Below are 115343 nucleotides of genomic sequence, written 5' to 3'. Positions count from 1 at the left end.
ACGTGGCCGCCGCCGCCCGTGAGAACGGCGTCAACCTGCGCCTCGTCGACGCCGACACCCTCTCGCTCGCCTGCGACGAGACCACCGGCCGCGCCCAGCTGGCCGCCGTGTGGGCGGCCTTCGGCGTCGACGCGGACACCGAGCGGATCGAGGACCTGGACGCGGCGGCCGCCGACGCGCTCCCCGCGGGCCTGCTCCGCACGGACGAGTACCTTGCCCACCCGGTCTTCCACCGGTACCGCTCCGAGACCGCGATGCTGCGCTACCTGCGCAAGCTCGCCGACCGGGACTACGCCCTGGACCGCGGCATGATCCCGCTCGGCTCCTGCACCATGAAGCTCAACGCCACCACCGAGATGGAGGCGGTGACCTGGCCCGAGTTCGCGGGGCTGCACCCCTTCGCCCCGGTCGACCAGGCCCAGGGCTACACCACGCTCATCACCGAGCTGGAGGAGCGCCTCGCCGAGGTGACCGGCTACGACAAGGTCTCGCTCCAGCCGAACGCCGGCTCGCAGGGCGAGCTGGCCGGGCTCCTGGCCGTACGGGCGTACCACCGGGCCAACGGGGACACGCAGCGCACCGTCTGCCTCATCCCGTCCTCCGCGCACGGCACCAACGCCGCCAGCGCGGTCATGGCCGGCATGAAGGTCGTCGTCGTCAAGACCGGCGACGACGGCGAGGTGGACACCGACGACCTGCGCGCCAAGATCGAGCAGTACGGCGACGAGCTGGCCGTGCTGATGGTCACCTACCCCTCCACGCACGGCGTCTTCGAGGAGCACATCAGCGAGATCTGCGCGGCCGTGCACGACGCGGGCGGCCAGGTCTACGTGGACGGCGCCAACCTCAACGCCCTCGTCGGGGTGGCCCAGCCGGGCCGGTTCGGCGGCGACGTCTCGCACCTGAACCTGCACAAGACGTTCTGCATCCCGCACGGCGGCGGCGGCCCCGGCGTCGGCCCGGTCGGCGTGCGCGCGCACCTCGCCCCGTACCTGCCCAACCACCCGCTCCAGCCGACCGCGGGCCCCGAGACCGGCGTCGGCCCCGTCTCCGCCGCTCCGTGGGGCTCCGCGGGCATCCTGCCCATCTCCTGGGCGTACGTCCGGCTGATGGGCGGCGAGGGGCTCAAGCGCGCCACCCAGGTCGCCGTGCTCGGCGCCAACTACATCGCCAAGCGCCTGGAGCCGCACTACCCGGTGCTCTACACCGGTCCCAACGGGCTCGTCGCGCACGAGTGCATCGTGGACCTGCGGCCGCTGACCAAGGCGACCGGCGTCAGCGTCGACGACGTCGCCAAGCGCCTCATCGACTACGGCTTCCACGCGCCGACGATGTCGTTCCCGGTGGCCGGGACGCTGATGATCGAGCCGACGGAGAGCGAGGACCTCGCCGAGCTGGACCGGTTCTGCGAGACGATGATCGCGATCCGCGCCGAGATCGAGCGGGTCGGCTCGGGGGAGTGGAGCAAGGACGACAACCCGCTGCGCAACGCCCCGCACACCGCGGCGGCGCTGGCCGGCGACTGGGAGCGCCCGTACAGCCGCGAGGAGGCCGTGTTCCCGGCCGGGGTGTCGCCCGCGGACAAGTACTGGCCGCCGGTCCGCCGCATCGACGGCGCGTTCGGCGACCGCAACCTGGTCTGCTCCTGCCCGCCGCTGGAGGACTACGACAGCTGACGGGGGACGCTCCCCCATAGATCGGGGCCGGTTCGGCGGGTTCGCCGGGCCGGCCCCTTCGGTGCTCGGTGTGCGCCGCGTCAGGCGGCGGTCATCACGTGCTCGGTGCCGAGTGGCCGGTGCGGGGCGATGATCTGCCCGTCCGGCAGCAGCTCACCGGTGTCCTCGAAGAGCAGGACGCCGTTGCACAGCAGGCTCCAGCCCTGTTCCGGGTGGTGCGCCACGAGATGGGCGGCCTCACGGTCGGCGGAGTGGGCTGTCGGGCATGGTGGCTGGTGCTGGCACATGGATGGGTTCTTTCGCTGCGGTGAGTTGAGTTCTGAGACGAGTCCGTCGCGGTTGCTCGGTGCGGTCTTCAAGGCCGCCCCCCGTTCCCCCGTTGTCAATTCGGTCGGTCAGTCCCAGTGTTGCCCTACGAGCGTGATTTCGCAGGGATTTCACGGGAGCTCTCCTCTGCTAGGGGAAGACGCGTCACCCATGAGGACGGTTGCCGCCAACACCGCGGTCTCTTCGGGTGGTTCAAGATGGTCATAGTGGGCTAGGCCCTGTCGTCAAAATCCCGCCTGCTCCGCGACGCCTGGCACGCACTCTCGCCGCGTTGTCGGGTTCATCCCGGTACGCCCAGTACAGGGATGACCCTCCGCCTTGCGAGAGCACGCACCAGACGCCGCGGAGCCCGCCCTTCGGGCGAACGACGGGATTTTGACGACAGGGCCTAGTCCGCTTGATGAACGCCCGCGGCGGCCGGGGCAGCACCGCGCCCCACGGCCGGGAGGCCGTGGGGCGCGGTCGTACGGGCCGGGCCGTGCGTACGTCAGGCGGGGGACCCGAGCAGCGGCGTCGGGGTGAGCCGGTGGGTGAGCACCGGCAGCAGATCGGTGACGCGGTGCGGACGGTGGGCGGCGATGCCGGGCGGCGCGGGGGCGAGCGGCACCAGCAGATCGCCGGGGGCGGACCGGCAGCTCGACGTATCGGCGACGGGGTCGGCGTGCAGCCAGAGCGTCAGCATGTAGAGCTCCGGTACGGACAGCAGCCGCGGCTGGTAGGCGGTCGACAGCGACTCGGCCTGGCGCAGGGCCCGTTCGGTCGAGGCGACGTAGGGGCCCTCGAAGAAGTGCGAGAACGTCCAGCCGTCGGGGGTGAGCATCGTCTCCGCCGCTGCCGCCGCCGAGGCGCCCGGTTCGGCGCCCCGGATCAGGAACCGCCAGCCCGTGAGCCGCGTGCGGGGACGGCCGCCGATCGCGGTGATCTGGTCCAGCACGTACACCGGAAGCGGGGACTCCGGAGTCGGCTGGCCCTGAAGGGTCTTGAGCGACGGGGTGCGGGCCGCGCGGACGGCGGTGGGGGAACCGAGGGCCGCGAGGACGCTGCGCAGGGCGGGGGCTGGGGCTGGGGGGACATGCAGCGGCATGGTGAATCGCCTCTCACTCAGGAGACACGGTGGTGCTGGGCAGGTGCGGACGGCGCTGTCAGCGTGCGGGGTCAGAGGAGGGGGGCCGGAACCGACTGCCGGGGCGCCAACTCTCTGCCTCGTTCGCGAAGTTTATACGACAGATGTTCATATGGTGTTTCGTCTAGCGGTCTCGGGCATTGCTGACAAGGCGTAATCAGGACTGGCCTTCCTGGCGATTTCGGATATTCTGCGACCGGTCCGCTCCCGTCACCTCATGTTATTGATCCGGCACGGTAGGCCGGATAGCGCCGGTGCTTATCGCCGAGAATGTGCGATGTCCTGGGACACGTCGCTATGCCGACTGAATGTGCCGGAACAGGATTCGCTGAGATCGTATCGGGTAACCCGTTTCGGCAGGGCGTTATCGATCACATTCCTGGGCATCATCAAACGTGACAACCAGCGGCTGACGTCGTGGTCGACCCAGTCGAGGAAGGACGCTTCGATGGGGGAGAAGGTCGTGGCCGCCGGGTTCGACCTGTCCGACCGGCAGCGCCACCGCGGGAAACTCCGGCAGTGCCTGGAGGGGTTGTCGAGACTACTGGAAGACAGGTGCTTCGACCGCCCGAAGAACCTCATGGGGCTGGAGATCGAGCTGAATCTCGCGGGCGCCGATGGAGCCCCGCGAATGATGAATGCCGAGGTGCTGGAGCGCATTGCGAGCCGGGATTTCCAGACCGAGCTCGGTCAGTTCAACCTTGAAGTGAACATCGTGCCGCACCGGCTGCGCGGCAGAGTTCTCGACCGCCTCGCGGAAGAGCTGGGGACGGGCCTCGCCTACGCCGACCGAAGAGCCCAGGAAATAGGCGCCGGCATCGTGATGATCGGCATCCTGCCCACCCTCGCCGCCCAGGATCTGGTGCCCGGGAACCTCTCCGACGTCGACCGCTACATGCGGCTCAACGACGAGATGGTCGCCGCCCGCGGCGAGAACTTCACCATCGACATCGACGGCGTCGAACGGCTCACCTGCACCTCCCGGTCCATCGCCCCCGAATCGGCCTGTACGTCCGTACAGCTGCACCTCCAGGTGACCCCCGGCCGGTTCGCCGCCGTCTGGAACGCCGCGCAGGCGATCGCCGCGGCCCAGATCGTCGTGGGCGCCAACTCGCCCTTTCTCTTCGGGCGCGAGCTGTGGCGCGAGTCGCGCCCGCCCCTGTTCGTACAGTCCACGGACACCCGCCCGCCGGAGCTGAAGGCCCAGGGCGTACGCCCGCGCACCTGGTTCGGGGAGCGCTGGATCACCGACGCGTTCGACCTCTTCGAGGAGAACGTGCGCTACTTCCCGCCCCTGCTGCCGATCTGCGGCGACCAGGACCCGATGCGGGTGCTCGACGCCGGCGGCGTCCCCTCCCTCCAGGAACTCGTGCTGCACAACGGCACCGTCTACCGCTGGAACCGGCCCGTCTACGACGTCGCCGACGGCGTCCCCCACCTGCGCGTCGAGAACCGCGTCCTGCCCGCCGGGCCCACGGTCATCGACGTCATCGCCAACACCGCCTTCTACTACGGGCTGGTCAGGGCACTCGCCGAGGAGACGCGCCCGGTGTGGACGCGGCTGCCGTTCGCCGTGGCGGCGGACAACTTCGAGGCGGCCTGCCGGCACGGCATCGACGCCACGCTGCGCTGGCCGCGCCGGGGGCGGGGCGCCGGCGGCACGGGGCTCGTACAGGTCCCGGCGGTCCAACTGGTCCGCGAGGAACTGCTGCCGCTGGCCGCGGCCGGCCTCGACGCGTGGGGCGTCGAACCGGCCGACCGCGACCGCTACCTGGGGATCGTCGAGGAGCGCTGCCGACGCCGGATCAACGGCGCGTCCTGGCAGGCCGCCACCTACCACGAGGCGCTGACGGCGGGGCTCGAACGGGACGCGGCTCTCGCGGCCACCACACGCCGGTACTGCGAGCTGGCGCGGACGGGGGAGCCGGTGCATACGTGGCCGGTGGGGACCGGGTGCTGAGGGGGGTAGGGGTGCTGAGGGGTGTAGGTGTAGTGAGTCGTGCGCGTTGAGCCGCAGGCACTGAGCCGCTGGCGTTGATCCGTAGGTACTGATCCGTAGGTGCTGATGCGCAGGCGTTGATCCGTGGTGCTGATGCGCGGGCGGGGCTGTTGGTTGGGGGCGGTGCGGGTGCGGCGCGCCCCCGTGTCGCCTGGTGCCCTGCCGTCGGGCAAGCTATGACGTCCCAGTGGCCAGGATTTCGCGGCCGGGATTCCGAGGCCGAGCCTCGGCGAGGCTGGGGTGCCGGAGGCCGGGGAATGGCGTGGTGCCGCCTTGGCTGGGTCCGTGGCTCCTCGTGCGTAGTCCGCGCGCCCGCGTCCGAGGCACTGGTGAGATGGTGCGCGAGTGAATCGGTATGGCGGAAGTGGAGCATGGTGTGCAGCAGGAGGCGCGTGACGTGGAGATCTCCCAGCCCGAACAGGGGCTGTCGCGGCGGGTCCTGCGCAACGAGACGCTACTGGTGCTGGCTCTGTCCCTCGGCGCCAGCGGGGTATCGGCGCTGATCAGCTTTGTCGGCTCGGTCACCCGGCCCGGCGAGCTGAAGAACCAGGCGGCCACGCTCGTCGGCTCGCACGCGCCGGGCCGCCCCTGGCTGGACCTCGCGTGGCAGCTCTTCGGCATCGCCACCGCGTTGGTGCCCGTATTCCTCGTGGCGCATCTGCTGCTGCGCGAGGGCGTGGGACTGCGGGCGATCGGATTCGACCGCAAGCGGCCCGGTTTCGACCTGCGGTGGGGCGTCGCGGTCGCCGCCGCCATCGGCGGGACCGGACTGCTCTTCTACCTCGGCGTGCGGGCCGCCGGGTTCAACCTGACGGTCGTACCGGAGTCGCTGCCGGAAGTGTGGTGGAAGATCCCGGTGCTGATCGCCTCCGCCGTGCAGAACGCCGTCCTGGAAGAGGTCATCGTCGTCGGCTATCTGCTGCGCCGACTGGGGCAGACGGGGTGGACGCCGATGGCCGCGCTCGCGGCGAGCGCGGTGCTGCGCGGCTCGTACCACCTGTACCAGGGTGTCGGCGGGCTGCTCGGCAATATGGCGATGGGCGTCGTCTTCGTGCTGCTCTACCGGCGCTGGGGGCGGGTCGGACCGCTGGTCGCCGCCCACTCGCTGATCGACATCGTGGCCTTCGTCGGATACGCGCTGCTGGCGGGGAAGGTGGGGTGGCTGCCGACGGCTTGAGCGGGGGCCCGGCGGCGGGTCGCCTGGGCCGTACGGAACGCCGCCGGTCCCATGGAGAGCTGTTCCAACGGAAAGCCGTTCCCGCCGCGCGGACGGTATACGGGCCGGTGCTCTGCGCGTGGTTCGGGCGCCCCGCTGTCGTACGGCCGTCCCGACGCCTCGCATGCCGTCAGGGCCGGGCCAGCAGCTCGCCGTCAATGACGGTCACGGCGGTGCCGGTCAGGAGGGTGCGGTCGCCGCGCAGCGCAGTCCGTACAAGGCCGGTGCGGGCGGAGCCCTGAAAGCCTGTCAGCTCGGGGCGGCCGAGGCGGGCGGACCAGAAGGGGGCGAGCACGGTGTGCGCGCTGCCGGTCACCGGATCCTCGTCGACGCCCACGTTCGGGAAGAAGCAGCGCGAGACGAAGTCGTAGCCTCGGGCGGGGTCCTCGGCGGCGGCTGTGGCGATGACGCCGCGCCGGGAGCAGCGGGCGAGCGCCGCCAGGTCCGGAGCCAGGGCTCGTACCGTCTTCTCGTCGGCCAGTTCCACCAGCAGGTCGCCGACGTCGGGCCCCGAGTCGTGGACCGAGACCGGTTCGGCGCCGAGCGCCCGGGACAGCCCGTCGGGCGCCTCGGCCGGGGTCACGGGAGAGGTCGGAAAGTCCAGGGTGATGGCGCCGTCGTCCCGCGCGGTCGCGGTGAGGATGCCGCACCGGGCCGCGAAGCTCACGGCGCCGGTGGCGGCGCCCGTGGTGTGCAGGACGTGCGCCGTGGCGAGCGTGGCGTGGCCGCACATATCGACCTCGGTGGCCGGGGTGAACCAGCGCAGCGCCCAGTCGGCTTCGGACCCCGCGGGCAGCGGGTGGGCGAAGGCCGTCTCGGAGAGGTTGACCTCGGCGGCGACCCGCTGGAGCCAGTCGTCGCCGGGGAAAGCGTCGGGCAGGAGCAGGACCCCGGCCGGGTTGCCGCCGAAGGCGCGGTCGGTGAAGGCGTCGACGATTCGAATCCGCATGGCAGGGACCGTAGCCGCGCGGCATGCGCGCGGGCCACGGCCAATCGCGGGAATGTGGCCCGTTCCGTGAGCGGAGGGGGTGGGGGAGGGGCCGCCCGGCGCGTCGGGCGCGGCTCCGCGGCCCGTCCCCACGGGCCGCGGAGCCGGCCGCGGGACCTCAGTCGACGCAGAACTCGTTGCCCTCGATGTCCTGCATCGAGATGCAGGATTCGTTGATGCCGTCGGCCTCCAGCACCTGCACGCATACCGCGCTGAGCGCGACCAGCCGTTCGCACTCGGCCTTGAGCGTGGCGAGGCGCTCCTCGCCCACGAGCCCCGTGCCCACCCGCACGTCGAGGTGCACCCGGTTCTTGGCGACCTTGCCCTCGGGGACGCGCTGGAAGTACAGCCGCGGGCCGTCCCCCGAGGGGTCGACGCAGGCGAACGCCGAATCCTGCTGCTCGGGCGGCAGCGAGTGGTTGAAGTCGTCCCAGGTGGCGAACCCCTCCGGGGGCGGCGGTACGACGTACCCCAGCACCTCGCACCAGAAGCGGGCGACGCGCTCGGGTTCCGCGCAGTCGAAGGTGACCTGGAACTTCTTGACCGATGCCATCGGGTCACCCTAACGGCGCGTGTCCGGTGCCGCCCCTGGTTATCGGCCGGGTGAGCGGCCCCCGGCCGGCAGGGGCGGCAGGCGTGTGGGGCATGGCCGTCGCTGGGACGAGGCGCAGGTGAGCGCCACGAAAAACAGGGGGGCTTGCCATGCGACAGGTCCCGATATATCGTTGACGCATCGCGACCGATCAACGATAGGAGAAACGCCATGAGGCGTCATCACGGACATGACCATGGACACGAGCACTACGGACCCGGCCAGGAGGGCCGGCGTGGACGGGGAGAGTGGGGGGAGCGCGGGGACTTCGAAGGGCGCCGCGCGGCCTTCGGGCCGTTCGGGCCGCCCTTCGGGGGGCCTGGATTCGGCGGCCGAGGGCGCGGGGGATCGCGCGGAAGGGCGCGGCGGGGCGACGTACGGGCCTCGATCCTGGCCCTGCTCAAGGACCGCCCGATGCACGGTTACGAGATGATCCAGGAGATCGCCGAACGCAGCGGCGGCGCCTGGAAGCCGAGCCCCGGCTCGGTCTACCCCACGCTCCAGCTCCTTGAGGACGAGGGGCTGATCACCAGCGAGAGCGAGGGCGGCAAGAAGCTGTTCACGCTCACCGACGAAGGGCGCGTCGAGGCCGACGCGGGGCCGCAGGCCCCGTGGGAAGAGGCCGGGCGCGGCGTCGACTGGGAAGGCATGCAGGAGATCCGGCAGGCCGGCTTCGGGCTGATGGAAGCCTTCGGGCAGGTCTGGAAGACCGGCAGCCCCGAGCAGCGCCAGAAGGCGCTCGCGGTCATCAACGAATCGCGCAAGAAGCTGTACCTCATCCTCGCCGACGAGAGCTGAGGCGTCCGGCAGCAGGAGTGACGGGGCCCCGCGGACTTCCGCGGGGCCCCGTCGCGCAGTGGCCCCGGGGGGTCAGGCCACCAGTCCGTCGAGCTTGCGCAGCGACTCCTGGAGCGCCACGGTCGCCGAATCCTTGAGCTTGCCGGCCATGAGCGAGACCGCCGCGCCCGTGAACTCCCCGTCGATCCGGACGGTCGTCGCGTCGCCGTCGGGGGTCAGCGTGTAGCTCATGGCCAGGTTGACGCCCATCGGGCCCTTGCCCTTGGTGACGAGCAGCCGCGCGGGGTCGCAGGCCGCGACCGTCCAGTTCACCTCGGCCGGGAAGCCCATGAGCCGCATGTTCTCCTGGTACGTCGCCGCGACCGCGAGCGTCTCGGGGCCGCCGTGGGGGAAGCTGGTGTGGGTGGCGTTCCACTGCCCGTACGAGGAGAAGTCGGTGAGCCGGTCCCAGACCTTCTCGGCGGGCGCCTCGATACGTGCCTCTGCGCTGACCTCGGCCATGCGACCACCCCTTAGGCGTCCGTGTTCTGTTCGTCCGTGACTGGTGCGGCTGTGCGGCTGTTTTTCGGCTGTATGGCTGTGTGTACGCCGGTCCGGCCGGGGCGCCATCGTGCTCCATCGCGTCTACGGCTGCCGGCTCCGGCGTCGTGGCGGCGACGCCCCCACGGTGTCGCGGAACGTAGCCCCCGGGCGTGGAACATTCAATACTGATGACCCGTCAGGTTTTCTGCGCCGCCGTGTCCGGGGGTGGAGGAGAGGGGCCGGCGGGCGCGCCAGCAGGTGGTCCACATGGCCCCTGGTGAGCCCGTGACCAGGGTCGATTGGCAGCAGCAGCCGGTCGCGCCGCAGCCTGGCGCGGCGGACCAGGCGGGGCGGTATGACGTCGTCGATCCAGGCGAAGGGGCGGCCCGCCGCGAAGCGGAGCAGGGGCGCCCACTTGCGGCCCTCGAAGAGTTCCCGTGCGGGCAGTCGCGGGTCGCCGGGCTGGGGGCGGTAGCCGGTGAACTCCACGACCGGCAGCGACGGCAGCTCCAGCAGCGGCGCGATATGGCGGTTGGCCTCGTGCTCCCAGGTGGTGGCCCACACCAGGTCGTACGTGCCGGAGAGCTCGCGGAGCCAGTCGGCGTGGTCGACGGTCAGCAGCACTGTGAAGCCGAGCAGATCGTGGGCGCTGAAGCCCGGGGTCGGTAAGACGGGGTTGAGGACTCCGTCGATGTCCAGGAAGAGCAGTGGTCTGGTGGCCATCGGTCTCCTTCCGGTCTCCTTCTCCGCGTGGTGCGGATGGCGGTTGCCGTCGCCGGTGAGGGACGTGTGACACGCGGGCCTCGGTTGCCTCGGGGCGCGCGGTGGAAGAAAACGCGCCCCTTGAGCCCATCGTGCTTCTTGTGTGTCGCGTGAGCCGCCGCGTGAGCGGGTCGTGCGAACAACTGCGCGAACAGTTGCACGAGCAGGCGTACGAGCCGTCGTACGCGCCCCCGCGCCGGCCCCCGAAGCGGGGCCCTGGGCGGTCCCTGAAACCTACGCCTCCTTCTCCTCCCCAAGGATGAGATCCCGGACATCTGTCCCCAACCATGGTGGGATGCGCAAATGCTCCCCGCCGGGGATGTTCCGACCGCCGGAGGCTGATGTGGTGGGAGGGTGCAAAGTCGTATCCCCTCCACCGATCCCACCGGCGACGGGCACGGGGGCCAACTCAGCGTGGAGATGGCGTCGGTCGTCGCGTCCGCGCGCCGGCGTGCGACGCGCGACGGCGACGCGCAGATCGACACCGCGCATCTCCTGCACGCCCTCCTCGAATCCGCGCCCGGCGCGCGCGACGCGTTCGACGGCGGGCCGCCCCAGATAGCGCGGCTGCTCGGCTACCTCGTCCAGCGCACCATCGGATACGGACTGCGGTGGTACGGCTCCGTCGAGGACTCCGGGGCCCTCCCCGTCCTGGACGGCGGGGCCGCGCCCGGCTGGTCGCCATCCGCCGCGGCGGCCATGGACACCGCGGCCGGCCGCGCCCACGCGCGCGGCGCGGACCTCGCCACCGGCGTCGACCTGCTCGCCGCCCTCGCCCACGACCGCGAATGCCGCGCCGTGGAAGTGCTGCACCGAGCGGGCGTGGACCTAGACGCACTGACCAAGCGGCTGCTCGACGACGCGGCCTGCCAGGAGCCGACCTGACGGTCGCGTGTGCGGGGAGCCGGCCTGACGGTCGCGTCTGCCGGAAGCCGAGTCAGCGGCTGCGACTGCCTGGAGCCGATCTGGCGGTTGCGTCTGCCGGTATGCGACCTGACGGTCGCACCTGCCAGGAGTCAACTCGCCGATGTGCCTGGACTGGCCCGGCGTGAGCCGTCACCCTGTGCCGATGCGTGCCGATGCGTGCCGATGCGTGCCGATGCGTGCTGCGGGGAGCCGGAACGCCGGCCTGGACCGGGCGGTTCGGGAGTCAGCGACGCGCGCCTGGGCGACGGCGGCGTACCGGCGTGCACGGTCCGGGCCGGAGCGGCAGCGCTGAAGGCGTGCGAGCTGAAAGGGGCTTGTCCGTTCGACCAGGCCGCTCGTAAGGTGCCGATCATGCATCTCACCGTTCTGCCGCCTCCCGCCGTCTAGCGCGGGCGGCCGCTCCGGAGGACCGGGCTCGGGTCGGGAGTGATCTCCCGACCCGAGTTGATCGTCGCTGCCCGCATACGGGACCACGTGATCACCTCATGTCCTCAGCGGGAGAACACTCGTGCATTCCTCGCCTTACCCCGCCCTGCCCGTGGGCCGGGGCCTTCTCTACGTCACCGTGGCCGCCGCCTCCTGGGGCACCGCCGGAGCGGCCGCCGCGTTCCTCTACGACAGCAGCGGGCTCGGCCCTCTCGCGCTCACCTTTTGGCGCACCCTGGGCGGGCTCGTACTCCTGCTGGCCGTCCGCGCTCTGCGGCCGCGCCGGTCGGGGCCCGCCACACCCCGCCCGTACGAGCCGGTGCGCTCGCGCGTCACCCGCGTCCTTGTCACCGGCGTCGGCTTCACCGTCTTCCAGGCCGGGTACTTCGGGGCGGTGGCCGGGACCGGGCTGGCCGTCGGGACCGTCCTGACGATGGGCACGGCGCCGGTGCTGGTGGCGTTCGGCGGCCGGGCGCTGCTCGGCGAGCGCATCGGCGCGGGCGGCGCGGTGGCCGTGACCGGCGCGCTCGCCGGGCTCGCCGTCCTGATGCTGGGCGGCGGCGGAACGGGCACGGTCCGCCCGGGGGGCGTCGCCTTCGCCCTGCTGTCCGCCGCCGCGTACGCGACCATCACGCTCTACACCCGGCACCTGGGCCGCCAGGGCCGCGCGGCCGACCCCCGCGCGGCCACGATGACGTCCTTCGCCGTCGGCTCGGTCTGCCTGCTGCCGCTCGCCGCCGTCGAGGGGCTGTGGCCGCACGCGCACCACCTCGGCCGCTCGCTGGGCATGATGGCCTATCTGGTCGCCGTGCCGAGCGTCCTCGCCTACGGGCTGTTCTTCGCCGGGCTCGCGGCCGTACGCTCCACGACCGTCACGGTGATCACTCTCATCGAGCCGGTCACGGCCGCGGTGCTCGCTGTCGCGCTGCTGGGCGAGCGGCTGACCGCCGCCACCGCCCTGGGCACGGCCGTCCTGCTGGGGGCGGTGGGCGCGCTGGCCGTGGCGGAGGCGCGGAGCTCAGCGGTCCGCGCCCGCGCCGGTGGCGCCGCGGCGCAGCTGGTGGGCCCGCGCCGCTGAGTCGCGCGGTGCGGCGCGCGTGGCGAGAGCCGCCGCCATGCGCTGCCGCACCGCCTCGGGCTTGTGGCCCGCGTACTTGAACTTGGCTCGTACCTCGGTCACTTCGAGCCGCAGGCCGCGGATGCCGGAGAGCATCCGGCCGTACGGCTCCTCGCCGGCCGCCACGGGCGCGGAGCCGCCCTCGGGCTGGAAGTGGCCGACCTGGGCCGCCAGCAGCTCGGCCTTCTCGTGCGGATCGTCCACGAGGTGGGCGGTGCAGCGCAGTTGCACCGCCGCGTAGAAGCTGGTGGGGACGCCGTGCTCGGGCGGCGCGCCCTCGGGGGCCTGCCAGGGGCCGGGGACGAAGACGTAGTCGTCGACGACGCTCAGCAGCACCTGCGGATCTGCCTGGAGCGCGGGCCAGATGGGGTTGGGGCGGGCGAGGTGGGCCAGCGCCTCGCCGTGTTCGCCGGGGGCCGGGTCGTAGGCGAAGTGCATCGGCTGTACGTGCGGGGGTTCGCCGGGGAGCCCGTTGACCGCGAGCTGGCCGAAGTCGTGCGCGGCCAGCCAGCCTTGCCATTCGGAGTCGTCCAGCGGGGCGTCCCAGGGACGGATGAGCATGTGCGTGCCTCCTGTGCGCGGAGCGTGGGAGCTGTGGGGCCGTCAGAAATCGGCGAGGTAGCCGGGGACGGGGATGCCGGGCCGCAGGTCCTCGGACGGCAGGGGCGCTCCGTAGACGGGGGCGACGGGCACGACGCCGCTCCAGTACGGCAGGTCGAGGTCCTCGGGATCGTCGTTGGGCCCGCCGGTGCGGACCTTCGCCGACACCTCGGCGAGGTCGAGGCTCAGCACGGCGGTGGCCGCCAGCTCCTTGGCGTCGGCAGGCCGGCAGTCGGCGGCCCGGCCCGGCACCACCTGCTCGACGATCGCGTCGAGGGCCGTGCGGCGCTCCTTCTCGTCCGCCACGGGCCGCGCGACGCCGTGCACCACCACGGAGCGGTAGTTGATGGAGTGGTGGAAGCCGGAGCGGGCGAGGACGAGGCCGTCGACATGGGTGACGGTCAGGCACACGGGCATGCCGTCGTCGGCCCGCCCGGCCGCGCGCAGCGGGCGGGAGCCCGTCGAGCCGTGCACGTACAGGCGCTCGCCGATCCGCCCGTACAGGGTCGGCAGCACCACGGGCGCGCCGTCGCGGACGAATCCGAGGTGGCAGACGTACCCCTCGTCGAGTATCGCGTGCACCACCTCGCGGTCGTACGTGGCCCGGTCGCGGCCGCGGGCGGGCCACGTACGGTCCGTGCGCGCGTACGCGGCGCTCGTTTCCTCCTGCTCCTCCGGCGGGTGTGCTCCGTGCTGCGGGATGGCGGCCATGGTGCGACTCCATTGTATTAGTGCATAATGGTGTTTGTGCTAGGAGAATATCGGATCGAAGGCCGTCGCGCAGCGGAGATCTCCGCGAGCGTGGAACGGGCGGTGGGCGCCGGACAGCTGGCCCCGGGCGAAACGCTGCCGCCCGTAAGGGAGTTGGCGGCCGAATTGGGGGTCAACCCCAACACGGTCGCGGCCGCCTACCGCGCGCTGCGCGACCGCGGCGTGATCGAGACGGCGGGACGGCGGGGGAGCCGGGTCCGCTCCCGCCCCGCCAGCTCCCCGCGCGACCTCATCCGCGTGGAGGCACCCGAGGGGATCCGCGACATCGCCGCGGGCAACCCGGACCCGGCGCTGCTGCCGCCGCTCGGCGAGGCGCTGGCCGCTGCCGCCGCGCGCGCCGCCGCGACCCCCACGCTGTACGGCGCGCCCGGCGTCGACCCCGAGCTGGAGCGGCTCGCCCGCGCCGCCTTCGACGCCGACGGCGTGCCCGACGGCCCCGTCGCCGTCGCCTCCGGATCGCTCGACGCCATCGAGCGCGTACTCGGCGCGCATCTGAAACCCGGTGACGCGGTGGCGGTGGAGGACCCCGGCTGGGGCAGCCTGCTCGACCTGGTCCCGGCGCTCGGCCTGCGCGCCGTCCCGGTCGCGCTCGACGACGACGGACCTCTGCCCGGCGAGGTGGACCGCGCGCTGCGGCAGGGCGCGCGGGCCCTCGTGATCACCGCACGCGCGCAGAATCCGACGGGCGCGGCGATCGGCGCGGAGCGCGCCCGCGAACTCCGCGCGGTCCTCGCGGACCATCCGCGGGCGCTGCTCATCGAGGACGACCACGGCCACGGCATCGTGGACGTCCCCCTGTGCCCCGTCGTGGGCGGCACGGCGCACTGGGCGCTCGTCCGCTCGGTGGCGAAGGCGTACGGGCCCGACCTGCGGCTCGCGGTGTTCACCGGCGACATCGTCACCGTGGACCGGGTGCGCGGCCGGCTCCGGCTGGGGCCGGGCTGGGTCAGTCATCTGCTCCAGCACGCGATGGTGGAGCTGTGGCGCGCGGAGGCCGTGGACGCGCGGGCGGTAGCGGCCTCGTACGGGCGGCGGCGCGACGCGCTGGTACAGGCGCTGGGGGCGCGCGGCATCGAGGCGCGCGGGCGCAGCGGGATGAACGTATGGGTGCCGGTGCCGGACGAGACGGGCGCGGTGGCCCGGCTGCTCCAGGCCGGCTGGGCGGTGGCGCCGGGAGCCCGCTTCCGGCTGTCCTCGCCGCCGGGGGTGCGGATGACGGTCTCGACCATGAGGCCCGGGGAGGCGGAGAAGGTCGCGGACGCGCTGGCGTCCGCGACCGGGCCTGTGCCCACGGGGCGCTACGACTGAGGTTCGGCCCTTTCGGTCGGGGGCCGCGGTCCGGAGCTCTCGGCCTCGGGCTCTTCGGCCGGGCGCCGCGGCTCGGGTTCGGCGCGGCCGGGCCGCCGCCTGCTCTGGGTGAGGGCCGCGCCCGCGAGCACGATCACCGCGCCGACCGGGGTGTTCCAGGTGAGCCGCTCGCCGAGCAGCGTCACGCCCGCGGCCGTCGCGATCACCGGGGTGAAGTAGGTGACGAGCATCGCGGTGGTGGGGCCGACCTCGGCGACCAGCCCGTACTGCATCAGGAACGCGACGCCCGTGCCCAGCGCGCCGAGCGCCGCGATCGCGAGCAGCGGCACCAGCGGGAACGAGCTCGGGAAGGAACTGAACAGCGGGGTGGCGACGGCCAGTTGGACGGTGCCGACCAGCAGCTGGGCACCGGACAACGCGAGGTGGGAATCGCCGGTGCCGGCCAGATTGCGCCGCACGTAGATCCAGCCGACGGCGTAGCTGACCGCCGCGACCAGGGCCATCGCCGTGCCCGCCGGGTCCTGGCCGGAGAACCCCTGCCAGGCGCCGAGCACGGTCAGCACGCCCGCGAAGCCGAGCCCGAGCCCCGCGAGGCGCCGCCGGGTCGGCCGGTCCTCGGACAGGGCGACGAGCGAGAGGACCATGCCCCACAGCGGGGAGGTGGCGTTGCAGATGCCGGCGAGGGTGGAGGTGATGGTGGTCTCGGCGTAGGCGAAGAGCGTGAACGGCAGGGCGTTGAGGAAGAAGGCCGCGACGAGCAGATGGGCCCAGGTGCGCCCGGCGCGCGGCAGCCGCTGCCGCTTGACGGCCAGTACGGCCACGAGCACCGCGGAGCCGAACACCATCCGCCCGAGGGAGACGCCGAGCGGCGCGTACCCGTCGGTGCCGACCTTGATGAACAGGAAGCTGAGGCCCCAGATGAGGCAGAGGATGACGAACCGGACCCGCCAGTCGAGGCCGCCGCGACGCTGCGCGGCGGCCGACGGGTCCGCGGCGGGCGCAGGGGTCGGGGAGGGGGAGGCGGACGCCTTCCGGCGGGCGTCGGTGATGCTCATGGGCTCCACGATGGTGGGCGCGATCACTTAGCGCAAGCGAAATAAAGTGCGCTTTATCGCGTAGCATCACTTACATGTTGAACCTTGATCGCCTGCGGACGCTGCACGCCGTGGCCCGCCACGGCTCGGTCAGCGGCGCCGCGGACGGGCTGCACGTGACCACCTCGGCCGTCTCCCAGCAACTGGCGAAACTGGAGCGCGAGACGGGACAGCAACTGCTCGCCAAGAACGGCCGCGGCGTGCGCCTCACCGACGCCGGACGGCTGCTCGCCGACCACGCCGCCCGCATCCTCTCCCAAGTGGAGCTCGCCCAGGCCGACTTGGAGGCGCAGCGCGGCGAGGCCGTCGGCGATCTGCTGCTCGGCGCCTTCCCGACGGCCGCCCGCGGCCTGTTCCCCGCCGCGCTCGCCGAACTGCGCCGCGCCCACCCCAAGCTGCGGAGCAAGCTGGAGGAGATGGAGCCGGACGTCGCCGTGCCGCGCGTGGTGCGCGGCGACATCGATATCGCGATCGTCCTCGACTGGTACAACAAGCCGCTGCCCCTGCCGGAGGGACTGGCCAAGGCGCCGATCCTGGACGACCCCGCGGACGTCGCGATGCCCGCCGGTCATCCGCTCGCCGACCGGGACGAGGTGGAGCTGGAGGACTTCGCGCACGACGAGTGGGTCTCCTGGCCCAAGGGCGAGTTCTGCCACGACTGGCTGATGCTGACCCTGCGCGGCAAGGGCATCGAGCCGCGCATCTCCCACATGGCCGAGGAGCACCACACCCAGCTCGCCCTGATCGACGCCGGTCTCGGCGTCGCCGTCGCGCCTCGGCTCGGGCGGGGCCCGGTGCCGGAGGGGGTGCGCGTGGTGCCCGTACGGCACACCATGCGTCGGCACATCTACGCCATCTGGCGGGCGGACGCGGACCGCCGGCCGTCCATCCGGGCGGCGGTGGAGGCGCTGCGCGCGGCGGGGGCGGCGATCGGCGACTGACGGCGGGGGAGGCGGGGCGCCGGGGGAGGCGGGGATGTCGGGTGAAGCGGGGCGTCGGAGGGCGTCTGGGGCGTCGAACCGCGGGCGGGGTGTGGAGCCGAGGCCGGGGCCTGGGTCTGGGTCCGGGCCTGGGTCTGGGTCCGGGCCTGGATCGTGGGTCAGCCGGGGAGTTTGCGGAAGTCCCAGGAGACGACGGAGTCCGGCGTCAGGCGCAGCCAGGCGTGCCGGCCGTCGTACGGCATGGCGTCCAGGCCGAAGTTCTTCGCGGCGAACGCCCGCTCCGGAGCGTCGAGTTCGGGGTGCGGTTCGCCGGTGCGCGGGGCCTCGCCGACGAAGACCGCCGTGCCGGACAGCTCCACGCCGCGCAGCTCGCCGTACTCCTCCCCGTCGTCGACCACCACCGCGAGCCGGGGGTCCCGGCGCAGATCGGCCCAGCGCCTGCTGCGGGTGAGGGAGTAGAGCCAGAGCGAGCCCTCGTGCCAGGCGAACCACAGGGGGCCGACGTGCGGCCGGCCGTCCGGGCCGACCGTCGCCACCCGGCAGGTGCGCCGCTCGGCGAGGAAGGCGTCCAGCTCCGCGTCCGACATCATGATCCGGCGGCCTCGCCGCTGCGTGAGGGCCATGCCCGCCTCCCCTTCCGGTAGCCGACCGCGCGTGAACGACCGTACGTGATCGACCGCATGTGATCGCCGTGCTTTTCTGACTGGGCGTCAGAAAATCAGCATGGGGTCTCTTCCCTCTCCGCGCAATGGCCGCTAGCGTCGCCCGCTGCGGCCGGGGCCGCCGCCGGGCGGGTTCGGCTTCAGGTGCGCGGGGCGAGTCGGGAGGGATTCGGCATGGCTTCTATGGCTTCTACGGCTTCGTCAGGAGATCCGGCTGACGGGGAGTCAAGGGTATCGGGGGTACGCGCCGACGAACGGCTCGCCGCGCAGCTCGACCCGGCGACCACCGTGCTGCTCACCGTCGAATGCCAGCGCGGCGTAGTCGGAACGGAGAGCGCGCTGCCCGAACTCGCCGACACCGCTCGGAAGTCCGGGACCCTCGTCCAAGTGGCCCGCCTCGTCTCGGGCGCGCACGCGGCGGGCGTCCAAGTGCTGCACGCCGTCGCCGAACGCCGCCCCGACGGCCGCGGCGCGAACCGCAACGCCCGCCTCTTCCGCGCCGCCGAGCGGCTGCCCGTACAGCAGCTCACCGGGACCCCGGCGGTACGCATCGCGGAGCCGATAACCGTCGGCGAGCAGGACCTCGTCGTGCGGCGGCTGCACGGACTGTCCCCGATCGCCGGTACGGACGTGGACGCCCTGCTGCGCAACTTCGGCTGCCGCACCCTGATCGTCACCGGCGTCTCCGCCAACGTCGCCATCCCGGCGGCGGTCTTCGACGCCGTGAACCTCGGCTACACCGCCGTCGTGCCGGCCGACGCCATCGCGGGCGTGCCCGCCGACTACACCGCGGCGATGATCCGCAACACGCTCGCGCTCGTCGCCACGGTCACGACGGCCGATTCCGTACTCGGCTGCTTCGAGAGCGCGCGCGCTCGGCGGTGAGGCGCCATGCCGGACGGTCCGGGACCGCGGCCTCACCCCAGCCGGAGCGAGTCGCCTTGCACGGAGACCGGCGTCGCGGGCAGCGGCTTGGTCGTGGGTCCGTGCCGCACGCTGCCGTCCTCGATGCTGTACTTCGAGCCGTGGCAGGGGCAGTTGATCGTCCCGTTCGCCACATCCCCGACCAGGCACCCCTGATGCGTGCAGACTGCCGAGAACGCCTTGAAACTGCCCTTCGCCGGCTGCGTCACCACCATCTTCCGGTCCTTGAAGACCTTTCCGCCGCCCTGCGGGATCTCCGATGTCCTGGCCAGCTCCTGGCCGCCGGGCGTGCCGGCTTCCTCCTCACCGGGGGCGGCGGGAGTGGCGGGAGTGGTGTCGGCGCCGTCCTGCGGCGACTTGGCGGCAGGGTCGTCGTCGGGGGATTCGCCGCCCGAGCCGCCGCACGCGGCGAGCGCGGCGACGAGCCCCGCGCCGCCGGCCGCGGCGATGACGGTTCGGCGGCGCGGGACGGCCGGCTCCTGAGGCGAGTGCGTCATGGTGTGCTTCCTCTTCCGTCGACGGTTCACGGCTCTATACGGCCCTGGCGGTACGGGCGTTCAGGCGCCGGATCTCGTACGGCCGTGCGACGGTGCCTTCGTACGGGGGAAGCGCTGAGCCGCTGGACGAAGGGCGAGGGTCAGAGGCCGAGCGCGGTCGTGAGCCAGGGGCGCAGGACGGGCAGGACGTTCGCGGGCTGCATGGCCCGCGTATGGTCGAGCCCGTCCAGGACGCGTACGTCCCATCCGGCGGCCTCCAGCTCGGCGCGCCGCTTCACGACCTCGCTCCCGATGCGCACGGTCACGCCGCCCCAGCGCTCGCCGTACGGGATGTCGTCCGCCGAACCCGCGAAGCACAGCCGGGGGCAGCCGACCCCGGCCTGCGCCGCCCGGTCGTCGAAGCCCTGAAGCGCCTGGTAGAGCGTGACGAACTGGCGGGTCTGCGCCTCCGTCGCGGACACCTCGACGGTCGACCAGTCGTAGTCGCCGACCGACTGCCCGGAACTCTCCCGAGAGCTCCCCGGGGTGCTCGCGGCCGGGCCTCGCACCGACATCTCGTGGGCGGCCGAGGTGACGCGGAGCATCTCGGAGTACGGGCCGCCGAGGGGCGGGAAGCCGCCCATGACCAGCGCCGAGAGGCGGTCGGTGCGGATCGCGAGCTGGAGGCCGCTCAGGGCCGTCCAGGAGTAGCCGTAGTAGGCGAACCGGTCGGCTCCCGCGGCGTCCGCGACCGCCAGCAGATCGGCGGCCACATTGCCGGGCGTCAGGGTGTCGGGCTTCGGCGCCGCCATGACGCGGCCCTCGTAATCGAAGGCCACCACCCGGAAGCGGTCCCCGAGTCCGTCGATCAGTGTCCGGCCCAGCGCGGGGTCCATGCCCCAGCGGCGCATCTCCTCGGCCTGCGGGCCCTCTGTGGGCCGGGGATCGACAGGGAGCAGCACGGCGGGCCCGGCGCCGTGGATCTCCAGTGCGATGGAGTCGCCGTCGTGCAACGTCGCTTCGGCCGTTGTCGCTTCGGTCATCGTCTCTCCTGGTCCGTGCCCGTGGGGCGTGCGCCCGCAGGGATTGCTTAGGCTGTAAAGTAATAGCGAGAGGACGATACCTTATGCCGTAAGGAGTTGCTTGTGAGCGTCATCGCCGGCCAGGGGGACGCGGTCGCGTCCATGACCCTGCTGTGGGCCGACCCGGACGGCCGGGCCGCGCGGACCGTCCCCGGCCCCAAGCCCGCCCTGAGCGTCGACGCCATCGTGGCGGCGGCGATCGCCGTGGCCGACGCACACTCCATGGAAGGGCTGTCGATGCGCGCGGTGGCCGAACGGCTCGGACGGACCTCCATGGCCCTCTATACGTACGTGCCGGGCAAGGCGGAACTCCTCGACCTGATGTACGACCGGGTGCACGCCGAACTGGCCGCGGGTCGCGCCCCGGACGGCGACTGGCGGGCCGCCGTGACGTCGTGGGCCACGGACCTCCGGGCGTTCTACCTGCGCCACCCGTGGGTGCTCCAGGTCTCTTACGCGCGCCCGGTGCTCGGCCCGCACGAACAGGCCGTACTGGAGTCGCTGGCGGGCGTCCTGTACGGGGCCGGGCTGCCGTCCCGGCCGCTGCGGGCCATCGTGAGCTCGCTGTTCCACTTCGTCCGCGGGTCCGCGCAGACGGCCGCCGAATCCCGGCGGGCGGCGGCGGCGACCGGCGTGTCGGACGAGGAGTGGTGGGCAGGCCGGTCGGCCCTGCTGAAGGAGGTCGCCCCCGATTTCGCGGAGCGGTTCCCCATGTCCGTACGGCTGGCGTCGGAGGCGGCGCCGTCGTCGCGCGACGGGGACGTGGCGCCGTCGTGGGAACAGCAGGTCGACGACACCTTCGCGGTCGGGCTGGGCGTGCTCCTGGACGGGATCGCGGCGGCGCGCTGACCGCGCTGCGGGCCGGCCGCGGGCCAGGCCGGCCGGACGCGCCGGTCGCCGGACGCGCCGGTCGCCGGGTCCGGCGGTGCGGCAGGCCCGGCGACCGGAGATCGGAGACAGGGGACAGGGGATCGGATACAGGAGATCGGCGACTGGAGGTCGGCGACAGCCGGTCTCAGCGGGAAGCGACGTGCCGTTCGAGGAAGATGCCGGTGAACACGGCGACCTTGGCGCGGAGCACCCAGGGGTCGAAGGGCTTGCCGATGTAGTCCACCGCGCCGGCCGCGTAGCCGCGCGCCGAGTGCTCGGCGTCGGCCCCCATGGCGGTGAGGAAGATGATGGGGACGTCGCGGTCGCGGTTGCGGCGTTTGATGTGCGCGGCGGTCTCGTAACCGTCCATGTCGGGCATCTGGACGTCCATGATGATCACGGCGAAGTCGTCGTGGTCGAGCAGCGCCTTGAGGGCCTCGCGGCCCGAGGAGACGGCCACCACCTCCTGGTCGAGGGTGGACAGCACGGCGTTCATGGCGAGGAGGTTGTCCGCCTGGTCGTCCACGACCAGCACCTTGGGCATGCCGCGCACGCCGACGGGGGAGGCGGCCGGGGCCAGCGCGTGGGAACCGTTCGCGCGCTGCGTGGCCTCGATGGTCTCCAACTGGCGCTCCAGCAGCTCGCACCGCTCCTCCGCCGCCTCGTGCAGCCGCCGGGCCTCGCGCAGTTCCCCCGTCAGCTTCCGCACCTCCGTCCGCAGCGCGTCGCGTTCCCGCAGCAGCCCGTCCACGTCCGGCGCGGCCTCCGCCATGGCGTCCGCGCGCGCCCGCTCGGCGGTCCACGCCGCCTCCAACTGGCTGAGCCGCACCTCCAGGTCGGCGATGCGGTGCCGCCGGTCCAGCAGGGCGTCGCCCAGGACGTCCCCGTGGGCGGTGGTGCGCCGGGCCACCCGGTCGGCGTCGGCGAGCTGCTGCTCGATCAACTCGACCGCGTGCTGCGGCGAACCGCCGTTGCGTACGGCGGTCTGGTGCAGTCCCCGTACGAGCTCGATGGCGGCCGGGGTAGCCGCCTGGCCGAGGTGGTCCGCCAGGTCGGTGAACAGATCCAGGACGACCTCCCAGGGGGGTACGCGCGTACCGTTGAGGTAGCGCGAGAAGGTGCCGGCGTCCCGGTGGCGGCGCGCGGCATAGCGGCGCACGGAGACGTCCAGCCCGTCGAACAGCTCGCGGAGCATCCGCGCCAGGGCCCTGGCGTCGCTGTTCAAGTCATCGGCCAGGGGCCGCAGTTCAGCCACGGCGACCCTCCGGACCCGTGCGGCGGGCACGGCGTGGGCCGGTCCTGTGATCTTCCGGGGCCCTGCGGCCGTCCGCGCCCCGATGGCTCTCCGGGACTCCACGGTCTTCCGGAACCCCATGGCCCTCGGGAACCCCGCGGCGCTCGGGAGCCCCGGGTCCCTCCGGCGTGCCGTGGTCCTCCGCCGCGACCAGCCGGTCGAAGAACCGCACCGACACACCGGCGGCGGCCGCGCCGCACAGCACGCTCCGCGCAACGTCGTTGCCGGCCAGGGCGGTCAGCACCCCGGCCCCTATGCCTGTCAGCACCGCGAGTAAGAGCACCAGCGCCGACCTCGGCGACAACAGTGATCGTTCCACGTCATCCCTCTCGGACCGCGGCCGATCCGGCCGCGCCTCGTCCCCGAATGGCTACTCGGGGGCACGGCACAGCATGGAGCGCCCGGCGCGCGTTGCGCCCGGCAACACCGGCACTGGCGGGATTGTGGCAACGTTTGCACGATGTTGCCGGGCTGTGGCAACGGCGTCCGGGGCCCGGCGGAGGGGAAGACGAGAAGGGGCGGGGCGGCTCAGGCGGCGACGGGCTCCAGCCGGACCACGACGCCCTTCGACGTGGGGCAGTTGCTGATGTCGGCGACGCTGTCCAGCGGCACCAGAACATTGGTCTCCGGGTAGTACGCGGCGGCGGAGCCCCGGCTGGCGGGGTAGGCGACGACCGTGAAGCCCTCCGCGCGCCGCTCCTTCCCGTCGTGCCAGACGCTCACCAGGTCCACCGTGCCGCGGTCGGCGATGCCCAGGGCGTCGAGGTCGGCGGGGTTGACCATTACGACCCGGCGGGCGTTGTGGATGCCGCGGTAACGGTCGTTCGGCGCGTACCAGATGGTGTTCCACTGGTCGTGCGAGCGCAGGGTCTGGAGCAGCAGATGTCCCTCGGGGACATGCGGCATCGTGAAATCGTTGCGGGTGAAGACGGCCTTGCCGCTCGGGGTGGGGAAAACGCCCTCATTCGGCGGGTTGGGGAGCCGGAAGCCGCCGGGCACGGACACCCGGGCGTTGAAGTCCTCGAAGCCCGGCACGACGCGGGAGATCCGGTCGCGAATGGCGCCGTAGTCCGCCTCGAATTCCTTCCAGGGAATGTGCGGCATATCGCCGAGGGTCTTGCGCGCCAGCCGGCTGACGATGGCGACTTCGCTGAGCAGATGCGGGGAGGCGGGCGGTAGTTTGCCGCGGGAGGCGTGGACTTCGCTCATGGAGTCCTCGACGGTGATGAACTGCTCGCCCGTGGCCTGGAAGTCCCGGTCGCTGCGGCCCAGGGTGGGCAGGATGAGGGCCGTATCACCGCAGACGGTGTGGGAGCGGTTGAGCTTGGTGGAGACGTGCGCGGTGAGCCGGCACCCCCGCATCGCCTCCTCGGTGACCGCGCTGTCGGGGGTGGCCCGTACGAAATTGCCGGCGACGCCGAGGAAGAGCTTCGCGCGGCCCTCGTACATGGCGCGGATGCCGTTCACGGCGTCCAGGCCATGCCGCGTGGGCGGGGTGAATCCGAACTCGCTCTCCAGGGCGTCGAGGAACTTCTGCGGCATCCGCTCCCATACGCCCATGGTGCGGTCGCCCTGCACATTGCTGTGGCCGCGCACCGGGCACGCGCCGGCGCCGGGCTTGCCGATATTGCCGCGCAGCATCAGGAAGTTGATGACTTCGCGGATGGTGGGGACGCCGTGCTTGTGCTGGGTGAGGCCCATCGCCCAGCACACGATGATCCGCTCGCTCTTCAGGACGCGCTCGTGGACCTGCTCGATCTCCTCGCGGGAGAGCCCGGTCGCCTCCAGGATGTGCTCCCAGGAGATCTCGCGCGCGTGCTCGGTGAACTCGGCGAAGCCGGTGGTGTTCCGCTCGATGAAGGAGTGGTCGAGCACGGTGCCCGGCGCGGCGTCCTCGGCTTCGAGCAGCAGCAGGTTCAGCGCCTGGAACAGGGCGAGGTCGCCGCCGGCGCGGATGTGCAGGAACTGGTCGGCGATCTGCGTGCCGCGCCCGACGATCCCGCGCGGCCGCTGCGGGTGCTTGAACCGGTTCAGCCCGGCCTCGGGCAGCGTGTTGACCGCGACGATATGGCCGCCGTTGCGCTTGGTCTCCTCCAGCGCCGACAGCATCCGGGGGTGGTTGGTGCCCGGATTCTGCCCCACGACGAAGATCAGATCGGAGGTGTGGATGTCGTCCAGCGACACGGTGCCCTTGCCGGTGCCCAGCGTCTCCGACATCGCGCTGCCGCTGGACTCGTGGCACATGTTGGAGCAGTCCGGCAGGTTGTTGGTGCCGTACGCGCGGGCGAAGAGCTGGAGGAGGAAGGCGGCCTCGTTGTTGAGCCGGCCGGACACGTAGAACAGGGCCTCGTCGGGGGAGTCCAGCGCCTTGAGCTCCGTGGCGAGCAGACCGAGCGCCTCGTCCCAGCCGATCGGCTCGTAATGCGTCGCGCCGGGCCGCTTGACCATGGGCTCGGTCAGCCGGCCCTGCTGGTTGAGCCAGAAGTCGGACTTGCCGTCCAGCTCGGCGATCGAGTGCTCGCGGAAGAACTCCGGGGTGACGCGCCGCGAGGTGGCCTCGTCGTTGATGTGCTTCGCGCCGTTCTCGCAGTACTCGTTCATGTGCCGCTTGCCCGGCGCGGGCTCGGGCCAGGCGCAGCCGGGGCAGTCGATGCCCTTGGCCTGGTTGATGTTCAGCAGCGTCAGGGCGGTGCGCCGCGGGGACGTCTGGCTCAGGGAGTACTCCAGCGCGTGCGCCACGGCGGGCACGCCCGTCGCCCAGGTCTTGGGCGGGGTGACCTTCAGGTCGTCGCTCGGGTCCTCGTTGCCGCTCATGCTCTGGTCCGCCTCGTTTCCCTGTTCACCGGCCGGGATCGTGCGCCGAATCCGCGTGTGGGCCGCCCCGCGGATATTCGGCTCCCCGTACGGAAGTCAGCTTCCGCCGGTCGCTGGGAAAATGTCAAAGAGGTACCTTGAATGACGTCATAGACGCGACTTATCAAGCGGCTTTTCCGGCCGGTGTGCCGCATGCGCGGGGCGCTGCTGGTACGGTCGGACGTGCTTCGGTGCGGCAGCACGGCGATATGGAAGTCGCCGCCGATCAGTCCATCGACAATTCGCCGGTCGGTAATTCAAGGAAGTTGTGTCGAATTCAGTAATTCGATTTCTTCGAAAAGGTCATCGGCGAAACAGGGGCGAGTCGCAATCGAAATGATGAGCCGGACAGGGAGCGTATGACCGTGTCAGTTACGAGCATGCCGGAGGCCGCGGCCCGGCGCTCCGCCGCGACGTGGGCGGAGGCCCGGTCCCTCGCTCGGGGCTGTGCCGTACGGCCGCTGCCGGCCGTCGTCCGCGAGCTCGCCGAAGCGCTCGGCCACGCCCTCGCCGAACCGCTGACGGCGCTCACCGATCTGCCGTCGTTCGACACCTCCGCGATGGACGGCTGGGCCGTGGCCGGGCCGGGCCCGTGGCGGCTGCGCGGCGGCGGGGTGCTGGCCGGCGCGCGGCCCGAGCCGCTGGACGCCGGTACGGCCGTGCCCATCGCCACCGGCGCCCCGGTACCGAGGGGAGCGAGCGCCGTACTGCGCCGGGAGCACGGGGAGGCCGACGAACACGGCCTGCTGTTCGCCCGTTGCGCCGGTTCCGGCCTCCCCGAATCCGGCCCCGGACCGGCGGCCCCAGGCCGCGACATCCGGCCCCGCGGCCAGGAGTGCCGGGCGGGCGAACCGCTGCTCCCCTCCGGTACGACCGTGACCCCGGCCGTACAGGGGCTGGCCGCGGCGTCCGGCTACGACCGGCTGGCCGTGCACCGCCGCCCTACCGTGGAACTGCTGGTACTCGGCGACGAGTTGCTGGAATCCGGCCTGCCGCACAGCGGCCGGGTCCGCGACGCGCTCGGCCCCCTCCTGCCGCCGTGGCTGCGCGGCTGCGGCGCGCTGGTGACCGAACGCCGCCGCGTCTCGGACGACTTCGGACTGCTGCGGGAGGCGCTGCGCGACTCCGCCGCCGACGTCGTGGTCACCACCGGCAGTACCGCCGCCGGGCCGGTGGACTTCCTGCACGGCGCGCTCGCCGAGACGGGCGCCCGGCTGCTGGTCGACTCCGTCGCCGTACGGCCCGGCCACCCCATGCTGCTCGCCGAACTGTCACCGGCCGCCGACGGCCGCCCCCGCCGGCTGGTCGGCCTCCCCGGAAACCCGCTGGCCGCCGTGGCCGGCGCGGCGACCCTGGCCGTACCGCTGCTGCGCCGCCTCGGCGGACACCCGGACGCGGAGCCGCCGCGGATGACCGCGGCCGCCGCGCTGCCCGGCCACCCCCGGGACACCCGGCTGCTGCCGGTGCGCCGCGTGGGGCGCGAGGTGCTGCCGCTGCCGTTCGACGGCCCGGCGATGCTGCGCGGGCTGGCGCTCGCCGACGGCCTCGCGGCGGTCCCGCCCGGCGGCGCGGACGCGGGCGCCGAGGTGGAGATCCTGGACGTACCCGGACGCTGAGAGGTTCTTTTCTTCCGGACGAAGATGGTCTCGGGGAGGTGTGGTCAAGGGTTATGAGGGCTCCGTGAGTTGTCGGGTGGGTTCATGAACGGCGGGTGGCGATGCGGTCCGGGGTGGGCCAGCGCACGTCCCGTACCCAGCCGAGGCGTTCGAGGAGGCGGATGACGACGGCGGAAGGGTCGATCTGGCCGCGGTCCACGCCGTGGCGGGCACTGGTGGGGTCGGCGTGGTGGAGGTTGTGCCAGCTCTCCCCGAACGAGAGCAGGGCCAGGGGCCACAGGTTGGTAGCCCGGTCATGGCGCCGGGTGCGGAAGGGGCGCCGGCCGATCACATGGCACAGCGAGTTGACGCTCCAGGTCACATGGTGGAGCAGCGCGATGCGGACGAGGCCCGCCCACAGCAGTGCGGTGACGGCGTGGAGCCAGGTTCCGCCGATCGCCCAGCCGAGTGCGAAGGGGAGGGCGAGGGTGAGGGCGCACAGGGCCGGGAAGGCCCGGGAGACGGCGCGGATGTCGCGGTCGGCGAGCAGGTCGGGGGCGTAGCGCTCGGCGGGGGTGGGGTCGTTGCGGAACAGCCAGCCGACGTGGGCGTGGGCCAGGCCGCGAAGCTGACCCCGCAGGTGCGTGCCGTAGCGGTAGGGCGAGTGCGGGTCGCCGGGCCGGTCGGTGAAGGCGTGGTGGCGGCGGTGCGTGGCGACCCAGCCGATGACGTCGCCCTGGAAACTCATCGACCCGGCCACCGCCAGGGCGATCCGCACGGGCCGGGCGGCCCGGTACCCGCCGTGGGTCAGGCCGCGATGGAAGCCGACCGTGATCCCGAGCCCCGTGACGACGTAGAGGACGAGGGCGAGCAGGGCGTCGGCGGGCCGTATGAGGGTTCCCCACAGCAGCCAGGCGGCCAGGCCGAGCGCGAGGAACGGCAGGACGACGATCGTCGCCGTCACCGTGACGTACAGCCGCTCACCGCCGCTGCGCGCAGGCGCCGGGCGGTCGTCGGCGGGAAAGGGCGCCGTCCCGTCGTATATCTGAGATGCCGTGCTGTCGTGCGGCGGTGCGAGAGCTTGGGAGAGGGGGGAACTGGGCAGCATACAAGGCTCCTTGTCCTCGGCCTGGAAGAGACGGCCGGGGTCCGGGGCCAGGGAATCGGTGGTGGGCGGGCGGCCCGGTCAGTGCGGCGCGCCGATGTGGGCGGCCATGGCGCCGCCCTCCGCCTCCCACGCCTCCGCCGGTGTCCGGCCCGCCGGGTCTTCCTCGGCCGGGGCCGCGGGGCGACGGGCCAGTTCGTCGGCGATGAGAGCGCTGCCCGTACGGGCCGTCAGGGGGTCGCAGGCGGCGGCCATGAGCCGTGCGGCGGCTGCCGCCCCCGTCTCCGGGGGGATGATCAGCAGGTCCCAGCGCCCGACGCGGGCGGAAAGCAGCAGGAGTTGGTGAGGGTCCTGCTCGGCGCGGAACCAGCCCACTTTGACCACATGGCCGTTGACGGGGACCTTGCGGGGTATGACCGGCCAGTAGGTCGGGTTGACCGTGACGCGTGCGATGCGCCCCCATAGGGGGTCCAACAGATCTGTCAGAGATGGGAGTTCACGAGCGAGGTCCCGGGAGTGCGGCCACCAGGCGCCGTCGAGCAGCCCGGATTGCGGGCCCGGGGGCTTGAGGGACAGCCGCAGCGGCGGGCAGCCGGAAAGCTCGGTGAGCGGCGAGGCTGGCGGAGTGCGTGCGGTGAGCACCGTCATGGTGTCGACCCGTCCCCGGACCTGTCGTGCCCGATCCGGTACTGATGACCCGAGAGGAATGCCGGCCTGGAAGCCGGTCAGGGAATGCTCTCGGTACTGGCGAGCCTACTCCTGCGTCAGCCTTGACCACGACTGCCCGACCGGTTCCCTTCCGATCAGGCCGTGCGCACCTGAGGTTCCTCGCGCGGGGTCGGCGCCCGCGTACCGGGCGGGAGGGCTCAGGCCGCCGGTTCGATGGTGACCTCGACGTGCTTCATGATCGGCTGGTCGCTCTGGGTGCTGTGGTCGACGAGCGCGCACAGCACGTTCATCTCGGGCATATAGCCGGCCGCGCAGCCGCGCGGGATGTCGTACGGAACGGCGAGATAGCCGTGGACGCTCCGCCGGCTGCCGTCCCGCGCCGTGCTCGTGATGTCCACGGGGCCGAGGTCGCCGATGCCGCGGTCGCGCATGTCGGCGCGGTTCATGAAGACCAGCGTGCGCAGGTTCTTGATGCCGCGGTAGCGGTCGTTGTCGGAGTAGATCGTGGTGTTCCACTGGTCGTGGGAGCGCATGGTGCCGAGCGCCAGGGTGCCGGGGGCGGGGACGACGTCCGGGAGCGCGGCGGTGGAGAACTCGGCGCGGCCGGACGGGGTGAGGAAGACCAGTTCGCGGGCGGGCTGCTTGATGCGGAAGCCGAGGGGCAGGCGCACGCGGCGGTTGAAGTCCTCGAAGCCGGGGAGGACGCGGGCCATGGTGTCGCGGATACGGTCGTAGTCCTCCACGTACCACTCCCAGCGCGTGGCGCTGTCGGGCAGCGCGGCGCGGGCGATGCCGGCGATGATGGCGGGCTCGGACAGCAGGTGCGGCGAGGCGGGCCGCTTCATGCCGATCGACAGGTGGACCATGCTCATCGAGTCCTCGACGGACGTGCTCTGGACGCCCTCGCGCTGATGGTCCTTCTCCGTGCGGCCGAGGCACGGAAGGATGACGGCCCGGCGGCCGTGGACGAGATGGCTGCGGTTCAGCTTGGTGCTCACCTGCACGGTGAGGTCGCAGTTGCGCAGCGCGGCGCAGGTGGCCTCGGTGTCGGGCGCGGCGAGAGCGAAGTTGCCGCCCATGCCGACGAACACCTTCACCGCGCCGCCGCGCATCGCCTCGATGGTGCCGACGGTGTCCAGGCCGTGTTCGCGGGGCGGTTCGATGCCGCAGACCTCGGCGAGCCGGTCGAGGAAGGCGCCGGCGGGGCGGTGGTCGATGCCGCAGGTGCGGTTGCCCTGCACATTGCTGTGGCCGCGTACGGGGGACGGGCCCGCGCCCTCGCGCCCCAGATTGCCGCGGAGCAGCAGCAGGTTGACGATCTCCCGCACGGTGTCGACGCCGTGCTCGTGCTGGCTCACCCCCAGGCACCAGCTGATGATGGAGCGGTCGGCCTCGCCGTAGACGCGGGCCGCCTTGAGGACGGCGGCGCGGCTGAGCCCGGACTGGGTCTCGATCTCCTCCCACGGCGTGACCTCGCACAGCGCGCGGTACTCCTCGAAGCCGGCGGTGTGGCGGTCGATGAACTCGCGGTCCAGGGCCTTGGGGTCGGTCGCCGACTGCTCCAGGACCGCCTTGGCCATGCCGCGCAGCAGGGCCATGTCGCCGCCGATGCGCACCTGGAGGTTGAGGGAGCTGGTCGGCGTCGACTTGAAGAGGGCCATGTCCGTGAAGTCGTGCGGCACGATGGTGCGGGTGGCCGCCGCCTCGACGAGCGGATTGATGTGGACGATCCGGGCCCCGCGGCTGTGGGCCTCGGCGAGCGCGGTGAGCATCCGGGGCGCGTTGGAGGCGGCGTTGACGCCCAGGATGAACAGCGCGTCGGCGCTCTCCCAGTCCGTCAGGTCGACGGTCCCCTTGCCGGTTCCCAGGGACGCCTGGAGGGCGCGGCCGCTGGCCTCGTGGCACATGTTGGAGCAGTCCGGCAGGTTGTTCGTGCCCAGTTCACGGGCCATCAGCTGGTAGAGGAACGTGGCCTCGTTGCCGAGCCGCCCCGAGGTGTAGAACGACGCCTGGTCCGGGCTGTCCAGGCCGCGCAGCGCACCGCCGATCAGCTCGAACGCGTCCTTCCAGCCGATCGGGACGTAGTGGTCCGTATCGGGGTCGTAGACCATCGGCTCGGTCAGCCGGCCCTGGTTCTCCAGGCCGTGGTCGCTCCAGCCGGACAGCTCGGTCACCGAGTGGGCGGCGAAGAACTCGCGCCCGACCCGCTTGCGGGTCATCTCCCAGGTGACGTGCTTGATCCCGTTCTCGCAGATGTCGAGGTGCAGGCCCTTGGTGTCGTCCGGCCACGCGCATCCGGGGCAGTCGAACCCGCCGTTCTCGTGGTTCATCCGCATGATCGCCCGCGGCCCGTCCACCAGCGCGCCCTCGCGCAGCAGGAAGCGGCTGACGCTCTTGGCGGCGCCCCAGCCCGCGGCGGGATGGCGGTACGGGCGGAACTCGGGGCCCTCCTTGGCGGCGGGCCCCGCTCCGGCTCCTGTTCCGGCCTGTGCTCCGGCCCCCGCTCCGGACTCGCTGGGCTTCTGCTCGTCGGTGTCGGCGCTCAAGACCCTCGACCTTCCCCTGTCCACCAAGCGGATATACAGCACGAAAAGGCGCTTTCGGGCAGGCTATGCCGCTTGATTCACGCACGCCATTCGAGGGCCGCGGCCGGGGCCGGCCGGATCACCGGTGCGCCGTCAGGCGGTCGGCGCCGTGCGCACCGGCTCCTCCTGGGCGACCCGCACCGCAGGCTCCGGCTCCGTCGTGCGCGGGCGCGCCCAGAAGTAGTACACGGGAGCCGTGACCACCAGACCGACCAGCCACGAGAGGTCCGCGCCGCCCAGCGGGGCGACCAAGGGGCCCGTGAAGAGGTCGGTGGAGACGAAGGGAAGCTGGACGACGATGCCGAGGGCGTACGACGAGAGCGCCGTGCGGTTGAAGCGGCCGTAGCGGCCGCCGTCGGCGGCGAAGAAGTCCGTCATCGCGTACCGGCCCCGGTGCACGAGGTAGAAGTCGATCAGGTTGATCGCGGTCCAGGGGATCAGCACGATCAGCAGGACGCTCACCAGGTTCACGAACCGCGAGACGAAGTCGTCGGACACGCCGACCGCGACGAGCAGCGCCGCCACGAGCACGGTCCCCGAGACCACGCCGCGCGCCGTCCGGCGCGGGGTCCAGTGGGCGCGGAAGGTCTGGCCGATCGTGATGAGGGACAGCACGGCGCCGTACAGGTTGAGGGCGTTGTGGTTGATGACGCTGAAGAGGAAGAGGACCAGCACGACGGGCCCGAACGAGCCCGCCGCGCTGTCGAAGCCCGCGACGGTGTCGTCGGCGCCCGGCGCGGCGAGCGCGATCACCGTGCCCGCCAGGAAGGACAGCGTCGAGCCGAGACACGAGCCGCCGTACGTCGCCCAGAACGTCGCGGGGGTGCGGACCGTACGCGGCAGATAGCGCGAGTAGTCCGATACGTACGGGGCGAAGGCGAGCTGCCACAGCGCGCTGAGCGACACCGTCGCCAGCCAGCCGGCGAAGGTGAAGCCGCCCCGGGTGAAGAAGTCGTCCGGCAGGCCGCGGAAGGCCACGACCGCGATGCCGACGGCGATGCCGAGCCCCAGCACCCAGGTCGCGATCTTGTTGAGGGTGTGGATCAGGCGGTACCCGACCCAGCAGATCACCGCCGAGCCCAGCGCGCCCAGCACGATGCCCCCGTTGACGGGGACGGCGGGCGCGAGGCCGTGCAGGGACTTCCCGGCCAGCACGATGTTCGACGCGAAGAAGCCGACGTACATGGCCGCCGCGACGACCACGATCACCAGCGCCCCGATCACCCCGAACTGCGCCCGGCTCTGGATCATCTGCGGCACGCCGAGCTGCGGGCCCTGCGCCGAGTGCAGCGCCATGAAGACGCCGCCGACGAGCTGGCCGACGAGGATCGCCAGCACGCCCGACCAGAACGACTGGTGGAAGACCTGCACCCCCATGGCACCTGTGACCAGCGGCAACGGGGCGATGTTCGTCCCGAACCACATGGTGAACAGGTCCCTGACCCGCCCGTGGCGCTCGTCGTCGGGGATGTGGTCGATCGTGTGCTGCTCCACCGTGGCGGGCGCGTCCGGCACGGCGGACGCCTCGGCCGCGGCGGGGGTGTCGGGTGCGGATCCTCCGGGACCGGACATGCGGACTCCCTAGAACGTGAGGGGCGAAGAGCGGTGCGGCACCGCGGGGGAGAGAGAAAGGGCGGCGCGGACAGGTCGGGTGGTTGGGAAGTCTCGAAGATTCCAAATCCCCGGTCAAACATTGTTTTCACGGGGGCTGCATCGGTTTTCCAGATGTAAAAATCCCGGCATGCCCCACGACACCAACTTCACCCTCGTGCAGCTGCGCTACTTCCTCGCCGCCGCCGAGCTCGGATCCATGACCGCCGCGGCCCAGCGCATCAACGTCTCGCAGTCCGCCGTCTCCACCGCCGTGACCCACCTGGAACGCGAACTCGGCGTCCAGCTCCTCATCCGCAGACACGCCAAGGGGCTGGAGCTGACGGCGGCCGGCGAGCGCTTCCAGCACGAGCTGCGCGGCTTCCTCACCCACGCCGACGAACTGGCCGAATCGGCGCGCAGCCTCGGCTCGGAGCTCGTCGGCGACCTGGCCGTCGGCTGCTTCCAGACCTTCGCCCCCTTCTACCTGCCGCGCCTGCTGCGAGGGTTCGCCGAGCGCCACCCCGCCGTCCGCGTCGACGTGCACGAGGGCGACACCCCCGCCGTCCAGAGCCTGCTGCGCACCGGGCAGTGCGAGCTGGGGCTGCTGTACGACCTCGAACTCGACGCCGACATCGAGCACGAGGTCCTGGCCATGGCGCCCCCGTACGCGCTCGTCCACGAGGGGCACCGGCTCGCCGGCAGCCGCCGGGTCCGGCTCGCCGACCTCGGCGGCGAGCCCATGGTCCTGCTCGACCTGCCGGTCAGCCGCGACTACTTCCAGTCCGCGGCGGCCAAGGCCGGGGTGCGTCCCAAGATCAGCCACCGCACCACCAACTACGAGACCGTGCGCTCCATGGTCGCCGCCGGATACGGCTGGTCCCTGCTCAACCAGCGGCCCGCGCACGACAGCACGTACGGCGGCTCCCGCGTCGTCTGTCTGCCCCTCGCCGACCAGCTGCCGGCCCTGCCCGTCGTCCTCGCCAAGCTGCGCGGCGTACGGCTGACGGGGCGCGCGCAGGCGTTCGCCGCGACCTGCCGGGAGACGCTGCGCGCGTAGGCCCCGGGGCCGCGAGCTCGTTGCATCTGTTCAACAGATGCAGTTGAGCGAAAACATCTGCTTTACGGAAGTACCCGGTCCACCCATAGTGGTCGTCAGCCGAGCCCGCTCCACCGCATCGAGCTCGCCCCACCGCACCGAGGGAGGCCGACCATGAGCATCGCCCCGGACCAACTCACCACCCCACGGCAGGACTTCATCGCGGCCATGGGCAACGCCGCGACCGGCGTCACCGTGGTCGCCACCGACGGGCCCGCCGGCCGCTTCGCCCAGACCGTGAGCGCCATGTGCTCCGTCACCGCGGACCCGCCGTCGCTCCTCGTCTGCGTCAACGAACGCAGCCCGCTCGCCGAGGCCGCCGCCCGCAACGGCCACTTCGCCGTCAGCGTCCTGAGCGCCGAACAGGCCCATGTCTCCGACGTCTTCGCGGGCCGGCCCGCTGCCGGCCCGCCGTACGACTTCGGCTGCGCCGACTGGGAGACCCTCGCCACCGGCTCGCCGCTGCTGCGCGGCGCCGCCGCCGTCTTCGACTGCCGGCTCGGCGACGCCGTCGTCTCCGGTACACACCGGGTCCTCTTCGGCGCCGTCACCGCCGCCGCCGTCTCCCCGGGCGCCCACCCCTTGGTGCACCACGCCCGCACGTACGGCACCCACCGCCCGCTCTGACCCGCCTGACCCGCTGAAGACAGTCCCCCCGGCAGCCGCCGCCCCCTCTGAGAGCCCAGGACAAGGAGTACGGACATGATCCGCACCGGAGAGCAGTACCGGGAGTCGATTCGCGACGGCCGCGAGGTCTGGATGAACGGCGAGAAGATCGAGGACGTGCCCACGCACCCCGCCTTCCAGCCGCTCGTCGACATCCGGGCCCGCATCTACGACATGGCGCACGACCCGGCCACCAGCGGCGTCATGACCTACCAGGACGAGGAGAGCGGCGAACTCAACGCCGTGCAGCAGAAGCCGCCCCGAACCCGCCAGGACTGGGAGGACAAGCGGGCCGCCACCGACGCGGTGCTCACCGACGCCGGCGGCGTCGTCACCCGCGTCGGCGACGAGACCATCGGCGAGGTGTGGTCCCTCATCGACGGCCAGGACGTCCTCAACCAGATCAACCCGGCCTACGCCGAGAACGTCAAGCGCCACATCGACCTGGCCTGCTTCGGCGACCCCTTCCACGTCTCCGCCAACACGGACCCCAAGGGCGACCGCTCCAAGCGCCCCCAGGACCAGGACCCCGACATGCTGCTGCACGCCGTCCGCGAGACGGACCGCGGCATCGTCGTGCGGGGCGCCAAGTACGAGACGGCCGCCGCCTACTCCAACCAGGCGTTCGCCAAACCGACCATCGCCAACTGGGGCGACTCCGAACTCTCCGACTACGCCCTCGGGTTCATGCTCGACATGGGCGCGCCCGGACTCAAGTACATCTGCCGCACCGGCTTCGCCGGCGGCGCCAAGCCCGTCGACGACTACCCCGTCTCCAACCGCTTCGACGAGGTCGACACCCTGGTCGTCTTCGACGACGTCGAGATCCCCTGGGAGAACATCCTCTTCTACCGCGACACCAAGGCCGCCACCTTCATCCGCGCCACCCTGCACCGCTACAGCGCCTACGCCTTTACCCAGCGCAACCTGCGCCTCGCCGACCTGATGATCGGCGCCGCGCTGTGGAACGTGAAGCAGACCGGCCTGGAGAAGCAGCAGGCCGTACAGGAGAAGCTGGCGACCCTCGCCTGCTACCGCGAGGGCATCAACGCGCACCTCACCGCCGCCATAGCCATGGCGGAGCCCAGCCCCGGCGGGCTGCTGATGCCCAACCAGTCGCTCCTGTACACCGGCCGCGTGCTGGCCTGCTCGCAGCTCCACGAGATGATGCACATCGCCCGCGAACTCTGCGGCGGCCAGATCTGCATCACCCCGGACAAGGCGTCCTTCGAGGACCCCGAGACCGGGCCGTGGCTGGAGAAGTTCTACTCGGTCAACGAGCACTGGGTCGCCGAGGACCGCCGCAAGCTCCTCGCGTACGCCCGCGACCTGCTGAACTCCGACTACGCGGGCCACCGGCTCACCTTCCAGCTCTTCGCGCAGTCGCCGCCGTTCGCCCACCTCGGCGCTGTCTACCGCAACTTCGGCTGGGACGGCCCGCTCGACCTGGTCAAGGACGCGGCCGGACTCTCCGACAACGTGCTCGGCTCCCTGAACAGGAAGGCCGCCAAGTGACCGCCCACGACCGCATCCGCCCCTTCAACACCGCCGCCACCTATCCCGAACAGGACCTCTCCAACGACCTCGCGCAGGCCGTCGTCGCCGAGGGCACCGTCTATCTGCGGGGCCAGATCGGCCAGGATCTCGACACCCGCGAGAACGTCGGCGTCGGCGACGTGGCCGCCCAGGCCGAGCGGGCGATGGCCAACATCGCGATGCTGCTGGGGGAGTGCGGCAGCCGCCTCGACGAGATCGTGAAGATCACCGTCTATCTGACGGACATCCGGTTCCGCGAGCCCGTCTACCGCGTCATGGGCCACTGGCTCGAAGGCGTCCACTACGTCTCCACCGGCCTCGTCGTCTCCGCCCTCGCCCGGCCCGAATGGCTCGTCGAGATCGACGCCACCGCCGTGATCCCGGCCGAACGCCGCGCCGAAGCGGCCGCCGTCCGCGCCGCGGCCGTACGGGAAGGGGAAGCGGCATGACCTTCTCGATCGCCGCGCGCTGCGCACGCACCGGACAGTTCGGGGTCGCCGTCACCTCGTCGTCCCCCGCCGTCGCCGCCCGCTGCGCGTACGTCCGGGCGGGCGTGGGCGCGGCCTGCTCGCAGAACATCACCGACCCGCGGCTCGGCGCCCACCTCCTCGGCCTCATGGCGGGCGGCGCGTCCGCCGCCTCCGCGATCCGCGAGACCGCGCACGCCGAGGCGCACCTTGCGCACATCCCGTACCGGCAGCTGACCGCCGTCGGCGTCGACGGGCCGGGCGCCGCGTACTCCGGGGCGCACACCCTGGGCCGGCACGCCGAAGCCGTCGGACCCGACGCGGTCGCCGCCGGAAACCTCCTCGCCGACCCCGGCGTGCCGCAAGCCATGCTCGACGCCTTCGCCGCCGACCCCGCCGCCCCGCTCGCCCGCCGCCTCGTCGACGCGCTCACCGCGGGCGCGGTGGCGGGCGGCGAGGAGGGCCCGGTGCGCTCGGCGGGGCTGCTCGTCGCCGGCGACGTGCCGTGGCCGGTCACGGACCTCCGCGTCGACTGGACCGACGGAGACCCGATCGCCGAACTGGCCGCGCTGTGGAAGATCTGGGAGCCGCAGGAGCTGCCGTACGTCCAGCGCGCGCTCGCTCCCGGCGAGGCGCCGTCCTTCGGCGTGCCGGGGGACGCGTGACGACGGCGGGCGCCGGGGCGCGTACGAGCGGCATCCGGCGGGCCGTCGCGGCGGCGGCCGACGACCTGCTGGCCCTCAGCCACCGCATCCACGCCAACCCGGAAGTGGCCTGGGAGGAGGAGAAGGCGGCCCGCTGGACGGCCGGGGCGCTGGACGGCCTCGGCTACACCGTGCGCACCGGGACCGCCGGGCTGCCCACCGCCTTCACCGCGACCACCGGAACCGGGCCGCTGCACCTCGGGATCTGCGCCGAGTACGACGCGCTGCCCGGTCTCGGCCACGCCTGCGGCCACAACATCATCGCCGCGGCGGCGGTCGGCGCGGCGGCGGGGCTCGCCCCCTTCGCGGACGAACTGGGCCTGACGGTCACGGTCTTCGGCACCCCGGCGGAGGAGGGCGGCGGCGGGAAGATCCTGATGCTGGAGCGGGGCGCCTTCGACGGGGTGCACGCGGCGATGATGGTCCACCCCGGACCCGTCGACGTCGCGGAGGCGGACCCGTTCGCCGTCGCCCATCTCAAGGTCCGCTACCACGGTAAGGCCGCGCACGCCGCCGCCTACCCGGAGCAGGGCCGCAACGCGGCCGACGCGTTCACCCTCGCCCAGGTCGCGATCGGCCTGCTGCGCCAGCAACTGCCGGGCGGCACACGGGTGCACGGCATGATGACGCGCGGCGGCGAGGCGCCCAACGCCATCCCGGAGCTGACGGAGGGCCGCTGGTACATCCGCGCGGGGACCCTGGAGCACCTCGACGAACTGCGTCCGCGCGTCGAGCGCTGCTTCGAGGCGGGCGCGCTGGCGACGGGATGCGACCTGGAGATCGAGCCGGAGAGCCGCCCGTACTCGGAGTTCCGCAACGACGCGGGGCTGCTCGCCGTCTACCGGCGTACGGCCGCGGAACTGGGCCGCCGCTTCGATCCGGGCACCCCCGCGGCCCGGATGAACCGCGCCTCGACCGACATGGGCAATGTGTCGCGCGTACTGCCCGCCATCCACCCCTATCTCGGCATCGGTTCGCTGCCCGCTGTCAACCATCAGAAGGAGTTCGCCGCGCACTGCGTCGGCGGCGAGGCGGACCGCGCCGTCATCGACGGGGCCGCGGCGATGGCGCTGACGGCCGCGGCGGCGGCCTCCGACGCGGGGGAGCGGGAGCGGCTCATCGGCTGAGGGGCCGAGACCGGCCGGCCGGCTTTACGGTGGTCCCACCGTTGAGCGGGGAACGGCCGGTGTCGCCCCCGCACAGAGCCGCCGGGAGGCCCCCTTTGAGTGAGCTGTATCCGCCGCTGGAACCGTACGAGACGGGGATGCTCGACGTCGGCGACGGCAACTCCGTGTACTGGGAGGTCTGCGGCAACCCGGCCGGCAAGCCCGCGCTCGTCGTGCACGGAGGGCCCGGCTCGGGGTGCGGCACCGGCGTGCGCCGGTTCTTCGACCCGGACCGGTACCGCGTGGTCCTGTTCGATCAGCGCGGCTGCGGCCGCAGCACCCCGCACGCCGCCGACCCCGCGACCGACATGCGGCACAACACCACCTGGCACCTGATCGCCGACATGGAACGGCTGCGGGAGCACCTGGGCATCGACCGCTGGCTGCTGCACGGCGGCTCCTGGGGCTCCACCCTCCTCCTGGCCTACGCGGAGCAGCACCCCCGGCGCGTCTCGGAGATCGTCATCGCGAGCGTCACCACCACCCGACGATCCGAGACCGACTGGCTCTACCGCGGAGTGGGCCGCTTCTTCCCCGAGCAGTGGGAACGCTTCCTCGCCGGGGCGCCCGGCACCCCGCGCGACGGCGACATCGTCGGCGCGTACGCGCGCCTGATGGAGCACCCCGACGCCGCGGTGCGGCACAAGGCCACGGCCGACTGGTGCGCCTGGGAGGACGCGGTCCTCTCGGGCGAGACGAACGGCGCCTCCAACCCGTACGGCGACCGCCCCTCCGCCGCCCGCCTCGCCCTGGTCCGTATCTGCTCCCACTACTTCTCCCACGGCGTGTGGCTGGAGGAGGGCGCGCTGCTGCGCGACGCGGGCCGGCTGGCCGGGATTCCGGGCGTCCTGATCCACGGCCGCTTCGACATGGGCGGACCGCTCCAGACGGCGTGGGAACTCGCCCGCGCGTGGCCGGACGCGAAGCTCATCACTGTCGAGGGCGCGGGACATCTGGGCACGGAGGCGACGCGCGCGCATGTGCTGGAGGCGCTCGACGCGTTCGGCGCGTCAGACGCGGGCTGACCAGGCCGATCAGACGGCCGATCAGACGGCGGTCCCGGTCCCGGCCGCGGCTGAGGGGTGGCTCGCGGCGACCGCCGCCGCCACGAACGAGGCGACGAGGGGCCGCCGGTCGAGCTCGGGCCAGGCGACGGCGAGCCGGCTGTCGCCCGCGTCGGTCACCGGAACGCACACGAGCCCCGCGGGAACGGGCTCGACGAGCGAGCGCGGCAGCACCGCGATCATCCGCCCGACGGTGATCAGATGCGTCATCTGCGCCACGTCCACGACCTCCGGCCCCGACCCGCCGTCGTCGACGCCCTTCCAGCGCGGCATCGTCTCGCCGTCGAGATCCGCCATCCGCAGTTCGCCGCGCGAGGCCAGCCGGTGACCGGCGGGGAGAATCGCGACGCGCCCTTCCACGTACAGCGTCTCGTGCGCCAGCCCCTCGACGTCGTCGAACGGCACATACAGCAGCGCCACGTCCGCCCGCCCGTCCCGCAGTTGGTCGACCCGGTCGGTGCCGCCGCTGAACAGGATGTCCACCCGGCGCGCGTCGGGCCGCCGCGCGTACTCGGCGAGGATCCCGGACAGCAGACCGGCATCGCCACCCGGCTTGATCACCAGCCGCAGACGCGCCTCCGCCTCGGCGGCCCGCCGCGCACTGCGCACCGCCGCGCTCACGGCGTTCACGGCATGCCGGCCGTGTTCGAGCAGCGCCTCCCCGGCCGGCGTGAGCGAGACATGGCGGCTCGACCGTACGAGCAGCCGCACCCCGAGCCGCGTCTCCACCCGCCGGATCGCCTTCGACAACGCCGGCTGCGCGATCGCCAGCCGCACCGCGGCCCGCCCGAAGTGCAGCTCCTCGGCGACCGCGATGAAGTACTCAAGCTCCCGGGTCTCCAGTTCAACCATGCTCCAAGGCTATCGCCGATGACTGAGCTGGTCCCGAGGAGCCGAGGTCCAGCGGCAGTTCGGAATCGGTCCCATTCCGCTGCGGCATCGGTTGAGAAACGGGGCCGACGCAGCCTTGTGTCCGACCGGCCTCCGCCGCGGACCGGCCCTGCGCGACACCGACACCGCCCGTCGGCTGTGGGAGATCTCCGAGAAGCTCACCGGCGGCAGCTTCCTCCCGGAGTGCGACGGCGGGACTTCCATTCGCCGATGACCTTCGCGACCTCATATGTGTACGGTGTACGAAAACTTCGGCATGCCGACCGGCCGACCTTCCACACCGAGAGGAACCGCGATGTCCGCCCTACCGATCGATATGTTCGCCCGTGCGATCCACATCCACAGCAGCGGCACGGTCACCGACGCCGAGCCCCGGACGGCCGGAGAGCCCGACAGCTGGCAGCTGGCGACCTTCCACGCCGAGACCGACCGGGAGGTGCACTCCGATCACTGGGAGATGCACCCGGCGGCCGAGGAAGTGGTCTGCTGTCTCTCCGGCAGCATGCGCCTCTACCTGCGGCCCGAACGCCCCGGCGACGTCGAGGAGATGACGCGCCTGGCCGCCCGCACATGCTTCATCGTGCCGCGCGGACGCTGGCACCGCATCGAGCTGGACGAGCCGACCGACCTGATGTCACTGACCCTGCGCCACGGCTCCCAGGTGCGGCCCCGTACCGCCTGACGGCCGGGCTCCGGCGGTGCGTGCGGCCTGGGGCCTCACGCGCCGCCGGGCGGTCGGCTCAGCTCACCGCCTGCTTCACGAGGGCGCTGATGCGCGCCTCCACCTCGTCCGTCACCTCGGTCAGGGCGAAGGCGTTCGCCCACATCGTGCCCTCGTCCAGTTTCGCGAGGTCGCTGAAGCCGAGCGTCGCGTAGCGGGCCTTGAACTTCGCCGCGCTCTGGAAGAAACAGAGGATCTTGTCGTCGAGCGCGTAGGCCGGCATGCCGTACCAGAGCTTCGGGGCGAGCTCCGGGGCGCTGGCGGTGACGACGGCGTGGACGCGCTCGGCCATGATCCGGTCCGAGTCCTCCATCTCGGCGATCTTCGCCAGCACGTCCCGCTTCGCCTCGGCGGCCTTCTCGGCACGCGAGACGCGGCGGGACGCCTTCTTCAGCTCCTTGGCGTGGTCCTTCATCGCGGCCCGCTCCTCGGCGCTGAAACCCTCGTGCGTGCTGTCGTCGGTGCTGCTCATAGCAGGTCTCCCCTTGAGGATCAGGAATGCTCGATCGTGGACGCGGACGCGTGGGCGGCATGGCTCCGCCACCCCCGCCGTCGGCTCGTGCCATACCGACGGCGACTGAGAGATGAGCGTAATGCGGGGCACTGACAACGGCTCGTCGCGAGCCCGGAGGGGGAGCCGGGCGGCGGGAGCCGTAGCCGATCTTCGTGCCGCCCGTTAGCCTCGGCCTTTCCCGAGGAGGGCGCACTCCTCGGGCGAACAAGAGAAGAGCATCGAGCCGTACCCGCGTGTCCGCAATGACGGCGGTGGCCGCGGGGCCGTACGCGGGCCGGGTCGAGGCGTGGTCGGGCGCGGTCCGCGAGGCCGTACGCGACCGGGCCGTATCCGCCGCGCACGCCCCGCGGCGGAAGCCGCCGGCTGCCCAAGGAGTCCGTACGTTGCTTCCGTTTCTCGGCGTGCAGGGGAATACCGAAACCGTCTACCGGGCCATGCTCCGGCACCAGGAGCTGTCCGTCGAAGAACTCGCCGCCCGTCTCTCGCTGTCCACCGACGACATCCGCGCCGCTCTGGACGTGCTCTTCGACTGCAGACTGCTCAGGGAGTCCTACGAGAACCCCGGCCAGCTCTTCGCCGTCGATCCCATAGTGGGCCTTCAGGAACTGCTGGCCCGAGAGCGGCAGGAACTGCTGGAGCGGCAGCAGCGGATCGCCGACAGCCAGCAGCTGATCACCCGCATGCTGGCCGAGAACGGACGGCGGACCGTACGCGACGGGACCGTGCGCGCCCCGGCCGGCGACGAGAGCGGCGCCGAACGGCTCGACGGCCTCACGGCCGTGCGCCGGCGGATCGAACAGCTCGTGTGCAACGCCTCCCGCACGGTGGCGACCTTCATGCAGGGCGGCGCCCAGCCGCCGTCGTCGCTGGCGGCCGCGCGGCGCAACGACGAATCGGTGCTCCGGCGCGGAGCGGCCGTCCGCACCATCGGCCTGGACGCCATCCGCCGGGACCCGGCCACCCTCGACTACGCCCGCTGGCTCACCGCTCGCGGCGGCGAGTTCCGTACGACGGCGAGCCTGCCGCCCGGCATGGTCCTCGTGGACAGTTCGACGGCTCTCCTGCCCATCGACCCCGCCGACACCGGAAAGGGCGCGCTCTGCCTCACCAGACCGGGCGTGGTCGCGTCGCTGGTCGCGCTCTTCGAGTGCGTCTGGGACGTCGCCACCCCGCTGGGCGCGGACCGCGAGGCCGGCCGGGCGGGGCTGTCCGAGCCGGAGCGCGAACTCCTCCTGCTCATCGCACGGGGGCACACCGATGAGTCCGCGGCCGCCCAGCTCTTCATCTCGCCCCGCACCACCCGCCGCATGATGGCTTCGCTCATGGAGCGGCTGGGCGCGCGCAGCCGCTTCGAAGCAGGCGTCAAGGCCGCACAGCACGGCTGGCTCTGACGCCCGCCCCCTGCTCCCCGTGCGCCCGCGACGTGCCGTCCCTCGCACGTCGCGGACGCACGGATCCGTAGCGGTACCGGCCGTCAGATCCGCTCGGTGATCAGCTTGGCCAGCCGGTCGAGCCCCGTCTCGATCTGCTCCGTCGACAGATAGCTGCACGACAGCCGCATCTGACGCGCCGCCACGTCACTGTCGTGGAAATGGCGCATCGGCGTGAACAGCACTCCGTGCCGGTTCGCCGCGATGTCGAGCAGCTCGTCGGTGACCGGGAACGGCACCGTCACCCCGACGAAGAAGCCGCCGGCCGGGGTGTTCCAGCCGACCCCCTCCAGCCCGTCGAGGCGTCGGCTCAGCCCGCGCAGCAGGCAGTCGAGGTTGCGCCGGTAGATGCCGATCTGGCGCTGGTTGGCCCGCAGCAGACTGCCCCCGTGCTCCAGCAGCATCCCGCCGACCAGGGCCTGGCTCACCGGCGGGGTGTTGACCGTGAGCATGCTCTTGGCCTTCGACAGCTCGTCGGCCAGCAGCCCGCCGTCCGGCCCCGCGATCCGCTGGTCCGCCACGGCGAAGCCCACCCGCGCGCCGGGAAAACAGGTCTTCGCCAGTGAACCGAGATAGACCACGTGCTGCCCCGTGTCGAGTGCCTTCAGGGTCGGCGGGCGCTCGCCCTCCACCGCCTGGAAGAACCCGTACGGATTGTCCTCCAGCAGGAGCAGATCCTGCTCGGCGGCGATCTCCAGCAGCTGCCGGCGGCTGCTCACGGTCATGCTCAGGCCGCTCGGATTGGAGAAGTCGGGCACGAGGTAGAGCGCCCGGGGCCGCAGCCCCTCGGCGCGGGCGGCCGCGATCCGGGCGAGCAGATCGTCCAGGTCCACGCCGTCCGGGCCCTCGCCGACCGGATGGACGGGGAAGTCCAGCAGCCGCGCGGCGCCCGTCAGCCCGACGTACGTCGGCGCCACGGCCAGCACCACATCGCGGTCCGAGGCCCGCAGCGCACGCAGCACCAGCCACAGCGCCTCCTGCGCGCCGACGGTGACCAGGACGGCCTCCGGGTCCACGGTGATGCCCTCGTCCACGGCGAGCTGCCGCGCGATGAGTTCGTGGACGATGCCCTTGGTGCGCCCGTACTGGAACAGCTCCCGGTGGACCCGCGTCCGGTCGTACCCCTTCGTACCGGTCAGGTAGTCGGCGTAGGCGTCGAGGTAGCGGTGCAGGTCGGCGAGGTCGAAGGTGTCCTCGCAGGGGCGGCCGGGCGCGAAGGAGATCGCGTCCGGGAACCGGTTCGCCACCTCGTTGAGGAAGTTCATCGACAGCAGCGCCGGGTCGCGCAGCGAGGCGTGCAGATCCGCCGGGTCGAGCCGGACGGACGCGGCGGGTTCGACCGTCGTCATCGGATGCCTCCTACGGGCGTACGGCCGGCCGGCACCCGCGCCGACAGCAGCCGGACGGCGGCGAGGTCGGCGCAGCCGGCGAGTTCCAGGGCGGAGCGCAGCTCGGCGGCGAGCAGGTCGAGGACCCGGCGCACGCCCGCCTCGCCCCCGGCGGCCAGCCCCCACAGCGCGGGCCGGCCGAGCAGCACGCCGCTCGCGCCCAGCGCCAGGGCCTTGAGTACGTCCGTACCGCCGCGGATTCCGCTGTCCAGCAGGACCCGGCAGCGGTCCGGGACCGCCTCGCGCACCGCCGGCAGCATCTCCACGCTGGCCACGGCGGAGTCGAGCTGCCGGCCGCCGTGGTTGGAGACCACCACGGCGTCCGCGCCGAGGTCGGCGGCGAGCACGGCGTCCCGCGGGTCCATGACCCCCTTCACGATCAGCGGCAGCCGGGTCCGCTCCCGCAGCAGGGTGAGGTCGTCCCAGCTCAGCCCGGCCGCGAAGGCCCTGGCCGTGTGCTCGGCCACGGCGGAGACGCCGGGCCGCCGGTCGTGGGTCTCCTCGACGCTCGCCGGGTCCAGATTGGCGGCGGCCACGTCGGTCGGCAGGGCGAAGCCGTTGCGCAGGTCCCGCAGCCGCCGCCCCATCCGGGGTACGTCCACGGTGACGACGAGCGCCGAGCAGCCCGCTTCCTCGGCCCGCAGCACCAGCTCCGCCGTGGCCCCGCGGTCGCGCAGGCAATACAGCTGGAACCAGGTGATACCGCCGAGCGCGGTGACGGACTCGATCGGGCGGCTGCTCAGCATGGACAGGGCGAACGGCACCCCGGCCGCGGCCGCCGCCCGCGCGGTCGCCAACTCGCCCTCCTCGTGCGCCAGTTGCTGATACGCCATCGGTGCGACGGCGACCGGCAGGGCGGCGGTCGGGGCGCCGGGCAGCTCGGCCTCGGTGTCGCAGCCGGAGGCGCCCGACAGCACTCGCGGCACGAGCCCGACCTGGTCCAGGGCCGACCGGTTGGCGGCGAGGGTCAGCTCGTCGCCGCTGCCGCCCGCGATGAAGTCCCAGACCTCGGCGGGCAGTACGCGCTCGGCGACGGCCGCGAAGTCGGCCACGGACACCGGGGCCGAAGCGACCGCGGCGGTCTGCGTCGCGTCGCTCACCGGGCCCCTCCTTCCGTTTCCCCCTCCGACGCCAGCCGCTCGGCCTCGACCGCCTCGTACAGGGCCTTGATGTTGCCGCTGCCGAACGTGCGGGCGCCGAAGCGCTCGATCACCTCGTAGAACAGCGTGTTGCTCGGGTGGGTGGAGCGCGTGAAGATCTGGAACAGCTGGCCGTCGTGGTCCTCGTCCACCAGGACGTTCCGCTCGCGCAACCGCTCCGTGGTGTGCCGGGCCAGGTCGAGCCGGCCCGGCAGCATGGCGTAGTAGGAGTCGGGCACGGACAGGAACCCGACGCCGCGCCCGCCCAGCGTGCCGACCGTCTCGACGATGTCCCCGGTGGAGAAGGCGAGATGCTGCACGCCGGCGCCTCCGTGATCCTTGACGAAGCGGTTGATCTGGCCCGGTGCGGCGGTGGCGACCGGCTGTATCAGGGTGAAGGTGATCTCGCCGGAGGGGCTCTGGACCACCTTCGACTCCATCGCCTGCGCCCCCACCGCGATGTCCTCGGTGAAGGTCATCCGGAAGCCCAGCACGCGGGTGTAGAACTCCACCGCGCCGTCCAGGTCGCCGGACTCCAGACATACCGCGAAGTGGTCGATGTCTGCCAGGAGTTCGTCCGGCGGCGCCGTACCGGTGTCCGGGAGCGCGGTGAAGCCCGGCGGCACGGCGGGCCGCCCGGCCTCGGTCAGGGTGTGCACCACGTCCCCGAAGCCCGCGATCACCGCGGTGGTACGGCCGTCCGCGCGCGGGGCCGGCGGCGCGAGGGGAACCGCCCCGCGCTCCACGGCGCCGGCGAACGCCTGGGCCACGTCGGGCACGGTGAACGCGATGTCCGCCACGGCGTCTCCGTGGGCCCGGACGTAGTCGGCCGCCGGGTGGCTCTCGGTACGGGCCTGGGTGAGGACGAGGGTGATCCGGCCCTGCTGGAGGGCGAGGGAGGCGCTGTCCGGTGAGTCGGTTCGGGCCACCGGGCGGAAGCCGTAGAGGTCGGTCATCTCGGCCGAGGCCGCCGCCAGGTCGGCGACGCGGAATTCCACATGGCCAAGGCCGAAATCGGGCGCGTAAGTCATGACAGAACCATTCGTCGGGCAATGGGGATGAGGGGCAGGGCGAGCGCCGGAACGCGCGCGGGGAGGGGGAACGCCCTCCGGGCGCGATGGGGCGTCGTACCGGAACTCGGCGGTGGGGAAGGGCGCACAGCGCGGGCCCCGGCCGTCGCGGATCGTGGAGGGCAGGCGCGTATCGCGTAGGACGGATCGGCGTGACGGGCGGATCGGCGTGACGGCGGGCGGGCCGGGGAATGCCGGGCGAGGGGGCGGCGCACGTACGGTCGGGTGGTCAGGGATCCAGGTGCTCGGGCGCGTGTCTGAGCGCGGCCACCTCCCAGCCGCGCAGCACGGGCGACGACGCCAGGGCCCTGCGGCAGATCGCCGTGGTCGCCGCGGCCGCCGCCGCGCTGTCGAGCCGGCTGTAGAACCCGAGGTGGATGAAGCGGTCGCCGGACCGGATGCTCACGTGCTCCAACTGGGCCTCCGGAGTGGCGAAAACCCACATCACGTCCGAGATCTCGGCGGCCGGCGGCTCGTTCGCCGGTTGCCGGTCGCGCGGGGCGAGCGTGACCATGATGAGACGCATGACGAAGTCCGGCCGAATCGGATGGCCGGGCTACGCCGCGGGTGTGAGGGGCCCGCGGTCCCGGGCCGGGGCCGGGCCGGTTCCGTCGCTCGTGCCGGCCGTGATGAGAGGTGTCGGCATGGAAATTCCCCAGGTAATAGTCGGGAATAGTCGGGTCGTTCGGCCTTTGGGGGGAAGCGCCGGCGGCCGGTTATCCGATCGCCGTTCCCCTTGATCGATAATCACCCGGCGCCGAGAGTTCCGGGAAGACAAAACGGACGGCCGGAACCGTCCAGGCCGCTTTGGGCCACGCGGCCGGGTACGCGCCGCCGGACCCTAGCCCGCCCATTTCCGCAGCAGTGCCTCGCGCTCCGGGCCCCGTGGTGAGCGGCCCTCCCAGGAGCGGCCCCAGTCCGACATCGCCGCGAGGGTGGTGGCCATGGTCGCCCCGCCCTCCGTGAGACGGGACAGCAGGGTGCGGGAGAGCTCGATCTCCGCCGGGGGATAGCCCGCGGCGGCGGCCACGAAAGCGGACAGTTCGCGGGCGCCCGCGGTCGTCTCCACGTGCACCGTCATCAGCGGCGGGGCCTTGTCCACGAACCCCGGACCGTTCGGCAGCGCCAGGTTCAGCACCGTCTCCAGGGCCACGTCCTTGACCGCGCGGGCCTTCCGCACCAGGGATCTGACGGGGACGTCCGCCACCGTCAGGGCGCGTACGTCCTCCCACGGGAAGAGGCCGGACTGGCCGTCGCCCAGGGCCACCACGCCCTCGGGCGCCAGCCGGACTCCGGGCGCCGGACCGGACGGCTTCGCGCCCACGTACACGTCGCCGCCGGCGATCCAGAACAGCCCTGCCATGGCCATGCGTTGCTCACTTCCCCCGACGACAGCCCTGCCGCCGCGGCGCACATCAATTGATCAGGACGTCCCCCTCGCAATACGCGAAGGAGCCGGAAGATCCCGGCTCCCGGGTCCGGTCCGTTCCGCTCAGTGTACCGTCAGCGGTAATCCGGCCGGGAAAGAGCGCGGAATTGTTGAGCGGCCATCCCGCTGCTCGTAACCTGTTGAACGAAAAGAACGGTGCTCCCGGCCGCGGCCGGGCACGTGTTCCGCCCGGATTCCTTTCGTCCGCCCCGGACCGGACGGCGAAGACGCACGGATTTCCCCGTACAGCGCGCCGAATGACTTTCATCCGCTCCCAGGGCCCTTTGCGGTCCGGGAGCCTCAGCGACGGAAGGAACCTCTCATGGTGGTGGTGATGGCCCCGGAGGCCACACAGGAGGAAATCGACGCCATTGTCGACCTGGTGCGTTCGGCGGGCGGTGACGCCTTCGTCAGCCGTGGGGTGACGCGCACGATCGTCGGACTGGTCGGGGACGTGGACGCCTTCGAGGCGCTGAATCTGCGCAGCCGGTCCGGGGTGCTGGACGCGGTGCGGATCTCGGTGCCGTACAAGCTGATCAGCCGCGAGCACCATGCGGCCCGTTCGGTGATCAGGGTCGGCGGCGTGCCGATCGGCCCGGACACCCTGACGGTCATCGCGGGACCGTGCGCGGTGGAGTCGCCGGAGCAGACGCTGGCCGCGGCGCGGATGGCCCAGGCGGCCGGGGCGTCGCTGCTGCGCGGCGGGGCGTTCAAGCCGCGCACCTCCCCGTACGCCTACCAGGGGCTCGGCGAGGCCGGGCTGCGCGTCCTCGCGGACGTACGGGCCGAGACCGGGCTCCCGGTGGTCACCGAGGTGATCGACGCGGCCGGCGTCGATCTGGTCGCCTCCTACGCGGACATGCTCCAGGTCGGCACCCGCAACATGCACAATTTCGCGCTGCTGCAGGCGGTGGGGGCGGCGGGCCGGCCGGTGCTGCTCAAGCGGGGGTTCGGCGCGACGATCGAGGAGTGGCTGATGGCGGCGGAGTACATCGCGCAGCGCGGCAACCTGGACATCGTGCTGTGCGAGCGGGGCATCCGCACCTTCGAGACGGCGACCCGCAACACCCTGGACATCAGCGCGGTGCCGCTGGCCCAGCGGCTGTCCCATCTGCCGGTGATCGTCGATCCGTCGCACTCCGGGGGACGGCGGGAGCTGGTGCTGCCGCTGACCCGGGCGGCGCTCGCGGTCGGCGCGGACGGGGTGATGATCGATGTGCATCCCGAGCCGAAGAGGGCGCTGTGCGACGGCGACCAGGCCCTGGTGGACGCCGACATCGAGGACATCGCGAGCGCCGTCCGGGTGCTCGCGCCGCTGATGGGCCGTACTCTCGCCCGGCCCGTGGCACGGGGCGGAATAGGCGCGGTCGCCCCGTAGCGGCCGGTGTTCCGCCTGCTCGCAGACTGCTGACGGGGCGTCGACGGCCGGCCCGATAGGGGCCCGCCGGGCGCGGCGCCCGGTCCGCCGTCGTCCCGGAGCTCCTGGTGAGCCCGTCCGGCCCCGTGCCGGTCCGGCGCCCGCCAGGAGCTTTCCGCGTTCCCGTGACCGTACGCGCGGGTCGCGCCGCGCAGGCCCCGTCGCGGGCCCGGTCCGGGCCCGCGATCGACCGGCCGGTGCGTCGGCGGACCGCCCGTAGGGGTGTGGGGAGCGGTTCCGGGGCCTTTCGGGGGTGTCGGCTGCCTCGGACACCGCCTTCTTGGACACGGCGGACCGTGCCCCCATGGCATGTGCCTGTACCGACCCCCTATGGACGCTCTATGGACGCCTCATGGGCGGCGCGCCGTCGCGGGCGGCCGCGGCGGGAATCGGGTCCGTGTTCCGCCGGTCGGGACAAAGCCGTGGTGCACGGCCGGATGGGGTGACATGTGCATGGGGGATATGCGGGAGGCCCTCCGCCATGCGGGCGGGGACGCGGGAAGGACGGTTACCGCGTCCCGCCCACAGTGTCGCCCCGACCCGTCAGCCGCGCCTTACGCACGATGCAGTACGGACCCGTACCCAGCGGCAGTTGCCCTCGATAAGCGAGTGGGCGCACCGCGATTTCACCCGCCGGGGACAGGGGTGCCCGGTCGGTAAAGACGCTGTTAGAGTCGGAGCCCGAATAAGGGAAATTCGTCCGTCGAGCCATGACGGAACAACGGGGGCAGGATTCGGGGCATCGGAGAATCTCCACGGGGATGCGTGCTTTCCCGGTCTCCGCATCGCGGCCCAGCCGACCATCGAATCCGACCACCGAATCCGATGACCGAGTTCAGTCATCGGGTTGGTCCGACCATCGAGTGCGTGGGGAATGCCGGGACCGGTAAAACACCGGAGCGGCTTCCCAATAGCGTCCGAACAGCGTCCAAGTGCGAAAGACGCCCGGATGGACGGCGGGGGCGCCGGCGCCGGGAACACCATGCGAGTCCAGCAGGCGCACGTGCGCCGGAGCCGTGGTCTGCCACGTTCCAAAAAGGGGGTAGTGGTATGGACATTCGTGCGATCGATCATATCGAGCTCTATGTCGAGGACGCCGACCAGGCGGCCGCCTACCTGTGCGACTCCTTCGGGTTCGCCCCGCACGGCAGCGGCGGCCCCGATACCGGCCTCGGCGAATGCCGGACGCTGCTGCTGCGTCACCGGGGCATCACCGTCCTCGTGACGGCGGCGCTGCCCGGCGCCCATCCGGCCGGCGAGTACGTGGACCGGCACGGCGACGGGGTCGCGGTCATCGGGCTCGAAGTCGACGACGCGGAGGCCGCGTTCTCCGAGGCGGTCGAGCGCGGCGCCGTGCCGACCGTCCCGCCGATGGCGCTCGGCGCCGCGGGCAACCGCGTCACCTTCGCGTCGGTCCTCGGATTCGGGGACGTGGAGCACCGCTTCACCTCCCGCGAGGCGAGCGGCGCGCTGTTCGCGCCCGGACTGATCCGGGAGAGCGCCCCGGCGCCGGCCGACGCGGGCCTGTTCGAGACCGTGGACCACATAGCGGTCTGCCTGCCCGCGGGCGAACTCGACGCGGCCGTACGCCACTACCAGGAGGTCTTCGGGTTCGCCCAGACCTTCGAGGAGCGGATCGTGGTGGGGCTCCAGGCCATGGACTCGAAGGTGGTGCAGAGCGCGTCGCGGCAGGTGACGTTCACCCTCATCGAGCCCGACACCACCCGCGAACTGGGGCAGATCGACGCCTTCCTGTCCGCGCACGGCGGCGCGGGCGTCCAGCACGTGGCCTTCCTCACCCGGGACATCACACACGCCGTGCGCACCGCCTCCGACCGCGGCGCGCGCTTCCTGTCCACCCCGGCCGCGTACTACGACACCCTCACCGACCGGGTGGGCGACGTGGGCGCACCGGTGCCGACGCTGCGCGAACTCAACATCCTCGCCGACCGCGACAGTTCGGGCGCGATGCTCCAGATCTTCACGGAGTCCCGCCACCCCCGGCGGACCCTGTTCTACGAGCTCATCGACCGCCGCGGGGCGCGCACGTTCGGCAGCAACAACATCAAGGCGCTGTACGAGGCGGTGGAACGCCAGCGCGCGCTCTCCGACGCGCCGGGCGGGGCGTCGACGGCATGACCGCGGGGCCGGGACCGAGCACGTAGCACAGCCGTCCGGCCGGGGCGCACGCACCGCGCCCCGACCGGACCACCCGCCGCGCCGCTCGCGCGCAGAGAACGCGAGAAGAGAGAGGGACAAGGATGAACGGCCAGGAGAACATCGCTCTGCCCCTGTCCGCATGCCAGAGTGAGCTGTGGGCGGCCCGGCGCACGGAGAACCCGCGCGGACCGGACAGCACCGGGCAGTACACGGAGATCCTCGGCCCCATCGACGCGGCCGTCCTCGAACTCGCGCTGCGCCAGGCCGTCGACGAGACGGAAGCGCTCCACGCGCGGTTCGCGGAAGCCGACGGCGAGCCCTTCCAGGTGCTCGGGGAAGCTCCGCGATGGCGCCTGGAGACCATCGACGTCAGCGCCGAGAGCGACCCGCGCGAAGCCGCCGAGGCGTGGATGCGCACCGATATGCGGCAGGCCGCCGGACCTCTCGCCTACGCCCTGTTCGAGCTGGCGGCCGACCGGTACCTCTGGTACCAGCGCTACAGCCGCCTCCTGATGGACGGCTTCGGGAGCTCCTCGCTGGCGCGCCGCGTCGCGGAGCTCTACGGGGCGGCGCTGCGCGAGGAGCCCTACGAGCCGCCCGGCCACACCCCCCTCCACGACCTGCTGGACCACGAGTCCGTCTACCGGGAGTCGGATCGGTACGAACGCGACCGGCGGTACTGGCACGAGCACTTCGCGGTTCGCCCCGACCCGCCGGCCGTCCCCGGCCGGCGGTCCGCCAACGGCTCCGTCCCGCGCGTCACCGGCGCACTGCCGCCCGCCGCCGTGGCCGCTCTGCGGGCGGCCGGGCTCCGTACCGGATCGAGCCGTGGCACGCTCGTCGTCGCGGCGGTGGCCGCCTTCCTGTGCCGCACGACCGGCGCGGACGAGGCCGTACTGACCCTCCCGGCCGCCGGGCGCATGGGCGGCCAGGCGCTGCGGACCCCCGGCGCGCTGGCGAACGTCCTGCCGTTTCGGCTGCCCGTACGCGCCGGACTGAGCCTCGCGGACCTCGCCCACCGGGCGGGGCGGGAGATCAACGGACTCCTCGGCCACCAGGGGTACCGGGGGGAGCGGCTGCACGAGGAACTCGACTGGCCCGGCGACGACCGCCGCTGCTTCGGACCGTTCGTGAGCGTCACCCCGTCCGGCCCCGACCTGCGGTTCGGGGAGCACCGGGGCATTACGCGCCACCTGCCGAGCCGACGGGTCGAGGAGTTCGACGTGCTGATGAGCGGCGCGTCGGACGACGGCGGACTGAGGGTCGACCTCGACGTCAACCCCGCGCTGTACGACGAGGACTGGGCCCGGTCCCACCACCGCGCGTTCCTCGGCTTCCTGGAACGGGCGGCGGCGGAGCCCGCGGCGCCGGTGGGGCGGATCGGCGCGGTGAGCGGTACGGGCCGCGGGCTGGTGGTGGAGCGGTGGAACCGGACGGCCGTACCGGTGGACGCGGCCCCGCTGCCGGAGCTGTTCCGGCGTCAGGCGGACGCCTCCCCGAACGCGGTGGCGGTCATCGAAGACGAACACCGCCTTTCCTACCGGGAGTTGTTGGATGCATCGGACCGGCTGGCGCGGCGTCTGATCGGCGCGGGGGTGGGGCCGGAGTGCCGGGTCGCGGTGGCGGTGGAACGTTCGGCGCTGATGGTGACCGCCGTGCTGGGCGTCTCGATGGCGGGCGGGGCGTTCGTGCCCGTCGATCCGGACTACCCCGCGGAGCGCGTCGGGCTGATCTTCGCGGACGCGGCCCCGGCGGTGGCGCTGTGCACGCGGAGCACGCGGCACGTGGTCCCGGACGGCTTCGAGGGCCGGGTGCTGGTGCTGGACGACCCTTCCTCCGCACGGGAGCCGGGGAGCGGCCCCGTTCGCGGCGAGGAGGCGCCGAGCCCGCTGAACGCTCGCAACGCGGCCTATGTGATCTATACGTCCGGCTCCACCGGCGCCCCGAAGGGCGTCGTGGTCTCGCACGCGGGACTGGGGAACCTGGCGCGGGCGCAGATCGAGCGGTTCGCGGTCGGGCCCGGCTCGCGGGTCCTCCAACTGGCGTCGCTGAGCTTCGACGCGGCGGTATCGGAGCTGCTGATGGCGCTGCTGTCGGGCGGCTCGGTGGTCATGGCCGGGCCGGACGGGCTGCCGCCGCGCGTCGCGCTCGCGGAGTCGGTGCGCCGGTACGGGATCACCCACGTGACCGTGCCGCCGAGCGTGCTCACGGCGGAGGAGGAGCTGCCGGAGAGCCTGGAGACGCTGGTGGTGGCGGGGGAGACCTGCTCCGCCGACCTGGCGGCGCGGTGGTCGTCCGGACGGCGGATGATCAACGCGTACGGGCCGACGGAGACCACGGTCTGCGCGGCGATGAGCGCGCCCCTGCCGCCGCGCGCGGACCCGGTGCCCATCGGCCGCCCCATCGCCAACGTACGGACCTTCGTCCTCGACGCCTTCCTGCAGCCCGTACCGCCCGGCGTCACCGGCGAGCTGTACGCGGCCGGCGCGGGCCTGGCGCGCGGCTACCTCGACCGCCCGGCCCTGACCGGGGAGCGGTTCGTGGCGTGCCCGTTCGCGGCGGGCGAGCGGATGTACCGGACCGGCGACCTGGCCCGCTGGACCGGCGACGGCGAACTGGTCTTCGCCGGCCGCGCCGACGCCCAGGTCAAGGTGCGCGGCTTCCGGGTCGAGCTGGGCGAGGTGGAGGCGGCGCTGACCGCGCACGAGGCGGTGGCGCGGGCCGTCGTGGTGGCCCGCGAGGACCGTCCGGGCGAGCGCCGTCTCGTCGGCTACGTGGTGCCGGACGGCGACGAGCCGGACGGCCGGGCCCTGCGCGACCACCTCGCGACGGTCCTGCCGGAGTACATGGTGCCGGCGTCGGTCGTCGTACTCGACGCGCTGCCGGTGACCGCGAACGGCAAGACGGACCGCGCCCGCCTCCCCGCGCCCGACCTCACGGAGCACGTCACGGACCGCGCGCCGCGAGGCGAGGTGGAGACGGCCCTGTGCGCGCTCTTCGCCGAGGTGCTGGGGCTGGAGCGGGTGGGCGCCGAGGACAGCTTCTTCGAGCTGGGCGGCGACTCCATCATGGCGATGCAGCTCGTCGCGCGGGCGCGGCGGGAGGGTCTGCTCTTCGACACCCAGGACATGTTCGAGCGGGAGTACCCGGCGAGCCTGGCGACGGCCGTACGGACCGCCGGGCCCGTCGAGGGCGAGGAGCCGGACTCGGGCGTGGGCGAGGTGCCCTGGACGCCGGTGATGCGGGTGCTCGGCGACCGGGTCGTGGGGCCCGGCTTCGCGCAGTGGATGGTGGTGGGGGCCCCGGCCGGGCTCGGCCTGGACGTGCTGGCGGCCGGGCTGGCGGCCGTACTGGACACGCACGCCATGCTGCGGGCCCGCGTGGCGCCGTCGCCGTCCGGCGACGGCGGCCGGCCGGTGCTGATGGTCGGCGAGCCCGGTGCGGTGGACGCGGCCGGGCTGGTGACGCGGATGGACGCGGCGGACGCGGACGCCGCCGACGTGGAGGCGATGGCCGCCGCGGCGGTGGCGGACGCCAGGGCCCGGCTGGATCCGGCCGCGGGCGTGATGGTCCGGCTGGTGTGGGTGGACGCGGGCCCCGCGCGGCCGGGACGGCTGGTGCTCGTGGCACACCACCTGGTGGTCGACGGCGTGTCGTGGCGGATCCTCGTGCCCGACCTGGCCGCCGCCTGCGAGGCCGTGACGGCCGGGCGGAAGCCGGAACTCGACCCGGCGGGGACCTCCTTCCGCCGCTGGGCGGAGCTGCTGGCAGCCCAGGCGACGGACGCGGCGCGGGTCGCCGAACTCGACGAGTGGGTCGCGCTGCTGGGCGGCGTCAAGGAGGACCCGCCGCTCGGCGAGCGGCCCCTCGACCCCGCGCGGGACACCGCCGCGACCGTACGGCGCCAGGCGTGGGCCGTCCCCGAGCGGCAGGCGGCGACGCTGGTGGCCAAGACGCCCTCGACGTTCCACTGCAGCGTCCACGAGGTGCTGCTCGCCACGCTGGCGGCGGCGGTCGCCTCCTGGCGGCCGGACCCCGACCCCACCGTCCTCGTGAACATCGAGGGCCACGGACGCGACCCCGTCGCGGGCGCGCACCTGACGCGCACGGTCGGCTGGTTCACCAGCGTGCACCCGGTCCGGCTGCGGCTGGACGGCATCGACGTCGCCGGGGCCCGATCCGGCGGCCCGGCGATCGGCGACGTGCTCAAAGCCGTGAAGGAGCAGGGGCGTTCGGTGCCCGGCGACGGCCTCGGGTACGCGCTCCTGCGCCACCTCAATCCCGCTGCCGCACCGGTGCTGGCGGCCCTGCCGTCCCCGCAGATCGGGTTCAACTACCTCGGCCGGTTCGCCGCCGCCGATGCCGACAGCGGCGTCGCGGAGGCATGGCAGGCGGCCGCCGGAACGGCCATCGGCTCCTCCGCCGACCCGACGATGCCCGCCGTGCACGCCCTGGAGGCGGGCGCGTTCATCCGCGACACCCCGGACGGGCCCGGCCTCACCCTCACGCTGCGCTGGCCCGCCGGCCTCCTGGACGCGGACGCGGTGGAGCGGCTCGCGCGGGCCTGGCTCGACATGCTCTCCGCGCTGGCCGCGCACACCGCCGACCCCGCGGCGGGCGGCCACACCCCCTCGGACTTCCCCCTCCTCGACCTGGCCCAGGACGAGGTCGAGCAGTTCGAGGCGATCGCCGCCGAGTCCGACGGAGGGCGGTAGCCGTGAAGCCTTCGACCGTCGGCAGGGGCTCCGCGCTGGAGGAGGTGTGGCCGCTGTCGCCGCTACAGGAAGGCATCCTCTTCCACGCCGAATCCGACGAGGAGGGACCCGACGTCTACACCATCCAGCAGACGCTCGCCGTGCACGGACCGGTGGACGCGGGACGGCTGCGGGCCGCGTGGGAGGCGCTGGTGGCACGGCACGCCACCCTGCGGGCCGCCTTCCACCGGCGGCCGAGCGGCGAGGCCGTACAGCTGATCATCCGTCATGTCGCGCTGCCCTGGCGGCAGGCCGACCTGTCGGGGCTGTCCGAGGCCGCCGCGTCGGCCGAGGCGGACCGGCTCGCCGAACGGGACCGCGCGCGGCGGTTCGACCTGTCCGCGGCGCCGCTGCTGCGCGTCCTGCTGATCAGGCTCGGCGGGGACCGGCACCGCATGGTGATGACCAGTCACCACATCCTGCTGGACGGCTGGTCCATGCCGGTCATCCTCGGCGAGCTGTCCGCGGCGTACGCGGCGGGCGGGGACGGCCCCCCGCCGCGGCGGACGGGCTCCTACCGGGACTACCTGGCCTGGCTGGAGCGGCAGGACCGCGCGGCCGCCGCGGCGGCGTGGCGCGCGGAGCTGGCCGGGGCCGACGAACCGACGCTGGTGGCCCCCGCCGACCTGGGCGGCAGGGTCCCGGTGCCCCCGCGCCGCTGCCCCGTCCCGCTCCCGGAGGCGCTGCCGCACGCGCTGGGGGAGCTGGCCCGTACGCACGGCCTGACCGTGAACACCATCGTGCGGGGCGCGTGGGCGCTGGTGCTGTCCCGCCTCTCCGGACACAGGGACGTCGTCTTCGGCGCCACCGTGGCCGGCCGCCCGCCCGAACTCCCCGGCGTGGAGAGCATGGTGGGGCTGTTCATCAACACGCTGCCGGTACGGGTCCGGCTCGACGGCGCGCACACCGTGCTGCGGATGCTCACCGACCTCCAGGAGCACCAGACGCGGCTGCTCCCGCACCAGCACCTGGCCCTGCCCGAGGTGCAGCGGCTGGGCGGGCCGGGCGCGGTCTTCGACACGCTCCTGGTCTACGAGAACTACCCGGACCCGACCGCCGCCGGGGCCCCGACGGACGGCGCGCTCTCGTTCACGGCGCTCGACACGCGCGAGGCGACGCACTACCCGCTGGTCCTGGGCATCGTCTCCGGCGACCGGCTCCAGGCCCATGTCACCTACCGCCCGGACCTGTTCGACGAGTCCACCGCGGCCTCCGTCATCGGCCGGCTGGTGCGCGTACTGGAGCGGATCGCGGCGGACCCCGCGGTCCTCGTGGGCCAGGTGGGCGTGCTCGGCGCGCGTGAACACGGGCTCGTGGTACGGGCGTGGAACGAGACGGCCGCCACCGTCCCGGGCCATTCGGTGCCGGAGCTGATCCACCGCCAGGTGGAGCGAGCGCCCGGAGCGGTGGCGCTCATGGAAGGCGAACGCTCCCTCACCTACGGGGAGTTGGCGGCCGAGTCGGATCGGCTGGCCGCGTATCTGTCGACTCTGGGCGTGCGGCGCGGGGACCGGGTAGCCGTGGTGATGGAGCGTTCGGCGGAGCTGGTGACGGCGCTGCTGGGGGTGTGGAAGGCGGGCGCCGCGTACGTGCCGGTGGACGCGGGCTATCCGGCGGAACGGATCGCGTTCCTGCTCGCCGACTCCGCCCCGTCGGCGGTGGTCTGCACCGGCCGGACACGGCACGCCGTGCCGCCCGGCGTCGCCGCGGCGCCGACAGTACTGCTGGACGGCCCGCGGGCGCCGGACGGGCCCGCCGAGGGCGGCGCGCCGGTCGCCGTGGGCGCGGAGGACCTGGCGTATGTGATGTACACCTCCGGGTCCACCGGCGTGCCCAAGGGCGTGGCCGTGTCGCACGGCGCGGTCGCCGGGCTGGCGGGCGAACGCGGCTGGTCTGTCGGAGTGGACGACACGGTGCTCATGCACGCGCCGCACGTCTTCGACGCCTCGCTGTTCGAGGTATGGGTGCCGCTGGCCGCCGGCGGCCGGGTCGCGATCGCCGCTCCGGGGCCCGTGGACGCCCACCGGCTGCGCCAGGAGATCGCCGGCGGCGCGACCGCGGTGCACATGACCGCCGGCTCCTTCCGGGCGGTCGCCGAGGACTCCCCGGAGAGCTTCGCGGGCCTCCGGGAGGCGCTGACCGGCGGCGACACCGTCCCGGCCAAGGCCGTGGCGCGGGTCCGGCAGGCGTGCCCCGGCCTCGCGGTGCGGCACATGTACGGGCCCACGGAGAGCACGCTGTGCGCCACCTGGCACCTGCTCGAACCGGACGCCGAGGCGGGGACGGTGCTGCCGATCGGCCGCCCGCTGGCCAACCGGCAGACGTTCGTACTCGACGCCTTCCTCCACCCGGTGCCGCCCGGCGTCACGGGCGAGCTGTACCTCGCGGGCACCGGCCTGGCCCGCGGCTACCTGGGGCAGCCGGCGCTGACCGCGGAACGGTTCGTGGCCTGCCCCTTCGCCCCCGGCGAGCGCATGTACCGGACCGGGGACCTGGCGCGCTGGAACGACGACGCCGAGCTGATGTTCGTCGGCCGGGCCGACGCCCAGGTCAAGGTCCGCGGCTACCGGATCGAGCCGGGCGAGGTCGAGACGGCGCTCGCGGGGTGCGTCGGCGTCGGCCAGGCCGTGGTCATGGCCCGCGAGGACCGGCCGGGCGAGCGCCGCCTGGTCGGCTACGTGGTGCCCGACGGAGGCGCGCTGGACGAGCGCGTGGTCCGCGAACACGCCGCGCGGCTCCTGCCCGACTACATGGTGCCCGCCGCCGTGGTCGTCCTGGACGCGCTGCCGGTCACCGGCAACGGCAAGGTCGACCGCAAGGCGCTGCCCGCCCCCGACTTCGCCGCGCGGACGACGGACCGCGCGCCGCGGACCGCCGCCGAGGAGACCCTGTGCGCCCTGTTCGCCGAGGTCCTCGGGCTGGAGCGGGTGGGCGCCGAGGACGGGTTCTTCGCGCTGGGCGGCGACTCCATCACCTCCATGCAGCTCGTGGCGCGGGCGCGGCGCGCGGGCCTCGTGTTCAGCACGCAGAACGTCTTCGCGCACGGGTCGCCCGCGGGACTGGCGGCTCTGGCCGCGAGGGGCGAGGCACGGGCGCGCGACACGGATACGGGCGTGGGGACGGTCGCCTGGACGCCGGTGATGCGGGCCCTGGGCGAGCACGCGCTCGGCGCCGCCTTCGCGCAGTGGACGACGGTCACCGCACCCGCCGACGTGCGGCGGGACGTACTGGTGGCCGGGCTGCGGGCCGTACTCGACACGCACGGCATGCTGCGGGCCCGGACCGAGGTGCGGGACGGGCGGCCGGGGCTCGTGGTCGGCGAGCGCGCCTGGGCGGACGCCGCCGGCCTGGTCACACGGGTGGCCGCGACCGACGGCGGCCTGGATGAGGCGGCCGACCGGGCGGCGCTGGACGCGGTCGGACGGCTGGATCCGGGCGCCGGGACGATGGTCCAGCTGGTGTGGCTGGACGCGGGCCCCGCGCGGCCCGGCCGGCTGGTGTTCGTAGCGCACCACCTCGTCGTCGACGGCGTGTCGTGGCGCGTCCTGCTGCCCGACCTGACCGCCGCCTGCGACGCCGCGAGGGCGGGGCGTAAACCGGCCCTCGATCCCGTGGGCACGTCCTTCCGCCGGTGGACGCAGCTGCTGGCCGCCCAGGCGACGGACGCGGCGCGGCTCGCGGAACTCGACGAGTGGACCGCCCTGCTGGACCTCGAAGTCAGGGAACCGCTGCTGGGCGAGCGGCCCCTCGACCCCGTACGGGACACGGCGGCGAGCGTACGCCGCCAGGCGTGGACCGTACCGGCGCGGCAGGCGGCGACGCTCGCGGGCAGCGCCCCGGCGGCCTTCCACTGCGGGGTCCACGAGGTGCTGCTCGCGGCGCTGGCGGCAGCCGTCGCGCAGCAGCGGCAGAACACGCACGCCCCGCTCCTGGTGGACATCGAGGGCCACGGCCGCGAGCCGGTCGCCGACGACATGGACCTCTCCCGCACGGTGGGCTGGTTCACCAGCGTGCACCCGGTCCGGCTCCGGCTGGACGGCATCGACCTGACCGGCGCCCGGTCCGGCGGCCCGGCCGCCGGAGAACTGCTGAAGACGGTCAAGGAACAGGCACGCTCGGCCCCCGGCGACGGGCTCGGATACGGGCTCCTGCGCCACCTCAACCCCGACACCGGGCCGGTGCTGGCGGCCCTGCCCACCCCGCAGATCGGCTTCAACTACCTCGGCCGGTTCGCGGGCGGCGCCGCCCCGACGGGCCCGTGGCAGCCGGCCGGGCCATCGGCCGTCGGAGCCTCGACCGACCCGGCCGCGCCCGTGACCCACGCGCTGGAAGCGGGGGCGGTCGTCCGCGACACACCGCGGGGCCCCGAACTCTCCGTCTCGCTGAGCTGGCCGGCGGGGGTGCTGGGCGAGGACGCGGCGGAACGGCTCGGCGACGCCTGGCTGGAGACGCTCCTCGGCCTCGCCGCCCACACCGCCGGCCCGTCGGCGGGCGGCCACACCCCCTCCGACTTCCCCCTCCTGGACCTCGACCAGGACGACGTCGAGGACCTCGAAGCCCAGTTGGCCGACGGCACGCCGTGACGAGACCCGATCAGCCGTGATGAGGAGACAACGATGACCCGAACCCTTGTCGAGGACGTGTGGCCCCTGTCGCCGTTGCAGGAAGGGCTGCTCTTCCACGCCTCCTACGACGAGGAAGGGCCCGACGTCTACACGGGCCAGCGGATGCTGGACCTGACCGGACCGGTGGACGCCGCCCGGCTGCGGGCCTCCTGGCAGGCGCTGCTGGCCCGGCACGCCGCGCTGCGCGCGAGCTTCCGGCGCCGGAGGACAGGGGCCCCGGTGCAGGTCATCGCGCGGGACGTGGTGCTGCCCTGGCGCGAGGCGGACGTCCGCGAACTGCCCGACGCCGAAGCTCTCGCACGCGTGGAGGAACTGGCGGCGACGGAGCGGGCGGAGCGGTTCGACCCGGCCGTGGCGCCGCTGCTGCGCGTCCTGCTGATCAGGCTCGGCGGGAACCGCCATCGGATGGTGCTCACCAGCCACCACGTCGTCATGGACGGCTGGTCGATGCCGATCCTGCTCGGGGAGCTGACCGAGGTGTACGCGGCCGGCGGCGACGCACGCGGGCTGCGGCACACGACGTCGTACCGCGAGTACCTGGCCTGGCTGAACCGCCAGGACAAGGAGGCGGCCCGCAGCGCCTGGCGCGGGGAACTGGCGGGGGCCGACGAACCGACACTGGTCGCCCCGGCCGACCCGGCGCGGACCCCCGCGGTGCCCGAGAGCGTCCTCACCCACTTCCCGGACGGCCTCAACCGACGAGTGGCGGAGCTGGCCCGTATGCGCGGTCTGACGGTGAACACGGTCGTGCAGGGCGCGTGGGCGCTCCTGCTGGCCCGGATGACCGGCCGTACGGACGTCGTCTTCGGCGCCACGGTCGCGGGCCGTCCGCCCGAACTGCCGGGCGTGGAAGGCATGGTGGGGCTGTTCATCAACACCCTGCCGGTACGGGTCCGGCTCGACGGCGCGCAGCCGGTCGCCCGCATGCTCGCCGTACTCCAGGAACGGCAGTCCGCGCTGATCGGCCATCAGCACCTGGGGCTGCCGGACGTGCAGCGGCTGGGCGGGCCCGGCGCGGTCTTCGACACGCTGCTGGTCTTCGAGAACTATCCGCAGCCACCGGACGGGCCGGCGTCCCCCGACGCCTTCGCCGTCCGCGAGATCGACGGCCGGGAGACCGCCCACTACCCGCTCACCCTCGTCGTGGTCCCCGGCGACCGCATGCACATCAAGCTCGACTACCGGCCGGACCTCTTCGACCGCGCCGGGGCCGAAGCGGTCATCCGGCGGCTGGAGCGGGTCCTGGAGCAGATGGCGGCGGACGCTTCGGTCCCGGTGGGCCGGATCGATGTGCTGGACGGGCCGGGTCGCGGGCTCGTGGTGGAGGAGTGGAACGCGACGGCGGGCCCTCTGCCCGATGGAGCCTCGGTGCCGGAGCTGTTCGCCGTGCAGGCGGCCCGGTCGCCGGACGCGGTTGCCGTGACCGAACGTCAAATACCTTGGACTTACGGGCGATTGGCGGCCGAGTCGGATCGGCTGGCCGCGTATCTGTCGACTCTGGGCGTGCGACGCGGGGACCGGGTCGCCGTGGTGATGGAGCGTTCGGCGGAGCTGGTGGCGGCGCTGCTGGGGGTGTGGAAGGCGGGCGCCGCGTACGTGCCGGTGGACGCGGACCATCCGGCGGGCCGGATCGCGTTCCTGCTGGCCGACTCGGCGCCGACGGCCGTGATCTGCACCGCTCGGACCAGGGACGCGGTGCCGCCGGGTGTCGCGTCGGCGTCGGTGATGGTGCTCGACGAACCGCAGGTGAGGGCGGCGCCCGCCGTGGATGCTTCGCCGGTGGCGGTGGGTGCGCAGGATCTGGCGTATGTGATGTACACGTCCGGTTCCACGGGGGTGCCGAAGGGCGTTGCGGTGTCGCACGGCGCGGTGGCCGGGCTGGTGGCCGAGCGCGGCTGGTCGGTGAGTGCGGATGACGCCGTGCTGATGCACGCCCCGCACGCCTTTGATGTGTCGTTGTTCGAGGTGTGGGTGCCGTTGGTGTCGGGTGCTCGGGTGGTGGTCGCGGAGCCGGGCGCGGTGGACGCGGACGGGCTACGTCGGGCGATCTCCAACGACGGCGTGACGGCGGTGCACATGACCGCTGGTTCGTTCCGCGTGGTGGCGGAGGAGTCGCCGGGGAGCTTCGCCGGGCTGCGGGAGGTGCTGACCGGCGGGGACGTGGTGCCGGCCGGGTCTGTGGCGCGGGTGCGTGAGGCGTGCCCGGAGGTCGCGGTGCGTCATCTGTACGGGCCGACCGAGGTGACCTTGTGCGCCACCTGGCAGCTCCTGGAGCCGGGGGCCGAGGCGGGGCCGGTGCTCCCGATCGGACGCCCCCTGCCCAACCGCCGGACCTTCGTCCTCGACGCGTTCCTGCGACCCGTGCCGCCCGGCATGACCGGCGAGCTGTACGTAGCGGGCGCGGGGTTGGCACGCGGCTATCCGGGCCGTCCGGGGCCGACCTCCGAACGGTTCGTGGCCTGCCCGTTCGTCCCCGGCGGGCGCATGTACCGGACCGGGGACCTGGCCCGCTGGACCGACGACGGTGAGTTGGTGTTCGTCGGCCGGGCGGACGCCCAGGTGAAGATCCGGGGCTTCCGGGTCGAGCTGGGCGAGGTGGAGACGGTCCTGTCCGCGCATCCGGCGGTGGCCCAGGCCGTGGTCATGGCGCGCGAGGACCGTCCGGGCGAGCGCCGCCTGGTGGGCTATGCCGTGCCCGACGGCCAGGTGCTGGAGGAGCGCGCGGTACGCGAGCACTTGGCGAAGCTGCTGCCGGACTACATGGTCCCGGCGGTGGTCGTGCTGGACGCGCTGCCGGTGACCGGGAACGGCAAGGTGGACCGCAAGGCGCTGCCCGCCCCCGACTTCGCCGCGCGGACGACGGAGCGTGAGCCCCGCACCGCCGCCGAGGAAACGCTGTGCGGGCTCTTCGCCGACGTCCTCGGCCTCGACCGGGCCGGGGTCGATGACAACTTCTTCGAGCTGGGCGGCGACAGCATCATGTCGATGCAGCTGGTGGCCCGCGCCCGTCGCGAGGGTGTGGTGTTCAGCGCCCAGGACGTCTTCAAGCACCCCTCGCCGGCCCGGCTGGCCTCGGCGGCCCGCGGCGGGGAGGCCGCCGCGCGGGAAGAGCCTTCGCGCGCTCTCCTGACCGACCTGGCCCCGGACGAGATCGAGGAGCTGCGGGCGGCGGTGCCGTCCCTCGCCGAGGTGTGGCCCCTCTCGCCCTTGCAGGAAGGGCTGCTGTTCCACGCCGCCTATGAGGACCAGGGGCCGGACGTCTACGCGGGCCAGCGGATGCTGGACCTGGACGGCCGGCTGGACGTGAACCGGCTGCGCAGGTCGTGGGGGACGCTGCTGGCCCGGCACGCCGCACTGCGGGCGAGCTTCCACCGGCGGAAGTCGGGCACGGCGGTACAGGTCATCGCGCGGGACGTGGCGCTGCCCTGGCGCGAGGCCGACCTCTCCGGGGCGCCGGAGGCCGAGGCGGCGGAACGGATCGGGCAACTCGCCCGCGAGGAAAGGGCGGAGCGCCTCGACCTGACGTCGGCGCCCCTGCTGCGGCTGCTGGTGATCCGACTGGGCGAGGACCGGCACCGGATGGTCCTCACGAGCCATCACATCCTCATGGACGGCTGGTCGATACCGGTTCTGATCGGCGAACTCTCCGCCGTGTACGAGGCGGGCGGCGACGCGCGGAAGCTGCCGGCGGCCAACTCCTACCGGGAGTACCTGGCATGGCTGGACCGGCAGGACAAGGAAGCCGCACGGACCGCCTGGCAGACGGAGCTCGCCGGAGCGGACGAACCGAGCCTGGTGGCGCCCGGCGACCGGATCGGGTCGTCCGTCGTACCGGGCAAGGTGCACGTCGAGCTGGCGGAGGAACCGACGCGGAAGCTGGTGGAGCTGGCCCGCACCCACGGACTGACCGTGAACACCGTGGTCCAAGGCGTGTGGGCGCTGGTGCTGGCGCGGCTGTCCGGCCGTACGGACGTGGTGTTCGGCGCCACGGTGTCCGGGCGCTCCGCGGAACTGCCCGGCGTCGAGTCGATGATCGGCCTGTTCATCAACACCGTGCCGGTGCGCGTACGCCTGGACCCCGCCCAGCCGGTCGTCCGCATGCTCGCCGAACTGCAAGAGCGGCAATCCGCCCTGATAGCCCATCAGCATCTGGGGCTGGGCGAGATCCAACGGGTCGTCGGTCCCGGCGCGGTCTTCGACACGCTCGCCGTGTACGAGAACTACCCGAGCCCGGCCGCCCTGTCCGCGGGCCCCGGCTCACTGATCCTGCGCCCGGTCGGCGACCCGGAGGACACGGCCCACTACCGGATGGGACTCGTGGTGTCCCCCGGGGAGCGGCTGCACATGAAGCTCGACTACCTGCCGGACGTATTCGAGCGCGCCCGGGTCGAGGCGGTCGGGGCATCGGTGCTGCGGGTCCTGGAACAGGTGGGGACAGACGCGTCGGTGCCGGTGGGGCGGGTCGGTGTGGCAGGCGACGCGGAACGCGGGCTGGTGGTGGAGCGGTGGAACCGGACGGCCGTACCGATCGGGCCCGCTCCGTTGCCGGACCTGTTCCGCCGTCAGGCAGCCGCGAGCCCTGATGCGGTGGCGGTCCTGGATGACCAACGCACGCTGTCTTATGGGGAGTTGCTGTTTGAATCGAGCCGGTTGGCGCGGCGTCTGATCGGTGCGGGGGTGGGGCCGGAGTGCCGGGTCGCGGTGGCGGTGGAGCGTTCGGCGCTGATGGTGACCGCCGTCCTCGGCGTCTCGATGGCGGGCGGGGCGTTCGTACCGGTCGATCCGGGCTATCCGGCGGAGCGCGTCGGGTTCGTGTTCGCGGACGCGGCCCCGGCGGTGGCGGTGTGCACGCGGAGCACGCGGCACGTGGTCCCGGAGGGTTTCGAGGGCCGGGTGCTGGTGCTCGACGACGACCCTGCCCCTACGGGGGAGTCGGCGAGCGGCTCCGTTCCCGACGGGAGGCCGCCGGGCCCGCTGAGCGTGCGCAACGCGGCCTATGTGATCTATACGTCCGGGTCGACGGGCGCCCCGAAGGGCGTCGTGGTCTCGCACGCGGGGCTGGGCGATCTGGCGCGGGCGCAGATCGAGCGGTTCGCGGTGGGATCGGGCTCGCGGGTCCTTCAGCTGGCGTCGCTGAGCTTCGACGCGGCGGTGTCGGAGCTGCTGATGGCGCTGTTGTCGGGCGGCTCGGTGGTCGTGGCGGGACCGGACGCGCTCCCTCCCCGCGTTTCGCTGGCGGAGTCGGTGCGCCGGTACGGGATCACCCACGTGACCGTGCCGCCGAGCGTACTGACGGCGGAAGCGGAGGAAGACCTGCCGAGCGGCCTGGAGACGCTGGTGGTGGCGGGCGAAGCATGTCCGGCGGGGCTGGCGGCGCGGTGGTCGGCCGGGCGGCGGATGATCAACGCGTACGGGCCGACGGAGACCACGGTCTGCGCGGCGATGAGCGCGCCGCTGTCGCCCCATGCCGACGTGGCCCCCATCGGCCGCCCGAACGCCAACGTACGGACCTTCGTCCTCGACGCGTTCTTGCAGCCGGTGCCGCCCGGTTTCACGGGTGAGCTGTACGTAGCCGGTGCGGGCCTGGCGCGCGGCTACCTGGGACGCCCGGCCCTGACGGGGGAGCGCTTCATCGCGTGCCCGTTCGTCGTGGGGGAGCGGATGTACCGGACCGGGGATCTGGTCCGCTGGACGGACGACGGTGAGTTGGTGTTCGTCGGCCGGGTGGACGCCCAGGTGAAGATCCGTGGGTTCCGGGTGGAGTTGGGCGAGGTGGAAGCGGCGCTGTCCGCGCATGAGGCGGTGGCCCAGGCCGTCGTGGCGGCCCGCGAGGACCGGCCGGGCGAGCGCCGCCTCGTCGGCTACGTGCTGCCCGACGGCGAGTCGGTGGACGGGGCGGCGGTGCGGGAGCACGTGGCCCGGCTGCTGCCGGAGTACATGGTTCCGGCGGTCGTCGTGGCGCTGGACGCGCTGCCTCTGACGGTCAACGGCAAGGTGGACCGCCATGCGCTGCCCGCCCCCGACTTCGCCGCGCGGACATCGGAGCAGGAGCCCCGCACCGCCGCCGAAGAAACGTTGTGCGGGCTTTTCGCCGAGGTGCTCGGTCTCGACCGGGTGGGGGTGGACGACAGCTTCTTCGAGCTGGGCGGCGACTCGATCATGTCCATGCAGCTCGTCGCGCGGGCGCGGCGCGCGGGGCTGGTCTTCACCGCCTGGGACGTGTTCGAGCTGGTGTCCCCCGGCGCTCTCGCCGCTGTGGCGGAGGTCGCTGCCCCGGTCGGCGGCGTGGCGGACTCGGGCACGGGCGAAGTGCCCTGGACGCCGGTCATGCGGGCCATGGGGGCGCACGCCCTCGGCGGCCGGTTCGCGCAGTGGGCGGTCGTCACGGCCCCGGCCGGGCTGGGCCCGGACGTTCTGACAGCGGGACTGACGGCCGTACTGGACACACACGACATGCTGCGGGCCCGTGCCGTGCACGACACGGCGCGGCCGAGGCTGCTGGTGGGCCAACGCGGCTCGGTGGACGCATCGGGCCTGGTCACACGGGTGGCCGCGCCCGGCGGCGGCCTTGACGAGGCGGCCGAGCGGGCGGCGCTGGAGGCGGTCGGTCGGCTGGATCCGGGCGCGGGGACGATGGTCCAGCTGGTGTGGGTGGACGCGGGCCCCGACCGGCTGGGCCGACTGGTGTTCGTAGCGCATCACCTGGTGGTCGACGGTGTCTCGTGGCGGATCCTCATGCCGGATCTGGCCGCCGCCTGCGAGGCCGCAGCAGCCGGACGGACACCGGCGCTCGATCCGACGGGCACGTCCTTCCGCCGCTGGGCGGAGATCTTGACGGCCCAGGCGACGGACGGGAACCGCGTCTCGGAACTCGACGGATGGGCCGCCCTGCTCGGCGAGGGCGGGGCCGAGGGGCCGCTCGGCGCGCGGCCCCTCGACCCCGCGCAGGACACCGCCGCGACCCTGTCCCACCACTCGTGGCCGGTCCCGGCCCGGCAGGCGGCGACGCTCGTCGGCCGGACGCCCGTGGCGTTCCACTGCGGTGTGCATGAAGTGCTGCTGTCCACGCTGGCCGCGGCGGTCGAGCACTGGCGCAAGGAGAATCGGCGCGACGCGAACGTGGGCAGCGAGGGCGGCAGCCAGGGCCGAGAGGGGGAATCGGGCGTCCTGGTGGATATCGAGGGCCACGGCCGTGAGGCGGTCACGCAAGGCGTGGACCTCTCCCGCACGGTGGGCTGGTTCACCAGCGTGCACCCGGTGCGGCTCCGGCTGGACGGCATCGAGCTGTCGCAGGCGCTCGCGGGCGGCCCGGCGGCCGGCGCGGCGCTGAAGGCGGTCAAGGAGCAGTCGCGGGCGATCCCCGGAAGCGGAAGCGGAGGCGGAGGCGGAATCGGAGGCGGAATCGGAGGTGAAGGCGGAAGCGGAGAAGGGAACGGTGACGGGCTCGGTTACGAGCTGCTGCGCCACCTCAACCCCCACACCGCGCGAACCCTGGCCGCGCTCCCGGCCCCGCAGATCGCGTTCAACTACCTAGGCCGGTTCGCAGCCGGCCCGCGGATCGGCCCGGCAGGGCCCTGGCAACTGGTCGGGGACTCGGCCGTGGGCGGTTCGGCCGACCCCGGCATGCCCGTCATACACGTCGTGGAGGCGGGCGCGGTCGTCCGCGACACCGCCGACGGGCCCGAACTGACCATCCAGCTGATGTGGCCCGCCAAGGTCCTGACCGAGGCCGCCGCGCACCGGTTGGGGCGCGCCTGGCTGGACATGCTCGCCGGTCTGGCCGCCCACACCGCCGATCCCGCGGCGGGCGGGCACACACCGGCGGACTTCCCGCTCATCGACCTGACGCAGAGTCAAATAAGCGCCTTGGAGGCGGGGTTCGCCGACGGCGCTGCCCAGCCGATCCCGGACATCACAACCGGTCGCTACAACCAGCCGTCGTGACCAGCCGCCGTAACCGGCCGTCACAAAGGGCCGCCATAACCGGCTGTCACAACCGGTCATCGCAAGACGAGTAGAGGAGCGAACAGTGACCCGTTCAGTAGTCGAGGATGTCTGGCCTCTCTCCCCGTTGCAGGAGGGCCTGCTCTTCCACGCCTCTTTTGATGACCAGGGGCCCGACGTCTACACCGTCCAGACCGTGCTGGCCGTCACCGGGCCGTTGGACGCGGCGCGCTTACGGGCGTCGTGGGAGGCGCTGGTGGCCCGGCACGCGGCGCTGCGCGCGTGCTTCCGCCAGGTGGACGGCGCGCGGACCGTACAGGTCATCGCGCGGGACGTCGAACTGCCATGGCGTGAAACGGATATCCGCGACCTGTCGGAGGCCGACGCGTCCGACCGGGTGGAGGAGCTGATCGCACAGGAGCGGGCGGAGCGGTTCGACCCGGCGGTGCCGCCGCTGCTGCGATTCCTGCTGATCGAGCTCGCCGACGGCGAGCACCGGCTGGTGATCACCAGCCACCACATCCTGATGGACGGCTGGTCGATGCCGGTCCTGATGGGCGAGCTGGCCGCCGTGTACGAGGCGGGCGGCGACGCGCGCGGGCTGACGCGCACGGTGTCCTACCGGGAGTACCTGGCCTGGCTGAACCGCCAGGACAAGGACGCCGCCCGCGACGCCTGGCGGGCGGAGCTGGCGGGGGCCGAGGAGCCGACGCTCGCGGCGCCGGCCGACCCCGGGCGGATACCCGTCGTGCCCCGGAGCGTCGGCGTCGAGCTGCCCGAGCCGCTCACACGCGGGCTGGGCGAGCTGGCCCGCACGCACGGCCTGACGGTGAACACGGTGGTGCAGGGCGCGTGGGCGCTGATGCTGGCGCGGCTGTCCGGCCGTACGGACGTGGTGTTCGGCGTCACCGTCGCGGGCCGGCCGCCCGAACTGCCGGGCATGGAGAGCATGGTGGGGCTGCTGATCAACACGCTCCCGGTGCGGGTGCGGATCGACGGCGGTCAGCCCGTGCTGCGGATGCTCGCGGCGCTTCAGGAGCGCCAGTCCGCGCTGATGGCCCATCAGCACCTCGGCCTGCCGGAGATCCAGCGGCTCGGCGGACCGGGCGCGGTCTTCGACACGATCGTGGTGTACGAGAGCTATCCGCTCCCGCCCGGCGGCCCCCCGGCCCCCGACGCCCTCACCATCGAGCCCTACGGCCCCCCGCGCGAGGCCGCGCACTACCCGCTGATGCTGGGCGTCGTACCCGGCGAACCCATGCGCCTCCGGCTCTCCTACCAGCCCGACCTGTTCGACCGCGCCGCCGTCGAGTCGGTCGTCGCCGGTCTGCAACGGGTCCTGGAGCAGGTGGTGGCCGATGCCTCGGCCCCGGTGGGCCGGATCGATGTGCTGGACGGGCCGGGTCGCGGGCTCGTGGTGGAGGAGTGGAACGCGACGGCTGCGCCGCGACCCGACGGGGTCTCGGTGCCGGAACTGTTCGCCGCTCAAGCGGTCCGGTCGCCAGACGCGGTTGTCGTGTCGGCCGGTCAAGAAGCCTTCACCTACGGTGAGTTGCGCGAAGAATCCGACCGCCTGGCGGCCTGCCTGTCCCGTCTGGGCGTGCGGCGCGGGGACCGTGTCGCCGTGGTGATGGAGCGTTCGGCGGAGCTGGTGGCGGCGCTGCTGGGGGTGTGGAAGGCGGGGGCCGCGTACGTACCGGTGGATACGGACCATCCGGCGGAACGGATCGCGTCCCTGCTCGCCGACTCCGCCCCGTCGGCGGTGCTGTGCACGGACCGCACTCGGGAGATCCTGCCCGCCGACGGCGCGTACCGAGTGGTGTCGCTGGACGACCCGGCGGTGCGGGCGGCGTCCCCTGCGGACGGCCTGCCGGTCGTGGTGGGTGCGGAGGATCTGGCGTATGTGATGTACACGTCCGGTTCCACGGGGGTGCCGAAGGGCGTTGCGGTGTCGCACGGCGCGGTGGCGGCGCTCACCGGCGAGCGCGGCTGGTCCGTCGGCCCGCACGACGCCGTCCTGATGCACGCTCCGCACGCCTTCGACGCCTCGCTGTACGAGGTGTGGGTGCCGTTGGTGTCGGGTGCTCGGGTGGTGGTCGCGGAGCCGGGCGCGGTGGACGCGGACGGGCTGCGTCGGGCGGTCTCCGAGGGCGGTGTGACGGCGGTGCACATGACCGCTGGTTCGTTCCGCGTGGTGGCGGAGGAGTCGCCGGAGAGCTTCGCCGGGCTGCGCGAGGTCCTGACCGGCGGGGACGTGGTGCCTGCGTCATCTGTGGCACGAGTGCGTGAGGCGTGCCCGGAGGTCGCGGTGCGTCATCTGTACGGGCCGACCGAGGTGACCTTGTGCGCCACCTGGCAGCTCCTGGAGCCCGGGGCCGAGGCGGGGCCGGTGCTCCCGATCGGGCGTCCCCTGCCCAACCGCCGGACCTTCGTCCTCGACGTGTTCCTGCGACCTGTACCGCCCGGCATGACCGGCGAGCTGTACGTAGCCGGTGCGGGCCTGGCGCGCGGCTACCTCGGACGCCCCGACCTCACGGCGGAGCGCTTCATCGCGTGCCCGTTCGTTCCGGGGGAGCGCATGTACCGGACCGGGGACCTGGCCCGCTGGACCGACGACGGTGAGCTGGTGTTCGTCGGCCGGGCGGACGCGCAGGTGAAGATCCGTGGCTTCCGGGTCGAGCTGGGCGAGGTGGAAGCGGTCCTGTCCGCGCACGAGGCGGTGGCCCAGGCCATCGTGATGGCCCGCGAGGACCGTCCGGGCGAGCGCCGCCTCGTCGGCTACGTGCTGCCCGACGGCGGTCGGCCGGACGGCCGGGCGCTGCGCGAACACGTGGCCAAGGCGCTCCCGGACTACATGGTTCCGGCGGCGATCATGGTCCTCGACGCGCTGCCGGTGACGGTCAACGGCAAGGTGGACCGCAAGGCGCTGCCCGCCCCCGACTTCGCCGCGCGGGCATCGGCCCGCAGGCCCCGGACCGCCGCCGAGGAGACCCTGTGCGGGCTCTTCGCCGACGTGCTCGGCCTCGACCGGGTGGGGGTGGACGACAGCTTCTTCGAGCTGGGCGGCGACTCCGTCATGTCCATGCAGCTCGCGGCCCGGTCCCGCCTCGCCGGCATGGCGCTGACGCCCCGACAGGTCTTCGAGCACAAGACCCCCGAGCGGCTGGCGGCGCTGGAGGAAGCGGCCAAGGACGCCGAGCCCGAGCGCGGCGCCGACGCGACGGGTGCGGGCGAGGTGCCGTGGACGCCGGCCATGCGCACGCTGGCGAGCCGCGGGGCGTCCGCGCAGTCGATGGTGGTCGGGGCCCCGGCCGGGCTGGGCCTGGACGTGCTGACGGCCGGGCTGGCCGCCGTACTGGACACCCACGACATGCTGCGGGCCCGCGTGGTGCGCCCGCCGCACTCCGGCGGCGCCGCCGATCAGCCGGTCCTGCTGGTCGGCGGGCGCGGTTCGGTGGACGCGCGCCGGCTGATCTCGCGGCTGGACGCCATCGGTGGCGACGCCGCTCAGGTGGAGGCGGTGGCGGCCGCGGCGGTGGCTGACGCCGGGCAGCGGCTGGACCCGGACGCCGGTGCGCTGCTCCAGCTGGTGTGGGTGGACGCGGGCCCCGACCGGCTGGGCCGGCTGGTGCTCGTAGCGGACCGCCTGATCATGGACGAGACCTCGTGGCGAATCGTGCTCGCGGACCTGGCAGCGGCCTGCGGTTCCATAACCGCCGCCCAGGAACCGCGACTTGAGGCCGTCCCCGCGTCCTTCCGCCGGTGGGCGACGCAGGTGGCGGGCGCCGACCGTACGGCCGAGCTCGACGCCTGGGCCGCCGCGATCGGCGAGACCGCCGACCCGCTGCTGGGACGGCGCGCGCTGGACCCCGCGCTGGACACCGGGGCCACGGTGCGCCGGCGCACCTGGGTCCTTCCGGCCGCGGACGCGGCCACGCTCGTGGACAAGGCTCCGGCGGCCTTCCACTGCGGCGTGCGCGAGGTGCTCCTGACGGCCCTCGCCGGAGCCGTCGAGGAGTGGCGACAGCCGGAAGGCTCCGGCGTCCTGGTCGACGTGGACATCGACGTCCGGGACGAGGCCGCCCCGAGGCACACCTCCGTACCGCCCGCCCCGAGGCACACCTCCGTACCGCCCGCCCTGAGCCGCACCTCCGTACCGCCCGCCCCCGACGCGGATCTCTCCCGCACTGTGGGCCGGTTCACCGGCACGTACCCCGTACGGCTCGACCTCACCGGCATCGACCTCGTCGAGGCCCGGTCCGGTGGGCCCGCCGCCGGTGCGGCGCTGAAGGCGGTCAAGGAGCAGGTGCGGTCGGTCCCCGGCGACGGGCTCGGCTACGGGCTCCCGCGCCGCCTCGGCCCGGGAGCCGGCCCGGCCCCGGCCGCCCTGCCCTCCCCGCAGATCGCGTTCGCCTACCGCGGGCGGTTCGCCGCCTCCGGCGACGGGACCGGCCCGGCGGAGGAGTGGCAGCCGACCACGGCGGCGGTCATAGCCGACTCCACCGCCCCCCACACGCCCGCCGCCCACCTCCTGGAAGCGGCCGCCGTCGTCCGCGACACCCCCGACGGCCCGGCCCTGGCCCTCTCGCTGAGCTGGCCCGCCGGGGCCCTGGGCGGATCCGGTGCGGAACGGCTCGGGCAGGCGTGGCTCGACATGCTCACCGGACTCGCCGCGCACGCGGGCGACCCCGCCGCGGGCGGGCACACCCCCTCCGACTTCGCCCTCCTCGATCTGACGCCGGAGGACGTGGCGGGGCTGGAGGCCGCGGTGCCGAAGCTCGCGGACGTGTGGCCGCTGTCGCCGTTGCAGGTGGGGCTGATGTTCCACACCGCGTTCGACGCCGAGGGGCCCGACGTCTATCAGGGCCAGTGGGTGCTGGACCTCGTCGGTTCGGTGGACGCGGCCCGGCTGCGGGCGACATGGGAGGCGCTGGTGGCGCGCCACGCCACGCTGCGCGCGAGCTTCCACCGGCGGGCGTCGGGCGACGTCGTGCAGGCCGTCGCGGGCGAGGTGACGATCCCGTGGCAGGAGGCCGACGTCTCGGCGCTCTCGGAGTACGCGGCGCTCTCGGAGATCGAGGAGCTGGTCTCGCGGGAGCGCGCGGAGCGGTTCGACCTGGAGCGGGCGCCGCTGCTGCGGCTGCTGCTCATCCGTCTCGGCGAGGACCGCTGCCGACTGGTCCTGACCAGCCATCACATCCTGCTGGACGGCTGGTCGATGCCGGTCCTGCTGGGCGAGCTGGCCACGGCGTACGCCGCCGGCGGCGTGCACGGGCTGCCCCCGGCCACCTCGTACGAGGAGTACCTGGCGTGGCTGGAGCGGCAGGACAAGGAGGCGGCGGGCGCCGCCTGGCGGGCCGAGCTGGCCGGAGCCGACGAACCCACGCTCGTGGCGCCGGCCGACCCGGCGCGCGAGCCCGCCGTTCCGGGCGGTGTGCGCATCGACCTCTCCGAAGAGCTCACCGCCGCCCTGACGCGCCTGGCCCGTACGCACGACCTGACGGTGAACACGGTGGTGCAGGGCGCGTGGGCGCTGATGCTGGCGCGGCTGTCCGGCCGTACGGACGTGGTGTTCGGCGCCACCGCCGCGGGCCGGCCGCCCGAACTCCCCGGCGTGGAGAGCATGGTGGGCCTGCTGATCAACACGCTCCCGGTGCGGGTGCGGATCGACGGCGGTCAGCCGGTGCTGCGGATGCTCGCCGAGTTGCAGGAGCGCCAGTCCCAGCTGATGGCCCATCAGCACCTCGGCCTGTCCGAGGTGCAGCGGCCGGCCGGGCCGGGCGGGATCTTCGACACGCTGGTGGTGTACGAGAACCCGCCGCGCCTCCCCGAGGAGCCGCCGTCCCCCGACGCCTTCGCCATCCGCCCCGTCGCCGGACACGTCTCCGCCCACTACCCGCTCACCCTCGTCGCGGCACCCGGTGACCGAATGCACTTCAAGCTCGAATACCGCACCGACCTGTTCGAACGCGAAGCCGTCGAGTCCGTCGTCGCCGGACTGGAGCGGATCCTGGAGCAGATCACGGCGGATCCCTCGACCCCGGCGGGCCGGGTCGACGCCCTGGACGCGGAGGCGCGCGGGCTCGCGGTGCACACGTGGAACGCCACGCGTGCGCCCGTACCCGGCGTCTCGGTGCCGCGGCTGTTCGCGGACCGCGCGGAGCTCCGGCCGGACGCGGTCGCGGTGACGGATGATCAGCAACAGCTGACCTACGCCGAGTTGGACGAACGCTCGGACCGGCTGGCCGCGTACCTGTCGGAGCTGGGCATAGGGCGCGGGGACCGGGTCGCCGTCGTGATGGAGCGCTCGGCGGGCCTGGTGGCGGCGCTGCTGGGGGTGTGGAAGGCGGGGGCCGCGTACGTACCGGTGGACGCGGGCTACCCCGCGGAGCGGATCGCGTTCCTGCTCCGCGACTCGGCCCCGGCCGCGGCCCTGTGCACCGCGCGCACCCGCGACGCGGTGGCGATCCACGACCCGGACCGCCTCGTCGACCTCGACGACCCGGACGTACGGGCGGCCGTGGCCGCGCACCCGGCCGGCGGCCCGCGGGCCGCGGTGGGCGCGGACGACCTGGCGTATGTGATGTACACGTCCGGGTCCACCGGCGTGCCCAAGGGCGTGGCCGTGCCGCACGGCGCGGTGGCGGCGCTCACCGGCGAGCGCGGCTGGTCCGTCGGCGCGCACGACGCCGTCCTGATGCACGCCCCGCACGCCTTCGACGCCTCGCTGTACGAGGTGTGGGTGCCGTTGGTGTCGGGCGCCCGGGTGGTGATCGCGGAGCCCGGCGCGGTGAGCGCGCGGGAGGTCCGCGCGGCCGTGGCGGGCGGCGTGACCTCGGTCCATATGACGGCGGGCTCCTTCCGCGTGGTCGCCGAGGAGTCGCCGGAGAGTTTCGCCAGGCTGCGCGAGGTCCTGACCGGCGGGGACGTCGTGCCCATGGCCTCCGTGGCGCGGGTGCGGGAAGCGTGCCCGGAGGTCGCGGTGCGCCATCTGTACGGGCCGACGGAAGTCACCCTGTGCGCCACCTGGCACCTTCTGGAATCCGGGGACCGGATGGGCGCGGCCCTGCCCATCGGGCGTCCGCTCGGCAACCGGCGGGTGTACGTCCTCGACGCGTTCCTGCAACCGGTGCCGCCCGGAGTGACCGGTGAGCTGTACATAGCCGGCACGGGCCTCGCACGCGGCTACCTGAGGCGTCCGGGGCCGACCGCCGAACGGTTCACGGCCTGCCCGTTCGCCTCCGGCGAGCGGATGTACCGGACCGGGGACCTGGTGCGCTGGACCGGCCGCGGCGAGCTGGTCTTCGTCGGCCGGGCCGACGAACAGGTCAAGATCCGCGGGTTCCGCGTCGAACTCGGCGAGATCGAGACCGCGCTGGCCGCGCACCCCGCCGTGGCGCAGGCCGTCGTGCTGGCCCGGGAGGACCGTCCCGGGGACCGCCGTCTCGTCGGCTATGTGGTCGCCGACGGCGAGGAGCTGGAGGAGCGCGCGGTACGCGAACACGTGGCGAAGGTGCTGCCCGAGTACATGGTCCCGGCGGTCGTCATCGTCCTCGGCGCGCTGCCCGTGACCGAGAACGGCAAGGTGGACCGCAGGGCCCTGCCCGCGCCCGACTTCGCCGAACGGGTCGCCGGCCGCGTCGCCGGGCGCGCCCCCGCGAGCGAGACCGAGGCGGCGATGTGCGCCCTGTTCGCCGAGGTCCTCGGCCTCGACGGCGTGGGCGTCGACGACAGCTTCTTCGAACTGGGCGGCGACTCGGGCCTGGCGATGCGGCTCGTCACCCGGATCCAGAACCAGCTCGGTACGGACCTCAGCATCCGCCGCCTCTTCGCCACGCCGACCCCGGCCGGGGTGAGCCAGGCGCTGGTCGCCAAGGTACGGCCCGTACTGGAGGCGGTCGAACGGCCCGAGGAGATCCCGCTCTCGGCCGCCCAGCGGCGCGCCTGGTTGGCGAACCGGCGGGACGGCGCCACCGGCGCCCACCAGACGTCGGTCGTGCTGCGATTCGCCGAGGGGCTCGACCGGGCCGCCCTGGAAGCGGCCCTGGGAGATGTCGCGGAGCGGCACGAGATCCTGCGCACGACGTTCCCCGGCGCCCGGCGCGACGACGCGCGCCAGCACATCCTCGACGCCGGGTCCGCGCGGCCGCGGCTCACGGTGACCCCGGCGGCCGAGGAGGCGCTGCCGGACCTGCTGACCGCGCGGGCCCGCCGCCCGTTCGACCTCACCCGGGAGACGCCCTGGTCGGCGGAGCTGTTCACGCTCTCCGCCACCGCGTGCGTACTGCTGATCACCGTGCACCGGATCGCCGCCGACGACGCGTCGCTGGACGTCCTCGTACGCGACCTGACCGCGGCGTACGGGGCGCGGCGCGAGGGCCGGACGCCCGAGCGGGCGCCGCTGCCCCTGCACGTCGCCGACTACGCGCTGTGGGAGGCGGAGCTGCTGCGGGGCGAGACGGACCCGGACAGCCTGATCAGCGAGCAGCTCGGCTACTGGCGCCAGGCCCTGGCGGGCGCCGACGCCGAACTGGTGCTGCCCGCCGACCGGCCGCGACCGCGGGCCGCGTCCCACCGGGCCGGTTCCGTACCCCTGCGGATCGACGCCGACACCCACGCCCGGTTGACGGCGGCCGCCGAACCCGGCCGCGGCACCGCCTTCACGGTGCTGCACGCCGCGCTCGCGCTGCTGCTCACCCGGCTCGGCGCGGGGGAGGACATCGTCATCGGCACCGTGCCCGCGCAGCGCGACGACGCGACCTTGGACGCCCTGGTGGGACCGTTCGCCGGGCCGCTGGCCCTGCGCATCGACACCTCGGGCGACCCCGGCTTCCTCGAACTGCTGGGCCGGGCGCGGGCGGTGAGCCGGGAGGCGGACAAGTACCAGGAGCTGCCCTTCGCACGGCTGGCGGAAGCGCTCGGCCTCTCCCCGGACGTGAAGCCGAAGGGGGCGGAGCCGAAGGGGACGACGGCGGGGGCGAAGGCAGCGGCGGAGCCGGAGCCGGGGCCGGAGCGTCACCCGGTGTTCCAGGTCATGCTCGAAGTCCACGAGGACACCGACGAGACCTGGAGCCTGCCCGGCGTGCGCACCACCCGGCTGGACCCGGCGGAGCGGACCACCGAACTCGACCTGTCGGTCGGCCTCACCGAGCGGCTCCGCGCCGACGGCAGCCCGGCCGGCCTCGACGGATCGGTCCGCTACGCCGCCGACCTGTTCGACCACGCCACCGTCACGGCCCTCGCGGACCGGCTCGTACGGGTCCTGGGAGCGGTGGCGGCCGATCCGGAACTGCGGCTCAGCCAGGTGGACCTGGCCGAGCCCGCGGAGTACCGGCAGGTCGTGGAGGAGTGGAACGACACGGCGGCCGCCGTGCCCGACCGGACCGCCGTCGAGCTGCTGGCCGGCCGGGCGGCCCGTACCCCGGACGCCGTGGCCGTCACGGACCGGCGCACCCGCCTCACGTACGGAGCGCTCGACGCCGCGGCCGGCCGGCTCGCCCGGCGGCTGACCGGACGGGGGATCGGCCCGGAGGACGTCGTCGTGGTGACGCTGCCGCCCACCGTCGACCTCGTGGTCGCGCTGAGCGGAGTGCTGAAGGCCGGCGCCGCCTGCCGTGTCGTCGGACCGGACCGCCCCGCGGAGGCGACCATCGCCGCGCTGCGCGGCGTACGGCCGGCGGCGGTGGTCTGCACGGCGGACACCGCTCCGGCGGTGCCGGCGGACATCGCGGTCCCGCTCGTTCTGCTTGATGACACGTCAGATGACCACGGTGACAAGGCTGTTGAAGGACACGGGACCGGCTGTCTCCCGCTCCCCGGACATCCGGCGCTGGTGCTCGACGCCTCCGCGCCCGGCGTCGCCATGGGCGCGGTGATCGAGCATCGCGCCCTGTCCCACCACATCGCGTCCTGCGCGCGGGCCCACCCGGCGCTCGCGGGCGTGACGCTGCTGGACGCCCGCGCGCCCTTCCGGTCCCTGGCGGTTCCGCTGCTCGCGGCGCTGAGTTCGGGAGGGGAGGTGCGTATCGCCGCGCCGGACGGGCCGCTGTGGCCGGCCCGGCGGCCGGGCGATCAGGACGCGCCGCCGATCGCCGTGACCACCCGCGCCCTCCTCCCGTCGCTGCCCGGCCCGGCCGGGGAGGTCCTGGTGGCGGAGACCGGCGAACCGGTCGCCGCCGACGGCGTACGGCAGTGGTGCGACCAGCACCCCGAGGCCGCGCTGGTGAGCCGCTGCGGGGCGGCGGAGTCGGCGGACGCCTGGCTGGACCACCGGATCGCGTCGGCCGCCGACGTGCCCGCGCGGCTCCCCGCCGGCCGGCCGGTCGCCAACACGCGCGCCTACGTGCTCGACGGCTTCCTCCGCCCGGTCCCGCCGGGCGGCGTGGGCGACCTGTACGTGGCGGGCCCCACCCTGGCCCGCGGCTATCTGGGCCAACCGGCCCCGACCGGCGAGAAGTTCGTCGCGTGCCCCTTCGGCCGGGGCGGGGAGCGGATGCTGCGTACGGACGTACGGGCGACGTGGACCCGCGAGGGCCTGCTCACGGTCCTCGACAGCGGGCAGGGGAAGAAGGGTCCCGCGCGGGCGCGCGGCGCCGGCACGTGGAACGCGGATCTGGAAGTCCTGCTGCCGCTGCGGGTGGCGGGCAGCCGGCCCCCGCTGTTCTGCGTGCACTGGGGGACCGGACTGAGCTGGGGCTACGCGGCGCTGCTCCAGCACCTGCCGGCCGACCAGCCGCTGTACGGGGTGCAGGCGCGCGGACTGGCGTGGTCGGAGCCGCTGCCGCAGAGCATCGAGGAGATGGCGGACGACTACGTCGAGCAGATCCGCACCGTCCAGCCCTCGGGCCCGTACCACCTGATCGGCTGGTCCTTCGGCGGCATGGTCGCCCACGCGATCGCCACCCGGCTCCAGGACGGCGGCGAGGAGGTCGCGCTGCTGAGCGTGATGGACGCGACCCCCGGCAGCGGCGCGGTCATCAAGGGGTGGGACGGCCGGGAGGCGCCCAGCAGGCGCGACCTGGACGACATCACCAGGGAGTCCTTCGGCGAGGACGGGCACATGGACCTGAGCGACCAGTTGCTGGCCAATATCCAGGAGGTGCGCTTCAACACCTCCCGCATCGGACAGGATTACGCGCCCGCTGTCTTCCGCGGCGATCTGCTGCTCTTCCTGGCGACGGTCGACCGGACCCACTCGCTGGCGGACGGCGTGCGGGGCTGGCGGCAATTCATCGACGGGGAAGTCCGGCTGCGCGAGGTGGCCAGCGATCACATCGGAATGCTGCAACCCGTTCCCGCGTCGTATATCGGACGCACGCTCGCCGAGGAAATCCGGACGGCGACCGAAAAGGAAAAGGGCTGACCCGGGCGGGAAGTCCCGCCGGGAGATGAGACGGCGGGAAGGGGCGGAAGACACGGCGACGGGCCGGCCACCCGGCCCGTCGCCGGGGCCCGGGGGGAACAGGCGCCGACAAAAGAGAAACAAATACAACGGCCGGAGTGCGCCTGAACGAATATTGTCCACCCCCGGAGTATTTTTGCTTGACACTTTCTCAGGGGAAATTCATAATCCAATGAAGGTGGACTCCAGGAATGAGCGAAATGATTCATTCCGCCGGAGCGGATGGGGGAGACGGCCTTGACGAATTCTGAGCACTTCGACGCCGTGGTGGTCGGCGGCGGGCCCGCGGGATCGACGCTGGCCGCACTCCTGGCGCTGCGCGGCCATCGGGTTCTGGTCCTGGAGAAGGAGTTCTTCCCCCGCCACCAGATAGGCGAATCGCTGCTGCCGTCCACCGTCCACGGCGTCTGCCGCCTCACGGGCGTCGCGGACGAACTCGCCAAGGCGGGCTTTCCCCGGAAGCGCGGCGGCACGTTCCGCTGGGGGGCCACGCCGGAGCCGTGGACGTTCTCCTTCTCGGTCTCGCCGCGCATGGCGGGCCCCACCTCCTTCGCGTACCAGGTCGAGCGGTCGAAGTTCGACCACATCCTGCTCAACCACGCCCGTCACACGGGCGCCGAGGTCCGCGAGGGGTGCGCCGTCGCCGATGTCATCGCCGACGACGAGCGCGTCCGCGGCGTCCGGTACACCGACGCCGACGGCGCGGAACGGGAGGCGTTCGCCACGTTCGTGGTCGACGCGTCCGGCAACAGGAGCCGGCTGCACCGGCGGATGGGCGGCTCACGGAGCTACTCGGAGTTCTTCCGCAGCCTCGCGCTCTTCGGCTATTTCGAGAACGGCAAACGGCTCCCGGAGCCGAACTCGGGCAACATCCTGTCCGTGGCATTCGACAGCGGCTGGTTCTGGTACATCCCGCTGAGTTCCACGCTGACCAGCGTCGGGGCGGTCGTGCGGCGGGAGCTGGCCGAGAAGATCCAGGGCGACCCCGAGAAGGCGCTGCTGGCCCTCATCGCGGAATGCCCCCTGATCGCCGAGTACCTCTCGGACGCCCGGCGGGTCACCACCGGCCAGTACGGCGAGATCAGGGTCCGCAAGGACTACTCGTACCACCACACGACGTTCTCCCGCCCCGGCATGATGCTGATCGGCGACGCCGCGTGCTTCGTCGACCCGGTCTTCTCGTCGGGCGTCCATCTCGCCACCTACAGCGCGCTGCTGGCGGCCCGCAGCATCAACAGCACGCTGGCCGGCCTCGTGGGCGAGGAGGCGGCCATGAAGGAGTTCGAGAACAGGTACCGGCGCGAGTACGGCGTCTTCTACGAATTCCTGGTCTCGTTCTACGACATGCACCGCAGCGAGTCCTCGTACTTCTGGCAGGCCAAGAAGGTCACCCAGCACAACCGCTCCGAACTGGAGGCGTTCGTGGACCTCGTGGGCGGGGTCTCCTCCGGCGAGGCCGCCCTCACCGAGGCCGACGCCGTCATGGAGGGCCGCCGCGCGGGCTACGACGAGTTCGCCACCGCCGTGGACCGGCTGGCCCACAGCGACGACGGGAACATGGTGCCGCTGATCAAGTCCTCGGTGGTCCGGGCGGCCATGAGCGAGAGCTCCCAGGTGCAGATGCACGCGCTGCTCGGCCAGGACGCGGCGCCCGAGACCCCGATGTTCCCCGGCGGCCTGGTGTCGTCGGCGGACAGCATGTACTGGCTGCCGTTCACCGGTTCCTGAAGCCCGGCTCCGGGGCCCCGGAACCGGGGCCCCGACACGCAGCGCCGACAAGGAGGTTGCTCCGCCCATGACGCAGCAAGGAGAGATCCCCGTACACACGCGCCGCGACCGGTACGACCCCGTGCCCGAACTCGCCCGGCTGCGTGCCGAGCGGCCGCTCGCGGAGCGGGCGAACGTCAGCCGCGGTACCGCCGGCCGGCTGGAGGGTTGGCTCGCCACCGGGTTCGACGAGGTGCGGGAGGTGCTCGGCGGCTCGGAGCGGTTCAGCACGCTCCCGCCCGCCGACAGCAAGGCGGAGTCCCTGGAACTGGTCCAGGCCGGAAACCTGCTGCGCTACGACCCACCCGAGCACACGCGGCTGCGCTCGATGCTGACGCCCGAGTTCACGGTCCGCCGGATGCGCAGGATGGCGCCGCACATCGAGGCCATCACCGACGACTGCCTGGACACCCTTGAAGAGGCCGGGCCGCCGGCCGACCTCATGCGGCACTTCGCCTGGTCCGTACCGGCGATGGTCACCTGCGAACTGCTCGGCATCCCCCGCGACGACCGGGCCGAACTCGCCCGCCGACTCGACGAGCTGAACCGCCACACCGGCACCCACCACGGCCACTCGGCCTCGAACGTGCTGTTCCGCCACATGATCCACTTCGCGGCGCTGCAACGGAAGAACCCCGGCGAGGAACTGATCGGCATGCTCGTGCGCGAACACGGCGACGACATCGGCAACCAGGAACTGGCCGGCATCAGCCTGTCCCTGATGGCGGCCGGGATCGAGAACATCGCCTGCATGCTGGGACCGGGCATCCAGGTGCTGCTGGAACACCCCGACCAGCTCGCCCTGCTCCGCGAACGCCCGGAGCTGATCGACCAAGCCGTGGAAGAACTGCTGCGCTACGTCTCGGTCATCCCCACCGCCTCACCCCGCACCGCCCTGGAGGACATCGAGGTCGCCGGCCATGTCGTCAAGGCCGGCGAGCGGGTCGTCTGCTCGCTGTTCGCCGCCAACCGGCTACAGGACCCCGACGGGCCGCGCGACGACTTCGACATCACCCGCACCCCGGTCTCCCACGTCGCCTTCGGGCACGGCATCCACCACTGCGTGGGCGCGCCGCTCGCCCGGATGGTGCTGCGGACCGCCTACCCGGCGCTGCTGCGCCGCTTCCCCGGCCTGCGGCTCGCCATCCCGGCGCAGGAGATCTCCTTCCGGCCCGCGCAGTCGCTGATCTACGGCGTCAACGACCTGCCCGTCACCTGGTGAGGCCGCGATGTCACAGGAAACCCGGTCCGCGCGCCCGTACACGCGCAGGGACCGCTTCGCCCCCTCGCGTGAACTGCGCCGCCTGAGCGCGGAGGCGCCGCTCACCAAGATCGCTACGGATACGGGCACGGGTACGGGTACGGGCGTACGCGCGGATACGGGGGCGGCCGGAACCCGCTGGCTGGCCACCGGCTACGACGTGGTCCGCCGCATACTCGGCGACCCGGCCCGCTTCAGCAGCAGCGGCCCCGCCCGCACCGACGCAGGCTCCCGGCCGGACGGCTGGCTCGGCAGCCTGCTGGTCGATCACGACCCGCCCGAGCACACGCGGCTGCGCTCGATGCTGACGCCGGAGTTCACGGTCCGGCGGATACGGCGGCTGGAGCCCCGCGTCGAGGCCCTGGCGGCGGAGCGGCTCGACGCCATGGAGGCGGCCGGGCCGCCCGCCGACCTGGTGTCCGCGTTTACCTGGCGCGTCTCGGTCGGAACGCTCTGCGAACTGATCGGCGTCCCGCGCGACGACCGCGCCGACTTCGAACGCCGCAGCCGCGCCTTCGTGAGCGGCGGCCGCAGCACCCACGGCTCGTACCTCACCCGCTACTTCGCCGCGCTGCTGACCCGTCAGCGCAAGGACCCCGACGAGGGGTTCATCGGCATGCTCGTACGCGACCACGGCGACCGCCTCACCGACGAGGAGCTCCAGAGCGTCATCCTCGTCCTGCTGCTCGCTGGGATCGACAACGCCTCCAGCATGCTCAGCCTCGGCGCGCTGGTCCTCCTGGACCACCCCGGCCAACTGGCCGCACTGCGCGACGACCCGGCGCTCGCGGACCGCGCGGTCGAGGAACTGCTCCGGTATCTGTCCGTGGTGCACGCCCCGACCGCCCGGTTCGCCGTCGAGGACGTCACCATCGGCGATCAGCTGATCAAGGCGGGCGAGCAGGTGATCTGCTCCCTCGCGACGGCCAACCGCGACGAGGCCCTGGGCGAGGGAATGGACCGCTTCGACCTCACCCGCGAACCCGTCCCCCACCTGGCCCTCGGCCACGGCATCCACCACTGCCTCGGCGCGGCGCTGGCCAGGATGGAGATGCGCGTCGCCTGCCTGGCGCTGCTGCGCCGCTTCCCCGCACTGCGGCTGGCCGTACCCGGCGACGAGGTGCCCTTCCGCGAGGACGCGTCCGTATACGGCGTGGAACGACTGCCCGTCAGCTGGTGAACGACGCACTGACGGCGGGTGGGTGACGGGTTCTCATCGAGAAGAGGGTGATGGTGATGGACGTAAGAGTCGACCGCGACAAGTGCGCCGCCTCCGGGCTGTGCGTGCTGACGGCGCCGGCGGTCTTCGACCAGTCGGAGGAGGACGGCAAGGTGCTGCTCCTCGCCGCTTTCCCCGGTCCGGAGCTGAAGTCGGCCATGCGCGCGGCGGCGTCGCGGTGCCCCTCCGGCGCGATCGCACTGGTCACGCGGCCGGAAGACGAGGCGGCCGGGGTGGCGGGGACAGCAGGTACAGCGGGGACAGCAGGTACAGCAGGGACGGAGTAGCCCGGCCGTCGCGGGGCGGCGGCCGGGAGCCGGTGATCGAAGGTCCGAAGGGGGCGGAGCCATGGCCGGGCGGGAACGCGGCGGACGGGAACCGCCCCCGTGTCTGGGAGGTGACCCACATGTTCCATGTCATGGGGCAGGAGAATCCGGAACGAGTCGACCTGTACCAGAAGGCGCAGCTGCTGCTGCCCTTCGCCATCCGGGGCCTGGCGACGCTGGGCGTCGCCGATGCGCTGGCCGCCGGGCCGAAGCCCGTCGAGGAGATCGCCGAGGAAGTCGGCGCGGATAAGGACGCCTTGTACCGGACGCTGCGGTACGCGGCTCGGAAAGGGGTCTTCGAGGAGCTGCCGGGACGGGAGTTCGCGATGACGCCGAACGCGGAGTGCCTGCGCAGCGACGCCCCCGGCAGCATGCGGCGGATGCTGATGATGGGCGACGACTCGGACACGCAGTTCGGCGCGTTCACCCGGGTCGTCCAGGTGCTGCGCACCGGTGAGGCCGAGCGGCTCGGGCCGCTCCGGAGGATCGTCGTCACCGAGGGCGGCGGCCCGGCGGCGGACGGACAGCCACCGGCGGAGTCGGAAGGGCGACAGTCTCAGGAGCGGCCGAAGGAGCAGCAGGGGGAACAGCAGAGGGAGCAGCAGAGAGAACGGCCGAAGGGGCGGTTCTGCCGGTTGCAGGACCCCCGGCAGTTCGACGCCGTCCTCGACGCCGTCGACTTCACCTCCGACGGTGTGGTGGCCGACATCGGAGGCGCGAACGGAGCCATGCTCGGCGCGATCCTCGTCCGCCACCCGCGAGTGAAAGGCATCCTGTTCGACCGCCCCCAGGTGGTCGAGGACGCCCCCGCGCTTCTGGACGCCCTCTCGGTCGCGGACCGCTGCCAGGTCATCGGCGGCGACATGCTGGAGGAGGTCCCGAGCGGCGCGGACACCTACCTCATGAGCAACGTGCTGCACAGCCAGCCCGACGAACGGGCGCTGGCGACGCTGGCCAACGTACGGTCGGTCATGGCCGAGGGCGCCCGACTGCTGATCATGGAGGCGGTCGTCAACGACCTCGGGGACGAGGACGCCTCCGCCGTCGAAATGGACTTCATGCTGATGCTCCAAGGACCCAACCGGGAACGCACCGCCGCCGAACACGCGGCCCTGCTCGCCCGCGCCGGGCTCCGTTTGGCGGGCGTCACCCTGCTGGCCTCCGGCTTCTCCGTGTTGGAGGCGCGGCCGCGCTGAGCCGGCGCTGCGGCCGTGCCGGTCGACACAGATACGCGAGGCCCGGAGCCGGTCGCGGGGCGGCTCGACTCCGGGTGACGCGGCGTCACCTCGTACGATTGCGGTCGCGGTCGCCGTCGCGGCCGTGGCCCGTACGGACGGACAACTCCGCTGCCGCGGCGACGTCCTGACACCCTGCCTGCCCCAACGCGTCCCGCAGCTCTTCGGCCAGCAGGTCGAGCACCCGCCGGACGCCGCGCTCCCCGTCGGCGGCCAGCCCCCACACCGGCGGGCGGCCCACCAGGACGCCGACCGCGCCGAGCGCCAGCGCCTTGAGCACGTCCGTACCGCCGCGAACCCCGCCGTCCAGCAGGACCTCGCAGCGGTCGCCGACGGCTTCCACGACATCCGCGAGCGCGTCGAGGCCGGCGAGCGCGCCGTCCAACTGCCTGCCTCCGTGGTTGGACACCACGACGGCGTCCACACCCAACTCCACTGCCCGTAGCGCGTCTTCGGGGTCCAGGATGCCCTTGATGACGAGCGGCAGGCGGGTACGGGCGCGCAGCTCGGCCACGTGGGACCAGGTGAGGGCGGGGGAGAACGCGCGCCCGGTGTGGGCGGCCAGCGCCGAGCCCTGAGCCGCGTTCCGGTGCGCCGCCGAGACGGCCCCGGCGTCCAGATGAGCGGCGCGCACATGGTCCGGCAGCGCGAACCCGTTGCGCTCGTCCCGCAGCCGGCGGCCCATCCACGGCACGTCGACGGTGAGCATCAGCGCCTCGCACCCGGCGTCCTCGGCCCGGCGCGCCAGATCCAGCGACCGCCCGTCCTCGCGCAGCCAGTAGAGCTGGAACCATACGGACCCGCCGACGGCGGTCAGCTCCTCGACCGGCACGCTGCTCAGCGTGCTCACGGTGAACGGCACGCCCGCCGCCCGCGCCGCGCGGGCCGTCGCCGCCTCGCCCTCGGGGTGCACCAGCCGCTGGTACGCCACGGGGGCGACGGCCACCGGCATCCGCACCGGCCGCCCCAGCAGCGTGGCGTCCGTCGCGCACCCCGACACGTCCCGCAGCACCCGCGGCCGCACGAAGACCCGGTCGAAGGCCTCGCGGTTGGCGGCGAGCGTCCGCTCCCGGCCGCTGCCGCCCGCCACGAAGTCCCATACGTCCGGCGGCAGCACAGCGGCCGCGGCCCGCTCCACCTCGTCCAGGCAGCGCGGCGCCGCGGGCTCCGGCACGCGCCAGTCCTCCGGGTCGACCGCCAGGCCGCGAACGGAACCCGGCTGCGCCGGTGAGTCGGTCATGGGGCTCCTAGCGTGCGGGGGAGTGTGCGCGTGCGGGGGAGCGTGGGAGTGAACGCCTGTGAACACCATGCCGCTCAGGGCTCGATGCTACGTCTGCCCTCACGCATGCGCACCCGTCGGGAATCACACAGCGGACATTGTCGCGACGGTACGCCGGGTTCCGTAGATTCCGCTTTCTCGGGCCCGCTGTCCATGCCTGTCCGGGGCGAACGGCCATTGCTGCGGGCCCGGTTCCGAGTGATGATATTGGTACGGCGCGCCGTGCCGCGCCGCGCCTTGTCGCCAGTGTGCCGCCACCCGTGAGCCGTCGTACGCGAGAAGGAATCCGTCCATGGAAAATACGCGACCGGAAAACGCACGCGCCGAGTTGAACGCGGCCACGCTCCACGCATCGCTGGGCGACGCGTCGATGGAGTCCATGAATCTGCTGAATGAGATCGCGGGCGCCTATCCGGACGCCGTCTCCTTCGCGGCCGGACGCCCCTACGAGGGGTTCTACGAGGTGGCCCAGGTGCACGAATACCTTCGGGTCTTCTGCGACCATCTCAGGACCGAACGTGGAATGACGGACGCCCAAGTGGCCCGCACGCTCTACCAGTACGGCGACACCAAGGGAATCATCACCGACCTCGTCGCGCGCAGCCTCGCCGTGGACGAGGGAATCGACATCGACCCGCGGTCCGTGGTGGTCACGGTCGGCTGCCAGGAAGCGATGTTCCTGCTGCTGCGCGCGCTGCGCGCCGACGACCGGGACGTCCTGCTCGCCCCGAGCCCCACCTACGTCGGGCTCACCGGCGCGGCGCTCCTCGCCGACCTGCCCGTACGGACGGTGCTGACCGGCGAGTCCGGAATCGACCTGGACGATCTGCTGGTCCGGTTGCGCGCCGCGCGGGCGGAGGGAAAGCGGGTCCGCGCCTGCTATGTGACACCCGATTTCGCCAATCCGGCGGGCGTCAGCATGGAAACCATCGACCGGCGCCGACTGCTGGAAATCGCCGAGAACGAGGACATTCTCCTGCTGGAGGACAACGCGTACGGGTTGTTCCACAGCGGGCCCGACCGGCCGCCCACCCTCAAAGCGCTGGACCGCCGACGGCGCGTCGTATATCTGGGTTCGTTCGCCAAGACCGGTGTGCCGGGCGCGCGGGTGGGATATGTCGTCGCCGACCAGTGCGTGACCGATGGAGACGGCGATGGCGGAGAAAGCCGGCTGTTCGCCGACGAACTGTCGAAAATCAAGAGCATGCTCACCGTGAACACCTCGCCCATCGGGCAGGCGGTGATCGGCGGAAAGCTGCTCAGCAACGGGTGCAGCATGATCGCCGCCAATCAGCGCGAGGCGGCCGTGTACCGGGACAATCTCGATCAGGTGCTGCACGGGCTGGCCAAGCGGCTCGGCGACCGCCCCGGCGTCTCGTGGAACGCGCCGACGGGCGGATTCTTCGTCGTGGTCACCGTCCCGTTCACCGTGGACGACGCGTTACTGAAATACGCGGCCGACCGCTACGGCGTGCTGTTCACGCCGATGCACCACTTCTACGGCACCACGGCGGGTTTCCGGCAACTGCGCCTGTCGATCAGCACGCTCACCCCGGACCGCATCGACCAGGGCCTGGACCGGCTGGCCGAGCTGATCGACGAACGGACGCGCACGGACTGACACCGCCATCGTGAGCCCTGAGAGCTGTTCGCCGAACGCCGCGTTCCACTGGAGACGCGGCTACGGGCGTACGGGCGCGTACGGGCGTACGCGCCGCAGCTCTCCGCCCCGCGCGGCCTATCCGCAGCGCCCCGCCGGCCGTACCCGCGTGACCAGGCGCGAAGTACCGGTCGTGCTGTCGATCCAGACGACCTGGCGGCCGCCGGGGGCCGCCGCCCACATCTGTTCGCCGCGGTCGCAGGACACCCGGTCCTTCCGCCTGCCGTCCGCCGAGAACTGCCAGAGCTTCCCCGTCGCCTCGTTGCCGCGGTCGGCCGCGGTCGTCGGGGTGGTGACGGTGACCGCGTCGTCCGTGGCCGTCAGGTCGCCGATCCGCAGCGCGCCGGGACCGTCGCCGGGGCTGAGGTCCACCACGTGCGTACCGTCCAGGTCCGCGCGGCGCAGCGCCGTGAGCCCGCTGTCGGGGTCCTCGTGCACGAGCCAGTACACGTACGAGCCGTTGATCGCAGTGCGCCCGGCGTCCAAGGGCGCGCCGAGCCGGCCGGTCGCCGTGCGCCGCCCCGTCGCCACGTCGAAGACCTCGGCGCCGAAGGCGCTGCGGCCGGTGTCGGGGTCGAACCGGCGCGTGGTGTAGGCGATCCGCCCGCCGCTGACGGACGGGAAGAAGCCCTGGACGCCGCTGTCCTCGTCGATGACCCGGTGGGCGGCGGGGTCGCTCAGCCGCAGATACTGCGGGGTCCGCCCGCCCGGTATGGATCCGGCCTCGAAGACCACCAGGTCGCCGTCCACCCGCAGTTCGACCGCCGCCCGCCGGCCGCTCCACAGCGTCCGGACCGGTCCGCCCGCGACCGGCCGCGCCAGGATGTCCACGGACCGCCGGTTGTACGCCAGCCATACCACCGTCTTCCCATCGGTGGCCGGGTCGACGTGCGGGCGGCCGTCGTCGGGGCTGATCCGCCGCGGCGCGCCGGCGCCGTCGGCCCGCCCGGCCCACACCGCGGAGTCCGCGGTGCTCGCCGCCCACCAGCCGCCGCCCGCGCCGATCCTCGTCCCGGCCGGGGCGACGCGGGCGAGAAGGACGTCGGAGTCCACGCCCAGCGCCAGTTCCCAGCCCGGCACGATGCCGTGCGCGCCGAACGCCCGCTCGGCGGCCCCGCGCTGCGCCCCGGTGGCCCCCAGGTCCCGCGCCGCGGCGAGCACGGCGGCCCGGCCCTCGGTGAAGCCGTCCAGCGGGGTCAGATACTCGGTCAGCGCCTTGTACACGATGCGGTCGGCGAGCGTGCGGCCGACGTCCTGGCGCAGGTCCCACAGGGCGCCCGAGAAGATCGTGGAGTTGAGGTGGACGCCGCCGCTGTCGGTGGCGAGGGAGACGCCGACGAAGGACTTCGAGGTGGTCCGCCCGTCGTTCAGGTCGCGGGTCGCGCAGTCGCGCGGCGCCTTGGTGCGGCACAGCGACTCGCCCAGCAGTCCGGAGTCCGGGCTGTCCAGGGGAGTGCCGGAGGCGTCCGTCTCGACGGCGTTGCCGAAGTAGTCGGCGATCGCCTCGCTCAGCGCGCCGGCCTGGCCCGCGTAGACGAGTCCGGCCGAGTGGTCCACGACGCCGTGGGTCAGCTCGTGCCCGACGACGTCGAGCCCGGCGGAGAGCGTGCGGTGCTCGGCGTCGCCCGCGCCGTAGACGGCCTTGGCGCCGTCCCAGAAGGCGTTGACGTACGGGTGGCCGTACTGCGTCACGCCCACCAGCGAGTCGAGGGCCATGCCCCGGCCGTCCAGGCTGTCCCGGCCGTGCTGCTGCCGGTAGTAGTCGTAGACCTTCCCCGCCGCCCACTGCGCGTTCACCGCGCCCGCCTCGGTGGCCTCCGGGCCGAAGGCGGGCGCCGGCGAGCCGAACTCCTTCAGGTCGGACGGCCACTTCCCGGACACGTCACTGGCGTACCGCTCACGCGCGTCCCAGGTGGTCAGGGCGTTCTTGCTGGTGCCCGCCATCCGGTCGCCGTCCCGCAGCAGGTACTCCTCGCGCGGTTCGTCATAGGTCACGGACAGATCGACGGCCCGCCCGTCGTACGTGGCCCCGGACCCGTCCGCGTGCAGGCCGGGCGACCCGCGGAGCCCACGGGAAGCCTTCTCGCCGACTGTCGCATCGCCGGCCGTCGTGTCGTCGGCGGGCGCGCGGAAGGTCTTCAGCCCGCTGTACTGGAGCAGCGGGTAGCCGTTCTCCGCGTCGACGTAGACCTCTTGGAGCACCGGCTCGCCGGTGACCGGGTGGCGGCCCCGTACGGTCACGTGCCGGGTGAGGACGCCCGCGCCCCGCGGCAGGACGACGAGGCCGCGCGCAGTACCGGTCAGCGGCGGCGCGCCGTCCCTCGGCGCCCGCGCCCCCACGAGCTGGTCCGTGGCGGCGTCGACCGCGCGCTCGACCGCCAGGGCCTCGTCCACGGCGGGCGAGGTGCCGGTCGTCAGGCCGGTGAAGTACTTCCCGGACGTCCCGGTGACGGTCCGCTCGCTTCCCTCGCGCTCCATCCGCACCACGTACTGCCCGCCGAGGACGTCCACTCCCCGGTGCCGCTGCTGAAACCGCACGGTCTCGGCCTTGCCCCGGACCAGGGTCGCCAGGGGCCGCAGATCACGCGAGGCATCGCCGACGTGAGGACGCTCCGCGCCCGCCGCCAAGTACCCCCGTGCCGCGTCCACCGCGCTGCCCGATCCCTGGCCCGAGCCCTGGACCGCAAGCCGCCCGGAGCCCACGGGGCCGGGCCGCGGCACCGCCTCCACGCCGGCCGCCGACACGACGAGCGCGGCGGCGCCGATCAGCGCCACCACACCCGACCGGCGCGCACGGCTCGCCCCGCCCGGTCTCGCTCTCCCGCCACGCGCTCCGCGCTCACGCACGAGAACCCCCTCCGCCAGGCGCCCCTCAGGCGTCACATGTTGTCCAAGCGGAGTCATGCAAACCTGGGACCGCCGACACAGCAATGACGCAGGGGACAGGAGCGTCGATAACCATCCTGACGTACGCCAGGTGACGGAACGAGTCGTCAGGCGAAGGGAGTTGAGCGCGTACGACCGGCATGTACGGCCGACACGCGTACAACCGAAACGCGTACAGCCGACACGCCCGCGGCTCAGTGCAGGCGGGCGAGAGCCTCGGGCCCCACAGGTTGCGCGGCCCCGTGCCCGTCGAGGAGCCGGAGCACCTCGTCGGCCGCGCTCGCCCCCAGCCGGAGGCGGCACTCGACCGTGCCCGCCGCCTGATGCGGGGTCAGGAGCACGTTGGGCAGGGCCCGGAAGGGGTGGTCCACCGGCAGCGGCTCCGCGTCGAAGACGTCGATGGCCGCGTCCAGACGGCCGTCGCGCACCTCGGCGAGCAGCGCCTCCTCGTCTACGAGCCAGGAGCGCGCGGTGTTCACCAGGCCCGCGCCGTCCGGCATCGAGGCCAGCCGTCGCCCGTCCAGCAGGCGTCTGGTCTCCTCGGTGGCGGGGGCGTGGACCGCTACGACCCGGCTGCCGCGCAGCAGCCGGTCGAGCGGTACGCGGCGTACCCCCAGGCGGTCGGCCTCCTCGGCGCCGAGGAAGGGGTCGCTGACCGAGACCCGCGCGCCCAGCGCGCGGGCCAGGGCGATGTAGGCGCGGCCCGTGCGGGAGGCGCCGATCACCCCGATCTCGCTGCCGTGGATCTCGTGCCGAGGCGGTGCGGCGCTCGCCGTCTCCCAGTCCGCGCCGGAGCGCAGCGCGTGGTCGAAGCGGTGCATGCGGTGCAGCAGCGCGAGGGTGAAGGCGAGGGCGACCTCGGCGACCGGGCGGGCCATGGCGTCGCCGGCCTGCGTGACGCGGATGTTCCGCGCGAAGACCTCGGGAGCGACGTACGGCGCCACCGCGGACCCCGAGTGCGCCACGAGTTCCAGCCGGTCGGCGGCGGCCAGCAGCGAGCCCTCCAGCCGGGGCGTGCCCCACGAGGTGATCAGGGCCCGAGCCCCCGGCAGGGCCGCCGCCAGCACCTCGGCATCCGTATGGCCGTCCAGTACGGTCAGTTCGGCGGCGGACTCCAGGCCGTCCCACACCGCGGGCGCGAACAGCTCCGTGCGCAGACGCGGCGGTACGGACACCACGACGCGCGGCCGTTCCCGTACCGGGGGGCCGGGCGCGCGGTCAGGAGAGCCAGGCATCGCGGTGCTCCGCCACGAACGCGTCGTCGGTCAGCCAGGGATAGGCGGCGCACACCCGCGTCAGCTCCTCGGCCTGGCCGGGCGACAGCGTCTCCCGCGGGTCCAGGCAGCGAATGCCGTCCAGCAGCCCCTGGCGGCGCAGCACCTCGTGGACCCCGGCGACGCACCCCCGGAACCCGCCGCGCACATCGAACACCGCGCTGTTGGCGTCGGTCAGTTCGGTGCGCCGCGCGAGGCAGCGCGCCATCGCCTCCTGGTCGCCCTCGCGGGCCCGGCGCACGTCCTCGAAGAGCCGCACGGCGGCCTCGGTCCACACCGCCCACTGGCCGAGCAGCCCGCCCGCCACCCGGCGTCGCCGTCCGTCGGCGGTCGTGTACGAGGTGAGGAGGTCCCCGATGATGTCGTCGTCGTTGCCGGTGTAGAGGGTCACCGCGTCCGCCCGCTCGGATCGCGCGACGGCCTGGACGACGTCGGCGGTGCGGTAGCGGTCGAAGGGGGCGATCTTCACGGCGGCCGTCGAGGGGAGGTCCGCGAACGCCGACCAGAACTCCGGCGACAGATACCGGCCGCCCACCGCCTCCTGGAGGTAGAAGCCGATGACCGGCAGGACCTCGCCCACCGCGCGGGCCCGGTCCAGCAGCCCCTTCTCGTCGGCTCCCGGCACGGCCGGGCTCAGCAGGACCACGTCGTAGCCGAGCGACGCGGCGAGTTCGGCCTCGGCGACGGCCTGCGCGACATATCCGCACGCGCCCGCGACCTTCACGAACGGCCGCCCCGCCTCGGTGCGTACGGTCTCGGCGGCGAGCTCCAGGACCGGCGCGAGCAGCCCCACTTCGGGCTCCCGGATGGCGAACTGGGTGGTGTGCACGCCCACGGCGACCCCGCCGGCCCCCGAGGCCAGGTAGTAGCGGGTCAGGGCGCGCTGGCGGCGCTCGTCGAAGCCGCCCGCGGGCGTGAGGGCCAGCGGATGGGCGGGGATCACGGTGCCCCGCGCGAGCAGATCCAGTGCGGCGGCGCCGCCGGTCGACTGCGCAGGGGAGGGGGAGAGGGACATGACGCGGTTCAGAACCTTCCGTCGCGGGACTGGAACTTGGTGGCCTTGCCGGACAGCGGCAGCCCGCGGCGCAGCCAGTCGGCCTGCCGGCGGACGAGGGTGCGCAGCGGCACGTCCGGATAGCCGAACAGGGCGTGGCAGCGGCTCGCGTCGGACAGCAGCGCCGTCTCCGCCTCCGTCCCGGTCAGCACCGGCTCCCGGCCCAGCTCGGCGCCGAACCACCGCGCCATCCGCCGCACCGAGGCGGTCTCCGGGCCCGTCAGATTCAGGGTGAAGCCGTCTTCAGCCGTCGCGTGGAGCAGCGAGCGCAGGGCCGCCTCGTTGGCGTAGCCCTGCCACACGACGTTGGCGTGGCCCATGGTCAGGTCGACGGGCTCCCCGGCCCGTACCCGCTCGCCGATGTCCGCGAGCACCCCGTACCGCAGGTCGATCGCGTAGTTGAGGCGGATCAGGGCGACCCGCGTGCCGCGGGTGAGGGCCGCGTGCTGGAAGATCCGTTCGCGTCCCAGGCACGACATCGCGTACTCGCCGACCGGCGCCACCGCGTCGTCCTCGGTGCTGCCGCCGGAGCCGACCGGTACGAGCGGATAGACGTTGCCCGTCGAGAAGACGGCGATCCGCGCCCCGGACCAGCGCCGCGCCACCCGGTCGGGCATCGCCGCGTTGACGGCCCACGCGTGCGCCGGCGCCCCGCTGGAGCCGAATTTGGCGCCGACCATGAAGACCACATTGCCCGCGTCGGGCAGTTCCGCCAGGTCGGCGTCCGGGTCCATCAGGTCGAAGGTCACGGTCCGTACGCCGTGTCCGGCGAGGTCCCGCGCGGCGGCCTGGTCGGACCAGCGCGACACGGCGTGCACCGTCACATCGTCGCGCCCGGCCGCGTCGAGCGCCCGCCGCGCCAGCCGGCACAGGCTCGGCCCCATCTTCCCGCCGGCGCCCAGCACCAGCAGGTCGCCCTCCAGCTCGCCCATGTCGCGGATCAGCGCGGGGGAGGGGGCGGTCAGCCGCTCCTCCAGGTCGGCCTCGCTCGTGAAACCGCCCTCCGCGCCCAGGAGTTCACGGGCCGGTGCGGGTGTCGCGGACGAAGGCATGGCTGTTGTCATTCGGTTCTCATCCCTTGATTCCGGACGCCGAGACGCCCTCGGTGAAGTAGCGCTGCCCGACGAGATAGGCGGCGAAGATCGGTACGAACGCGATGACGGAGCCGGACAGCACGACGTTCAGCGGCACGTTCTGCTGCTGGAGCGAGGCGATGCCCACCGTCAGGGTGCGCATGTCGGTGGACTGGCCGATGATCAGCGGCCACAGGAAGTCGTTCCAGTGCCACAGGAAGACGAAGACGCCGAGCGTCGCGAGGATCGGCTTGAGCAGCGGCAGCACGATCCGGTAGAAGACCTGCCACTCGCTGCACCCGTCCAGCCGGGCCGCCTCGAACAGCTCGTCGGGCAGCCCCCGCACGAACTGGCGCATCAGGAAGACCGCCTGGGCGTTGGCGAGCGTGGGGAGGATCAGCCCCCAGTAGGTGTCGACCCCGCCGAGCTTCGCGATCATGGCGAAGGTCGGGATCATCGTGACGTGGTACGGGACCATCACCATCGACAGGAACGACCAGAACATCGCCTCCCGGCCGGGGAACCGCTTCTTCGCGAAGGCGTAGCCGGCCAGCGCGGCCAGCAGCAGCACCCCGATCACCGAGACCACCGAGTACAGCAGGGTGTTGAGCAGCCAGCGCAGCACGCTCTGCGCGCCGAGCACCGTGTCGTACGCCTCGCCGCTCAGCGGCCAGGGCAGCAGGCTGCCGGGGAACTCGACGGCCGCGGACGGCTTCAGGGACAGCACGACCATCGCGTAGAACGGGAAGATCGTCGCGAGCGCGGCGACGGCCAGCAGCACGCCCCGGACGATCCGTCCGCCGCGCGTGCCGCGCATCGCGTGCGGCACGCCGTCCCGGTCGGCGGCCCGGCGCCGGGCGCGCTCGGCACGGCGCGCCGCGCGGTCCGGCCCCGGCGGTACGGGCGCGGGCGGTGCCTTCTCGATGGAGACGCTGGTCATGGTCACGTGTCCTTCCCGATGACGAGCCGCTGGAGCAGCGCGACCACGAGGGTCAGTACGAACAGCGCGACCCCGATGGTCGCGGCGTAGCCCAGGTCGAAGTACTTGAAGCCCGCGTCGTAGAGCTGGAAGACGAGCGTGTAGCTCGCGTTGGCGGGGCCGCCGCCGGTCATCGTGTAGATCGCGTCGAAGACCTGGAAGGAGGACGTGGTCTCGATGACGGCGAGGAAGAACATCGCGGGCCGCAGCTGCGGGAGCACGATGTGCCGGAACCGCTGCCAGGGCCCCGCGCCGTCGGTCAGCGCGGCCTCCTCCAGCTCGCGCGGTATGTCCTGCATGCGCGCGAGCAGGATGAGCATGCCGTAGCCGAAGCGCGACCAGACCCCGATGAGCGCGAGCGCCGGGAGCACGAGGACGTGGTCGCCGAGCCACGACGAGTCGGACAGGCCGAACCAGCTCATGAAGGTCGACCACGGACCGCCGGTCGAGAAGATCCACACGAAGACCGTCGCCGCGAGGACGAGCGAGGTGACGACCGGCAGGAAGAACACCGAGCGGAACACCTTGGAGCCCCGGAAGGCCCGGCGCGTCAGCAGCGCCAGCGCCGTCGAGGCGATCACCGTCCCCGGCACGGCCATGACCGTGTAGAGGACGGTCACCTTGAGGGACTTCCAGAACAGCGGGTCGTGCCACAGGCGGTTGAAGTTGTCGAGGCCGATGAAGCGCCCGCCGCCGGTGAGCGAGTAGTCCGTGAAGCTCATCAGCACGCCGGCGATGCCGGGGCCGAAGCGGAAGGCGAGGAAGAGCAGGAAGCAGGGGAGGACGAAGAGCAGGCCGATCCGGGCCTCGCGGCGCGCCTGCGGCCCGCTGCGGCGGCCCCGGCGCCCGGGTTCCGCGACGACTGCCACGGTGACTCCTTACGGGGTGGTACGAGGTGGGTGAGGGGACTGGCGAGGGGGCCGCGGGTCTGGATGGGGGGGGGGACGGCCGGGGGAAGGGCGGGGCGGCGGAGGGGCTGCCGACCGCAGGGGTGACGGGATGGGGCCTGCGCGGCGCGCGGGCGCACCGGGCCGGAGCCCCGGCCCGTCTCGCCGTCCGCGTCAGCCGGTACGGCGGGCGCCGGGGCCCGTTCCCCGTTCAAGGTGCGGGCGTTTCAGCGCCCGAGCATGGCGTCGGCGCCCTCGGCCGCCGTGCGCAGCGCCTTCTCGGGCGACTTGTCACCGAGCAGCGCCGCCTGGATCTCGGGCGCCAGCATCCCCATCACCTCGCGGGACCTGCGCTTGAGCGGACCGGCGTTCATGCTCGGCAGCGTCTTGGACACTGCGGTCTGGAGGGGGTCGCCCGGATACAGGTCCTTCGCGGAGCGGCGGGCCGGGAAGTACCCGGCCTCCTTCTCCAGGCCCGCCGCGTGCTCCGGCCGGGACACGAAGTCGATCCATTCGCCGGCCATCTTGGTGTTGCCGCCCTTGAGCAGGGACAGCGCGCCCACGGTCCCGTAACCGACCGAGGCGGCGTCCTTGAGCGGCGGCAGCACGGCCGTGTTCTTCCTGCCCCAGAAGGGCTCGACGTCGGCGGGGGTGTTCTGCCAGGTGCACGCGACCTTGCCGCGGGCGACGGGCGTCTGCTCCAGCTTCGGGGTGGTCGTCACGAGGTCGCGGTCGGTGTAGCCGCCGGCCACGAGCTCCTTCAGAAAGGTGAGGGCCTTGACGCCCGCCGGGCCCGCGAACGCCGTTTTCCTGCCGTCCTCGTTGAAGACGTCGCCGCCCGCCTGCCACAGCAGCGGATAGAACGTCAGGTTCAGGGTCTGCTGGGTGTCGCCGCTGTAGCTCGTCGCGTAGTAGCCCTTCTCCTTGAGCCGGGGCGCGAGCCGCGCGAGGTCCTCCCAGGTGTGCGGGTACCGCTTCTCGCCGATCGCCGCGAACACCCGCTTGTCGCAGATCAGCGGGTTCCCGCTGGTCAGTACGGGCGCCCCGAGCATCTTGCCGTCGGCGGCGACCGACTTGAGGGCGAAGTCCGTGTAGTCCGCGCGGGCCGCCGCGGACAGGTACTCCTCGGCGGGCACGATGTTCCGCCGGTACATCGGCAGTTGGTCGGGGACCAGATAGACGACGTCGGGGCCCTTGCCGGAGGCGATGGCGGTCGCGAGCGCGGTGTCGCGGTTGGCCCACGGGAAGGTCTCCACCTTCACCGTGATCCCGTCGTGCCGCTTCTCGAACTCCTTGACCAGCCCGTTCCAGTACGCCTTGTTCTTCGCCTCGTCGAAGATCACCGGGTAGGTCCACATCGTGATGGTGCGGCTGTCGCTCCCACGGCCCGAGCCGCAGCCGGTGAGCGCGGTGGCGGCCAGTGCGGCGGCGAGCGCCGCGGCGACGGCGGGGCGCCGTCTGCGGCGCCGGCCGGCCGGGGCCGGGGCTCGGGACGTGAGGGGCATGAGTGGTGCCTCCGAAGGAGCGATGGATATGGGTCGGCGCGCTACGGACTACGAGCGCGCGTGGGACTTACGGGCATGGGCCCCGGACTCAGCTGACGGGCACCTGCTGGACGGTGCGGGTGTGCCGGGCCCGCTCGGCGGCGAAGGCCGCGAGATGGCTGTTCAGGGACGCGTCCGTACCGGAGCGGATGGCCTCCGGGTCGCCGTTCGCGAGCGCCCGTACGAACGCGGCGACGAGCGCGGTGTCGCCGCCGCCGTGTCCGTCGGCCGCGTTCGAACCGCTCTCGCCGAGCTCATGGACCCGGCTCTCGCCGGTGCGGAAGTCCTGCACGGTGACCCGCTCGCCGTCGCCGCTGAGCCAGCCGTGCGAGCCGAAGATCCTGGTCTGCCGGTGCGTCTGCTCGGTGAAGGCCATCATCTGGAACGTCGCCGTCAGGGAGCCGGACAGCCGCATCGCGACGACCTGGTGGTCCACGACGTCGTTGTCGCCCGCGTACACGCACACGCCGTACGGGCCGGTGCGCAGCGCCTCCCGCAGCCCTTCCTCGTCCGTGGCCTCGGTGACGTGGGTGACCGGCCACACCGCGCCTTCCTCGCGCAGCGTCGGCATGTAGAGCTTGGGGGCGCTGTACGGGCAGTCGGCCTCGACGGGGCAGTCCAGACAGCGGTCCGCCGCCCCGGCCGGCTTGTTCTCCGGGCGGAAGTGCTTGAGGCCGCCGAAGCTCGCGACCTCCTCGATTCTGGCGCCGAGCACGTAGCTGATCCAGTCCAGGTCGTGGCAGGACTTGGCGAGGATCATCGGGGAGGATTCCTGCTCGCTGTGCCAGGGGCCGCGCACGAAGCTGTGCGCGTAGTGCCACCAGCCGACCGGCTCCAGGTGCTCCATCGAGACGAGTTCGCCCAGCACCCCGGAGTCCACGACGCTCTTCACCAGGTCGGTGTACTCCGTGTACCGCAGGACGTGGCACACGGCGAACAGCACGCCCGCCTCGCGCACCCCCTCGACGAGCTTCCTGGTCTCCTCCTCGGTGGGCGCCAGGGGCTTCTCGGCGAGGATCGCGTATCCGGCCCGCGCCAGGGCCAGGACCGGTTCGACGTGGTCGCGGTCCTGGGTGGCGACGATGACCGCGTCGGCTATGCGGTTCTCGGCGAGGGGCCGCCAGTCGTCGAACTCCAGGGGCGCGCCCGAGGCGGCGCGGGCGGACGGGCGCGGGTCGGCCACGGCGACCAGTTCGGCCTGCTCGGGGTGGGCCTTGATCCACTCGGCGTAGGTGAGGCCGCGCTGGCCGGCGCCGACGACGGCGACCCGGACGGGGCGGTCGGTGATCGAGGGGTGCAGTGTCACGAAAGTTCCCAGTGGTGTCTGAGGGGCGATTACGAGGGACAATTGTGCGCCTCACCAGGGGCGAGTCCAGGAGGAGGCGAGATCCTCAGAGGCTGAGGTTGCCCTTGCTGTGGGAGACGCGCGCGCTCTCCTTCGGCATCGCCGCGCGGGCCGTGCCGTCCTCGACGCACGCGGTGTGCAGCAGATGACCGTCCCCGCCGAAGCCGGACTGCCGCAGATCCAGGGCCCCTCCGGTGAAGGTGCAGCCGCTCGCGCGGTACCGGTTGGTCCCCTCCCCGATGCTCACGAGGGCGCGGCCGTCGGCGGCTCGCGCGTCGACGCCGGTGAGCTGCCAGGTCACCGTGCGGTCGCCGCCGCCGCGGGAGAGCAGCGCCGCGCCGCTGCCGCGCGCGCCGATCCGGACCCCGGACAGCCGCAGCAGCTGGTCCCCGGGGCCGGCCAACCGTACGGCCGCGTCGCGCAGTTCCCCGCCCTCGACGTGGACCTCGCCGTGCCGGTACGTCACCGGGTCGGCGCCCTCGGACGCGGTGAGGACGCAGTGGTCGAGCACCAGCGGCCCGGCGCCGTTGAAGCGCGCGCCGTCGACGCCCGTGAGCACCGTCCGCTCCAGTGTCAGCGGGGCGTCGACCGAATCCTGGGTGATCTCGGCGTCCTTCGTGAAGGCGAACGCCGAATCGGATACGGTGCTGGGCCGTTTGGACAGGGACGACGTCCGGGACACGATGAGCGGCCCGCTCGCGGTGCAGCCGCGCACCTGCACGCCGTCGGCGTTGACCCACAGCATCCCCGAGCCCTCCAGGGACTTCTTGCCGATGACGGTCATGTCCTCCAATGTCAGGTCGGTGATCCTGACGCGGGCCACGAACCACGAGCAGGAGTGGCGGCGCACCGTGATCCGCTTGGCCGCGCCGCCCCAGGCCGCGCCGGAGTTGGCGAAGGTCATCAGCCCGGAGTTGCCGGTGTAGACGAGATCGTGCTCGAACTGGCCGTGGGTGACGAAGGGCCCCTGGTCGTCGCCGTCGCCGTGGCAGTTGGTCACGTAGCAGTAGGCGGAGGCCGTGAAGTCGTTGAGGTGGCGGGCGTTGGAGGTGTGGCAGTCGGAGACATGGCCGTAGAGGCAGTAGATCTGCTGCGTGAGATAGCCGGCCCCGCCATAGGTGACCGACTGGGGATTGGCCAGCGAGCACTGCTCGGTGCGGTAGTGGGTGCACCAGCGGCGCATCACCACCGGCCAGAACGTGCCGGTGGCCTCGATGCCGGAGACGTCGCAGCGCACCGCGTACTCGTAGGCGACCGGGTGCGAGCCGGTGTACTCGTCGTCCCCCGCCCCCTCGAAGACGAGGTCGCGCACGTGGCTGCGGGTCACCGGCTCGATCCGGGTCCAGGTCAGGGCGCGCCCCGCCGCCAGCTCCCAGCCGATCTGGTAGGCGACGCGGATACGGCCGCCGTCCACCACGTCGGTGACCTCGACGAGGCGCTGGACCTCCTTCTCGTACTTCCCCTTCACCGCGTTCACCTCCACGGCCCACCACTGGCCGACGGCGAACCCGGAGGCATCGCCCACCTCGAAGAGGTCGCTGAGATCGGGCATCACGGAGCCGAGGGTGTGCCGGTGCACGGTGTCGGTGACCTTGCCGCGGAAGGAGAACACCGCCCCGAAGGGGTTGTCCCGCGTGTTCTTCTCGATCCCGGCGGTACGGACCTGATGGCCGCCGAAGTCCAGCTCGATGCCCGACCGGGACCACAAGTGCCGTCTGCGGAACAGCAGATCGGTATGGGCCTCGACGCGGTGTACGGCCTGGTCGGCGACCAGCGCGTCCAGGGCGTCGTCCGCGGGCGTACCGGCGTCGAAGTGTCCGAAGGTCCGCAGGTCGACGGTGCCGTCGTGCAGTTGGAGCCAGCGGCCGCGGTCCGGCGCGGAGTCGGGCGCGATCACGGTCCCGCCGTTGTGGCCGGCGGTCGAGGACGCCGACCAGCGCACCGCCATGCCGCCGCCGTCGCCCGGCGCGCGGTAGCCGGCGAGCAGGGCGAGGCCGCCGTCCTCGGCCGCCGTCGGGCGCAGCGCGCGCAGGCGCGCCACGGTGTCGAGGCGCCGGACCGTGCCGGAGGGGTGCGAGTCGGCCGCGATGGGTCGCGTCGCGACGGTTTGGGCGGTGGCCGAGCCCGATCCGGTCACCGCGCCGGCGGCGAGCAGCCCGGCCAGGCCCGAGGCGCGCAGGAACGAGCGCCGGGCGTTCGAGGACGGATCGGACGGAGCGGAGGAAGCGGGATGGGAGGGGGGAACGCTCATGACGGACTTCGCCTTCCGAGAAGTGCCGAGGGGGGAGCGTTCCTGCGAAGTGCTGCCGTGGTGCGGATGGCTGAGAAGAGCTGGACAGGGTTGAGAAGAGAGGTGCGACCGGGGGCCGGGGCGTACGGGGCAGGCGCCGGGGCGGGCCGCGGTGCGGGCCCGGTGCGCGTACGCACCGTGGCCGCGGTGGAGCCGCGCGGCCGGTGGTGATCAAGGCAGCGCGGCTGGCAGGGAAGCTACGCGGGGCGCGCCGCCCGCGTCAAGACCCCGTCGTACGCCCGTCGTCGCGCCGTAGGGCGCGGGGCTCGGGCACCCGCGGCGGCTCCCCGGCGGCCTGTGAAGCCGCGTGCCGGGCGGCGTTCTCCGGGTGCGCCGGGTTCTGTGCGTTCTCCGCTTCCGTTTCCGTCGCCTCCTGGCCCAGGCCCACGCTGATGCGCCGCGCGGCGTCCCTGACCCGCCCGCCCAGCTCCTGGTAACGCCACGCGGGCAGGCCGAGTTTGAGGCCGGTGATGCTGATGGCGCCCGCGCAGGCGCCCAGGTGGTCGCGGACCGGGGCGCCGATGCAGATGACCCCCTCGGCGTCCTCCTCGTCGTCGAGCGCGTAGCCGAGCCGGTCGATGTCGCGCAGGTGGGCGAGGAGGGTCGCCGGGTCGGTGATCGTCCGGGCGGTGCGGCGCGGCAGTCCGAAGCGCTCGACCACGAGGGCCGCCTCGGCGGGGGAGAGGGCGGAGAGCAGGGCCTTGCCCAGTCCGGTGCAGTGCGGCAGTTCGCGCTGTCCCATGCGCAGGTCCAGGCGGATGCGCTGGTCGGTCTCGACCTGGTCCACCACCACGGCGTGGCCGCCCTCGGGCACCGCGAGGCGCGAGGCCATGCCGGTGACGGAGGTCAGCTCGCGCAGCACCGGGTGGGCGACGGTCCGCAAGGACACCTGGGACCGCGCCCGGTCGCCGAGCCGCGCGAGCCCCATGCCCAGGCGGTAGCGCCGGCTCATGCCCTCGCCGTCGTCGGCGACGAGACCGTACGCCCGCAGGGTCTGGAGCATGCCGAAGGTCGCGCTCTTGGCGATCCCGCAGGCGCGCGCGATCTCGGTGACGCTCATGCCCCGGCCCGGCTCCGCCGTGGCCAGGGTTTCGAGGATGTCCGCGGCCCTCGCCACGCTCTTGACCCAATACTTCGACTGCTCAGTCGGCTCCGACTGCTCAGCCGGCTCCGACTGCTCCGACTGCTCCGCCTTGGCCGGGCCTTCGCTGTTCGCGCTGTTCGTCATAGCTGAACAGCGTAGTGCCTTCTCCCGGGATTCTGGGGCGAGTTCACGCCGAAAGTCGCACGGAAAAGGGGTTGACCTCCGCGATTTTCGGCCCGTACGATCCTGACTGTTCTGGAGTACAGAACGCTGTTCTGAAGAATTTCCTGCGAAGACTGCCGGCGGATGGCGCCATGGCTCCCGGGGACCGGGCAGGACCCCGAAGGGCCGAACGACTATCGACGCAAGGAGCACCGATCATGAGTTCAGGCCAGGACGGCACCACCGCGCAGCGGCTCGCCCGGCGAGCCCGCCAGGTCGTGCCCGGTGGCGTGAACAGCGGCCAGCGCAGCATCCCCGGCCTGACCGACCTCGTCGTCACCGGCACCGGAGGCGCCCGCTTCCGCACCGCCGACGGACGGGAATTCACGGACTTCCACGCCGCCTTCGGCCCTCCGCTCCTCGGCCACAACGACCCCGACGTGGCCCGCGCCGCCGAGGAGGCCGGCCGGAGCCTCGGCCATATGGGCGTCGGCGTCACCGAAGGCGAGGTGCTCCTCGCCGAACAGCTCGCCGAGCTCATCCCCTCGGTCGACAAGCTGCTGCTCACCTCGACCGGCAGCGAGGCCACCTTCCACGCCCTGCGCGTCGCCCGCGCCGCCACCGGGCGGCGGCTGGTCGTCAAGTTCCAGGGCTGCTACCACGGCTGGCACGACGCGGTCAGTCTCAACGTCATCTCGGCGCCCGAGAAGGTCGGCGGCCACGACCCGATCTCCACGGGCATCCTGCCCGAGGTCCTCGCCGCCACCCTCGTCCTGCCCTTCAACGACAGCGAGGCGGTGCGCACGGCTTTCGCCGAGCACGGCCAGGACATCGCCGCCGTCATCGTCGAACCCGTGCCCCACAACGTGGGCGCCCTCCTCCCGCACCAGGAGTTCCTGCGCACCCTGCGCGAGGAGACCACGAAGGCCGGCAGCGTCCTCGTCTTCGACGAAGTGATCACGGGCTTCCGCCACGACCTCGGCGGCTGGCAGCGCATCAGCGGCGTCACCCCCGACCTCACCACCCTCGGCAAGGCCATCGCCAACGGCGCGCCCGTCGCCGCGATCGGCGGCCGGGCCGACCTGATGGACCTGTTCTCGACGACGCCGGGCGCGCCCGCGTTCTTCGCCGGCACCTACAACGGCCACCCCTCGGTCGTGGCCGCCGCTCTGGCCACCCTCCGCAAGCTCCGCGAAGAGCCCGTCCACGAAAACGTCTTCCGGCTCGGCGACCGCGTCCGCACCGAACTCACCGCGCTCTACGCCCGCCTCGGCGTGCCCGCCGTCGTCACGGGGTACGGCTCCGTGTTCGTCACGTACTTCATGCCGGGCTTCACCCCCGACACACCGCCGCGCACCTACCGCGACCTGCTGGCCAACGACGCCTCCCTCTTCGTCGGCTACCGCCGCCGCCTCATCGAGCACGGCCTGTTCGAACTGCCCCTCAACCTCAAGCGCAGCCACATCAGTTACGCCCACACCGACGCGGACGTCGACCGGCTCCTCGAAGCCACGGAGGCTGCCGTCGCGGCGGCCCTGGCCGAGGGCGGCGTCCGCGACCTCAGCCACACCTCGACCATGGGCGGAGCCCACCTCTGATGCTGACCGTCAACCGCACCCGCCCCACCGGCCCGGCCGGCCGCGTCAGCCGGGTGGAGACCCTGATGCTCGGCACCGCGTGGCGCGACTTCGGCTACGTACGCGTTCACACCGACGAGGGGCTCTCCGGCATCGGCGAGATCACCCACCCCTACCGGGGACAGGAGGTCTGCGCCCTCACCGAGTCCCTCGCCGGCCGCCATCTGCTGGGCGCCGACCCCTTCGACACCGAGGAGATCTGGCTCCGCCTCTACCAGGGTGACTTCCTGCGCGGCGGGGACGTCGGCGGCGTCGCGCTCTCCGGCCTCGACCAGGCCCTGCACGACATCATGGGCAAGGCCCTCGGCATCCCCGTCTACCGGTTCACCGGAGGCGCCTGCCGCGACACCGTCCGGGTCTACGCCAACGGCTGGTACAACGGCGAGCGCGACCCCGGGACCTTCGCCGCCAAGGCCCGCGAGACCGTCGCCAAGGGGTACAGCGCCCTCAAATTCGATCCCTTCGGCCCCGGACTGCACGAGCTGGAGCGGTCCGAACTGCGCCGCTCCGTCGAGCTGGTGGCGGCCGTCCGCGAGGCCATCGGACCCGACACCGACCTCTTCATCGAGGGGCACGCGCGATTCGCGATGCCCACCGCCGCCCGGCTGCTGCGCGAGCTCGAACCCTTCGACATCGGCTGGTTCGAGGAGCCGATGCCCTGGACCCACATCGAGCGCTACCGCGAACTGCGGCAGCGGGCCGCCTTCCCGATCTCCGGCGGCGAGCACTTCCACAACCGCTACGAGTACAAGCAGCTCTTCGCCACCGAGGCCGTCGACATCGTGCAGCCCGACCTCTCCATGGCCGGCGGCTTCACCGAGATACGCAAGATCGCCGCGGCCGCCGACACCCACGGCATGCTCGTCGCCCCGCACAACTCCAACTCCCCGCTGTGCACGACGGCCTCCGCCCACGCGGCCTTCGGCATCCCGAACCTCAAGATCCTGGAGACGTTCGACAGCCTCCTGGAGGACTACGTCTTCGAGGCGCTGCGCGGCGTCCTGCCCGTGGAGAACGGCCGTCTGCCGCTGCCCACCGCCCCCGGCCTCGGAGTGGAGCTGGTCGACGAGGTCTTCGAGGAGCACCCGCCCAACCACCGCTTCTGGAACATGTTCAGCGAAGGCTGGGAGAAGAGGAACCGCACATGAGCCCGGCCCACACCGCCAGGAGCAGCCGCCGATGATCGTCGACGTCCACTCCCACCTCTTCCGCCACAGCCACGACTTCGGCGAGCCCTTCGCCTCCGACTCGGCGCGCGCCCACGAGGGCGAGGTCGATCTCACCGTCACCTGGGAGGAGTACGCCGCCGCCTGCCCGCCCGACACCCGCACGATCGTGGTCGGCGGCAAGGCCCGCCGCAGCGGCCTGTGGGTCGACGACACCGCCGTCGCCGCCTACACCGGCCGACACCCTGACCGGCTCATCGGCTACCTCTCCCTCGACCCCACCCAGCCCGGCTGGCAGGACGAACTCCGCTACGGCCACCAGGAGCTCGGCCTGCGCGGCATCAAACTCATGCCGATGTACGCCGGGTTCGACCCGGCCGCCGAGGAGTACGACGAGCTGTACGCCTACGCCGAGCGCAACGGCCTGCCGCTGCTCGTGCACACCGGCACCACCTTCGTCTCCGCGGCCCCGCTCGAGTGGGCGATGCCCCGCCACCTCGACGCCGTCGCCATCCGCCACCCCGAACTGCGGATGGTCCTCGCCCACCTCTCCCACCCCTTCGAGGGCGAGTGCATCGCCGTCATCCGCAAGCACCCGCACGTCTACGCCGACATCAGCGCCCTGCACTACCGGCCCTTCCAGCTCTGGCACAGCCTCCGCCTGGTCCAGGACTACGGCGTCTGGGACAAGCTGCTGTTCGGCAGCGACTACCCGTTCACCACGGTGAACGACTCGGTCGACGGCCTGCGCGAGATCGCGGCGATACCCGGCATACCGGGCCTCCCGCCGCTCGACGCGGAAGCCGTCGAAGCCCTCATCCACCGGCCGTCTCTCGGCCTGCTGGGCCTGGGTGACTGAGCCCCCCATCGTGTTCCCCCGCTCGCCCCCGCCACCGCACCCCGAGTGCGGCGGCACGGGCGAGCGGGCCCCTCCCCGTACCCACCCCGAGGACCACGCCGTGACCCACCCGCCAGCCCCGCGCGGCACCGACCGCTTCGACCTCACCGGCCGCACCGCCCTGGTCACCGGCGCGGCCCGCGGCCTCGGCCGCGCCTTCGCGACCGGTCTCGCCGCCGCCGGGGCCGACCTCGTCCTCGTCGACCTCCCCGGCGCCGACGGCATCGAGGAGACCGCCGGCCAGGTCCGCGCCCTCGGCCGCACCTGCCATACGTACGCACAGGACCTCGCGCACACCGAAGAGCTCACCGGCCTCGCCGACACCGTCCGCGCCGACGTCGGGCCCGTACACATCCTCGTCAACAACGCGGGCACCGCCGCCCTGGAGCGCTGCAACGAGATCACCCCGGAGAGCTGGAGCCGGGTCATGAAGGTCAACGTCGACGCGGTCTTCTTCCTGACCCAGCGCATCGCCGAGCACATGACCGCCGACGGCACACCCGGCCGCATCATCACCGTGACCTCGAAGAACGCCCTCGTCGCGGAAGCCGGTCTCGCGCACTACAACGCGTCCAAGGCCGCCGCGCAGCTGCTCACCGAGACCTTCGCCATCGAACTCGCCCCGCACGGCATCACCGCCAACACCCTCGCCCCCGGCATGGTCGACACCCCCATCGACGGGGAATTCCCGCTCGACCGCGAGCCCTTCGAAGCGGCCTGGCGCGAGCGCATACCCCTCGGCCGCTACGCACAGCCCGACGACTGCGTGGGCGCCCTCCTGCTCCTCGCCTCCGACGCGGGCGCCTACCTCACCGGCGCGCGCCTCGTGGTCGACGGCGGAGTCCTCGCCGACCAGCAGCCCCGGATGCGCTGGATGCCGCCGTACCGCAATACGGTCAGCGGTGCCGGCGGTACTGGCGGTTCTGGCAGTACTGGCGGTGCTGGCGGTGCCGGCGGTTCGCGCGTCGGCGGCTGAGCCCCTAGAAGACCCGTGCACCGCCGCACCCCGTGGAGGAATCCGTGCACCGCCCGCCCGACGCCACCACCCGCCGCCGCGTCCTGACCACCGCGGGGCTCGCCGCAGGAGCTGCCGCTCTCGCGACCGCCGCACCGGCACACGCGGCGGGCGCGGGACGCACGCCGCTCTTCGACGGCAACTCCGGCCTCATGGACCTCGCCAACTCCGGCCCGCAGTGGGGCACGTCCGCCAAGCGCGTCACCGTGCGCAAGCACGTGTGCTCCTGGTTCACCGCCAACACGAAGATCACCGACCTCACCCTGGAGGACGTCCGGGTCATCGCCCGCTCCACCTTCGACCGGGCCGGGACCCTCACCGTCAACGCGGACGGCGCCCAACTGCGCGGCTGCGCCGCGAAGACCTTCAGCCTCGCCCAGCACTCCACGCGCTCGCGGCGCCCCACCGTCATCAGCGACTGCGCGTTCACCGTGCCGCCGGACACCGTACTGATCCAGAGCGCCGTCACCGCGCCCGTCCACTTCGTGCGCTGCGAACTGACCGGGCTGGACGGCGCCGCCCTGCGCGGCGCCGGCCCCGTCCGCCTCACCGACTGCCGCCTGGCCGGGGCCGGACACGGCGCCCCCGTCGCCGTATCCGCCGCCGAACTCCACGTCCACGGCGGCAGCCTCGAAGGCATCGGCCTGCTCCTGACCGCCGAGAAGGACCAGCGCCTGCGGCTCACCGGCGGCACGGCCCTGTCCGGGACACCCGCGGGCGGCGCGTTCCTGAGCCGCGCCGCGAGCGACGCCACCGTCACCTGGGACCTCTCCGACGTCACCTCCGCCACCGGAGGCAGCACGGCGCACGCGCGCGTCGAGCACGGCGACAACCACTGGTCGGCCACCGGCTGCCGCTTCACCGGCGGCGCCCTCCACCTCGCCCCCGGCGCCCTCCGCTCGGCCCTGCACAGCACCTGCGTCGAGGACGGCACCCGCCGCACCGCCTTCCCCCAGCCCGGCGGCACCGCGCTCATCACGGGAAACCTCCGGCTATGAGCCTCATCCGCACCGCGCGCCCCGCCGACGAACCCGCCCTGCACGCCCTCTGGGACGCGTGCTTCGGCGCCGCCCCGCACCTGCCCGCCCTGTACGCCCTGGACCCCGGCCGCCACCGGCGCACCTTCCTCGCCGTCCGCGACGACGGCACGATCGACGCCGTCGTCGTCTACGTGCCCCGCGACATCCGCGACGCCGAGGGCGCCCCCGTACGGGTCGGCGGCATCGGCAGCGTCGCGACCCGCCCCGAGGCGTGCGGCCGGGGGCTGATCCGCTCGCTGCTCCAGGCGGCGGCCGCGACGATGCGGGCGGAGTCCTGCGCGTGGTCGCTGCTGTTCACCGGCACACCCGGCGTCTATACGGGCTCGGGCTGGCAGACCTTCCCGACCCGGCTGCACGAGGGCGCCCTCGGCAACGTCCTGCCCGGCGGCTCCCCGTACCGGGTCCGCCCCGCGCGCCCCGCCGACCTTCCGCATCTGGCCCGACTCCCGCGGTCCGCACGGCCGTTGAGTACGGTCCGGACCGAGGCCGACTGGCGGACGCGGCTGCCCGCCTGGTACGGGCCGCCCCGCGAGTGGCTCGTCGCGCAGGACCCGGACACCGGCCGGCCGGCGGGCTGGGCGGTCGCGGCGCATGATGCGGGGGCCGTGGACGTACGCGAGTACGCGGCGACCGGACCCGGCGCCCTGGCCGCGCTCTTCGCGGCCGTCGCCGCACGCGCCCGGCACGCGGGACTGCGCGCGGCGCGACTTCGGGGGCCCGCGCCCGGCCCCGCCGTGCTGGAAGCGCTGCCCCACCTCATGACGGGGGTGACGGTCCGCACCGAGCACATGGGGATGATCCGCCCGCTGCTGGCCCCGCCGGAGCACGCACACGCCGTACCCCGCGCCCCCGAGGCCGTTCACTGGTACGGGGACTCCTTCTGACCAGGCGGTTTCGTGCCCGTACGATGCTGCCCGTACGCCCGTGCCAGTACGCCGACTCGTGCCCGTACGACCCGTGCGTGCCGAACGAGAGGAACCGCCGCCGCATGAACCCCGCTTCCACCGCAAAGCCCGTCTGGTCGGACCGGCTCGACCTCGGCGAGGGCATCCGCTGGCTGCCGGGCGGCCCCGTACTGGTGGACATCCTGAGCGGCCGTCTCCTGCGCGGCCCGCTCGACCACCGGGACGGCCCGCTGGAGGAGTTGGCGCGGCTGGACGTCCCCTTGGGCGCGGTGGCACCCGTCGCGGGCCGCCCCGGACAGTGGATCGCGGCAGCGGGCACGGGCATCTGCCTGTTCCGTACGGGCGAGACGGGTGAGACCAGCGGGACGAATGGGACGGGTGAGGGCTGTGCCGCGCCCAGGTGGCTCGGCCGCCCCGAGGACGGTTCGCCCGTTCCCATCCGGATGAACGACGCCACCGCCGACCCGCACGGCCGGTTCTGGGCAGGCAGCATGCCGTACGCGGCGGACGAGGGCGCGGGCAGCCTCTACCGCGTGGACCACGACGGCTCGGTGCACCGGGTCTTCGGCGGCCTGACCATTCCCAACGGCCCCGCTTTCAGCGCGGACGGCACGGTGCTGTACCTCGCGGACAGCGCCCGCGGCACGATCCTGACCTGCCGCGTCGACCCGCGCACCGGCGAACCGGCGCACGCGCTGGAGGAGTTCGCCACGGTGCCCGCGGGCAACCCCGACGGCATGGCGGTGGACGCCGAGGGCGGGCTGTGGAGCGCGATCTGGGGCGAGGCCCGCATCCACCACTACCGCGCCGACGGCACCCTCGACCACGTGCTGCCCCTCCCCGCCCGGCAGCCGGCCGGCCTGTGCCTGGGCGGGGACGACCTGCGCACGCTGTACATCACCACGGCCCGGACCGGCCTGCCGGACCCGGGCCCGGCGGACGGCGCGGTGTTCACCGCGCGGGTGGCTGTCCCCGGCATCCCTGCCGCCGCCTTCCGCTTCGCCGAGCCTGCCGAGCAGCGGGAATGAGACCGAGGGGCTGACGCCGGCGGCGGCTGCGGCCCGTACGGGGCGTAAGGGTCAGCCGGGCGGCGGGCCGTCGGTGCCGGGGGACCGGCGGGGCTGGGCCGTCGGCGCGTCGGCCCAGGAGGCGAGGGCGCGCAGCGCGTCGTGGGACGGGGAGCCGGGTTCGGCGGTCCACACCACGAGCTGCTGGTCGGCGTCGGTGGTGGAGGCGAGGGTGTCCCAGTCGAGGGTCAATTCGCCGACGACCGGATGCTTCAGCGTCTTGGTCCCGATGCCGCGCATCGCCACGTGGTGGGCGGCCCACCAGCGCCGGAAGTCGGCGTCCTGGACCGACAGCTCGCCGACGAGCGCGGCGAGGCGCGGACTGTCCGGGTCCCGTGCGGCCTCCATGCGCAGCTGGGCCACACAGGTGTGGGCCACGTCCCGCCAGTCGGCGTACAGCTCGCGCATCGACGGGTCGGTGAATACCAGGCGAATATAGTTCCGCTGCTTCTCCGGAATTCTCGAGAAGTCGGTGACGAGAGCCGCCGCCTGCGGATTCCAGGCGAGAATGTCCATACGGCGGCCGAGGACCAGGGCCGGCGTGGTGCCCATGTCGTCGAGCAGCCGACGCAGCGGGGCCCGCACTTTCTGCTGGGTACGCCGTACGGGCCGTTCCACGAGGCGTCCGGCGAGCTCGAACAGATAGGCCCGCTGGTCGTCGTCGAGGTGCAGGGCCCGCGCGAGGGCGTCCAGCACCGGCGCGGATCCCTGGATGCGGCCCTGCTCCAACCGGGTGTAGTAGTCGGTGCTGATCGCCACCAGCTGGGCGACCTCCTCGCGCCTGAGCCCGCTGACCCGGCGGCGGCCACCGGTCTCGGGCAGCCCGACCGAGCCGGGGCCCAGCTCGGCCCGGCGGGCTTTGAGGAAGGCCCCGAGCTCGTCGGGGCGCGTATTGCTGCTCATGATCGCCAGTATCCCCTGGGGCGCGCCCGCGGTGGCAGGGATAATTCTCTCCCTGGATAGGCGCGTCCCCGGATGAAAGTCTCCTCTGGGAGCGAGACGTGATGCGTGCGAGTGTTTTTCGTGTGGCCGACAGGCACAGGCAGAGGGCGGAAATTTCCCCTCCCCGATATCCCTGATATCCCGGTCGAGGATTTCCGGCCCCGGCGCACCCGAACAGCGCCCACGCACCCACGAAACCCCACGCGACCCTGAGGAGCGGACGATGGACACCGTCACCTTCCCCAACGGCCCGATCACCATGGCGGGCAATCTCCACCTGCCCGAGAACCTCGACTCGCGGGCCGGCCACCCGGCGATCGTCGTCGTCCACCCCGGCGGCGGCGTGAAGGAGCAGGCCGCCGACCTGTACGCGAGCAAGCTCGCCGAGCAGGGCTTCGTCGCCCTCGCCTTCGACGCCTCGTTCCAGGGCGACAGCGGCGGTGAACCGCACCACCTGGAGGACCCGTACGCCCGCGTCGAGGACGTACGCGCGGCCGTCGACCACCTCCAGACCCTGGACTGCGTGGACCCGGAGCGCATCGGCGCCCTGGGCGTCTGCGCGGGCGGCGGCTACAGCGTCAACGCCGCGATGACGGACTACCGCGTCAAGGCGGTCACCACGGTCAGCGCCGTCAACATCGGCGCCTCCTTCCGCCGCGGCTGGTTCGGCACGGACTCCGACGCCGCCGCGGTCCCCACCCTCCAGGCCCTCGCCCAGCAGCGCACCGCCGAGGCGTCCCAGGGCGCCGAGCCCGCCTACCTCCCCTACGTACCGGCCGAACCGGACGAGAACACCCCGCGCGACCTGGTCGAGGCGAACGACTACTACCTCACCCCGCGCGCCCAGCACCCCAACGCCAAGAACCAATTCCTGTTCACCAAGAGCGTCTCGCGGATCTTCACCTTCGACGCCTTCCACATGGTCGAGGACCTGCTCACCCAACCGATCCTCATCGTCGCCGGCGGCGAAGCCGGATCGCTGTGGATGTCCACCGAACTCCACGGCCGCGCCCGCGGCCCCAAGCGGCTGCTGGTCGTCGAGGGCGGCACGCACATGGACTTCTACGACGTGCCCGAGTACGTCGACCGCGCCATCGCCGCTGCGGCGCCGTTCTTCCAGGAACACCTGACGACGGCTCCGGCCGACACGTCAGCACGGTGACGGTCCGTTCGCTCCTTCCAGTGAGCGGAGCTTCAACGCCCTTTCAGCGGGGGAGCATGGCGGCGTAAATCCCAAACTCAGGTGCGACTAGGAGCGTTCGTATGGCCGATGACGGAAAGCACAGCGGACCACCCTCCGACAAGCCGTGGACCCCGCCGCCTACCCCGCCGTCTCCCGATAGTTCGGGCGGCTCCGGTGGCAAGGCCACCGGATGACCACGATGGACGCCCCCGGAGCGGTGCACCCGGAGTATGCCGCGCTCGTCGAGCTGCTGGACGGTCGCGGCCTGCTCTCGCCGGACTGGCGCGCCGTCTGGGAGCAGTCGCCCCGCCACCGGTTCATCCCTCAACGGATCTGGCGGCAGGGCCCCGAGCGGTGCGAGCCCGTCACCGACGAGGGGGAGTGGTGGCGGCTGGTCCACAGCGACGAGCCGGTGGTGACCCAGGTCGACGACGGACACGAGGGCGGGCCGGGCGTCGCGACGTCCTCCAACTCGCAGCCCAGCATGGTCGCCGCCATGCTCGGCTGCCTGGAAGTGCGGGGCCACGAGCGCGTGCTGGAGATCGGCACCGCGACCGGGCACGTCGCCGCCCTGCTGGCCCGGCGCGTGGGCGACGACCGCGTCGTCAGCGTGGAGATCGACCCGCGCCTGGCGGACCAGGCGGAGAAGAACCTCGCCGCCGTCGGAGCCCCGCGTGTCACGGTCGTACGGGCCGACGGAGAGCACGGCTGGGCCGCAGGAGCGCCGTACGACCGCCTCATTTCCACCTGCGCCCTGCGCCACGTGCCGTACGACCTGGTGCGCCAGGTCGTGCCGGGCGGCATCCTGGTCGCCCCGATGGCCCGCGACTTCTGGAGCGGCGCCGTGCTGCGGCTCCGCGTCCACGAGGACGGCACGGCGAGCGGCCCGTTCGAGGGCGGCGCCTCGTACATGCCGATGAAGTCCCACCGCCCCGCCGCCCCCGCCCGCCCGGTGGACCAGTCGACAGCCCGCTCCGTCGCCAGCGGCATCGGGCTCCGCGACCTGCTGAGCCTGGGCTTCGCCCTGTACGCGGGGGCGATGCTGCCGGGCGTGTCGATGGTGCACGCCGAGACCGGCGGCGCCGACCGCGTCTGGCTGATGGACCAGGACGGCTCGGGCGCCATCGCCGACGCCGGGGAGCCCGTATGGCAGTACGGTCCGCGCGACCTGTGGTCGGAGGTGGAGGCGGCCTACGGCGGCTATCTCGACCTCGGCGAGCCCCCGGCCCCGGCCTTCGGCATGACCGTCGGCCCCGGCGGCGGGCAGACCTGGCTGCACACTCCTGACCAGGTCATCGGGGCTTGAGGGGGCCGCGTCCGGCGGGCGAGCGGGGCCCGCCCGGCGGGGCGGGCTGACCGCGCCCACCGGCCATGTCCGACAGCGCTGCCGGAGGGCGGCGACCGGTCAGAGGTCGAGGACGAGGCGTGGGGACAGCGCGCGGGAGACGCAGGCGTACATGCGGCCCGTGGGGGCGCCGATGTCGTCGCGGTGTTCGGGTTCGCCGTCGAGGACGGTGAGTTCGCAGCTGCCGCAGACGCCTTCGCGGCAGCCGGAGGGCACGGGGCGGCCGGCGTGGTTGAGGGCGTCGAGGAGGGACTCGTCGGCCGGTACCGGGACGGTCTGTCCGGACCGGGCGCACACCGCCTCGAACGCGGTGTCGGGGCCGTACGTCTTGGGCACCGGCTGG

At 73.0% G+C, this 115343-nt stretch carries 78 protein-coding genes and 1 pseudogene (2 of these 79 cut by a window edge); 41 read left to right on the top strand and 38 right to left on the bottom strand.

Annotated features, from left to right (window positions below; translation table 11 throughout):
* A protein-coding gene (gene gcvP / locus AB0I49_RS14205) for an aminomethyl-transferring glycine dehydrogenase (protein WP_363227217.1) crosses the window boundary here: on the top strand, nucleotides 1-1676 show its 3' portion. 1219 nt of this gene lie to the left of the window's left edge; 1676 of the gene's 2895 nt are visible here — the last part of the coding sequence; its start codon lies beyond the left edge, outside the window; the stop codon is at nucleotides 1674-1676.
* 80 nt (nucleotides 1677-1756) lie between these two features.
* On the opposite strand, the gene AB0I49_RS14200 is transcribed toward gcvP, so the two are convergent.
* Nucleotides 1757-1963, bottom strand: a complete 207-nt coding sequence (locus AB0I49_RS14200; protein WP_363227216.1) for a DUF5999 family protein — start codon at nucleotides 1961-1963, stop codon at nucleotides 1757-1759.
* 527 nt (nucleotides 1964-2490) lie between these two features.
* Nucleotides 2491-3087 carry a hypothetical protein gene (locus tag AB0I49_RS14195; protein WP_363227215.1) on the bottom strand — a complete coding sequence of 199 codons (597 nt, stop codon included), beginning with the start codon at nucleotides 3085-3087 and terminating at the stop codon, nucleotides 2491-2493.
* A gap of 487 nt (nucleotides 3088-3574) precedes the next feature.
* Between AB0I49_RS14195 and AB0I49_RS14190 the strand changes: the two genes are divergently transcribed.
* Together AB0I49_RS14190 and AB0I49_RS14185 are read left to right on the top strand one after the other, a co-directional pair.
* Nucleotides 3575-5086, top strand: a complete 1512-nt coding sequence (locus tag AB0I49_RS14190; RefSeq protein WP_363227214.1) for a glutamate--cysteine ligase — start codon at nucleotides 3575-3577, stop codon at nucleotides 5084-5086.
* A gap of 394 nt (nucleotides 5087-5480) precedes the next feature.
* Nucleotides 5481-6302, top strand: coding sequence for a CPBP family intramembrane glutamic endopeptidase (locus tag AB0I49_RS14185; RefSeq protein ID WP_363227213.1), 822 nt, complete (start codon nucleotides 5481-5483; stop codon nucleotides 6300-6302).
* A gap of 169 nt (nucleotides 6303-6471) precedes the next feature.
* Here the strand turns inward: AB0I49_RS14185 and AB0I49_RS14180 are convergent, their stop codons facing one another.
* Complete coding sequence (locus AB0I49_RS14180) at nucleotides 6472-7290, bottom strand: PhzF family phenazine biosynthesis protein (RefSeq protein WP_363227211.1); 819 nt, start codon at nucleotides 7288-7290, stop codon at nucleotides 6472-6474.
* Nucleotides 7291-7447: 157 nt separating this feature from the next.
* The gene (locus AB0I49_RS14175; protein ID WP_363227210.1) at nucleotides 7448-7882 is read right to left on the bottom strand and encodes a VOC family protein; all 435 of its coding nucleotides are present in this window, start codon (nucleotides 7880-7882) and stop codon (nucleotides 7448-7450) included.
* Nucleotides 7883-8092: 210 nt separating this feature from the next.
* On the opposite strand from AB0I49_RS14175, the gene AB0I49_RS14170 reads away from it, so the two are divergent.
* A complete protein-coding gene (locus tag AB0I49_RS14170) occupies nucleotides 8093-8719 on the top strand; it encodes a PadR family transcriptional regulator (RefSeq protein WP_363227209.1) in 627 nt (208 codons plus the stop codon).
* A gap of 72 nt (nucleotides 8720-8791) precedes the next feature.
* On the opposite strand, the gene AB0I49_RS14165 is transcribed toward AB0I49_RS14170, so the two are convergent.
* Nucleotides 8792-9220 (bottom strand): SRPBCC family protein, encoded by a 429-nt coding sequence (locus tag AB0I49_RS14165; protein ID WP_363227208.1) that lies wholly within the window; start codon nucleotides 9218-9220, stop codon nucleotides 8792-8794.
* A gap of 123 nt (nucleotides 9221-9343) precedes the next feature.
* Nucleotides 9344-9964, bottom strand: coding sequence for an HAD domain-containing protein (locus AB0I49_RS14160; protein ID WP_363227207.1), 621 nt, complete (start codon nucleotides 9962-9964; stop codon nucleotides 9344-9346).
* A 393-nt stretch (nucleotides 9965-10357) separates the two neighbouring features.
* Here AB0I49_RS14160 and AB0I49_RS14155 point away from each other — a divergent pair, with 393 nt between their 5' ends.
* Nucleotides 10358-10888, top strand: a complete 531-nt coding sequence (locus tag AB0I49_RS14155; RefSeq protein WP_363227206.1) for a Clp protease N-terminal domain-containing protein — start codon at nucleotides 10358-10360, stop codon at nucleotides 10886-10888.
* Between the two features lie 550 nt (nucleotides 10889-11438).
* Entirely contained in the window at nucleotides 11439-12434 is a 996-nt protein-coding gene (locus tag AB0I49_RS14150) for an EamA family transporter (protein ID WP_363227205.1), read from the top strand.
* Here the strand turns inward: AB0I49_RS14150 and AB0I49_RS14145 are convergent.
* Both AB0I49_RS14145 and AB0I49_RS14140 read right to left on the bottom strand, forming a co-directional pair.
* Nucleotides 12375-13034: an FMN-binding negative transcriptional regulator gene (locus AB0I49_RS14145; protein WP_363227204.1), complete on the bottom strand. Its 660-nt coding sequence runs from the start codon at nucleotides 13032-13034 to the stop codon at nucleotides 12375-12377. The two genes, AB0I49_RS14150 and AB0I49_RS14145, sit on opposite strands and share 60 nt — an antisense overlap.
* Nucleotides 13035-13076: 42 nt before the next feature.
* Entirely contained in the window at nucleotides 13077-13784 is a 708-nt protein-coding gene (locus tag AB0I49_RS14140) for a pyridoxamine 5'-phosphate oxidase family protein (RefSeq protein WP_363227203.1), read from the bottom strand.
* Nucleotides 13785-13820: 36 nt separating this feature from the next.
* Here AB0I49_RS14140 and AB0I49_RS14135 point away from each other — a divergent pair, with 36 nt between their 5' ends.
* A complete protein-coding gene (locus AB0I49_RS14135) occupies nucleotides 13821-15152 on the top strand; it encodes an aminotransferase class I/II-fold pyridoxal phosphate-dependent enzyme (RefSeq protein ID WP_363227202.1) in 1332 nt (443 codons plus the stop codon).
* Here AB0I49_RS14135 and AB0I49_RS14130 read toward each other — a convergent pair.
* The gene (locus tag AB0I49_RS14130; protein WP_363227201.1) at nucleotides 15143-16207 is read right to left on the bottom strand and encodes a DMT family transporter; all 1065 of its coding nucleotides are present in this window, start codon (nucleotides 16205-16207) and stop codon (nucleotides 15143-15145) included. The two genes, AB0I49_RS14135 and AB0I49_RS14130, sit on opposite strands and share 10 nt — an antisense overlap.
* 74 nt (nucleotides 16208-16281) lie before the next feature.
* Here AB0I49_RS14130 and AB0I49_RS14125 point away from each other — a divergent pair, with 74 nt between their 5' ends.
* The gene (locus AB0I49_RS14125) at nucleotides 16282-17187 is read left to right on the top strand and encodes a LysR family transcriptional regulator (RefSeq protein WP_363227200.1); all 906 of its coding nucleotides are present in this window, start codon (nucleotides 16282-16284) and stop codon (nucleotides 17185-17187) included.
* 158 nt (nucleotides 17188-17345) lie between these two features.
* Here AB0I49_RS14125 and AB0I49_RS14120 read toward each other — a convergent pair whose 3' ends face one another.
* Nucleotides 17346-17810 (bottom strand): pyridoxamine 5'-phosphate oxidase family protein, encoded by a 465-nt coding sequence (locus AB0I49_RS14120; RefSeq protein WP_363227199.1) that lies wholly within the window; start codon nucleotides 17808-17810, stop codon nucleotides 17346-17348.
* A gap of 222 nt (nucleotides 17811-18032) precedes the next feature.
* On the opposite strand from AB0I49_RS14120, the gene AB0I49_RS14115 reads away from it, so the two are divergent.
* A complete protein-coding gene (locus tag AB0I49_RS14115; RefSeq protein WP_363227198.1) occupies nucleotides 18033-18734 on the top strand; it encodes a cysteine hydrolase in 702 nt (233 codons plus the stop codon).
* A 32-nt stretch (nucleotides 18735-18766) separates the two neighbouring features.
* Here AB0I49_RS14115 and AB0I49_RS14110 read toward each other — a convergent pair whose 3' ends face one another.
* Nucleotides 18767-19270 carry a Rieske (2Fe-2S) protein gene (locus tag AB0I49_RS14110; RefSeq protein WP_363227197.1) on the bottom strand — a complete coding sequence of 168 codons (504 nt, stop codon included), beginning with the start codon at nucleotides 19268-19270 and terminating at the stop codon, nucleotides 18767-18769.
* A 140-nt stretch (nucleotides 19271-19410) separates the two neighbouring features.
* Complete coding sequence (locus tag AB0I49_RS14105) at nucleotides 19411-20292, bottom strand: alpha/beta hydrolase (RefSeq protein WP_363227196.1); 882 nt, start codon at nucleotides 20290-20292, stop codon at nucleotides 19411-19413.
* Between the two features lie 102 nt (nucleotides 20293-20394).
* Here AB0I49_RS14105 and AB0I49_RS14100 point away from each other — a divergent pair, with 102 nt between their 5' ends.
* The gene (locus tag AB0I49_RS14100) at nucleotides 20395-21180 is read left to right on the top strand and encodes a TetR/AcrR family transcriptional regulator (RefSeq protein ID WP_363227195.1); all 786 of its coding nucleotides are present in this window, start codon (nucleotides 20395-20397) and stop codon (nucleotides 21178-21180) included.
* A 166-nt stretch (nucleotides 21181-21346) separates the two neighbouring features.
* Here AB0I49_RS14100 and AB0I49_RS14095 read toward each other — a convergent pair whose 3' ends face one another.
* A complete protein-coding gene (locus AB0I49_RS14095; RefSeq protein ID WP_363227194.1) occupies nucleotides 21347-22456 on the bottom strand; it encodes a response regulator in 1110 nt (369 codons plus the stop codon).
* 567 nt (nucleotides 22457-23023) lie between these two features.
* Nucleotides 23024-25309 carry an FdhF/YdeP family oxidoreductase gene (locus AB0I49_RS14090; RefSeq protein ID WP_363227193.1) on the bottom strand — a complete coding sequence of 762 codons (2286 nt, stop codon included), beginning with the start codon at nucleotides 25307-25309 and terminating at the stop codon, nucleotides 23024-23026.
* A 398-nt stretch (nucleotides 25310-25707) separates the two neighbouring features.
* Between AB0I49_RS14090 and AB0I49_RS14085 the strand changes: the two genes are divergently transcribed.
* Nucleotides 25708-26964 (top strand): molybdopterin molybdotransferase MoeA, encoded by a 1257-nt coding sequence (locus AB0I49_RS14085; protein WP_363227192.1) that lies wholly within the window; start codon nucleotides 25708-25710, stop codon nucleotides 26962-26964.
* An 82-nt stretch (nucleotides 26965-27046) separates the two neighbouring features.
* Here AB0I49_RS14085 and AB0I49_RS14080 read toward each other — a convergent pair whose 3' ends face one another.
* From AB0I49_RS14080 to AB0I49_RS14065, 4 genes are all read right to left on the bottom strand, one after another.
* Nucleotides 27047-28051 carry an acyl-CoA desaturase gene (locus tag AB0I49_RS14080; protein WP_363227191.1) on the bottom strand — a complete coding sequence of 335 codons (1005 nt, stop codon included), beginning with the start codon at nucleotides 28049-28051 and terminating at the stop codon, nucleotides 27047-27049.
* Between the two features lie 78 nt (nucleotides 28052-28129).
* A complete protein-coding gene (locus AB0I49_RS14075) occupies nucleotides 28130-28696 on the bottom strand; it encodes a DUF5994 family protein (protein ID WP_363227190.1) in 567 nt (188 codons plus the stop codon).
* A 218-nt stretch (nucleotides 28697-28914) separates the two neighbouring features.
* The gene (locus AB0I49_RS14070) at nucleotides 28915-31263 is read right to left on the bottom strand and encodes an FdhF/YdeP family oxidoreductase (protein WP_363227189.1); all 2349 of its coding nucleotides are present in this window, start codon (nucleotides 31261-31263) and stop codon (nucleotides 28915-28917) included.
* A 132-nt stretch (nucleotides 31264-31395) separates the two neighbouring features.
* Nucleotides 31396-32874, bottom strand: coding sequence for a cytosine permease (locus AB0I49_RS14065; RefSeq protein ID WP_363227188.1), 1479 nt, complete (start codon nucleotides 32872-32874; stop codon nucleotides 31396-31398).
* A 169-nt stretch (nucleotides 32875-33043) separates the two neighbouring features.
* On the opposite strand from AB0I49_RS14065, the gene AB0I49_RS14060 reads away from it, so the two are divergent.
* The 7 genes from AB0I49_RS14060 (at nucleotide 33044) to pip (ending at nucleotide 39555) form a co-directional block, all read left to right on the top strand.
* Entirely contained in the window at nucleotides 33044-33952 is a 909-nt protein-coding gene (locus AB0I49_RS14060) for a LysR family transcriptional regulator (RefSeq protein WP_363227187.1), read from the top strand.
* Between the two features lie 153 nt (nucleotides 33953-34105).
* Nucleotides 34106-34618 carry a flavin reductase family protein gene (locus AB0I49_RS14055; protein ID WP_363227186.1) on the top strand — a complete coding sequence of 171 codons (513 nt, stop codon included), beginning with the start codon at nucleotides 34106-34108 and terminating at the stop codon, nucleotides 34616-34618.
* Between the two features lie 75 nt (nucleotides 34619-34693).
* A complete protein-coding gene (locus AB0I49_RS14050) occupies nucleotides 34694-36172 on the top strand; it encodes a 4-hydroxyphenylacetate 3-hydroxylase family protein (protein ID WP_363227185.1) in 1479 nt (492 codons plus the stop codon).
* The gene (locus tag AB0I49_RS14045; RefSeq protein ID WP_363227184.1) at nucleotides 36169-36642 is read left to right on the top strand and encodes a RidA family protein; all 474 of its coding nucleotides are present in this window, start codon (nucleotides 36169-36171) and stop codon (nucleotides 36640-36642) included. The genes AB0I49_RS14050 and AB0I49_RS14045 overlap by 4 nt, the downstream gene beginning before the upstream one ends.
* Nucleotides 36639-37325 carry a DUF1028 domain-containing protein gene (locus AB0I49_RS14040; RefSeq protein ID WP_363227183.1) on the top strand — a complete coding sequence of 229 codons (687 nt, stop codon included), beginning with the start codon at nucleotides 36639-36641 and terminating at the stop codon, nucleotides 37323-37325. The genes AB0I49_RS14045 and AB0I49_RS14040 overlap by 4 nt, the downstream gene beginning before the upstream one ends.
* Nucleotides 37322-38491 (top strand): amidohydrolase, encoded by a 1170-nt coding sequence (locus AB0I49_RS14035; protein WP_363227182.1) that lies wholly within the window; start codon nucleotides 37322-37324, stop codon nucleotides 38489-38491. Before AB0I49_RS14040 ends, AB0I49_RS14035 begins: the two co-directional genes overlap by 4 nt.
* A gap of 95 nt (nucleotides 38492-38586) precedes the next feature.
* Nucleotides 38587-39555 (top strand): prolyl aminopeptidase, encoded by a 969-nt coding sequence (gene pip / locus AB0I49_RS14030; protein WP_363227181.1) that lies wholly within the window; start codon nucleotides 38587-38589, stop codon nucleotides 39553-39555.
* Between the two features lie 21 nt (nucleotides 39556-39576).
* Here the strand turns inward: pip and AB0I49_RS14025 are convergent, their stop codons facing one another.
* The gene (locus tag AB0I49_RS14025; RefSeq protein WP_363227180.1) at nucleotides 39577-40446 is read right to left on the bottom strand and encodes a LysR family transcriptional regulator; all 870 of its coding nucleotides are present in this window, start codon (nucleotides 40444-40446) and stop codon (nucleotides 39577-39579) included.
* A 334-nt stretch (nucleotides 40447-40780) separates the two neighbouring features.
* On the opposite strand from AB0I49_RS14025, the gene AB0I49_RS14020 reads away from it, so the two are divergent.
* Nucleotides 40781-41167: a cupin gene (locus tag AB0I49_RS14020; RefSeq protein WP_363227179.1), complete on the top strand. Its 387-nt coding sequence runs from the start codon at nucleotides 40781-40783 to the stop codon at nucleotides 41165-41167.
* Between the two features lie 58 nt (nucleotides 41168-41225).
* On the opposite strand, the gene AB0I49_RS14015 is transcribed toward AB0I49_RS14020, so the two are convergent.
* Nucleotides 41226-41678, bottom strand: a complete 453-nt coding sequence (locus AB0I49_RS14015; protein WP_363227178.1) for a DUF1801 domain-containing protein — start codon at nucleotides 41676-41678, stop codon at nucleotides 41226-41228.
* Nucleotides 41679-41962: 284 nt separating this feature from the next.
* On the opposite strand from AB0I49_RS14015, the gene AB0I49_RS14010 reads away from it, so the two are divergent.
* Nucleotides 41963-43111, top strand: a complete 1149-nt coding sequence (locus AB0I49_RS14010) for a LuxR C-terminal-related transcriptional regulator (RefSeq protein ID WP_363227234.1) — start codon at nucleotides 41963-41965, stop codon at nucleotides 43109-43111.
* 83 nt (nucleotides 43112-43194) lie between these two features.
* Here the strand turns inward: AB0I49_RS14010 and AB0I49_RS14005 are convergent, their stop codons facing one another.
* The 5 genes from AB0I49_RS14005 to AB0I49_RS13985 all read right to left on the bottom strand — a co-directional run bounded on the left by AB0I49_RS14005 (nucleotide 43195) and on the right by AB0I49_RS13985 (nucleotide 48116).
* Nucleotides 43195-44499 (bottom strand): PLP-dependent aminotransferase family protein, encoded by a 1305-nt coding sequence (locus AB0I49_RS14005; RefSeq protein WP_363227177.1) that lies wholly within the window; start codon nucleotides 44497-44499, stop codon nucleotides 43195-43197.
* Nucleotides 44496-45596, bottom strand: a complete 1101-nt coding sequence (locus AB0I49_RS14000) for an alpha-hydroxy acid oxidase (protein ID WP_363227233.1) — start codon at nucleotides 45594-45596, stop codon at nucleotides 44496-44498. The genes AB0I49_RS14005 and AB0I49_RS14000 overlap by 4 nt, the downstream gene beginning before the upstream one ends.
* A 38-nt stretch (nucleotides 45597-45634) precedes the next feature.
* Nucleotides 45635-46708 (bottom strand): 4-hydroxyphenylpyruvate dioxygenase, encoded by a 1074-nt coding sequence (gene hppD, locus AB0I49_RS13995; RefSeq protein WP_363227176.1) that lies wholly within the window; start codon nucleotides 46706-46708, stop codon nucleotides 45635-45637.
* Between the two features lie 268 nt (nucleotides 46709-46976).
* Nucleotides 46977-47273 (bottom strand): hypothetical protein, encoded by a 297-nt coding sequence (locus AB0I49_RS13990; RefSeq protein ID WP_363227175.1) that lies wholly within the window; start codon nucleotides 47271-47273, stop codon nucleotides 46977-46979.
* 315 nt (nucleotides 47274-47588) lie between these two features.
* Nucleotides 47589-48116, bottom strand: a complete 528-nt coding sequence (locus AB0I49_RS13985) for a hypothetical protein (RefSeq protein WP_363227174.1) — start codon at nucleotides 48114-48116, stop codon at nucleotides 47589-47591.
* A gap of 382 nt (nucleotides 48117-48498) precedes the next feature.
* Between AB0I49_RS13985 and aroF the strand changes: the two genes are divergently transcribed.
* From aroF to AB0I49_RS13930, 11 genes are all read left to right on the top strand, one after another.
* Nucleotides 48499-49554, top strand: coding sequence for a 3-deoxy-7-phosphoheptulonate synthase (aroF, locus tag AB0I49_RS13980; protein WP_363227173.1), 1056 nt, complete (start codon nucleotides 48499-48501; stop codon nucleotides 49552-49554).
* Nucleotides 49555-50643: 1089 nt separating this feature from the next.
* Nucleotides 50644-51732 carry a 4-hydroxyphenylpyruvate dioxygenase gene (gene hppD / locus AB0I49_RS13975; RefSeq protein WP_363227172.1) on the top strand — a complete coding sequence of 363 codons (1089 nt, stop codon included), beginning with the start codon at nucleotides 50644-50646 and terminating at the stop codon, nucleotides 51730-51732.
* A 122-nt stretch (nucleotides 51733-51854) separates the two neighbouring features.
* The gene (locus AB0I49_RS13970) at nucleotides 51855-56468 is read left to right on the top strand and encodes an amino acid adenylation domain-containing protein (RefSeq protein ID WP_363227171.1); all 4614 of its coding nucleotides are present in this window, start codon (nucleotides 51855-51857) and stop codon (nucleotides 56466-56468) included.
* Nucleotides 56469-56470: 2 nt separating this feature from the next.
* Nucleotides 56471-61090 carry an amino acid adenylation domain-containing protein gene (locus tag AB0I49_RS13965; RefSeq protein WP_363227170.1) on the top strand — a complete coding sequence of 1540 codons (4620 nt, stop codon included), beginning with the start codon at nucleotides 56471-56473 and terminating at the stop codon, nucleotides 61088-61090.
* A gap of 33 nt (nucleotides 61091-61123) precedes the next feature.
* Nucleotides 61124-69076, top strand: a complete 7953-nt coding sequence (locus AB0I49_RS13960) for an amino acid adenylation domain-containing protein (protein ID WP_363227169.1) — start codon at nucleotides 61124-61126, stop codon at nucleotides 69074-69076.
* A gap of 85 nt (nucleotides 69077-69161) precedes the next feature.
* Nucleotides 69162-80438, top strand: a complete 11277-nt coding sequence (locus AB0I49_RS13955) for an amino acid adenylation domain-containing protein (protein WP_363227168.1) — start codon at nucleotides 69162-69164, stop codon at nucleotides 80436-80438.
* A gap of 276 nt (nucleotides 80439-80714) precedes the next feature.
* On the top strand, nucleotides 80715-82205 hold the full coding sequence (locus AB0I49_RS13950) for a tryptophan 7-halogenase (RefSeq protein ID WP_363227167.1): 1491 nt from the start codon (nucleotides 80715-80717) through the stop codon (nucleotides 82203-82205).
* A 67-nt stretch (nucleotides 82206-82272) separates the two neighbouring features.
* Nucleotides 82273-83466: a cytochrome P450 gene (locus tag AB0I49_RS13945; protein ID WP_363227166.1), complete on the top strand. Its 1194-nt coding sequence runs from the start codon at nucleotides 82273-82275 to the stop codon at nucleotides 83464-83466.
* Between the two features lie 7 nt (nucleotides 83467-83473).
* Nucleotides 83474-84685: a cytochrome P450 gene (locus AB0I49_RS13940; RefSeq protein ID WP_363227165.1), complete on the top strand. Its 1212-nt coding sequence runs from the start codon at nucleotides 83474-83476 to the stop codon at nucleotides 84683-84685.
* A 56-nt stretch (nucleotides 84686-84741) separates the two neighbouring features.
* Entirely contained in the window at nucleotides 84742-85011 is a 270-nt protein-coding gene (locus AB0I49_RS13935) for a ferredoxin (RefSeq protein ID WP_363227164.1), read from the top strand.
* Nucleotides 85012-85130: 119 nt separating this feature from the next.
* Nucleotides 85131-86246, top strand: a complete 1116-nt coding sequence (locus AB0I49_RS13930) for a methyltransferase (protein WP_363227163.1) — start codon at nucleotides 85131-85133, stop codon at nucleotides 86244-86246.
* Nucleotides 86247-86331: 85 nt separating this feature from the next.
* Here the strand turns inward: AB0I49_RS13930 and AB0I49_RS13925 are convergent, their stop codons facing one another.
* The gene (locus AB0I49_RS13925) at nucleotides 86332-87525 is read right to left on the bottom strand and encodes an alpha-hydroxy acid oxidase (protein ID WP_363227162.1); all 1194 of its coding nucleotides are present in this window, start codon (nucleotides 87523-87525) and stop codon (nucleotides 86332-86334) included.
* Between the two features lie 331 nt (nucleotides 87526-87856).
* Here AB0I49_RS13925 and AB0I49_RS13920 point away from each other — a divergent pair, with 331 nt between their 5' ends.
* Nucleotides 87857-89185, top strand: a complete 1329-nt coding sequence (locus AB0I49_RS13920) for a PLP-dependent aminotransferase family protein (protein WP_363227161.1) — start codon at nucleotides 87857-87859, stop codon at nucleotides 89183-89185.
* 117 nt (nucleotides 89186-89302) lie between these two features.
* Here the strand turns inward: AB0I49_RS13920 and AB0I49_RS13915 are convergent, their stop codons facing one another.
* From AB0I49_RS13915 to AB0I49_RS13870, 10 genes and pseudogenes are all read right to left on the bottom strand, one after another.
* Nucleotides 89303-92002, bottom strand: coding sequence for a M4 family metallopeptidase (locus AB0I49_RS13915; protein WP_363227160.1), 2700 nt, complete (start codon nucleotides 92000-92002; stop codon nucleotides 89303-89305).
* Nucleotides 92003-92304: 302 nt separating this feature from the next.
* Nucleotides 92305-93345, bottom strand: coding sequence for a hydroxyacid dehydrogenase (locus AB0I49_RS13910; protein ID WP_363227159.1), 1041 nt, complete (start codon nucleotides 93343-93345; stop codon nucleotides 92305-92307).
* Complete coding sequence (locus AB0I49_RS13905) at nucleotides 93329-94399, bottom strand: dihydrodipicolinate synthase family protein (protein ID WP_363227158.1); 1071 nt, start codon at nucleotides 94397-94399, stop codon at nucleotides 93329-93331. The genes AB0I49_RS13910 and AB0I49_RS13905 overlap by 17 nt, the downstream gene beginning before the upstream one ends.
* Nucleotides 94400-94407: 8 nt before the next feature.
* Complete coding sequence (locus tag AB0I49_RS13900) at nucleotides 94408-95370, bottom strand: NAD-dependent epimerase/dehydratase family protein (RefSeq protein ID WP_363227232.1); 963 nt, start codon at nucleotides 95368-95370, stop codon at nucleotides 94408-94410.
* Nucleotides 95371-95509: 139 nt separating this feature from the next.
* Nucleotides 95510-96451: a carbohydrate ABC transporter permease gene (locus tag AB0I49_RS13895; protein WP_363227157.1), complete on the bottom strand. Its 942-nt coding sequence runs from the start codon at nucleotides 96449-96451 to the stop codon at nucleotides 95510-95512.
* Between the two features lie 2 nt (nucleotides 96452-96453).
* Nucleotides 96454-97359: a sugar ABC transporter permease gene (locus AB0I49_RS13890; RefSeq protein WP_363227156.1), complete on the bottom strand. Its 906-nt coding sequence runs from the start codon at nucleotides 97357-97359 to the stop codon at nucleotides 96454-96456.
* A 245-nt stretch (nucleotides 97360-97604) separates the two neighbouring features.
* Nucleotides 97605-98882: an extracellular solute-binding protein gene (locus AB0I49_RS13885; RefSeq protein WP_363227155.1), complete on the bottom strand. Its 1278-nt coding sequence runs from the start codon at nucleotides 98880-98882 to the stop codon at nucleotides 97605-97607.
* A gap of 88 nt (nucleotides 98883-98970) precedes the next feature.
* The gene (locus tag AB0I49_RS13880) at nucleotides 98971-100227 is read right to left on the bottom strand and encodes a Gfo/Idh/MocA family oxidoreductase (protein ID WP_363227154.1); all 1257 of its coding nucleotides are present in this window, start codon (nucleotides 100225-100227) and stop codon (nucleotides 98971-98973) included.
* An 85-nt stretch (nucleotides 100228-100312) separates the two neighbouring features.
* Complete coding sequence (locus AB0I49_RS13875) at nucleotides 100313-102517, bottom strand: peptidase C14 (RefSeq protein WP_363227153.1); 2205 nt, start codon at nucleotides 102515-102517, stop codon at nucleotides 100313-100315.
* A 415-nt stretch (nucleotides 102518-102932) separates the two neighbouring features.
* Nucleotides 102933-103673, bottom strand: a pseudogene (locus AB0I49_RS13870) (IclR family transcriptional regulator); the annotation flags it as partial.
* 347 nt (nucleotides 103674-104020) lie between these two features.
* Here AB0I49_RS13870 and AB0I49_RS13865 point away from each other — a divergent pair.
* The 7 genes from AB0I49_RS13865 to AB0I49_RS13835 all read left to right on the top strand — a co-directional run bounded on the left by AB0I49_RS13865 (nucleotide 104021) and on the right by AB0I49_RS13835 (nucleotide 111491).
* Complete coding sequence (locus AB0I49_RS13865; protein ID WP_363227152.1) at nucleotides 104021-105400, top strand: aspartate aminotransferase family protein; 1380 nt, start codon at nucleotides 104021-104023, stop codon at nucleotides 105398-105400.
* Complete coding sequence (locus AB0I49_RS13860) at nucleotides 105400-106587, top strand: mandelate racemase/muconate lactonizing enzyme family protein (protein WP_363227151.1); 1188 nt, start codon at nucleotides 105400-105402, stop codon at nucleotides 106585-106587. Before AB0I49_RS13865 ends, AB0I49_RS13860 begins: the two co-directional genes overlap by 1 nt.
* Before the next feature lie 31 nt (nucleotides 106588-106618).
* A complete protein-coding gene (locus tag AB0I49_RS13855) occupies nucleotides 106619-107464 on the top strand; it encodes an amidohydrolase family protein (RefSeq protein WP_363227150.1) in 846 nt (281 codons plus the stop codon).
* A 100-nt stretch (nucleotides 107465-107564) separates the two neighbouring features.
* Nucleotides 107565-108479 (top strand): SDR family oxidoreductase, encoded by a 915-nt coding sequence (locus tag AB0I49_RS13850; RefSeq protein ID WP_363227149.1) that lies wholly within the window; start codon nucleotides 107565-107567, stop codon nucleotides 108477-108479.
* A 44-nt stretch (nucleotides 108480-108523) separates the two neighbouring features.
* Nucleotides 108524-109516, top strand: a complete 993-nt coding sequence (locus AB0I49_RS13845) for a hypothetical protein (RefSeq protein WP_363227148.1) — start codon at nucleotides 108524-108526, stop codon at nucleotides 109514-109516.
* Nucleotides 109513-110442 (top strand): GNAT family N-acetyltransferase, encoded by a 930-nt coding sequence (locus tag AB0I49_RS13840; RefSeq protein ID WP_363227147.1) that lies wholly within the window; start codon nucleotides 109513-109515, stop codon nucleotides 110440-110442. Before AB0I49_RS13845 ends, AB0I49_RS13840 begins: the two co-directional genes overlap by 4 nt.
* 104 nt (nucleotides 110443-110546) lie before the next feature.
* The gene (locus AB0I49_RS13835; RefSeq protein WP_363227146.1) at nucleotides 110547-111491 is read left to right on the top strand and encodes an SMP-30/gluconolactonase/LRE family protein; all 945 of its coding nucleotides are present in this window, start codon (nucleotides 110547-110549) and stop codon (nucleotides 111489-111491) included.
* A gap of 51 nt (nucleotides 111492-111542) precedes the next feature.
* On the opposite strand, the gene AB0I49_RS13830 is transcribed toward AB0I49_RS13835, so the two are convergent.
* Nucleotides 111543-112433, bottom strand: a complete 891-nt coding sequence (locus AB0I49_RS13830) for a helix-turn-helix transcriptional regulator (RefSeq protein WP_363227145.1) — start codon at nucleotides 112431-112433, stop codon at nucleotides 111543-111545.
* 262 nt (nucleotides 112434-112695) lie between these two features.
* Between AB0I49_RS13830 and AB0I49_RS13825 the strand changes: the two genes are divergently transcribed.
* Both AB0I49_RS13825 and AB0I49_RS13820 read left to right on the top strand, forming a co-directional pair.
* Nucleotides 112696-113634 (top strand): alpha/beta hydrolase, encoded by a 939-nt coding sequence (locus AB0I49_RS13825; RefSeq protein WP_363227144.1) that lies wholly within the window; start codon nucleotides 112696-112698, stop codon nucleotides 113632-113634.
* A gap of 211 nt (nucleotides 113635-113845) precedes the next feature.
* The gene (locus AB0I49_RS13820; RefSeq protein WP_363227143.1) at nucleotides 113846-114961 is read left to right on the top strand and encodes a methyltransferase domain-containing protein; all 1116 of its coding nucleotides are present in this window, start codon (nucleotides 113846-113848) and stop codon (nucleotides 114959-114961) included.
* Nucleotides 114962-115060: 99 nt separating this feature from the next.
* Here AB0I49_RS13820 and AB0I49_RS13815 read toward each other — a convergent pair whose 3' ends face one another.
* A protein-coding gene (locus tag AB0I49_RS13815) for a PDR/VanB family oxidoreductase (protein ID WP_363227142.1) crosses the window boundary here: on the bottom strand, nucleotides 115061-115343 show its final stretch. The gene runs 626 nt beyond the window's last position; the window shows 283 of its 909 coding nt (coding positions 627-909); the start codon falls outside the window, past its right edge; it ends in the stop codon at nucleotides 115061-115063.

It is taken from the genome of Streptomyces sp. NPDC050617 (assembly GCF_040654795.1).
Taxonomy (GTDB): Bacteria; Actinomycetota; Actinomycetes; order Streptomycetales; family Streptomycetaceae; genus Streptomyces.
This window is presented reverse-complemented; position numbering and strand designations above follow the sequence as displayed.

Bases quoted from the DNA above. Each gene is read 5' to 3' on its own strand.
- AB0I49_RS14065 (WP_363227188.1), bottom strand. From the start codon at position 32,874: ATGTCCGGTCCCGGAGGATCCGCACCCGACACCCCCGCCGCGGCCGAG.
- AB0I49_RS13820 (WP_363227143.1), top strand. From the start codon at position 113,846: ATGACCACGATGGACGCCCCCGGAGCGGTGCACCCGGAGTATGCCGCG.
- AB0I49_RS13935 (WP_363227164.1), top strand. From the start codon at position 84,742: ATGGACGTAAGAGTCGACCGCGACAAGTGCGCCGCCTCCGGGCTGTGC.
- AB0I49_RS13970 (WP_363227171.1), top strand. From the start codon at position 51,855: ATGAACGGCCAGGAGAACATCGCTCTGCCCCTGTCCGCATGCCAGAGT.
- AB0I49_RS14110 (WP_363227197.1), bottom strand. From the start codon at position 19,270: ATGACGCACTCGCCTCAGGAGCCGGCCGTCCCGCGCCGCCGAACCGTC.
- aroF (WP_363227173.1), top strand. From the start codon at position 48,499: ATGGTGGTGGTGATGGCCCCGGAGGCCACACAGGAGGAAATCGACGCC.
- AB0I49_RS14055 (WP_363227186.1), top strand. From the start codon at position 34,106: ATGAGCATCGCCCCGGACCAACTCACCACCCCACGGCAGGACTTCATC.
- AB0I49_RS14200 (WP_363227216.1), bottom strand. From the start codon at position 1,963: ATGTGCCAGCACCAGCCACCATGCCCGACAGCCCACTCCGCCGACCGT.
- AB0I49_RS14125 (WP_363227200.1), top strand. From the start codon at position 16,282: ATGTTGAACCTTGATCGCCTGCGGACGCTGCACGCCGTGGCCCGCCAC.
- AB0I49_RS14020 (WP_363227179.1), top strand. From the start codon at position 40,781: ATGTCCGCCCTACCGATCGATATGTTCGCCCGTGCGATCCACATCCAC.
- AB0I49_RS13895 (WP_363227157.1), bottom strand. From the start codon at position 96,451: ATGACCAGCGTCTCCATCGAGAAGGCACCGCCCGCGCCCGTACCGCCG.
- AB0I49_RS14145 (WP_363227204.1), bottom strand. From the start codon at position 13,034: ATGCTCATCCGTCCCTGGGACGCCCCGCTGGACGACTCCGAATGGCAA.
- AB0I49_RS13875 (WP_363227153.1), bottom strand. From the start codon at position 102,517: ATGAGCGTTCCCCCCTCCCATCCCGCTTCCTCCGCTCCGTCCGATCCG.
- AB0I49_RS14120 (WP_363227199.1), bottom strand. From the start codon at position 17,810: ATGGCCCTCACGCAGCGGCGAGGCCGCCGGATCATGATGTCGGACGCG.
- AB0I49_RS13825 (WP_363227144.1), top strand. From the start codon at position 112,696: ATGGACACCGTCACCTTCCCCAACGGCCCGATCACCATGGCGGGCAAT.
- AB0I49_RS13905 (WP_363227158.1), bottom strand. From the start codon at position 94,399: ATGTCCCTCTCCCCCTCCCCTGCGCAGTCGACCGGCGGCGCCGCCGCA.
- AB0I49_RS14050 (WP_363227185.1), top strand. From the start codon at position 34,694: ATGATCCGCACCGGAGAGCAGTACCGGGAGTCGATTCGCGACGGCCGC.
- AB0I49_RS13945 (WP_363227166.1), top strand. From the start codon at position 82,273: ATGACGCAGCAAGGAGAGATCCCCGTACACACGCGCCGCGACCGGTAC.
- AB0I49_RS14015 (WP_363227178.1), bottom strand. From the start codon at position 41,678: ATGAGCAGCACCGACGACAGCACGCACGAGGGTTTCAGCGCCGAGGAG.
- AB0I49_RS13835 (WP_363227146.1), top strand. From the start codon at position 110,547: ATGAACCCCGCTTCCACCGCAAAGCCCGTCTGGTCGGACCGGCTCGAC.
- AB0I49_RS13865 (WP_363227152.1), top strand. From the start codon at position 104,021: ATGAGTTCAGGCCAGGACGGCACCACCGCGCAGCGGCTCGCCCGGCGA.
- AB0I49_RS13840 (WP_363227147.1), top strand. From the start codon at position 109,513: ATGAGCCTCATCCGCACCGCGCGCCCCGCCGACGAACCCGCCCTGCAC.
- AB0I49_RS14115 (WP_363227198.1), top strand. From the start codon at position 18,033: ATGGCTTCTACGGCTTCGTCAGGAGATCCGGCTGACGGGGAGTCAAGG.
- AB0I49_RS14160 (WP_363227207.1), bottom strand. From the start codon at position 9,964: ATGGCCACCAGACCACTGCTCTTCCTGGACATCGACGGAGTCCTCAAC.
- AB0I49_RS14185 (WP_363227213.1), top strand. From the start codon at position 5,481: ATGGCGGAAGTGGAGCATGGTGTGCAGCAGGAGGCGCGTGACGTGGAG.
- hppD (WP_363227172.1), top strand. From the start codon at position 50,644: ATGGACATTCGTGCGATCGATCATATCGAGCTCTATGTCGAGGACGCC.
- AB0I49_RS14165 (WP_363227208.1), bottom strand. From the start codon at position 9,220: ATGGCCGAGGTCAGCGCAGAGGCACGTATCGAGGCGCCCGCCGAGAAG.
- AB0I49_RS13910 (WP_363227159.1), bottom strand. From the start codon at position 93,345: ATGCCTGGCTCTCCTGACCGCGCGCCCGGCCCCCCGGTACGGGAACGG.
- AB0I49_RS13960 (WP_363227169.1), top strand. From the start codon at position 61,124: ATGACCCGAACCCTTGTCGAGGACGTGTGGCCCCTGTCGCCGTTGCAG.
- AB0I49_RS14170 (WP_363227209.1), top strand. From the start codon at position 8,093: ATGAGGCGTCATCACGGACATGACCATGGACACGAGCACTACGGACCC.
- AB0I49_RS13885 (WP_363227155.1), bottom strand. From the start codon at position 98,882: ATGCCCCTCACGTCCCGAGCCCCGGCCCCGGCCGGCCGGCGCCGCAGA.
- AB0I49_RS13990 (WP_363227175.1), bottom strand. From the start codon at position 47,273: ATGCGTCTCATCATGGTCACGCTCGCCCCGCGCGACCGGCAACCGGCG.
- AB0I49_RS13940 (WP_363227165.1), top strand. From the start codon at position 83,474: ATGTCACAGGAAACCCGGTCCGCGCGCCCGTACACGCGCAGGGACCGC.
- AB0I49_RS14140 (WP_363227203.1), bottom strand. From the start codon at position 13,784: ATGGCCGCCATCCCGCAGCACGGAGCACACCCGCCGGAGGAGCAGGAG.
- AB0I49_RS14195 (WP_363227215.1), bottom strand. From the start codon at position 3,087: ATGCCGCTGCATGTCCCCCCAGCCCCAGCCCCCGCCCTGCGCAGCGTC.
- AB0I49_RS14040 (WP_363227183.1), top strand. From the start codon at position 36,639: ATGACCTTCTCGATCGCCGCGCGCTGCGCACGCACCGGACAGTTCGGG.
- AB0I49_RS13900 (WP_363227232.1), bottom strand. From the start codon at position 95,370: ATGGGCGAGCTGGAGGGCGACCTGCTGGTGCTGGGCGCCGGCGGGAAG.
- AB0I49_RS14005 (WP_363227177.1), bottom strand. From the start codon at position 44,499: ATGACGACGGTCGAACCCGCCGCGTCCGTCCGGCTCGACCCGGCGGAT.
- hppD (WP_363227176.1), bottom strand. From the start codon at position 46,708: ATGACTTACGCGCCCGATTTCGGCCTTGGCCATGTGGAATTCCGCGTC.
- AB0I49_RS14130 (WP_363227201.1), bottom strand. From the start codon at position 16,207: ATGAGCATCACCGACGCCCGCCGGAAGGCGTCCGCCTCCCCCTCCCCG.
- AB0I49_RS13930 (WP_363227163.1), top strand. From the start codon at position 85,131: ATGTTCCATGTCATGGGGCAGGAGAATCCGGAACGAGTCGACCTGTAC.
- AB0I49_RS14180 (WP_363227211.1), bottom strand. From the start codon at position 7,290: ATGCGGATTCGAATCGTCGACGCCTTCACCGACCGCGCCTTCGGCGGC.
- AB0I49_RS14080 (WP_363227191.1), bottom strand. From the start codon at position 28,051: ATGCTGCCCAGTTCCCCCCTCTCCCAAGCTCTCGCACCGCCGCACGAC.
- AB0I49_RS13830 (WP_363227145.1), bottom strand. From the start codon at position 112,433: ATGAGCAGCAATACGCGCCCCGACGAGCTCGGGGCCTTCCTCAAAGCC.
- AB0I49_RS14190 (WP_363227214.1), top strand. From the start codon at position 3,575: ATGGGGGAGAAGGTCGTGGCCGCCGGGTTCGACCTGTCCGACCGGCAG.
- AB0I49_RS14090 (WP_363227193.1), bottom strand. From the start codon at position 25,309: ATGAGCGGCAACGAGGACCCGAGCGACGACCTGAAGGTCACCCCGCCC.
- AB0I49_RS14025 (WP_363227180.1), bottom strand. From the start codon at position 40,446: ATGGTTGAACTGGAGACCCGGGAGCTTGAGTACTTCATCGCGGTCGCC.
- AB0I49_RS14175 (WP_363227210.1), bottom strand. From the start codon at position 7,882: ATGGCATCGGTCAAGAAGTTCCAGGTCACCTTCGACTGCGCGGAACCC.
- AB0I49_RS14060 (WP_363227187.1), top strand. From the start codon at position 33,044: ATGCCCCACGACACCAACTTCACCCTCGTGCAGCTGCGCTACTTCCTC.
- AB0I49_RS14075 (WP_363227190.1), bottom strand. From the start codon at position 28,696: ATGACGGTGCTCACCGCACGCACTCCGCCAGCCTCGCCGCTCACCGAG.
- AB0I49_RS13860 (WP_363227151.1), top strand. From the start codon at position 105,400: ATGCTGACCGTCAACCGCACCCGCCCCACCGGCCCGGCCGGCCGCGTC.
- AB0I49_RS14010 (WP_363227234.1), top strand. From the start codon at position 41,963: ATGACGGCGGTGGCCGCGGGGCCGTACGCGGGCCGGGTCGAGGCGTGG.
- AB0I49_RS13925 (WP_363227162.1), bottom strand. From the start codon at position 87,525: ATGACCGACTCACCGGCGCAGCCGGGTTCCGTTCGCGGCCTGGCGGTC.
- AB0I49_RS13855 (WP_363227150.1), top strand. From the start codon at position 106,619: ATGATCGTCGACGTCCACTCCCACCTCTTCCGCCACAGCCACGACTTC.
- AB0I49_RS14105 (WP_363227196.1), bottom strand. From the start codon at position 20,292: ATGACCGAAGCGACAACGGCCGAAGCGACGTTGCACGACGGCGACTCC.
- AB0I49_RS13920 (WP_363227161.1), top strand. From the start codon at position 87,857: ATGGAAAATACGCGACCGGAAAACGCACGCGCCGAGTTGAACGCGGCC.
- AB0I49_RS14085 (WP_363227192.1), top strand. From the start codon at position 25,708: ATGACCGTGTCAGTTACGAGCATGCCGGAGGCCGCGGCCCGGCGCTCC.
- AB0I49_RS13985 (WP_363227174.1), bottom strand. From the start codon at position 48,116: ATGGCCATGGCAGGGCTGTTCTGGATCGCCGGCGGCGACGTGTACGTG.